Annotated in this window: 93 protein-coding genes, 1 pseudogene and 1 riboswitch (1 of these 95 only partly in view); of the genes and pseudogenes, 29 read left to right on the top strand and 65 right to left on the bottom strand. The window is 45.8% G+C overall.

Features of this window, described 5'->3' with window-relative positions:
* Positions 1-18 precede the first annotated feature (18 nt).
* The 4 genes from L5M51_RS07030 to L5M51_RS07015 all read right to left on the bottom strand — a co-directional run bounded on the left by L5M51_RS07030 (position 19) and on the right by L5M51_RS07015 (position 3,656).
* Positions 19-294, bottom strand: a complete 276-nt coding sequence (locus tag L5M51_RS07030) for a hypothetical protein (RefSeq protein ID WP_028759892.1) — start codon at positions 292-294, stop codon at positions 19-21.
* Complete coding sequence (locus L5M51_RS07025) at positions 287-2,275, bottom strand: ATP-dependent DNA helicase RecQ (protein WP_263172097.1); 1,989 nt, start codon at positions 2,273-2,275, stop codon at positions 287-289. Before L5M51_RS07025 ends, L5M51_RS07030 begins: the two co-directional genes overlap by 8 nt.
* Positions 2,276-2,622: 347 nt before the next feature.
* The gene (locus tag L5M51_RS07020) at positions 2,623-2,961 is read right to left on the bottom strand and encodes a hypothetical protein (RefSeq protein WP_105252539.1); all 339 of its coding nucleotides are present in this window, start codon (positions 2,959-2,961) and stop codon (positions 2,623-2,625) included.
* 167 nt (positions 2,962-3,128) lie between these two features.
* Positions 3,129-3,656: a hypothetical protein gene (locus tag L5M51_RS07015; protein ID WP_263172096.1), complete on the bottom strand. Its 528-nt coding sequence runs from the start codon at positions 3,654-3,656 to the stop codon at positions 3,129-3,131.
* Between the two features lie 590 nt (positions 3,657-4,246).
* Between L5M51_RS07015 and L5M51_RS07010 the strand changes: the two genes are divergently transcribed.
* Positions 4,247-5,362 carry a tyrosine-type recombinase/integrase gene (locus tag L5M51_RS07010; RefSeq protein WP_263172094.1) on the top strand — a complete coding sequence of 372 codons (1,116 nt, stop codon included), beginning with the start codon at positions 4,247-4,249 and terminating at the stop codon, positions 5,360-5,362.
* Positions 5,363-5,781: 419 nt separating this feature from the next.
* On the top strand, positions 5,782-7,839 hold the full coding sequence (locus L5M51_RS07005) for a PhoX family protein (protein ID WP_263172093.1): 2,058 nt from the start codon (positions 5,782-5,784) through the stop codon (positions 7,837-7,839).
* Positions 7,840-7,985: 146 nt separating this feature from the next.
* Here the strand turns inward: L5M51_RS07005 and L5M51_RS07000 are convergent, their stop codons facing one another.
* Positions 7,986-8,750: a tRNA-uridine aminocarboxypropyltransferase gene (locus L5M51_RS07000; RefSeq protein ID WP_263172091.1), complete on the bottom strand. Its 765-nt coding sequence runs from the start codon at positions 8,748-8,750 to the stop codon at positions 7,986-7,988.
* Positions 8,751-9,147: 397 nt separating this feature from the next.
* Between L5M51_RS07000 and ampC the strand changes: the two genes are divergently transcribed.
* Positions 9,148-10,332: a class C beta-lactamase gene (gene ampC / locus L5M51_RS06995; protein WP_263172090.1), complete on the top strand. Its 1,185-nt coding sequence runs from the start codon at positions 9,148-9,150 to the stop codon at positions 10,330-10,332.
* A 377-nt stretch (positions 10,333-10,709) separates the two neighbouring features.
* Positions 10,710-11,942: a multidrug efflux MFS transporter EmrD gene (gene emrD, locus L5M51_RS06990; RefSeq protein ID WP_263172089.1), complete on the top strand. Its 1,233-nt coding sequence runs from the start codon at positions 10,710-10,712 to the stop codon at positions 11,940-11,942.
* A 153-nt stretch (positions 11,943-12,095) separates the two neighbouring features.
* Here the strand turns inward: emrD and pssA are convergent, their stop codons facing one another.
* Both pssA and L5M51_RS06980 read right to left on the bottom strand, forming a co-directional pair.
* Entirely contained in the window at positions 12,096-13,409 is a 1,314-nt protein-coding gene (pssA, locus tag L5M51_RS06985; protein WP_263172088.1) for a CDP-diacylglycerol--serine O-phosphatidyltransferase, read from the bottom strand.
* 11 nt (positions 13,410-13,420) lie between these two features.
* Positions 13,421-13,753 carry a DUF1904 domain-containing protein gene (locus tag L5M51_RS06980; protein WP_028759882.1) on the bottom strand — a complete coding sequence of 111 codons (333 nt, stop codon included), beginning with the start codon at positions 13,751-13,753 and terminating at the stop codon, positions 13,421-13,423.
* A 428-nt stretch (positions 13,754-14,181) separates the two neighbouring features.
* Here L5M51_RS06980 and L5M51_RS06975 point away from each other — a divergent pair, with 428 nt between their 5' ends.
* Together L5M51_RS06975 and dacB are read left to right on the top strand one after the other, a co-directional pair.
* Positions 14,182-14,358: a hypothetical protein gene (locus tag L5M51_RS06975; protein WP_006081710.1), complete on the top strand. Its 177-nt coding sequence runs from the start codon at positions 14,182-14,184 to the stop codon at positions 14,356-14,358.
* A gap of 59 nt (positions 14,359-14,417) precedes the next feature.
* Complete coding sequence (gene dacB / locus L5M51_RS06970) at positions 14,418-15,914, top strand: D-alanyl-D-alanine carboxypeptidase/D-alanyl-D-alanine-endopeptidase (protein WP_263172086.1); 1,497 nt, start codon at positions 14,418-14,420, stop codon at positions 15,912-15,914.
* 101 nt (positions 15,915-16,015) lie between these two features.
* On the opposite strand, the gene L5M51_RS06965 is transcribed toward dacB, so the two are convergent.
* The 10 genes and pseudogenes from L5M51_RS06965 to aroA all read right to left on the bottom strand — a co-directional run bounded on the left by L5M51_RS06965 (position 16,016) and on the right by aroA (position 26,207).
* Positions 16,016-17,773: an acyl-CoA dehydrogenase family protein gene (locus tag L5M51_RS06965; protein WP_263172084.1), complete on the bottom strand. Its 1,758-nt coding sequence runs from the start codon at positions 17,771-17,773 to the stop codon at positions 16,016-16,018.
* A gap of 221 nt (positions 17,774-17,994) precedes the next feature.
* Entirely contained in the window at positions 17,995-18,537 is a 543-nt protein-coding gene (locus L5M51_RS06960; protein WP_028759879.1) for a DUF2058 domain-containing protein, read from the bottom strand.
* A gap of 70 nt (positions 18,538-18,607) precedes the next feature.
* Positions 18,608-19,429, bottom strand: coding sequence for an SDR family oxidoreductase (locus L5M51_RS06955; protein ID WP_263172083.1), 822 nt, complete (start codon positions 19,427-19,429; stop codon positions 18,608-18,610).
* 186 nt (positions 19,430-19,615) lie between these two features.
* Complete coding sequence (gene pyrF / locus L5M51_RS06950) at positions 19,616-20,311, bottom strand: orotidine-5'-phosphate decarboxylase (RefSeq protein WP_263172143.1); 696 nt, start codon at positions 20,309-20,311, stop codon at positions 19,616-19,618.
* A gap of 45 nt (positions 20,312-20,356) precedes the next feature.
* Positions 20,357-21,517 (bottom strand): lipopolysaccharide assembly protein LapB, encoded by a 1,161-nt coding sequence (gene lapB, locus L5M51_RS06945; protein WP_263172082.1) that lies wholly within the window; start codon positions 21,515-21,517, stop codon positions 20,357-20,359.
* Position 21,518: 1 nt separating this feature from the next.
* Positions 21,519-21,794, bottom strand: coding sequence for a LapA family protein (locus L5M51_RS06940; RefSeq protein ID WP_263172080.1), 276 nt, complete (start codon positions 21,792-21,794; stop codon positions 21,519-21,521).
* Between the two features lie 122 nt (positions 21,795-21,916).
* Positions 21,917-22,204: an integration host factor subunit beta gene (ihfB, locus tag L5M51_RS06935; protein ID WP_006081718.1), complete on the bottom strand. Its 288-nt coding sequence runs from the start codon at positions 22,202-22,204 to the stop codon at positions 21,917-21,919.
* A gap of 73 nt (positions 22,205-22,277) precedes the next feature.
* Positions 22,278-23,948 (bottom strand): annotated as a pseudogene (rpsA, locus tag L5M51_RS06930) (30S ribosomal protein S1); the annotation flags it as partial.
* Between the two features lie 99 nt (positions 23,949-24,047).
* Entirely contained in the window at positions 24,048-24,740 is a 693-nt protein-coding gene (gene cmk, locus L5M51_RS06925; protein ID WP_028759874.1) for a (d)CMP kinase, read from the bottom strand.
* 186 nt (positions 24,741-24,926) lie between these two features.
* Positions 24,927-26,207: a 3-phosphoshikimate 1-carboxyvinyltransferase gene (gene aroA, locus L5M51_RS06920; protein ID WP_263148166.1), complete on the bottom strand. Its 1,281-nt coding sequence runs from the start codon at positions 26,205-26,207 to the stop codon at positions 24,927-24,929.
* A gap of 435 nt (positions 26,208-26,642) precedes the next feature.
* Between aroA and L5M51_RS06915 the strand changes: the two genes are divergently transcribed.
* The 3 genes from L5M51_RS06915 to L5M51_RS06905 all read left to right on the top strand — a co-directional run bounded on the left by L5M51_RS06915 (position 26,643) and on the right by L5M51_RS06905 (position 30,637).
* The gene (locus L5M51_RS06915) at positions 26,643-27,833 is read left to right on the top strand and encodes an amino acid aminotransferase (protein WP_263172078.1); all 1,191 of its coding nucleotides are present in this window, start codon (positions 26,643-26,645) and stop codon (positions 27,831-27,833) included.
* Positions 27,834-28,209: 376 nt separating this feature from the next.
* Positions 28,210-29,772 (top strand): YjjI family glycine radical enzyme, encoded by a 1,563-nt coding sequence (locus L5M51_RS06910; RefSeq protein ID WP_263172077.1) that lies wholly within the window; start codon positions 28,210-28,212, stop codon positions 29,770-29,772.
* Positions 29,744-30,637: a YjjW family glycine radical enzyme activase gene (locus L5M51_RS06905; protein WP_263172076.1), complete on the top strand. Its 894-nt coding sequence runs from the start codon at positions 29,744-29,746 to the stop codon at positions 30,635-30,637. The genes L5M51_RS06910 and L5M51_RS06905 overlap by 29 nt, the downstream gene beginning before the upstream one ends.
* Here the strand turns inward: L5M51_RS06905 and L5M51_RS06900 are convergent.
* The 3 genes from L5M51_RS06900 to gyrA form a co-directional block, all read right to left on the bottom strand.
* On the bottom strand, positions 30,634-31,554 hold the full coding sequence (locus L5M51_RS06900) for a LysR family transcriptional regulator (RefSeq protein ID WP_263172075.1): 921 nt from the start codon (positions 31,552-31,554) through the stop codon (positions 30,634-30,636). The genes L5M51_RS06905 and L5M51_RS06900 overlap by 4 nt on opposite strands.
* A gap of 357 nt (positions 31,555-31,911) precedes the next feature.
* Entirely contained in the window at positions 31,912-33,003 is a 1,092-nt protein-coding gene (gene serC, locus L5M51_RS06895) for a 3-phosphoserine/phosphohydroxythreonine transaminase (protein WP_263172073.1), read from the bottom strand.
* A gap of 135 nt (positions 33,004-33,138) precedes the next feature.
* Positions 33,139-35,889 carry a DNA gyrase subunit A gene (gyrA, locus tag L5M51_RS06890; RefSeq protein ID WP_028759867.1) on the bottom strand — a complete coding sequence of 917 codons (2,751 nt, stop codon included), beginning with the start codon at positions 35,887-35,889 and terminating at the stop codon, positions 33,139-33,141.
* A gap of 385 nt (positions 35,890-36,274) precedes the next feature.
* Between gyrA and ubiG the strand changes: the two genes are divergently transcribed.
* The 5 genes from ubiG to yfaE all read left to right on the top strand — a co-directional run bounded on the left by ubiG (position 36,275) and on the right by yfaE (position 42,119).
* Positions 36,275-36,985: a bifunctional 2-polyprenyl-6-hydroxyphenol methylase/3-demethylubiquinol 3-O-methyltransferase UbiG gene (ubiG, locus tag L5M51_RS06885; protein ID WP_028759866.1), complete on the top strand. Its 711-nt coding sequence runs from the start codon at positions 36,275-36,277 to the stop codon at positions 36,983-36,985.
* Position 36,986: 1 nt separating this feature from the next.
* On the top strand, positions 36,987-37,658 hold the full coding sequence (locus L5M51_RS06880) for an HAD family hydrolase (RefSeq protein ID WP_263138850.1): 672 nt from the start codon (positions 36,987-36,989) through the stop codon (positions 37,656-37,658).
* Between the two features lie 503 nt (positions 37,659-38,161).
* A complete protein-coding gene (gene nrdA, locus L5M51_RS06875; RefSeq protein WP_263172071.1) occupies positions 38,162-40,450 on the top strand; it encodes a class 1a ribonucleoside-diphosphate reductase subunit alpha in 2,289 nt (762 codons plus the stop codon).
* 74 nt (positions 40,451-40,524) lie between these two features.
* Positions 40,525-41,655 (top strand): class Ia ribonucleoside-diphosphate reductase subunit beta, encoded by a 1,131-nt coding sequence (gene nrdB / locus L5M51_RS06870; protein WP_263172069.1) that lies wholly within the window; start codon positions 40,525-40,527, stop codon positions 41,653-41,655.
* A 38-nt stretch (positions 41,656-41,693) separates the two neighbouring features.
* The gene (gene yfaE / locus L5M51_RS06865) at positions 41,694-42,119 is read left to right on the top strand and encodes a class I ribonucleotide reductase maintenance protein YfaE (RefSeq protein ID WP_263172067.1); all 426 of its coding nucleotides are present in this window, start codon (positions 41,694-41,696) and stop codon (positions 42,117-42,119) included.
* Between the two features lie 316 nt (positions 42,120-42,435).
* Here the strand turns inward: yfaE and L5M51_RS06860 are convergent, their stop codons facing one another.
* A complete protein-coding gene (locus L5M51_RS06860) occupies positions 42,436-44,454 on the bottom strand; it encodes an NADPH-dependent 2,4-dienoyl-CoA reductase (protein WP_263172066.1) in 2,019 nt (672 codons plus the stop codon).
* A gap of 165 nt (positions 44,455-44,619) precedes the next feature.
* Between L5M51_RS06860 and sppA the strand changes: the two genes are divergently transcribed.
* Complete coding sequence (gene sppA / locus L5M51_RS06855; protein ID WP_263172064.1) at positions 44,620-46,467, top strand: signal peptide peptidase SppA; 1,848 nt, start codon at positions 44,620-44,622, stop codon at positions 46,465-46,467.
* 137 nt (positions 46,468-46,604) lie between these two features.
* Complete coding sequence (ansA, locus tag L5M51_RS06850) at positions 46,605-47,618, top strand: asparaginase (protein WP_173496876.1); 1,014 nt, start codon at positions 46,605-46,607, stop codon at positions 47,616-47,618.
* A gap of 304 nt (positions 47,619-47,922) precedes the next feature.
* Here the strand turns inward: ansA and L5M51_RS06845 are convergent, their stop codons facing one another.
* The 11 genes from L5M51_RS06845 to L5M51_RS06795 form a co-directional block, all read right to left on the bottom strand.
* Positions 47,923-48,204: a YeaC family protein gene (locus L5M51_RS06845; protein WP_028759859.1), complete on the bottom strand. Its 282-nt coding sequence runs from the start codon at positions 48,202-48,204 to the stop codon at positions 47,923-47,925.
* Positions 48,201-48,518 carry a zinc ribbon domain-containing protein gene (locus L5M51_RS06840; protein ID WP_105252563.1) on the bottom strand — a complete coding sequence of 106 codons (318 nt, stop codon included), beginning with the start codon at positions 48,516-48,518 and terminating at the stop codon, positions 48,201-48,203. The genes L5M51_RS06845 and L5M51_RS06840 overlap by 4 nt, the downstream gene beginning before the upstream one ends.
* 12 nt (positions 48,519-48,530) lie before the next feature.
* The gene (locus L5M51_RS06835) at positions 48,531-49,658 is read right to left on the bottom strand and encodes a M14-type cytosolic carboxypeptidase (protein ID WP_105252564.1); all 1,128 of its coding nucleotides are present in this window, start codon (positions 49,656-49,658) and stop codon (positions 48,531-48,533) included.
* A 225-nt stretch (positions 49,659-49,883) separates the two neighbouring features.
* Entirely contained in the window at positions 49,884-50,564 is a 681-nt protein-coding gene (locus L5M51_RS06830) for a response regulator transcription factor (protein ID WP_105252565.1), read from the bottom strand.
* Positions 50,565-50,787: 223 nt separating this feature from the next.
* On the bottom strand, positions 50,788-53,325 hold the full coding sequence (locus L5M51_RS06825; RefSeq protein WP_028759855.1) for a TonB-dependent receptor plug domain-containing protein: 2,538 nt from the start codon (positions 53,323-53,325) through the stop codon (positions 50,788-50,790).
* A 745-nt stretch (positions 53,326-54,070) separates the two neighbouring features.
* Positions 54,071-55,075, bottom strand: coding sequence for a Holliday junction branch migration DNA helicase RuvB (ruvB, locus tag L5M51_RS06820; protein ID WP_028759854.1), 1,005 nt, complete (start codon positions 55,073-55,075; stop codon positions 54,071-54,073).
* 47 nt (positions 55,076-55,122) lie between these two features.
* A complete protein-coding gene (ruvA, locus tag L5M51_RS06815; RefSeq protein WP_263148144.1) occupies positions 55,123-55,740 on the bottom strand; it encodes a Holliday junction branch migration protein RuvA in 618 nt (205 codons plus the stop codon).
* Positions 55,737-56,258 carry a crossover junction endodeoxyribonuclease RuvC gene (ruvC, locus tag L5M51_RS06810; RefSeq protein WP_006081743.1) on the bottom strand — a complete coding sequence of 174 codons (522 nt, stop codon included), beginning with the start codon at positions 56,256-56,258 and terminating at the stop codon, positions 55,737-55,739. The genes ruvA and ruvC overlap by 4 nt, the downstream gene beginning before the upstream one ends.
* Positions 56,259-56,361: 103 nt before the next feature.
* Positions 56,362-57,105 carry a YebC/PmpR family DNA-binding transcriptional regulator gene (locus L5M51_RS06805; protein WP_263148142.1) on the bottom strand — a complete coding sequence of 248 codons (744 nt, stop codon included), beginning with the start codon at positions 57,103-57,105 and terminating at the stop codon, positions 56,362-56,364.
* A gap of 313 nt (positions 57,106-57,418) precedes the next feature.
* On the bottom strand, positions 57,419-59,197 hold the full coding sequence (gene aspS, locus L5M51_RS06800) for an aspartate--tRNA ligase (RefSeq protein WP_212600979.1): 1,779 nt from the start codon (positions 59,195-59,197) through the stop codon (positions 57,419-57,421).
* A gap of 184 nt (positions 59,198-59,381) precedes the next feature.
* Complete coding sequence (locus L5M51_RS06795; protein ID WP_263172062.1) at positions 59,382-62,192, bottom strand: transporter substrate-binding domain-containing protein; 2,811 nt, start codon at positions 62,190-62,192, stop codon at positions 59,382-59,384.
* Between the two features lie 150 nt (positions 62,193-62,342).
* Here L5M51_RS06795 and cmoA point away from each other — a divergent pair, with 150 nt between their 5' ends.
* The 4 genes from cmoA to L5M51_RS06775 all read left to right on the top strand — a co-directional run bounded on the left by cmoA (position 62,343) and on the right by L5M51_RS06775 (position 67,330).
* Positions 62,343-63,074, top strand: a complete 732-nt coding sequence (cmoA, locus tag L5M51_RS06790) for a carboxy-S-adenosyl-L-methionine synthase CmoA (RefSeq protein WP_263161336.1) — start codon at positions 62,343-62,345, stop codon at positions 63,072-63,074.
* A complete protein-coding gene (cmoB, locus tag L5M51_RS06785) occupies positions 63,071-64,063 on the top strand; it encodes a tRNA 5-methoxyuridine(34)/uridine 5-oxyacetic acid(34) synthase CmoB (protein WP_263172060.1) in 993 nt (330 codons plus the stop codon). Before cmoA ends, cmoB begins: the two co-directional genes overlap by 4 nt.
* Positions 64,064-64,358: 295 nt before the next feature.
* The gene (locus L5M51_RS06780; RefSeq protein WP_263172058.1) at positions 64,359-66,218 is read left to right on the top strand and encodes a M3 family metallopeptidase; all 1,860 of its coding nucleotides are present in this window, start codon (positions 64,359-64,361) and stop codon (positions 66,216-66,218) included.
* A 203-nt stretch (positions 66,219-66,421) separates the two neighbouring features.
* Positions 66,422-67,330, top strand: a complete 909-nt coding sequence (locus tag L5M51_RS06775) for a LysR family transcriptional regulator (protein ID WP_263172056.1) — start codon at positions 66,422-66,424, stop codon at positions 67,328-67,330.
* A gap of 147 nt (positions 67,331-67,477) precedes the next feature.
* On the opposite strand, the gene L5M51_RS06770 is transcribed toward L5M51_RS06775, so the two are convergent.
* The 9 genes from L5M51_RS06770 to L5M51_RS06730 form a co-directional block, all read right to left on the bottom strand.
* The gene (locus L5M51_RS06770) at positions 67,478-69,706 is read right to left on the bottom strand and encodes a putative metalloprotease CJM1_0395 family protein (protein WP_263172054.1); all 2,229 of its coding nucleotides are present in this window, start codon (positions 69,704-69,706) and stop codon (positions 67,478-67,480) included.
* Between the two features lie 5 nt (positions 69,707-69,711).
* The gene (locus tag L5M51_RS06765) at positions 69,712-69,975 is read right to left on the bottom strand and encodes a chemotaxis protein (protein WP_173244710.1); all 264 of its coding nucleotides are present in this window, start codon (positions 69,973-69,975) and stop codon (positions 69,712-69,714) included.
* A 102-nt stretch (positions 69,976-70,077) separates the two neighbouring features.
* On the bottom strand, positions 70,078-71,193 hold the full coding sequence (thiH, locus tag L5M51_RS06760; protein WP_173244707.1) for a 2-iminoacetate synthase ThiH: 1,116 nt from the start codon (positions 71,191-71,193) through the stop codon (positions 70,078-70,080).
* The gene (locus L5M51_RS06755) at positions 71,190-71,954 is read right to left on the bottom strand and encodes a thiazole synthase (RefSeq protein ID WP_263172052.1); all 765 of its coding nucleotides are present in this window, start codon (positions 71,952-71,954) and stop codon (positions 71,190-71,192) included. The genes thiH and L5M51_RS06755 overlap by 4 nt, the downstream gene beginning before the upstream one ends.
* A gap of 1 nt (position 71,955) precedes the next feature.
* The gene (gene thiS / locus L5M51_RS06750; RefSeq protein WP_131524081.1) at positions 71,956-72,159 is read right to left on the bottom strand and encodes a sulfur carrier protein ThiS; all 204 of its coding nucleotides are present in this window, start codon (positions 72,157-72,159) and stop codon (positions 71,956-71,958) included.
* Positions 72,160-72,175: 16 nt separating this feature from the next.
* A complete protein-coding gene (locus L5M51_RS06745) occupies positions 72,176-73,075 on the bottom strand; it encodes a HesA/MoeB/ThiF family protein (protein ID WP_263172050.1) in 900 nt (299 codons plus the stop codon).
* Positions 73,068-74,990: a thiamine phosphate synthase gene (thiE, locus tag L5M51_RS06740; RefSeq protein ID WP_131524083.1), complete on the bottom strand. Its 1,923-nt coding sequence runs from the start codon at positions 74,988-74,990 to the stop codon at positions 73,068-73,070. The genes L5M51_RS06745 and thiE overlap by 8 nt, the downstream gene beginning before the upstream one ends.
* 2 nt (positions 74,991-74,992) lie before the next feature.
* Entirely contained in the window at positions 74,993-77,113 is a 2,121-nt protein-coding gene (gene thiC / locus L5M51_RS06735; protein WP_263172047.1) for a phosphomethylpyrimidine synthase ThiC, read from the bottom strand.
* 201 nt (positions 77,114-77,314) lie between these two features.
* A riboswitch (TPP riboswitch) is annotated at positions 77,315-77,413 on the bottom strand.
* 167 nt (positions 77,414-77,580) lie between these two features.
* Positions 77,581-78,957, bottom strand: coding sequence for a hypothetical protein (locus L5M51_RS06730; protein ID WP_263172046.1), 1,377 nt, complete (start codon positions 78,955-78,957; stop codon positions 77,581-77,583).
* A 494-nt stretch (positions 78,958-79,451) separates the two neighbouring features.
* On the opposite strand from L5M51_RS06730, the gene trhA reads away from it, so the two are divergent.
* Positions 79,452-80,135: a PAQR family membrane homeostasis protein TrhA gene (trhA, locus tag L5M51_RS06725; RefSeq protein ID WP_131524085.1), complete on the top strand. Its 684-nt coding sequence runs from the start codon at positions 79,452-79,454 to the stop codon at positions 80,133-80,135.
* A gap of 132 nt (positions 80,136-80,267) precedes the next feature.
* On the opposite strand, the gene L5M51_RS06720 is transcribed toward trhA, so the two are convergent.
* The 3 genes from L5M51_RS06720 to L5M51_RS06710 form a co-directional block, all read right to left on the bottom strand.
* Entirely contained in the window at positions 80,268-80,873 is a 606-nt protein-coding gene (locus L5M51_RS06720; RefSeq protein WP_263172044.1) for a tRNA-uridine aminocarboxypropyltransferase, read from the bottom strand.
* 148 nt (positions 80,874-81,021) lie between these two features.
* Complete coding sequence (locus tag L5M51_RS06715; protein WP_131524087.1) at positions 81,022-81,552, bottom strand: NUDIX hydrolase; 531 nt, start codon at positions 81,550-81,552, stop codon at positions 81,022-81,024.
* A 279-nt stretch (positions 81,553-81,831) separates the two neighbouring features.
* Positions 81,832-82,623, bottom strand: a complete 792-nt coding sequence (locus L5M51_RS06710; RefSeq protein WP_263172041.1) for a tRNA (adenine(22)-N(1))-methyltransferase — start codon at positions 82,621-82,623, stop codon at positions 81,832-81,834.
* Between the two features lie 267 nt (positions 82,624-82,890).
* On the opposite strand from L5M51_RS06710, the gene L5M51_RS06705 reads away from it, so the two are divergent.
* Positions 82,891-85,038, top strand: a complete 2,148-nt coding sequence (locus L5M51_RS06705) for a glycoside hydrolase family 97 protein (protein ID WP_263172040.1) — start codon at positions 82,891-82,893, stop codon at positions 85,036-85,038.
* Between the two features lie 89 nt (positions 85,039-85,127).
* Here the strand turns inward: L5M51_RS06705 and L5M51_RS06700 are convergent, their stop codons facing one another.
* Both L5M51_RS06700 and L5M51_RS06695 read right to left on the bottom strand, forming a co-directional pair.
* The gene (locus tag L5M51_RS06700) at positions 85,128-86,135 is read right to left on the bottom strand and encodes a class I SAM-dependent rRNA methyltransferase (protein WP_263172039.1); all 1,008 of its coding nucleotides are present in this window, start codon (positions 86,133-86,135) and stop codon (positions 85,128-85,130) included.
* Between the two features lie 210 nt (positions 86,136-86,345).
* Entirely contained in the window at positions 86,346-86,639 is a 294-nt protein-coding gene (locus tag L5M51_RS06695) for a YciI family protein (protein ID WP_212601800.1), read from the bottom strand.
* 892 nt (positions 86,640-87,531) lie between these two features.
* On the opposite strand from L5M51_RS06695, the gene L5M51_RS06690 reads away from it, so the two are divergent.
* Both L5M51_RS06690 and L5M51_RS06685 read left to right on the top strand, forming a co-directional pair.
* Entirely contained in the window at positions 87,532-89,193 is a 1,662-nt protein-coding gene (locus L5M51_RS06690; RefSeq protein ID WP_263172037.1) for an MFS transporter, read from the top strand.
* A gap of 148 nt (positions 89,194-89,341) precedes the next feature.
* The gene (locus L5M51_RS06685) at positions 89,342-91,879 is read left to right on the top strand and encodes a glycoside hydrolase family 15 protein (protein ID WP_263172036.1); all 2,538 of its coding nucleotides are present in this window, start codon (positions 89,342-89,344) and stop codon (positions 91,877-91,879) included.
* Between the two features lie 121 nt (positions 91,880-92,000).
* Here the strand turns inward: L5M51_RS06685 and L5M51_RS06680 are convergent, their stop codons facing one another.
* On the bottom strand, positions 92,001-92,819 hold the full coding sequence (locus L5M51_RS06680; RefSeq protein ID WP_263172034.1) for an AraC family transcriptional regulator: 819 nt from the start codon (positions 92,817-92,819) through the stop codon (positions 92,001-92,003).
* Between the two features lie 80 nt (positions 92,820-92,899).
* Between L5M51_RS06680 and L5M51_RS06675 the strand changes: the two genes are divergently transcribed.
* Positions 92,900-94,291 carry an SLC13 family permease gene (locus tag L5M51_RS06675; RefSeq protein WP_263172033.1) on the top strand — a complete coding sequence of 464 codons (1,392 nt, stop codon included), beginning with the start codon at positions 92,900-92,902 and terminating at the stop codon, positions 94,289-94,291.
* A gap of 115 nt (positions 94,292-94,406) precedes the next feature.
* On the opposite strand, the gene L5M51_RS06670 is transcribed toward L5M51_RS06675, so the two are convergent.
* Positions 94,407-96,281: a choice-of-anchor I family protein gene (locus tag L5M51_RS06670; protein WP_263172031.1), complete on the bottom strand. Its 1,875-nt coding sequence runs from the start codon at positions 96,279-96,281 to the stop codon at positions 94,407-94,409.
* A gap of 452 nt (positions 96,282-96,733) precedes the next feature.
* On the opposite strand from L5M51_RS06670, the gene L5M51_RS06665 reads away from it, so the two are divergent.
* The 3 genes from L5M51_RS06665 to ilvN all read left to right on the top strand — a co-directional run bounded on the left by L5M51_RS06665 (position 96,734) and on the right by ilvN (position 100,688).
* The gene (locus L5M51_RS06665) at positions 96,734-97,957 is read left to right on the top strand and encodes a multidrug effflux MFS transporter (RefSeq protein ID WP_173244660.1); all 1,224 of its coding nucleotides are present in this window, start codon (positions 96,734-96,736) and stop codon (positions 97,955-97,957) included.
* Positions 97,958-98,475: 518 nt separating this feature from the next.
* Positions 98,476-100,194, top strand: a complete 1,719-nt coding sequence (locus tag L5M51_RS06660; protein WP_105252618.1) for an acetolactate synthase 3 large subunit — start codon at positions 98,476-98,478, stop codon at positions 100,192-100,194.
* Entirely contained in the window at positions 100,194-100,688 is a 495-nt protein-coding gene (gene ilvN / locus L5M51_RS06655) for an acetolactate synthase small subunit (protein ID WP_028759823.1), read from the top strand. The genes L5M51_RS06660 and ilvN overlap by 1 nt, the downstream gene beginning before the upstream one ends.
* 100 nt (positions 100,689-100,788) lie before the next feature.
* Here the strand turns inward: ilvN and L5M51_RS06650 are convergent, their stop codons facing one another.
* From L5M51_RS06650 to trmJ, 14 genes are all read right to left on the bottom strand, one after another.
* Entirely contained in the window at positions 100,789-101,232 is a 444-nt protein-coding gene (locus tag L5M51_RS06650) for an Hsp20 family protein (RefSeq protein ID WP_263172030.1), read from the bottom strand.
* A gap of 362 nt (positions 101,233-101,594) precedes the next feature.
* Positions 101,595-102,026: a nucleoside-diphosphate kinase gene (gene ndk / locus L5M51_RS06645; RefSeq protein WP_011789197.1), complete on the bottom strand. Its 432-nt coding sequence runs from the start codon at positions 102,024-102,026 to the stop codon at positions 101,595-101,597.
* Positions 102,027-102,223: 197 nt separating this feature from the next.
* Complete coding sequence (locus tag L5M51_RS06640; RefSeq protein ID WP_081729028.1) at positions 102,224-102,391, bottom strand: hypothetical protein; 168 nt, start codon at positions 102,389-102,391, stop codon at positions 102,224-102,226.
* A 217-nt stretch (positions 102,392-102,608) separates the two neighbouring features.
* The gene (gene iscX, locus L5M51_RS06635; protein ID WP_028759821.1) at positions 102,609-102,806 is read right to left on the bottom strand and encodes a Fe-S cluster assembly protein IscX; all 198 of its coding nucleotides are present in this window, start codon (positions 102,804-102,806) and stop codon (positions 102,609-102,611) included.
* A 112-nt stretch (positions 102,807-102,918) separates the two neighbouring features.
* Positions 102,919-103,824 (bottom strand): 30S ribosomal protein S6--L-glutamate ligase, encoded by a 906-nt coding sequence (gene rimK / locus L5M51_RS06630; RefSeq protein WP_006081851.1) that lies wholly within the window; start codon positions 103,822-103,824, stop codon positions 102,919-102,921.
* A 157-nt stretch (positions 103,825-103,981) separates the two neighbouring features.
* Positions 103,982-104,320 (bottom strand): ISC system 2Fe-2S type ferredoxin, encoded by a 339-nt coding sequence (gene fdx / locus L5M51_RS06625; RefSeq protein WP_006081852.1) that lies wholly within the window; start codon positions 104,318-104,320, stop codon positions 103,982-103,984.
* Positions 104,321-104,328: 8 nt separating this feature from the next.
* Positions 104,329-106,191: a Fe-S protein assembly chaperone HscA gene (gene hscA, locus L5M51_RS06620; protein ID WP_263172029.1), complete on the bottom strand. Its 1,863-nt coding sequence runs from the start codon at positions 106,189-106,191 to the stop codon at positions 104,329-104,331.
* Between the two features lie 67 nt (positions 106,192-106,258).
* Positions 106,259-106,783 (bottom strand): co-chaperone HscB, encoded by a 525-nt coding sequence (gene hscB, locus L5M51_RS06615; protein WP_071939411.1) that lies wholly within the window; start codon positions 106,781-106,783, stop codon positions 106,259-106,261.
* A 16-nt stretch (positions 106,784-106,799) separates the two neighbouring features.
* The gene (gene iscA / locus L5M51_RS06610) at positions 106,800-107,123 is read right to left on the bottom strand and encodes an iron-sulfur cluster assembly protein IscA (RefSeq protein ID WP_006081855.1); all 324 of its coding nucleotides are present in this window, start codon (positions 107,121-107,123) and stop codon (positions 106,800-106,802) included.
* A gap of 14 nt (positions 107,124-107,137) precedes the next feature.
* On the bottom strand, positions 107,138-107,521 hold the full coding sequence (gene iscU / locus L5M51_RS06605; protein WP_006081856.1) for a Fe-S cluster assembly scaffold IscU: 384 nt from the start codon (positions 107,519-107,521) through the stop codon (positions 107,138-107,140).
* A gap of 37 nt (positions 107,522-107,558) precedes the next feature.
* Positions 107,559-108,773, bottom strand: a complete 1,215-nt coding sequence (locus tag L5M51_RS06600) for an IscS subfamily cysteine desulfurase (RefSeq protein ID WP_263172027.1) — start codon at positions 108,771-108,773, stop codon at positions 107,559-107,561.
* An 80-nt stretch (positions 108,774-108,853) separates the two neighbouring features.
* Positions 108,854-109,315 carry a Fe-S cluster assembly transcriptional regulator IscR gene (iscR, locus tag L5M51_RS06595; protein WP_006081858.1) on the bottom strand — a complete coding sequence of 154 codons (462 nt, stop codon included), beginning with the start codon at positions 109,313-109,315 and terminating at the stop codon, positions 108,854-108,856.
* 365 nt (positions 109,316-109,680) lie between these two features.
* The gene (cysE, locus tag L5M51_RS06590) at positions 109,681-110,502 is read right to left on the bottom strand and encodes a serine O-acetyltransferase (RefSeq protein WP_028759817.1); all 822 of its coding nucleotides are present in this window, start codon (positions 110,500-110,502) and stop codon (positions 109,681-109,683) included.
* Positions 110,503-110,542: 40 nt separating this feature from the next.
* Positions 110,543-111,271 carry a tRNA (cytosine(32)/uridine(32)-2'-O)-methyltransferase TrmJ gene (gene trmJ / locus L5M51_RS06585; RefSeq protein ID WP_263172026.1) on the bottom strand — a complete coding sequence of 243 codons (729 nt, stop codon included), beginning with the start codon at positions 111,269-111,271 and terminating at the stop codon, positions 110,543-110,545.
* A gap of 153 nt (positions 111,272-111,424) precedes the next feature.
* Here trmJ and suhB point away from each other — a divergent pair, with 153 nt between their 5' ends.
* Positions 111,425-112,228, top strand: coding sequence for an inositol-1-monophosphatase (suhB, locus tag L5M51_RS06580; RefSeq protein ID WP_263172023.1), 804 nt, complete (start codon positions 111,425-111,427; stop codon positions 112,226-112,228).
* Between the two features lie 276 nt (positions 112,229-112,504).
* Here the strand turns inward: suhB and lolE are convergent, their stop codons facing one another.
* The 3 genes from lolE to L5M51_RS06565 all read right to left on the bottom strand — a co-directional run.
* On the bottom strand, positions 112,505-113,755 hold the full coding sequence (gene lolE, locus L5M51_RS06575; RefSeq protein ID WP_105252620.1) for a lipoprotein-releasing ABC transporter permease subunit LolE: 1,251 nt from the start codon (positions 113,753-113,755) through the stop codon (positions 112,505-112,507).
* Positions 113,752-114,447, bottom strand: coding sequence for a lipoprotein-releasing ABC transporter ATP-binding protein LolD (gene lolD, locus L5M51_RS06570; RefSeq protein WP_028759813.1), 696 nt, complete (start codon positions 114,445-114,447; stop codon positions 113,752-113,754). The genes lolE and lolD overlap by 4 nt, the downstream gene beginning before the upstream one ends.
* 135 nt (positions 114,448-114,582) lie before the next feature.
* On the bottom strand, positions 114,583-115,343 hold the 3' portion of the coding sequence (locus L5M51_RS06565; protein WP_219234114.1) for a lipoprotein-releasing ABC transporter permease subunit. 472 nt of this gene lie beyond the right edge of the window; only the last 761 of its 1,233 coding nucleotides appear in the window; its start codon lies beyond the right edge, outside the window — the gene reads right to left on this strand; its stop codon occupies positions 114,583-114,585.

Raw genomic sequence — 115,343 nt, 5'->3', positions numbered from 1 at the left:
AGACTCGAAGCGCATTAACTAGAATCGTTTAATTCTAACGACTTGCATAATTTCTATTTCAAAACCTGCCACAGTTTCTGTCTCTGGGTAATAGATGACATTGATCTTTTGCCCTTGCAGATTACGATACTTTTTGACCCGTCTAAATTTAAACGGCACGTCACAATCTTCAATCATAACAGTATGTTGTATCCACTCCGCCTTTTCCCTTTGCATATGCGAAACCACAGTCACACCTTCAGAGTGAACCAAATGTTCATGGGTGGCTAACATCTTTTTTACGGCCTTATTCATGTTCAACTCTTTTATCATCTAGTTGCGACAACAGTGACTCAACTTTCTGTTTAATTTCAGCATATCTCAATTTTTCACAGCGGCCGAAACCACTCAACTTACGCACTTGAAAACGACTCACCAAAGGAACTGACATACCAGCAAGGCAACGACAATAGGTATCAAGTGATAAAGCATCTATGCCTTTGGCCGTTAAATGATGCTTCAACTCATGCAAATCAGCCAATATCTGCTGATCTGTCGGCCAAGTCGGTTCCGTCGAATAACTCAACTTAGCGAAATGACCACGGCAGACACTGCAATGACCGCAGACAGCCGGCGTCTCATTATCATCAAAATAACGGGATAAATTGTGGCTTAAGCACGTCTCAAGTTCAAAAAAGCGGACTAACTGCGCTATTCGCGCAATTTCTTTCTGCTCTTTATCAATAAAATAATGGTACAGCTCATCGATGAGTTCCGGACGCGCTAATGCGGCAACATCCACCCGATACACATCGGTAATTCGTTTGGTTTCTAATTCAATCAACTGATGTTCAGCTAAATATTCCAGCGCGGCCAACACGCGACTGCGTTCATGGCCCGTCGCACTGTACAAGGCATCAAAATCTAACGCGCCCCATATTTTCTTCATCTGCGTATGATTAAAAATTTGCGTCAAAAAGGCCTGCCGCTCTGGATTAAAGCGGCTCAGAATGACATGTTTGTCCACTAAAAATTTGTAATTAACATCGGCGTAATAAGCAAATAACGGCTTAACCACACCTAGAATCTCTAGCTGTACAAGTAACGTTTTTAACGGCAACTGGCGAATATTACTCGCCGTCGACACGCCATTAAGCTGACATTCCCACTGACCAGAATCTTGTTCAAGTCGAATAGCTTCAATGACTTGCGCTATACCTTCTCGCTCAGGCGTATCGCCATACACAAAATTTTCAACGGTATTGAGTCCGTCAAGATTGGCTAAAGTCACACAATGGGATAAGGCACCATCACGCCCTGCTCTGCCGATTTCTTGACTGTAGTTTTCAATGGATTTAGGCAAATCATAGTGGATCACAAAACGGATATTGCTCTTATCTATTCCCATACCAAAGGCGATGGTAGCAACAACCACTTGCAGCTTATCCTGCATAAAATCATTTTGAATTTGTTGACGTTTTTCATCTTCAAATCCAGCATGATAGGCACTGGCGACTATGCCTTGTTGGCTCAAGAGTCGTGCGACTATTTCGGCGGTTTGCTGTAACGTCACATACACAATACCAGCACCTGAGAATGATGTTATCTGGTTAACCAGTAAGGCATTTTTCTCTTGAGTCGATACGGACAGAACAGTCAAATCTAAATTGGGTCGATAAAATCCTGTTTGTACTATGTGTTCGGGCGCGATATCGAAGCGCTTGGCCATATCCAGTTTCACTTTACGTGTCGCAGTGGCCGTTAGTAACAATACCAGCGGGATCTCAAGCTCGCGCCGATAATCGGGTAATTTAAGATAATCGGGCCGAAAATTGTGACCCCATTCTGAAATACAATGCGCCTCATCGACGACCAACATAGACAGCGGAACCGATTGAATAAACTGCCTAAAGCGTTCATTTTTGAAACGCTCCACCGACACCATTAAAACTTTCAGTTTGCCAGAGCGTGCATCTGTCATCACTTGCTGACTCTGCTCAGCGCTTAAGGTTGAATCTATGCTGGCCGCATGAATTCCCTTAGATTGTAAAAATTCCAGCTGATCTTTCATCAAGGCGAGTAAAGGCGAAATCACTAAACTCAAATAGGGTAACTGCAATGCTGTAAATTGATAACAAAGGGATTTACCAGAACCTGTCGGGAAAATCGCTAAACTCGACTTCCCTACTAAAAGTTGTGTTATCGTTTGCGCTTGACCAGGGCGAAATTCAGAAAACTCGAAATCCTGCTGCAATAAACTAACGTATGGATTGGTTTCCGGAATGGGATTGAACATCAACCGTCCTTTACACTTATCCTTACCACCCACAAAATTCGGGCATACCGCAAGAAAAAGATTCAGCATTAAGTGAGTCGACTAGTCTAGCAAATTTTGACGTACTTTACGGAGTTAATTAGCAACAACTGAGTTTTCAAGCCAACTTAACTGCTCATCAGGAGCGTAATTATAGGTGAAGATTTCATTGCAACACGATGATTAATATATAATTAATTTACTTTTTTAGTCAGCAATTAAATATGAAAATAAAACCGATTTGTAAAAATTCGATCCGATATCTCCTATGAAAAAACAAGACGTCAGATGAATTTCAGCAAAAAATACATCTCCGATAAATTGAGCATTTAAGGTTTTCTAGCAAGATATAGATTGATCAGCGACGTCAGTTTGTCCTGAAATCTTTCTTCAAAACCATCAATGTCACGCCCTATAGAGACTAAATATTTAGTTGCCTGCTCACGCGAAAGCAGCTTATTTGCAAGACTATATTGCATCTCTTCTAAGGTTTTATCATATCTTGGGATCAACACCCAAGTGCCGACATCGACGTCAAAATGTTGCATCGCTTTCTGGGCTAAAGCACAAAAAGCCTCAATATGATCTACGCCATCAGGTCCGAGACAGCCAGGTTCAATTCGGCATAAAACCGCAATTTTCCTATCGTTTGCAATACTTAAACTCATCTCTAATGCCCCGCGTTATCTAGTCGTAAACATAAGATCTTAACAGTAATTTTACGTGTCTGCACAGATAAGTCACAGCTAACTTACCTTTATTAGATAATCCATTTTAGGCAATAGAACAACTTTAAAATCATATTCTTCAAAATATAGATCCGCGTTTTTTTGTTCTATTCATCAACAATGTCGTCTACAACATCCTCATCAGTATGTTGTAAAACATTAAGCGAAATATTTTCATTATGCTCTGACAATAGGGTATCAATGGCTTGGTCAAAACTGTCTAACTTTTGAGTTTCCATATAACGTTTTAACCTCAAAATAATATCCCTGCTCAGCTCAATATGAGACTTTTTTTGCCGTTTTTTTATTTGAGATAATTCTTTGCGAACCATACGCCAGCCAAAATCCGTAAAATACTGATTGAGCATTTTGTTTACATTAGTAAGCTCGTTGTCGATCCGCTGTGCCTTTTTGCGTAATCGGACTAATTCATTTAGTTGTGTTACCAACTTAGTATAGGAAACCGTTTGTAACTCAGCGTCACAAAACCAATCTGGTTTAGATACCACAGCTTCAGGATTGATAAGGCGATAAATTAAGGGTAAGGCAAAAATTAATTCTGCTTCCTCAAGCAATAATAATTTTCTTCCTGCTGTCGGTTTGTCTTGTTGATATATCCAAGCTTGCGGTTCCATAAATACGTTTCTTTAGTTAAGCATGCGTCTAATGCAGATGAAATAAATCGGTCCTTATGCTAGTACAAATCGATAAGTATTAATATATGGTTCAACCATTTTTTGTGTGTGATATCGATTCCTTGTGCTTCCCTTTTACTTTAGGAAGAATAACTCAACTCGTATCAGGTCAAATACCTAATAAGCTGTTGTACTTATTAGCTTAAATTTCAGCCAATAGATAAGCCTAGTTTAGCGGCATTCCATTCAACAAAGTCAATAAAATGGTTAAACCATTCTTTAAAGTTGTGATTCTTTGGCTAACCAAGTTCGAAACTATCGCATATAGAAAGTACGAATTTCAGACTATTTTTGCTTTTAATTCTATATCCGCATAATTAATCGCCATTGTCCAAATGGCTTTATCTTGGCTATATTTTAAACTAAAAAAACCAACTAAATGCTATTTAATGCGCCCTATTCCGATAACAGAAGTTTATTTGAACAAATAAGCACTCTACCAGTGATAATGACGATTATCACTGGTAGATGTAGGCATGATTTGCGTATAATTACGCCTTCTTAATTCGATATCAGGTCACTTCAACGGCATGTCTAAAATGATCCGGACACATAGTAATGCTCAAAATAACACCAATGTATCGAATGAAAGAGCGACTGGATCAGATCATCGCAATAATAACCGTGCTGAACAGCCACGTTTTTTTGAAGAGACTTTCATACCACAATCTGTTCGAAGTGATTATTTAAGCGCCGCCGAAGAAACTGAATACGAAATTTCAGTCAACACTCGCCGTGTTTATAATACGAGCTTTAGTCTATTTAGCCGTTATTGTGCGGAGCACCAACTGCAGGCCCTTCCCGCAGATCCCCGTAGCGTGATTTCATTTATTGGTTATCAGAAAGAATTGATCCAAGAGAGTACTGGAGTACAACTTTCTAAACAGACATTAACGACTCGACTCGCGGCGATTCGCTACCACCATATTCAAGCGGGATTCCACTCACCTACCGAGCACCCTCTGGTGATAAGAGTGATGCGCGGTTTAAGTAGAAATCAATCTCGCCATGTGAGTGATTATGATCAACAACCGATTATGTATGATGAAGTGGAAATGCTCATTCAAGCTATCGATGAACAAGTGCAGCCATTAACCCGAGCAAGAGACAAAGCCATTATTCAGTTAGGATTACAAGGTGGGTTTCGCCGTTCTGAACTTGCAGATATAAAAGTTCAATATGTCAGTTTTTTACGTAATAAGCTAAAAGTGCGCCTACCTTATTCGAAGAGTAATCAGCAAGGTCAACGGGAATGGAAAGACCTGCCGGATCATGAACCTTTTGCAGCACTCAACGCGGTAAAAAATTGGTTATCACTAGCCAATATAGAGGATGGACATTTATTTAGATCGCTTTCCCGTGATGGGAAATATTTACGCCCTTATCAAATAGTAGAACATCACTCTGAAGCTAATTCAAGTTTACATAAAAATAGTGGTTTTCTCACGGGAGATGATATTTATCGCATCATTAAAAAATATTGCACAAAAGCGGGCCTACCTGCAAAGTTTTATGGTGCCCACAGTTTGCGTAGTGGTTGTGTCACTCAACTCCATGAAAATGATAAAGATCATTTATACATTATGGCCAGAACTGGCCATACCGATCCGCGCTCACTTCGCCATTATTTAAAACCAAGAGACTAAAACACAAAAGACTAAACTAGATCATGACTCGATAAGAATCAGTTAGTCTTTTGCCTAAAATAAAATAGCAATTTTAACGTTAAATATAAATCTATCATGTTTATGAAAAAAATGATACTCAGTAATTATATTAAAATTATTTCCAATTTTTAATTTGAAAAATAATTAAAGCAATAACTTCACATTATATATTTTTATCTTTGACACAACATTTTACATCATAGAAGAATAAAAATCCTAATTGAGGTACTTTGACCTCTGCAGCTTAGACCATAGCAAACTGCTGGTTAACATTTTTATAGCATATCGGGTTTATTGCTCACTGCAGTATTATTGTAATATAAAATCATCTTTATTGTCATATTGATACTTTAGCCTTAGTCACGAAATTTAATCCATCGTACTAGCCGGAGTAATATATGAGTAAGGCCACCTTTGATCCTACACTTTATAATAAAAGTAATAACGAGCCATTTAACCAAGTGTTGGATAAACATTTATCTCGCCGTAACTTCGTAAAAAGTGGTTTAGGCCTCAGTGCTATGACAGCTTTTGCCAGTGTAGGCTTAACTGCTTGCGGATCAGATGACGCCCCTGTTACAAAACCTGTTGATCCAGTGACACCTTTGCCACCGACAAAAAGTACCGCCAAGCTAAACTTTACGTCAGTTGCGGGTTCTCGTTTAGATGCCGTCGTTGTGCCAGAAGGCTATACAGCGCAGGTACTTGCACCATGGGGCACGCCATTAAATGCAAAAGCAGCACCATGGAAAAGCGATGGTAGTAACACTGCCGATGACCAAGCAAACTCAGTCGGTATGCACCATGATGGCATGCATTTCTTTCCATTAAATGATTCGGGTAATGACGGTTTACTTTGCATTAACCATGAATACATTGATGAAGTTGCATTACATCCTGCAGGACAAACTTTTGATCCTACTTCAGGTTTGCGCACGATTATCGATGAGGTACGTAAAGAAATCAACGCCCATGGCGTATCGGTTGTACGTATAAAACTGGTTAATAATCAATGGGAAGTAGTTAGCAATGATAACCATAACCGCCGATTCACCGGTGCGACTGTAATGGATATTAGCGGTCCTCTCGCCTACTCTTCTTTACTCGAAACCCGCTACTCTCCCGACGGTAGTCAGGCTCGCGGTACATTAAATAACTGCGGCAATGGTTACACGCCTTGGGGCACTTATTTAACCTGTGAAGAAAACTGGCCAGGCTACTTCGCTAACCGTGGTACGTTAACTGCCGAGCAAAATCGCATTGGGATCAGCAAAACCAGCACACGTTATGGCTGGGATGATCTTGCAGGTCATGATGAAGAACGTCTCGATGAATTCGCGCGTTTTGATGTCACGCCAAAAGGTGCAAGTGCTCAAGATGACTATCGTAATGAAGCGAATGGTCACGGTTATATTGTTGAAATTGACCCTTTCAATCCAACATCGCGCGCAGTAAAACGTACCGCGCTTGGTCGTTTCCGCCATGAGGGATGTACCTTTGGCAAGCTAACCGAAGGTAAGCCAGTAGTATTCTATTCTGGTCACGATTCACAATTCGAATACTTATATAAATTTGTCTCGGCCGCGGCGTGGGATGCAAAAGATGCTGACAGCAGCAATCGCATACAAACTGGCGATAAGTATATGAATGAAGGTACTTTATATGCAGCTAAGTTTAATGCAAATGGTGGTGGTGTTTGGTTGCCTTTAACCTTAGATAGCCAGACTACGGACGGAAAAACCCTAGGCAATACTTTCGCTAGCTTAGCCGAGATTATTTTGAACACAGCAGGCGCAGCGGATCTTGTTGGTGCAACACCTATGGATCGCCCTGAATGGTGTGCTGTCGATCCTTTCACAGGTTCAATTTATTTGACCCTGACCAACAACTCAAAACGAACTGAAACCAATCCAGCGAACCCAAGATTGAAAAACCACTTTGGCCATATTATTCGTTGGGATGAAAGTGACAAAGATACTGAATTTACATGGGATATCTTCGTATTCGGATCACCAAGTGATGGTAACGCAGAGACAAACTTATCAGGCTTAACCGATCTTAACCAATTTGCCAGCCCAGACGGTTTGGCCTTCGATCAACGCGGTATTTTGTGGGTTCAAACCGACAATGGAGCCAAGGAGGTCGCAGAAGAAACCAACGATCAGATGCTAGCGATAGTGCCTTCAACGCTTGTTGATGGCCAAGAGAAACAGCTCGGCGTATCGGCTAATAACCAAATGGAATTAAAGCGTTTCTTCGTTGGACCAAACGACTGTGAGGTTACGGGTTTTGCTATTAGCCCTGATTACACTTCTGTTTTTGCTAACATTCAGCATCCCGGTAATTGGCCTTATTCGTCCAATGCCGCTGAAAAAACGCCTGCGGGCACGACATTACGCCCTCGCGCCGCTACAGTCGTTATCCGTAAGTTAGATGGTAAAGAAGTCGCGGTATAAACAATTATGCTTGTGCGAGGTATCTTCTTAATATGAAGTTCCTATAAGTTAATTGCTACACATAAAAATCCCCTCACTGTAGGGGATTTATTATTTAAGAAGATAGTTAACTAGCCTTTTTCAAAATAGATTAAATCCAAGATCGATTAACTCTTACTACGACTTGCTTGTTCAAAGGCCAGTTCAAAAGCATCGGTAAAATCTGTAATTGGCAGAAGGTCCTCACGGCAACGGCGATTGCGGCCAAGTAAGGAAGATTCAACAAACAAATCAAACCAAGTACTTAAGGCTTTGCCATTAGCCGCTTCGCCAATCGCTCCTAAAGCCAATGATGCCACCTCGGCGGTGCCAAGTTGAAAATCATGACTACCTTTACGCAATGCATAGGTCGCGAGCGTGTCGGGATCGAAGGAAAGCAACGGCAGCGAGTGCAAGTAAGGACTCTTACGGAACATTTTAATCGCTTCACGCCAACTGCCATCAAGCAGAACAAGTAGCGGCCGTTTGCCTTCGGCCAATGTCGACATCGGCACTTGGTTCAGTACGGTTTGCCCTTGCTCTGCATACTGGGCAGGAAACACTAAATAGGGTTGATATTGCGGCGAACTCAGCAAAGCAAGCAACTCAGCTTCAGGTTCTGTACGTGACCAAATGTAGGCGTGGGTATCAGGAATAAGATCCGCTATGAGTCGTCCGCTATTAGTCGGCTTTAACACCTCATCGTTATACATAATCAGCAGGAAACTGGCGTGAGTATCTAACTGACGGCGTAGCGCACAGGTACAGAACTGCTCACCTAAGAGGCATAATGGACAGCGGATCAGTTTTTTACCGCGGGCACCAAAGGGTTTAGTCGAAATAGACTTACGGTACTGATATAAATGGTGCACTGCATGGGGGGCTAAAGCCATAAAAACCAATTCTCTATCAAACTTATTAAGGATCGCGACCACATCATTTAGCACTTTTTTATCGCGGTGGCGCAGTTTATCCCTTGGCCATCAATGGTGCAATCGCGTAATACATTATCATGATAAAAGGCCGGTGTCAGTGGTTGTGGTTTCATCTGCAGCCTAACGTCAGCGAGATAATTTAAGAGCACAGAGCAACCATCTCTTAAAACATCTGTAATGTATTAATCTGTGTTGCCACTTAGTATGCAACACTAAACCGACCAAATTAACGTTTAACTTACTTATTGGGAGAGTATTGAAACTAAATATCAGTAATGACTTAACTTAGTGTGGAATTGCCCTAATATCATGCGAAAATCTACTCTACAAATACAATCTCAATGAAAGGTCAATTATGCACCCAAAAGCCCCGATCGCTTCTATACCGTTATTAAGCGGTGTACTGCTCACTGCTACGCTATTTTCTACTGTCACTACGGCCCAAACGCTTAATACCAAAGACATCCAGTCAATTGTAGATTCCGCAGTTAAACCACTGATGGCCGAGTATGCTATTCCCGGTGCAGTAATTGGCATCACCATAGAAGGTAAACAGTATTTTTACCAATATGGCGTCAGTTCTAAAACCTCTGGGCAAAGTGTGACTGAAGATACCCTGTTCGAGATTGGCTCTATCAGTAAAACCTTTACCGCAACACTGGCTAACTATGCACAGGGCGAAGGTAAATTAACACTCACGGACATGGCCAGTGATTATGTTCCAGCATTAAAAGGCAGCCATTTTGATAAGATTAGTCTCATCAATTTAGCCACCCACACAGCGGGGGATTTGCCGATGCAAGTTCCTGATAAGGTCACTAATAACGCAGAGTTAATGGATTACCTTAAGCATTGGCAACCATCATTTGCCGCGGGGACCCACAGAAATTACGCCAATCCGAGTATTGGGCTGCTTGGCATGATTGCCGCGCAGAGTTTAGGGCAAACGTTTCCACAAATACTTGAGCAAACACTATTTCCACAATTGGGTATGACAAACAGCTATCTCAAGGTGCCGAGCAGCAAAATGGCCGATTATGCCCAAGGCTACGATAAGCAAGACATGCCAGTGCGGGTCAATCCAGGGGTATTAGCCGATGAAGCCTATGGCGTTAAAACCTCAGCAAAGGATTTACTGCAATTTGTTGAGGCCAATATGCAAATGCACCCGCTTACCAAACCACTGCAAACGGCACTCGATGAGACCCACACGGGATACTTTGATGTGGGCATGATGACCCAAGATATGATTTGGGAGCATTACTCATATCCTATTGATCTTGATAAAATACTTATGGGCCATACTCAGGAAGTCGTGTTTGGCAGTACACCCGTTAAACCCATAGTGCCGCCCCTCGCGCCGCAGCAAAATGTGTGGATTAATAAAACAGGCTCAACTGGCGGTTTTGCCGCTTATGCAGCCTTTATTCCTGCAAAAAAACTCGGCATTGTACTGCTGAGTAATAAAAACACCCCCGTTCCGCCACGGGTCACTGTGGGCTACCAGATTTTAACTGGGATCGAAAAGTTGCAAAAATAACCATGCACTAGGATAGAGGAGATAAGTATATTGGTGCTATCTCCTTTTTCTTAACAATATTCTTGTCGTTACTGATTTATGGCTGACACCTTGCTGCTAACTCACAGTTTCCTTGCAATCTCTCTTTTCTCATGGCGGCTTGTAAGAAAAGATGCACCGCAGGGTTAATCCTTGCGTTAATTCATTTGCAACTCATCGACCTAGTTAACAGACAAATAACCTATCGTAAGTTTAGCTTTACAGCTTAAAATCAGGATAAAAACTTATGCATCGCATTAAAAATTATTTCGTTAAATCAATATGATTGACACTTGAAGTTACGCTTTTAGGGAGTAAGATGCGCGCAAATACCTTAAGTGACCTTTTTCGGAAATATCATGTCAGGCACGCCACATTCTCCTATTCATCACGATGTCGCTCCAGCGGCGAGTCAGTCTAGCCTACTGTTAATGATTGTCTTTATGGTCGCCTGTGGCCAAATGGCGCAGACGATTTTTGTACCTGCCCTTCCACAAATCGCACTCGGGCTCCATGTGGACGCCAGCCAACTACAAGCCGTGATGGCCTGTTACTTACTCTCCTACGGGATGTTTCAATTTGTGTATGGCCCAGTGTCAGATCGCGTTGGCCGCAAAATGCCACTCGTCGTGGGTATCGCAATTTTCGTTCTAGGCGCTGTATTTGCGGCTCAGGCCATAAGCTTTAACCAACTAATTATGGCAAGCCTTATCCAAGGATTAGGCACAGCCAGCGCAGGCGCATTATGCCGTAGCATTCCCCGCGATCACTACTTTGGTGACCGACTGGTAAAATTTAATAGCTATGTCTCTATGGCTGTAGTGTTTTTACCTTTGCTTGCACCATTTATCGGCAGCGCCACTGCGGCCTATTTTGGCTGGCAAGCCGTATACTGGGTATTAGCGGGATTCGGTGTCGCGGTCTGGCTGTTGTTAATATTCCTCTTTAAAGAGTCTTTACCCAAGACGCAACGGGAACATCAAGCCGTTTTCAAATCCTATAAGCATGTCCTACGCCATAGAGCGTTTCGCGCTTATTTATTTTCATTGATCGCCACCTTTGCCGGTATTGCGGCGTTTGAAGCCATTGCTGGTGTACTCTATGGCCAATATCTCGGACTGACACCTTTTATGGTCAGTTGCTATTTTGTTGCGCCAATTCCTGGCTACTTACTGGGGGCACTCATCGCGGGCCGACAGAATAAGCCACAAAGAGTTGTTTACCAAGGTGTTGCGTTACTCGGTGCTGGCGCATTATTTATGTTGATCCCAGGTCTTTTTAATTTAGTGGTTGGCTGGAGTTTACTTATTGGATCGATTTTATTCTTCAGTGGCGCAGGCATGCTGTTCCCTACCCTAACATCTGCTGCGTTAGAGCCATTTCCACGTCAGGCGGGGATTGCGGGCGCATTACTGGGGGGATTACAAAATTTTGGCGCCGGACTTGCCGCATTAACTATGTCTTTAGTGCCTATGGGCGGCCAGTTGAGCATAGGTTTATTAAGTGCTGTGATGGTGGTTTTAGTGATCCTGTCTCTGTATTACGCCAAAGATCAAAATGATACTCACCAGAATTTAATGCCACAGATTTAATGGATATGATTTGAAACTACAATTCTTGGTTTAAGCTAAATCTATTACCATCAGTCAATAAAAAGCCCACATTGTTGTGGGCTTTTTAAATCGATAAGACACTGTAATAAATCAAAAATATCGATTAATTTATTGCTTCTATAGCTTTAATCGTTACAGAATGCGACGCAGTAAAAAATCAGCTTTAAGGCGACGAATTCTAGTCATGATCTTCTTCACTGGCGCAGGATAGCTCTGTAAGGTGTCCACTTGGCTGTAGTGATATAACCGCTGTGTGTGTTCCAGAATATGTGCCTGCTCGGCTTCAAACTGGGCTTTCCAGCAGCCAATTTCATCTTGGATCAACAAACCATTCTCAAGATCCAGCGCCCAAGCTCTTGGATTCAGGTTAGAGCCGGTGATCAAATGCTTATTACCGTCGGCACTGATGCCCTTGAGGTGATAACTGTTGATACCGTGTTTCCACAGATGGATATTCAGCTGGCCATTATCAATCGCCCACTGTTGGCGTTTAGCGAACTTACGCAATGATTGCTCATACATATAGGGCAAGGCACCTATGGTTGAGAAATCCTGCTCTGGCGGAATAAAAAAATCGTTAGCCGTCTTGTCGCCCACAACGATATCAATACGTTTGCCATTGCGTAAATGCTTAGCTAAAGCGCGCACTAAAATGTACGGCGGATTGAAATAAGGTGTGCAAATAAACAGCGAGTCTTTTGACTCTTCCACCAAGGCGACAACCACTTTATTGAGCAAGTTTTTCTTACGTCCTAGCCCAAGTAACGGCGTGATACGATTGCCATCACGGGTCTCCTTAAACTGATACTCAGCGTCAGACAGTCTCAGCTTAAAGCTACGCATGTCCGTCTTTGGTGGTAGCACTTCTTGCTCAGCATCTTGCGTTAATGAACACACAGCTGGATCAGAAATGATATTTTTCTGGATCATCGCGCGCATACTGCGCGCTAATTCGGCTGACTCAATCAAGTGATAACGATCGAAACGGTACTTATCGTGTTGTTGCAAATAGATATTATTGAGACTGGCACCGCTATAAATCACGGCATCATCGATAATAAATCCCTTAAGATGCAACACACCCATAAATTCACGGGATTTGACGGGTACACCTAAGATATCGATGGGATGTTCGGCTTCAGCCATAACTCTACGGTACATCAAATAGTTGCCGCTATCACCTTTATGGCCAATCAAGCCACGTCTCGCACGGTGAAAATCGACTAACACTTTGATATCAAGCGTTGGATTTGCCGCTTTGGCATCCATGAGGGCTTGTAATATCTCACGACCCGCTTCGTCATCTTCTAAATACAGCGCCGCAATATAAATACTGTGCTTGGCGCTCGCAATACGAGCGAGTAATTCTGCCTTGAAACGGCATGGCGTGAGCAACCACGTTAAAGCCTCGGGTTGAACGGCTATTCCACCAAGCTTATCTAGCAAGGCATCCTCCTTTAAACATGCTGACCACCCCGATAGGAAGCACTGGGGTTCAGTGATAAAAACATCACAGCAATATGTGTTAACTCTGGATAGGCCTCTGTCACTGCCAACCTGATCGTTTGTTCTACTTTAAGATGTATATCAGGGTCCTTAGGGAACCAGAGTAACTCAACTTGGACAAAGCGTTGATCAATTTTTCCATTTCGAAAACTGATGCTTGGGATCCAATCTAATGTGAAACTCTCTGCATTACCTTTACATATATCCGCCAATGACTGCAGTAATGTTTGGCTGAACGCTGCAACGACCGCTTGTGGTAAGCCGCGCATACTAATATGTGGCATGGTTTAGTTGTTACCTAAGAACCTAAAATCGTAAGGGGTAGAAATTACCGACTTCACCTCGTCTCGGCAAGACTTTTCTCCCAAAAGTCTTGTTAAACCTAACGGTTTTGCTGGTAATTTGACCTCACGCGATTTTATTCCACTTTAGTGCACCGATTTACCTAAAAATCTTCTTCATTTATCCTTGCTTGAAATCGCATTTTACAGTGAGTATTCTCGGCATTATTTGCCCGTCCACACAATATTTCTCCCTAAATAGGGTGATTCTTAACGCTACAAATCAGTCCAAATTTCACTGAACTGCGCCCAAAATGTCAGCCAAATCACAAAATAATCTTCAAACCCATTTCATTCACCCCGAATCTACTGATTTAGCGTAAACTAAACCGCCTATTTGCGATTAGACCATACGATACAAGATTAAGACTATGAACAAAAAAATTCTGCTGACGTTAGCACTGACATTGCTGTTTGCTTGGGGTATTTTCCATTTTAAAACCCAGTTAGGGTTACTCATCCTGCCGCTGTTTATTGGGCTGGTATTGTTTGTTACCCTACGTTTATATCGCTTGATGGAAAAGGATGACGGCAGCAGTGAGGATTAACCGCACACAATACCAACCTAATCTTAATGATGTTTTGATAAAAATGGCCAATAGCTAACATGGAAACGTTACTGAAAACCACTCTATATGCCGGCCTGCTCTTAGCCGCAAGTCATAATATGGTCTATGCAGAGCAACATGATTCTAGGCCGATAAGTGCTCAAACCACTTCGCTTAGTCAAGCGATCAGCAAGATCAGCCCTCGACATTCACAAATCGCCTTACTGGCAATGGATATGTCGAACAATCAAGTGATCTATAGCCAACAAGCTGAGACCTTGTTTATTCCAGCCAGTACCCAAAAGCTGCTCACAGCAGTCAGTGCTATGGCTCAGCTTGGGCCTGATTTTCGTTATGTCACACAATTATGGACAGATGCACCGATACGCAAAGGCCATATCGCAGGCAGTGCTTATCTGCGCTTTAGTGGCGATCCCACGCTGACTCAAGCCGATCTCAAGGCCATTTTTGCCAATCTCGTAAAACAAGGCATTAATCGTATTGACGGACATCTGTATTTGCTCGGCGATAAACAGGAACAATTGCAAGCTCCTGGTTGGGTATGGGATGACTTAGGTATTTGTTTTGCCGCGCCTGTATCTAGCTATATTATCAATCAAAACTGTGTCTATGGTCAGTTTAGCCCCAGCACTACCAGCAAACCTTCACAGGTAAGTCTGCGTGCAGGAAGTTATGGGGTCAAAATCAGCAGCGATGCGGTGTTTGATCAAAAGGCGAGCCGCGAATTTTGCCAACTTGATATGGTCAGATTAGGTCAAAATAACTACCATTTACGCGGCTGTTACCCTGGCGGTGAGGCGATACCACTGGCGATTGCGGTCAGCGATCCGTTCAAATTTGCCCAAGATAACCTCACCTCTCTACTTAAAGGCGAGATGTCTCTTGCGGGTAAAGTACAACTCGGCATTACCTTACCCCAAAAGGCAAAACTAATTGCCAGCCATAGCTCGGCGCCCTTACCTGAGCTGCTCGAGACTATGCTGCTCAAGTCAGATAATTTGATTGCTGATAGCCTTTTTAAGCAACTTGGTAAAAGTTATTTTAAGACCCAAGGCAGCTTTACCAATGGTGCCGCTGCTATGCAGCGAATTTTAACGAATTTAGGCATAGATTTGAGTAACGCCAATATTGTGGATGGTTCAGGATTGTCACGCTATAACTTACTCAATGCCAAGCAGTTAGCCGCAGTGTTGGCGCTAATCCACCAAGATAGCCGCTTTAGTCCGTTAATCACGAGTCTGCCACAGGCGGGGATCAGCGGCACCTTAAGATATCGCATGGGCTACAACAAGCCGCCGCTTAAACAGCAAATTTTCGCTAAAACAGGCTCGATGCAAGGCGTGTCTAACTTAGCGGGCTTTATCCGTTTGCCCCAGCATAGCGATACCCTGTTTGTTGTCCTTGAGAATGGCATGAGTCCTGAATTGAAAAATCAGCATAGCCCCTCATTTAATGCCGAGTTTCTTAAACAATTGATTTCAGTGCTGCAACCGTCATCATCAACCACTGTGACTGTGAATACTGCGGCTCACTAGAGTCATTAATTAACTGCTACAGAGTAAAAAACTTGCATAAAAAAGCACTGAGTCATCAGTGCTTTTTCAGTTTTTATCTTAACGAATATACCGAAGCCTTGTTAAAACAACTCCGCAGGCATCGCCATAGTCGTCGCATCACCAGCTCTGACTTGGGCGATATGGTAGTCCGCTTTTGGCAATAACTTATCAAAATAGAACTTAGCTAAATAGACTTTCTGCTCGGCGAAAGCTTTATCTTCATGATCCGCAACCTTATCAACCATAGCCAACCAGTAGAAACCATACAGGGTGTAACCAAAGGCATCTAAAAAGTCGACCGCACACGCATTAATAAGTGCAGGCTGAGCCACTTTGCGATCATTAACTGACTCGGCAACGATGACCAAGGCATCTAAACGTGCACACACGGCAGCCACTTTCACCGCATCAACATGGGTGAATGCCCGCATTTGTGCCTTCAAGTCTGCCACAAATTCGTTTAATGCGGCTAAGTTATCGCCAGTGACTTTACGACCGAGGAAATCGATGGCTTGAATGCCATTGGTGCCTTCATAAATCTGAGCGATACGAGTATCACGAACTAATTGCTCAATACCTGTTTCACGAATATAACCATGTCCACCAAAGACTTGTTGCGCCATGATAGTCGCATCTAGACCCCGATCGGTTAAAAATGCTTTCGCAACTGGCGTTAATAAACCCACATAACGCGCCGCTTTGGCCTTAACCTCATCTTGGGCATATTTTGCTAAATCCAGCTGTTGTCCTGTAAATACAGACAAAGCACGGCCCGCTTCTGTCATCGCACGAATGGTCAACAGCATACGGCGCACATCACCGTGGACAATTATGGGATCAGAATCACTGCCCGTCGGTGAGCCGCCAGCGGCGATGCCTTGATTACGCTCTTTAGCGTAATCGGCCGCCATCTGGTACGCCGCCTGCGCACTGCCAAGTCCTTGAATACCAATCGCTAAACGCTCATAGTTCATCATAGTGAACATGCACACTAGGCCGCGATTAGGCTCGCCAATCAAGAAGCCTTGAGCATTATCAAAATTCATCACACAAGTTGCAGAACCTTTAAGGCCCATCTTATGCTCGATAGATCCCACTGATACACCATTGGCATTGGCTAAGCTGCCATCTGCATTCACCGATATCTTAGGTACCAGGAAGAGTGAAATCCCTTTACTATCCGGTAGTTTAGCGAGCACTAAGTGGATGACGTTTTCAGTTAAATCGTGATCGCCACCTGTAATAAAAATCTTGCTGCCCGTGATGGCATAACTGCCATCATCCTGCGGCAAAGCACGGGTACGGATATTACGTAGATCAGAACCCGCTTGCGGCTCCGTCATATCCATAGCACCCGCCCATTCGCCGGAATATAACTTAGGCAAATAAGCTTGTTTCAATTTTTCGCTGCCGTGGGCATTGATACATAAAGCAGCCCCCGCAGTTAACGAGCCATAAAGCGTAAACGCATTACAAGCACTGTAAGCCATTTCGTCGACTAAGATCCCCAGCATCTTCGGCATCCCCATGCCACCAAATTCAGGATCGCCACACAAACCAATCCAACCGCCCTGGGAATACTGCTCATAAACGGCTTTGTAGCCATCAGGGGTAATCACTTGATTGTCTTGATGTAACACGCCCTGCTCATCGCCCGTCCGGTTCAGTGGATGGATCAACTCACTGCTGATCTTGGCTGCTTCTTCCAAAATGGCATTAGCTGTGTCGATATCGACCATTTCTGCAATCTCAGGCAATTGTGCCCAAGTGTTTGGAGCATCAAATACCTGTTCCAGTAGGAAACGCATATCCGTCAACGGGGCTTGGTAAGGATTCATTGGTAGACTCTTAAACGTAGGATTAAAACAGTTGTTTTAATTTATACCAGTTCACTGTAGAAAACAATCTCATTACAAATACAGCCGCGAATAATATAAAAGTATGCGAGCTAAGTATAAATTCAACCCATAAAAAAACCCTTAAGCTTGAACTTAAGGGTCTCTATTTTATAAGCTTTAACACAGGGTTGTCGCAGCGTTAGCTCACAGGCTTGTGGCAATTACCACATTAAATCATCAGGAATTGCGTAATCTGCATAGGGATCATCTTCAACGACCACAGCTTTAGATTCATCCTGTTGCCACAAATAACCACACCACTGCGGCACCAGCAGTTTCACTCGCTCGGCTAACTTATGTGGTACTAAGTAACTCTTATCTTCGTAACGCACTATGCCTAACTGCCCTTTAAGCAATTCTGCCTGCAGTTTTTCATCTATGTATAAAGAATAGATTTTATTATCAAGAGTATAGTTAAATTTCACTTCAGCATAAGCTGGGATCTTAATCGCAGACTTAGTGAACTCAGTGATTAAACCGCGCACCTGTCCACGCTCTGATGCCTCGGCAAAACGTTGCTCATTTAGCGCTTTATCTTTTTGCGCCTGCAACCGTTTTTGCTCGGCCACTTCTTGCTTAAAAGCACTTGAGCCATCATCAACTCGTGATTTTTTGTCACGGCGTTTTTGAGTCTTAACGTCGCGAACCTTTTGTTTACTGGCAAGCCCTGCTTTGAGTAGCTGCTCTTGTAATGCATTAGCCATGGATCATTACCTACTTAATTTCTATAAAATCAAAGTTCTCGATTTTGAATATCAATAATCTAAAACCAAACTACATTTTTGCGGCCAGTTCGCCAAGCTCTGTCATCGCTATACTGGCGCCGCCAAGTGACCAACCGCCATCAACCGGCAGCACAACTCCCGTAATATAGGAAGCTAATTCAGAGCCTAAGAATAGCGCGGCATTGGCGATATCCTGACCTGCGCCGTTGCGTTTTAGCGGAACGGATTGGGCAACCTTTTGCTGTAATGCGGCGCTGGGTGCAAGGCGATTAAAACCTTCAGTATTGGCGATGGGGCCAGGCATAATCGAATTAATTCTCAGCCCTTCACAGCCCCACTCTAACGCTAAAGTTCGTGTTAGCATATCCACACCCGCTTTAGCCGCACACACATGTACTTGCATTGGCATAGCGATCGAAGCCTGCGGCGCCGAAATCTGGATAATATTGCCATTGGGGCGACGCAGCAAAGGATAAGCCTGCTTTAGCACTTGAAAACTGCCGAGCAAATCAATGTCCATCACCGACTTAAAACCATTGACCGAAAGCTTTGCGGCGCTGGCGGGGAAATTCCCCGCCGCGCCGCTTACCAGCACATCGATAAAACCAAACTCAGAAGCGATTTTATCAAAACCGACTTCAAGGGCGCTAAGATCGCGCACATCAAAACTCACACCCAAATGAATACCGTCAGGATTGGCCTGTTGCAACTGCAATACCGCGGCATCGATTTTATCTTGACTGCGGCTCGCAACGGCCACATTTGCGCCAGCCTGTGCGAACGCAATGGCAATCGCGAGATTTATCCCACTGGTACCACCAACAACGACAACATTCTTACCTTGATAGTTAAACATCGTAGCATTAAACATGGGCGTTCTCCGTGAACAGTGAGATAAGCACTCAGGATGTGATTCATTATTCTATGCTGTCATTCAAGATACTATTTCAACTTTTATCAATCATATCAAGGATACCAAAAAGCGATTCCAAGCCTTTTTTATTTAAACGACGATCAAACGACTTTCAAACCGCGCTTTAGACGGCTAGTGTGGCGTCTATACCAATGATTGGTGAATCGCTTGCAATGCTGCTAACGGGTCGGCAGCTTTGGTGATCGGGCGGCCAATCACTAAGTAATCAGAACCCGCTGCTATCGCTTGAGGTGGCGTCATCACGCGGTGTTGATCGCCAGCATCACTGCCAACTGGGCGGATCCCCGGCGTCACGAGTTTGAAATCCTGACCTAACAGCGATTTCAAGGCTGTCGCTTCTTGGGCGGAACACACCACGCCATCGAGTCCCGCTTGCTGCGTGAGCTTCGCCAAACGTTGCACATGCTCAAACGCAGGAACATTGATGCCGAGTAATTTAAGATCGTCATCACTCATCGAGGTTAATACCGTGACCGCGATCAGCATAGGCGCTTTATCGCCGTATGGCAGTAAGGCTTTTTTAGCCGCTTCCATCATGGCTAAGCCACCGCTGGCATGTACGTTCGTCATCCATACGCCCAGCTCTGCAGCAGCGGCCACGGCTTTGGCGACAGTATTGGGAATATCGTGAAATTTCAAATCAAGGAATAAATCAAAACCACGATCATGGATATCTTTCACCAGTTGCGGGCCAAACAAGGTAAACATTTCTTTGCCGACTTTAAGGCGGCACATGTTGGGATCGAGTTTTTCTATCAGTTGTAAAGCATGGTTTTTATTATCGTAATCAAGCGCTACGAGGATAGGTTTAGTCGTCATCATCTCTCCAACGGGGTTACACAAACTGTGTATTCTTCTAATAGATTATTCGCCGTCTAGGCCTCGGATCCGTTTAATGCTGCCCCAGTTTTTACAGGAAGGACAATGCCAGTAAAGCGCATGGGAAGGAAAACCACACTCCTTACAACGGTAACTCGGACGGAATTTAATTTGTTGTTCAACGAGCTGCTCTAGCATAGTTAAACTTTGCTTAGCTTGCCCTTCTTCGGCTTGGCGCAAATGCATCTGCATCAAGTGCTGAAAACCTTTCATGGTCGGATGGCGATATAACGCATCGAGCACCATGGTCTCTGCCGCTTTAATCTCATCAAGACTTATCATGTGCTGCGCTAAGGCGACCACCACAGAAGCTCCAGCGCCATCGGCCATGGCGCCCGCGAGTAATTCTTGAAAACCTTCTTTATCTTGCGTGTCACGATAAACTTGTTTGGCCGTTGGAATTGCATCGGCAAAAAGCTCGATATCGGCTTTTTTCAGTTGCAGCAGCATTTGCTTACACTGGACATAATCTTGAATATCGAGGAATTTTTTCGCTAGGGTCAATAATGCACGACCGCATTGGGGATCTTGCTTCAGCGCCTGTTGCAGCAGTTTAATTTTCTGCGCATCATCACTGGCTTCATCGGCTAACTGGCAATAGAAATGCGCCGTTAACGGCTTTAAAACTTGCTGACGTTTACGACTCAAACGCTTAGTGATATCAATGGCTTTTTGCCACTCTTTAATCACTTGATAGATAGCAATCAGCTGTGTTTCAGATTCTTCACTGTGATCGTCTTGGCTGACCAAGTTGATAAAGATTTCTTCAGCTCTGTCGTAAAAACCTGCTGCTAGATAATCTTTACCCAGCTCCATCATAGCGATGTCACGCTGCTCATTGGTCAATGTTGGCCGCGCAATTAAATTTTGATGAATACGAATAGAGCGGTCGACCTCGCCCCGCTTACGGAACAGCGAACCGAGTGACAGATGGGTATCTATGGTTTCATCGTCAACATCTAACATACTGATAAACAAATCGACGGCTTTATCCGATTCGTTCGACAGTAAGAAATTGAGGCCAGTAAAATAATCCCGGCTCAATTGTTTACGTTGATTACTTTGATTCTGCCTTATGCTCCGTCGCCCCATATACCAGCCATAGGCGGCAGCAATGGGAAGCAACAGAAAGAGGATCTCAAGCATATTAGGCGTCTACATCCTGAGGGATTTTAGCGATCACTTGATTTAGTTTCTTTTTAGTTGCCGCTAAACTTAATTTCAAGCGAACAATATAGTAGCTAGCAAATAACCAACTCAAAATAAAACCAGCAAAAAAGACAACCGCTAACACAACAGGTAAACGATATTCACCCTGTGCGACAAAATAGCTGATAGTCACCACTTGTTCGTTGCGCGCGCCAAAAATCAACGCCAAAATAAATAACAGTGCCACAAGCACAGTTGCTACAAATGATTTCACGCTGCACTCCCTAAACGCGTTTCAATTTAATGATTATCCAAGAAATTTACTAAGCTGACCAGCATTGCCTTGCAATCGATACAAAAAAGCCTCCTAACGGAGGCTTTTTACTATGCGGTCAATCACACATTAACGGCGTCAACACGCTCGCGCAGTTCTTTGCCTGGCTTAAAGTGCGGGACGTATTTACCTTCCAAATCGACTGATGAACCAGTCTTTGGATTACGGCCAGTCCGCGGTGCACGATAGTGAAGCGAGAAACTACCAAAGCCACGGATCTCAATACGATCACCGCTTTCTAATGTTGTTGCCATTTGCTCCAACATTTCTTTGATTGCGCCTTCAACCTCTTTCGCCGACAGCTGCGACTGCCTGGTGGCGAGTTTTTCGATAAGTTCAGATTTCGTCATCCTAGCTATCCCCTATTATCAAGCCAAACACAGTCGCCTAATGGGGAGAGATGTCTCCCCAAACAACAGGCGATTATTTACGAGCTGCTTTAAACGCTTCAGCCATTGCATTGCTAATAACAGCGTCATCTTGTTTGTTCAGAGTCGCCATTACTTCTTTCTCTTCAGCTTCGTCTTTCGCTTTGATTGACAGGCTGATAGAGCGGTTCTTACGGTCAACACCCATGAACTTAGCTTCGATTGCATCACCTACATTATAGACAGTAGATGCATCTTCGATACGCTCACGTGAAATGTCAGCTACACGGATGTAACCTTCAACAGTGTCAGCCAGTTCAACAGTCACACCTTTAGCATCAACAGCAGAAACAGTACCGTTTACGATAGTACCTTTCTTCTTGTCAGCCAAGTATGCGTTGAATGGATCATCTTCAGTTTGCTTAACACCTAAGCTGATGCGCTCACGCTCTGGATCTACAGACAGAACCACTGCATGGATTTCATCGCCTTTCTTGTATTCAGAAACTGCGTCTTCGCCAGTACCGTTCCAAGAAATGTCAGACAGGTGAACTAGACCATCGATACCGCCGTCAAGACCGATAAAGATACCGAAGTCAGTGATTGACTTGATCTTACCAGAAACCTTGTCGCCTTTGTTGTAACGAGTTGCGAAGTCATCCCATGGATTGGTCTTACATTGTTTCAGACCTAGAGAAATACGACGACGCTCTTCATCGATGTCCAGAACCAGAACTTCAACTTCATCACCTAAGTTAACTACTTTAGATGGGTGAATGTTCTTGTTAGTCCAATCCATTTCAGAAACGTGAACCAGACCTTCAACGCCTTCTTCGATTTCTACGAAGCAACCGTAGTCAGTTAGGTTAGTAACGCGACCAGTTAAACGTGTGTTTTCTGGGTAGCGTTTGCTGATTTCTAACCATGGATCTTCGCCAAGTTGTTTCAGACCTAAAGACACACGAGTGCGCTCACGATCGTACTTCAGTACTTTAACGTTGATTTCATCGCCAACATTGACGATTTCTGATGGATGTTTAACACGTTTCCACGCCATATCTGTGATATGTAGCAGACCGTCAACACCACCTAAATCTACGAATGCACCGTAGTCAGTCAGGTTCTTAACGATACCCTTAACTGCTTGACCTTCTTGCAGGTTTTCTAACAGTGCATCACGCTCAGCGCTGCTTTCTGATTCGATAACTGCACGACGAGAAACAACAACGTTGTTACGCTTCTGGTCTAGCTTGATAACTTTGAATTCTAATTCTTTGTACTCTAAGTGAGCGGTGTCGCGAACTGGGCGCACGTCAACTAGAGAACCTGGTAAGAAGGCACGGATACCGTTTAATTCAACAGTGAAACCGCCTTTAACTTTACCATTGATGATACCGATTACAGTTTCAGCATCTTCATAAGCTTTTTCCAGAACGATCCAAGCTTCATGACGTTTCGCTTTTTCGCGAGACAGTTGAGTCTCACCGAAGCCGTCTTCAACAGAGTCAAGAGCTACGTCAACTTCATCGCCAACTTGAATTTCTAAAACGCCTTGAGCGTTTTTGAATTGTTCAGCTGGGATTGGGCTTTCAGACTTCAGACCCGCGTCAACCAGTACCATACCGTTTTTGATTGATACAACAGTACCACGAACGATAGAGCCTGGACGGAATTCCAGAGTTTGAAGGGATTGTTCAAATAGATCAGCAAAAGATTCAGTCATGTTTAGGTTACTTTCTTTATTAAACCACTGTCCGTCCTAGACGTGGAGTCAGTCAAATTATCCGTATCATCCTTAATACGAATACCTATCCGGTGGACTAACTTAGTTAGTGCCGGATAATTTTTGGTTGATAAAGTTAAGCGCAAGCGCTAGCACTTCATCAATACCCTTACCGCTAGTATCGATAATGAGCGCGTCATCGGCGGGGACTAAAGGAGCCACCGGACGATTCATATCGCGGTCATCACGTTCGATAATTTCACTTAAAAGGCGCTCGATATTAACATCGAAGCCCTTGTCCTGCAACTGATTATAGCGTCTTTGGGCACGCTCTTCAGCTGAGGCGGTTAAATATAATTTTGCCGGCGCACTTGGGAAAACGACTGTTCCCATGTCACGACCATCGGCAATTAATCCTGGCGCCGTTTTAAAGGCCCGTTGGCGACGTAATAAGGCTTCTCTCACCCGTGGAAAGGCAGCGACTTTTGAAGCGGCATTCGAGCACTCTTGGGTGCGAATGTCGTTGGTGACGTCTTCACCTTCCAATATCACTTGAACCGGATCTTTATCATTGCCTGTTAGAAACTTCACATCCAGATGTGCCGCTAACAACGTGATAGACTCTTCATTTTCCAGTTCAACGTTATGATGAATTGCTGCAAGCGCAAGAACTCGGTAAATGGCACCACTATCAAGTAGTTGCCAACCTAGATGCTGAGCCAATAATTGACTAATTGTACCTTTGCCAGCACCACTTGGGCCGTCGATTGTGACTACAGGAGCCCGTTCAGACATACATTCCTCCGCAAAAAATAACCATCATCCGTGAGTTCATCAAGTGAGCCCCCGAAAATGAGCGCGCCGCATTGTACAACAAAAGACAAACAAAATCCGTGGATTTTTTATGAAGATTAGAAGCCGCACAAATACGGCTTGCTATTCTTGACATTGATGGTTGTAACAATGACGAAACAAACAGACTTAGCCTTGCAGGCTCGCAAACTGCTTAAAGTAGTCAGGGAATGTTTTAGAAGTACAGTCAGGATCATTGATGGTGATACCGCAATCGGCAAATGCCAGCATAGAAAAGCACATGGCCATGCGGTGATCGTTGTAGGTATCAATTTCAGCGGTGTTAATAACGGCTGGCGGGGTGATTTTAATGTAGTCATTCCCCTCTTCAACCTCGGCGCCCACTTTTCGCAGCTCAGTAGCCATTGCTGCTAAGCGGTCGGTTTCCTTGATGCGCCAGTTGTAAATATTGCGAATAACCGTCGTGCCTTTCGCAAATAGCGCGGCCGTAGCTATGGTCATAGCCGCATCGGGAATATGGTTCATATCTAAGTCGACGGCGGTTAATTGTGAGCCGCGGGCAATAATATAGTCATCGCCCCACTCGATATCTGCGCCCATTTTTTCGAGCACATCGGCAAATTTTACATCACCTTGAATACTCAAGCGGCCCACACCCGTGACTTTGACTTCGCCGCCTTTAATCGCCCCAGCGGCAAGGAAATACGATGCCGATGACGCATCGCCTTCTACCAGTACTTTGCCTGGTGATATATAACGCTGGCCTGCAACAATCTCAAAACGGGCATAGTCATGGTTAATGACTTTAACGCCGAACTGCGCCATCAAGGCGATAGTGATATCGATATAAGGCTTAGATACTAACTCGCCTTTGACATGGATATTGACGCTGCCCTTAGCAAGCGGCGCAACCATCAACAAAGCCGTTAAAAACTGGCTCGATAAATCGCCTGCAATTTCAACATCACCGCCATTAAGGCCAGTGGCATTAATCGTCAGTGGCGGGAAACCGTCATTTTTAAGATAAACAATATTGGCACCGAGTTGCCTTAAGGCATCGACTAAATCGCCAATCGGACGCTCTTCCATACGTGGTTCGCCCGTGAGGGTAAATTCACCTTGGCCTAAGGTTAAGGCGGCGCATAAGGGGCGCATTGCGGTACCCGCATTGCCTAAAAACAATTCCTGCGCGGATGCTGAGGAAATCACACCACCTAAACCATCGAGTTCACACACAGTATTGTTTTGCGATAAACGGTAGTTCACCCCTAACTGCTTGAGGGAGGCCAGCATGTGGCGGATATCATCTGAATCGAGCAGATTGGTGAGCGTGGTAGTACCTTGGGCTAAGGTGGCCAATAATAAGGCTCGATTTGAAATACTTTTTGAGCCCGGAATATTGATTTCACCGTGGACTTGCACAACAGGTTCAAGACGTAATTGCTTCATGAATAAATCTTCTTTCTCTATAGGGCGTCATCATCACGATCACGCGGACTGAATACGCAAAATGGCAACTTCACGCTACAGCGCGTCAAGTTAAGATTACAAATAAAAGGAGATTGGGGCCTTGTTGGTGCTTCGTCGTTATAAAATTACCGATTGTCGCTAAGGATTCAACCGTTTTTTCGAGAAAAATGGCATTTTGGTCAGATTATTTGCTGAGATCAGTGTAAAAATAACAAAAACGCAAAATTTAAGCGGTTAATTTATGATTTAACCGTATTTTTGGCAGGCTTTTTTGCCAAGATAACTGGCGTGTAATCACAGTTTTCACTTTAATTACTTTACCTTTCCGCGCTATTCTAGCCTCCAAACGATAAATAACGCATATCTGATACGAACAATCACGTTTGCACTATAACCAGAAAGGTAGATGGAGCTATGTTTAACTCACTCATCGCAATGCCAGCGGACCCCATCCTTGGCTTGTTAACTCAGTACCGCGAAGACTCTCACCCACAAAAAGTGGATTTAGGTGTGGGCGTTTATAAAGATCCTACCGGCGTTACCCCTATTCTAAGCTGCGTGAAAAAAGCGGAAAAATTCCGTCTCGATACCGAAACCACCAAAGTGTATATCGGCCCAACAGGCTCACCACAATTCAACACCTTGATGACGGAATTAGCCTTTGGTGCTGGCCACAGTGCCATTATCGCTAACCGTATCCGCACCGTTTCAACACCCGGTGGTACAGGCGCGCTGCGCGTGGCGGGTGACTTTATCAAACGCTGCAACCCGAATGCCGTGTTATGGGTAAGCGATCCAACTTGGGCAAACCATATCGGTTTATTCGAAGCAGCTGGTATTACTGTTAAAACCTATCCTTACTATGACTACGATAGCAAATCATTGAAATTTGATGAGATGCTTGCTGCATTATCGCAAGTAAGTCCTGATGATGTGGTGTTATTCCACGCCTGTTGCCATAACCCAAGCGGAATGGATTTAACCACAGAGCAATGGGATAAAGTGGTTGCCCTTACAAAAGAGCAAGGCTTTACGCCACTGATTGACATGGCCTACCAAGGCTTTGGTGATGGCGTTGATATTGATGCCTACGGCGTGCGTCATATGGCGGCAGCGGTCGATAATATGATCCTGTGCAGCTCATGCTCGAAAAACTTCGGTTTGTACCGTGAGCGTATTGGTTCCTGCTCTGTGATTGCCAAAGATGCCAATACCGCCAATATCGCGCAATCGGTACTGCTTTATGTGGTTCGCTGCCTTTACTCTATGCCACCTGCCCATGGTGCGGCGATTGTTGAGACGATTTTAGGATCAAAAGAATTAACCCAAGAATGGCTTGATGAGCTGAAAGTGATGCGCGATCGCATCAACGGCAACCGCGCCATTTTAGTGGATAAACTTAAAGCCAACGGCGTAAACCGTGACTTTAGCTTTATCGCCCGCCAAAAAGGTATGTTCTCTTTCCTTGGGGTGGCTCCAGAGCAAGTGGCGCGCCTACAAAAAGAATTCAGCATCTATATGGTAGGTTCAAGTCGCATCAGTATTGCTGGGATCAGTGAAGATAACGTCGATTACTTAGCCCAATCAATTGCTAAAGTGCTCTAAGCGCCGCTGAGTTTATCTGCACCGCTCACTCTGCTGTATTCCCGCAATAAAGAGATACAGCAGAGTTCATTTACCGCCTAATGTATTCAATTTTTCAATCATCCCACCCGATAAGTTTTGACAGTTTATTATCCTCTGTTGCATATCCCCCAATATGACAAACACCACCACGTCTCACTGTTCAAGCATTTATTTTCAATCGTAAAACCACATTCTAGCGATTTTGGCATCGCGGCGTTATCGCAATAAGCCACAAATTGTGACCTCGGTCGGCGGATTTCCATTTCATTAATCAGGACTACAGCTATTTTCACTTTTTAAAGCCAACGCCACTGAGTAAATTAGTGGTTATCATAGAACTTGTGGATATTCCGCCATGTTATTACCAGATAGATTAGTGCAAATCGTTACTAGCCCTCAGCTTTCACCCAAGCAAAAATCCAACTATTTAGCATTAGAAGCGGAAGCCAGTTTGCCCTATATGTCGATATCGCCCGAGGTAAAAGCGGCGATGAATGACGGTATTATTTGCGACATGTTTGAAGGCCATGCGCCTTTTAAACCACGCTATGTGTTGCCAGATTATGCCCGCTATCTAAAGCAAGGTTCAGAATATTTAGAGCTTTCACCTGCGCAGGATTTAGATGAAGCCCTCAATGCTTTAACCATCCTTTATCACCACGTGCCATCGGTGACTAACATTCCAGTGTATCTAGGTCAGCTGGATGAAATATTAATGCCTTTCACCGAAGGAATGGATGTAGAGGTACTTTATCGTAAACTTAAACTGTTCTGGATCATGCTCGACAGAACGCTGCCAGACGCCTTTATGCACGTGAATATTGGTCCGACCGATAACATCGTTTGCCGCACCCTACTGCGCATTGATGCCGAATTACAACAAGTTGCCCCCAATTTGACCTTTATGTACGACCCAGCCATCACGCCAGATGAACTGTTGTTACTCGCCACCACCAATATTTGTCAGTGCAGTAAGCCGCATATCGCAAATTATCCACTGCATGCCAGTGCGTTTGATGCACGTGGGTTTGGTATTGTCAGTTGCTACAATGCCTTGCCGTTAGCAGGCGGCGCCAATACCTTGGTTCGACTCAATCTTAAAGAGGTCGCGTTAAAGGTCACTTCAATCAGTGATTTTTTTGATGCTGTCTTGCCAAATTACTGCTCACTCACCTTTGAACTTATCGAGGCGCGCTCGGTATTTTTGCATCAAGAGTCACACTTCTTTGACAGCTTCTTAGTTAAAGAACAATTGATTGATGAGTCGCGTTTTGCGCCTATGTTTGGCATTTACGGCATGGCGGAAGCGGTGAATATTCTGCAATCATTAACAGCCAGTGGAGAAGTTAAGCCAGCTAAACACGCTAGCTATGGCCATGAATATGGTCATGAAACGGATGCAAATCAGCTGGGCTATCGTATTTCTGCCACGCTCGATGCCATAGTGAAATCCACACCCGTCGCGCATGGTTACCATGGGCGAGCACTGCTGCATTCACAGGGCGGCATCAGTATCGACAAAGACGTGACCCCAGGCGTTCGCATTCCCTATGGCACTGAGCCCAATCCCATCGCTCACATTCAAGCCTTAGCGCAACATCATCAGTATTATACGGCGGGGATTAGCGATATTTTGACTATCGATGAAACCGTAAAATCCAATCCTCAAGCCATGTTCCAACTGTGTAAAGCCGCGCTTGAGTTAGGTTTTAGGGAATTTACCGCCAATGTTACCTCTAATGATTTAATGCGCGTGACCGGCTATATGGTAAAACGCTCGGATATTGAAGCGTTTAAGCAGTGCGGCTCACGCCTCAATACCACAGGCTTAGCCGCAGAAGCGGCAGTTAATACGGGGATATTGCAACGCCAAGCAAGAGTCATAGCCCATGAGCACTCCCCTTGTGTCTTTGAATAGGCATGTAATGGTCAGTCAGCTATTGCCCTTTTCCTGCGTTGACGGGCCTGGCAGCAGGCTCGTGTTATTCCTGCAGGGCTGCAACTATCAATGCAAAAACTGCCATAACCCACATACCATAGGATTGTGCGATGCCTGTGGCAATTGTGTCGCCACCTGCCCTGACAATGCGCTGACATTGATAAACCTCAATAATAAGCCTCGTATTCGCTGGGATAGTGAGCGTTGTAGCCAATGCGATACCTGTTTTGCCGTATGCCCGAAACAAGCGAGCCCTAAGGTCACGCATTACACTGTTGAAGAGATACTAGGGATTCTGCACAGTCAGCGTCACTTTATTAATGGTATTACCGTGAGCGGCGGCGAAGCGAGCCTGCAATTGCCGTTCATTATTGCGTTGTTTAAAGGGATTAAGGCGACAGAGTCGTTATCACACTTAACGTGCATGCTCGACACCAATGGCAGTTTGAGTCTAACCGGTTGGCATAAACTGCTGCCCTTTTTGGATGGCGCCATGGTGGATCTCAAAGCGTGGCAGCAAGATACCCATAGATACATTACTGGTCGCAACAACCATGCCGTGTTCAAATCCATTCAGCTATTGGCGCAGCAGCAAAAACTGTATGAAGTAAGATTGCTGCACATTCCGAGCATCACGGATTATGAACAGGAGATAGAAGCGCTGGCGACCTATTTGCTTCAGCTAGGTGCGGATACACGGGTCAAGTTAAATGCCTTTCACCACCATGGCGTTGTCGACGCGTTAACGTGGCCAAGCTGCACACAAGCCGATATTGAACGCTTAGCCGCAAAGCTTGCAAAGCGAGGCGTCACCAATCTTATCTTACCCTCTTGCTATATTTAGCGACTGCAAAGCAAAATTTGCTCGTACAGCCAGCGCAACGCGGGATCCTTCATACTTTGTCTATGCCAAACGAGACTGTAAGCCACTTTGCCATATTCTATCGGTAAGGACTTGACGGTTAAGCCTTTAGCTTGGCTGGCAATAGATGCCCAGCGGCGCGAGCAGGTAAAAAGCAGCTCACTGTGGTGACACATTAACGCTGCGCTGCCAAAATCAGGGACCGAAATGGGTACGGCACGTTTTTTTGATTGCTGGGCGAGCAAAATATCAAAAAATGGCGTACTGAGATCCGTATCGGTAATGCCAATATGGCGGTAACTTAGGTAATCATCGAAGCTGATCTGCGGCTGTTTAGCCAAGGGGTGAGACGAGTTCATCAGACAGACCATTTCATCGCTGAACAAGGTTTCCCACACCAGATCGTCTTGAAGAAGATTCGGTTGGCTCAGATCGTGGGGTAACAGCACAAAATCTAACGAGCCTTTGATGAGTCCATCAAAACCAATATTGTCTTTGCTATAAATATCGAGATGGATATGGGGGGCCAAACTGAGAATATGGGCACTTAATTTGGCGGCCAGCAGTTCAAAGGTACTTTCGCGCATCGCAAGCGAAAAACGCCCCTCAAAATGTGCAGGGTTAAACGCATCCTGACTCATGATCTGATTCATATCATTGATCATTTGCTGCACGCTAGGCCCTAATCGTCTTGCCAATGGGGTTGCTACCAGTGAGTTGCCGTTACGATAGAACAGTTCATCGTTCAAGCTGTCCCTGAGCTGGCTTAAGGTTTTACTGACGGATGAGGGGCTTAAACATAAACGTTCGGCGCTGGCGGTTACACTCAGGGTATCGAGCATCACATGCAAAGTGATCAAATGCTTCATACTAATCCGCGAAAGCTTGGCCAAATCCATCGGTGACATCCTATTGATTTATCGTGTACACGCATTTAAAGATACGTTCTTTTAATCATGATAAACAATAACATATAACTAACCCAGCATCTTACTCAGTAATGCGCGTCAGCTCACAGGCTTTCTCAAAACGAGTGTTCTTGAAGGCATCTGGTCTCAACGTCATCTTGCTTAACGCCATTGTCGATAAATTAAAGTTAACAAAAAAGCGAATGCATTTGAGCATTCGCTTTTGGGATGTCTCACTTGAGATGGCTAACTGATGATCAACATTCAATAAGCATAACGTTGATATTCAAGCAGCAAACTCTAGACGCTAAGCGTCGCAAGCTAATGAGTAACTCAATACAGCTAAGCCTAGCTATGTTTGTTTGCAAACTCATTCATAAACTTGACCAAGGCAACTACGCCATCGAGTGGCATTGCATTATAGAGGCTAGCACGCATACCACCTACGATACGATGGCCCTTTAAGGCAACGAGTCCAGCTATTTGGGCTTGCTTTAGGAACTCACTATCGAGCGCTTCGTTGACTAATTGGAAAGTCACGTTCATTTGTGAGCGGTTCGCTGCAACAACCCCATTACGGTAGAAAGCATTACCATCAATGCATTGATATAACATCTGCGCTTTTTGTTGATTAATTTTTGCAATACTCGCAATGCCGCCAATGGACTTAAGCCAAGCAAAGACTTCAGCGGCGAGATACCAAGCAAAGGTTGGCGGTGTGTTGAACATAGAGTCATGCTCAACGGCTAAACGATAGTCCATGATGGACGGCTGCGGTAAACTCGGCAGTTTTAACATGTCATCGCGCACTATCACTATCGACAGACCCGATGGACCTATGTTCTTTTGTGCGCCAGCGTAAATCAAACCGTAGCGGCTGACGTCGATTTCACGTGACATAATGGTTGACGATAAATCGGCAACAATTGGCCAAGGTGAGTCTAATTCATCAAAAATTTCGATACCATCTACTGTCTCATTAGGGCAATAGTGAACATAGCGATAATCGGCATCGATTTTATGTAAATCAGGTAAGACAACCGCATTGAGTCCATTGTGTTTTTCAACAATATTCAAGCTATCAATCTGCGCTTCACCCACGAGCTTTTGTGCTTCGGCTAACGCGGCAGATGACCATTGACCACTGACTAAATACAGGGCTCTGCCATGATTACCTAAAAAATTATTCACAACAGCGGAGAACTGTCCACGACCACCGCCGTGCATAAATAGCACATGGTAATTTGTGGGGATCTGCATCAATTCACGTAAATCGGACTCGGCTTGTTGTGTAAGCGCGATGAACTCTTTACTTCGGTGGCTGATTTCCATCACGGAAACGCCTTGGCCATTCCAATCAAGTAATTCCTGTTGTGCTTTTTTCATTACCGCTGCGGGTAACATTGCAGGTCCAGCACAGAAATTATAAATCGCGCTCACTGACACTCTCCTTAATCCCAACCATGATGTAGGTATTGATAAATACGAAACCATTCTAAAACGAACAATGCTATCAACATCAATGCCATTAAAAAAACGAGCGTCCAATTGGACGCTCGTTAATATGACACTTAATTACTCTTCGTCTTGCTCATCATCAGCAAGCTCGTCTTCATCTTCGTCCAACTCTTCTTCGTCATCCAGCGCTTCTTCAAGCGCCTCGTCGGCTAATTCACCTTCGATAATGACAGGAACAATCGGTAAACCGTTTTCATCCAGCTCGACTTCATCTTCTTCAGTTTGGATTTCGTCGATACGTTGTAGGCCGACCACTTTCTCGTCGCCCGCAGTACGGATAATCGTTACACCTTGAGTGTTACGGCCAATGATAGACACGCCACTCGCAGGCGTACGCACTAGAGTACCTTTATCACTGATGAGCATCAGTTCGTCGTTAAGACCGACTTGAACAGCCCCAACAACAGCGCCGTTACGTTCGCTCACCTTGATTGAAACTACACCTTTAGTCGCACGGCTCTTCGCAGGATATTCAGACAGTTGCGTCCGTTTACCGTAACCGTTTTCAGTCACAGTCAGAATCGCGCCATCGCCTTTGGGTACGATAAGCGACACGACTTTCTGACCTTCTTCTAAACGAATACCACGAACGCCTGTTGCAGTACGGCCCATAGGACGTAAGGACAAGACTTCTTCGCCGGTTTCAGGATCGGTTTTCACTTCGCCTGTTTCAGAATCACGTACTTTCTCACCAAAGCGAACCACTTTACCTTCGTTCGAGAACAACATGATTTCGTCATCACCGTTCGTGATATCGACACCGATCAGTTGGTCACCGTCTTTGAGGTTAACGGCGATAATGCCGTTTGCACGTGGGTTGCTATAAGCAGTTAGTGCGGTTTTCTTCACAGTACCGTGAGAGGTCGCCATGATGATGTACTTGTCCGCAGCGTATTCACGTACTGGCAGAATCGCAGTAATGCGCTCGCCATCGGATAACGGCAGCAAGTTAACAATTGGACGACCACGGGCCGTACGGCTCGCTAATGGCAGTTGATACACTTTGAGCCAGTACATCTTACCAAAATCAGAGAAGCACAAAATGGTGTCATGGGTATTGGCAACTAACAGCTTCTCAACGAAATCTTCGTCTTTCACTTTCGTTGCCGCTTTACCTTTACCACCACGGCGCTGAGCTTGGTAATCGGTCAACGGTTGATACTTGGCATAACCTAAGTGCGACAGTGTTACTACAACGTCTTCTTCGTTGATCAAGTCTTCAAGACTCATATCGACTTCGTTAGCATTGATCACTGTACGGCGAGCATCGCCGTATTCTTCAAGGATTTGAACTAATTCTTCCTTGATCACTTCCATCAAACGCTCAGGACTGCGCAGAATAAACAGCAGACCCGCGATAAATTCGAGTAATTCTTCGTATTCGGCGATGATCTTATCGTGCTCAAGACCGGTTAAACGGTGTAAACGCAGTTCCAGAATGGCCTGAGCTTGTTGCTCAGTCAGGAAGTATTGACCGTCACGAATACCGTATTGTGGCTCTAACCACTCTGGACGCGCGGCGTCATCGCCCGCTTTTTCCAGCATGCCTTGAACGTGGCCTAATTCCCAACCTTGCTCAACCAATTTCACTTTGGCATCCGCAGGCGTTGGTGAGGCTTTGATCAGTGCAATAATCGGGTCAATGTTAGCCAGTGCAACCGCCAGCGCTTCCAAAATATGGGCACGCTCACGGGCTTTACGCAGTTCAAATACGGTACGACGCGTCACCACTTCACGGCGATGCAGAATAAAGCATTCGAGCATTTCTTTAAGGTTAAACAGTTTAGGCTGACCATTGGTCAGGGCCACCATGTTAATCCCGAAAGAACACTGCATTTGCGTTTGAGCATAAAGGTTATTTAGTACAACCTCGCCCACTTCACCGCGCTTAATTTCAATAACGATACGCATACCGTCTTTATCAGACTCGTCGCGTAGACCGCTGATCCCTTCAAGCTTTTTATCTTTAACCAGCTCGGCAATCTTCTCGATTAAACGGGCTTTGTTCACTTGATACGGGATTTCAGTGACGATAATGCGCTCACGGCCATTATCTTCGGTTTCCACATCTGCCAGAGCACGCATGATCGCGCGGCCACGGCCAGTTTTATAAGCATCAATAATGCCTTTACGGCCATTGATAATCGCTGCAGTGGGGAAATCCGGACCTGGAATGTATTCCATCAACTGTTCAATCGACAGTGAGGGTTCTTCAATCAATGCCAAACAGCCCTTCACTACTTCCGTTAGGTTGTGTGGTGGGATGTTGGTTGCCATACCCACGGCAATACCCGATGAACCGTTAATTAACAGGTTAGGTACGCGTGTAGGTAGTACAGCTGGGATCTGTTCTGTGCCGTCGTAGTTAGGGACGAAATCCACTGTCTCTTTTTCAAGATCGGCCAGTAATTGGTGCGCCAACTTATCCATACGGATTTCGGTATAACGCATTGCCGCCGCTGAGTCACCGTCGACCGAACCGAAGTTACCTTGGCCGTCTACTAAGGTGTAACGCAGTGAAAATGGCTGGGCCATACGGACGATAGTGTCATAAACAGCAGAATCACCATGGGGGTGATATTTACCGATGACGTCACCAACCACACGGGCAGATTTTTTGTAAGGCTTGTTCCAATCGTTCTTCAATTCACTCATGGCAAACAGAACGCGGCGATGAACCGGCTTTAAGCCGTCGCGCACGTCTGGTAATGCACGTCCCACGATAACGCTCATGGCGTAATCAAGGTACGAATTCTTTAGTTCGTCTTCGATATTAATTGGCGAAATAGATGATGCCAGATCAGTCATAAACTGCTCGTTCCCCTGAAAAATAGCCGACAACGTATAATCCGTATCATTGCCTAGCCCAAAAACGTGATTTGGCATTCTAACACAGTTATTTAATGTCGCCAGACCTATCATTATCGAATTGAGAGTCTGGTGGCTTAATAGATGAAAACACTGTCAATTTGGTCGTTTGTGCGATAAACAAGCGTTGAAATTCACGGCTTACGATGAGGAAAAATCGCCAAAGGGATAAAGTAAAAGGTCGATACGGAGCACAACAATTAACATAAAAGCAGATAACTGCTGAAAATTCACTCAACCACAAGGGCTTAGCTCAGTCGAGCACTTTGTTTATCAAACATAGTCGTTATAATAGCCGCACAATACAGCTTCTTCAGGTAATAGCATGCATCAGAATACCAATGTAGACCCACAGGAAATCGCAAAGTTTGAACGTATGGCCGAAACTTGGTGGGATCTCAACGGCGAATTTAAGCCGCTGCATCTATTAAACCCGCTGCGCTTAAACTATATCGATCAAACCGCAGGCGGTATTTTCGGCAAGAAAGTGCTCGATGTCGGCTGTGGTGGCGGCATATTGTCTGAAAGCATGGCCCGCATCGGCGCCGAGGTTGATGGCTTAGATATGGGTGATGAGCCCTTAGAAGTCGCCCGCCTACATGCTCTCGAAACGGGCGTGAGCATTAATTATGTAAAAAATACCGCCGAGGCCCACAGCCAAGATCATCAAGCCTATTACGATGTGGTGACCTGCATGGAAATGCTCGAACATGTACCCGATCCACAATCTGTGATCAAGGCTTGCTGTGACATGGTTAAACCCGGTGGTCATGTGTTTTTCTCCACCATCAACCGCAACATTAAATCCTACGTGCACACCATTTTAGGCGCGGAATATTTGCTAAAAATGCTGCCGGTTGGCACCCACGAGCATAAAAAATTCATTAAGCCTTCAGAGCTGATTGAACTAGTAGATAATACCGATCTTATCTGTACCGATGCCTTAGGGGTAAGCTACAACCCATTGACGGGCATTTTTAAGTACACGCCTAAGGTTGATGTGAATTACATGATTGCGACGCGTAAGGTTGATTAATATGAGTCTGGCACAGATCAAAGGCGTACTGTTCGATCTCGACGGCACCTTAGCCGATACCGCGCCGGATCTGGTGCAGGCCCTCAATTTAAGTCTTCAAGACGTCGGCATCGCCGCGCAGCCGTTAGCGGCCATGCGCTACGCCGCATCCCACGGCAGTTTTGCCTTAGTCGATGCCGCGATCCCTGATGCGGCAGAAGATCTTCGATCTCAAGTACAGCAAGGACTGCTCGCCCACTATCAGCGCATTAATGGCGATCACTGTGCGCTATTTACAGGCATAGCGGCATTACTCGACTGGCTCGAGTTAACTCAGCTGCCGTTTGGGGTGATCACCAACAAGCCAGCCCGGTTTACCCGTCCCTTATTGCGAAAACTGAATTTACACTTGCGTATGCCCGTTATCATCAGTGGCGATTCTACAAAACACCCAAAACCCCACACTGCACCTATGCTGTTAGGCGCACAACAACTGAACTGTGCTCCAGAGCAGATTTTGTATCTTGGAGATGCCGAGCGAGATTTGCTCGCGGCCAAGGCTGCTGGCATGTTAGGCGGCGTGGCCCTATGGGGTTATCTGGGCGTGAACGACAAGCCGTTGCAATGGCCAGCGCACGCGCATTTTGCGAACCCAACTGAGCTACATCAAGCACTAATCGAAGCATTGGCTTAACAATATCAACCAAAAACAGCGCCTACAATGCTCACGAATAAGGCATCCAATACGTAACTTCACTGACGGACATCAGTGTGTCAGCATACTATTTATGACCCACGGAAAAAGTCAGGCGCATAAAAGATCGGCACTCGTGAGCGATCGCGATCTAAAGAAAAAGATCGCCTAAAAATTCCCCATGAGTCTGACACGCTAACCTGAAATTGAGCTTCAAGGTTAGTCGTTACTAACGCAAAAGTTTATCCTCACGTTATCCACAAGATGTCCCCTGAATTCAGACTTGCAAATAGGGGCAAACCTCACTATCTTGTATCCCATATAATTTAAAACACCATATCTTGTGTATAGGTAACAATCAGACACACTAGAAGCTCGCCGCTTAATTGACTCGTTTTTAACCAGTCAGCTGTATTTAAGGGACGATTATTGATTGTTTTACAAGGATACGTACGGTGATTTTGCTCACCTAAATACATATAAGAACCAAGGCCTATCTCCAAATGAATAGCACTATGACAGTCACAAAACGCTGTGGCGATCGTGAGAATATCGATCTCGAAAAAATACACCGCGTAATTACTTGGGCAGCCAAGGGATTAAAAAACGTTTCTGTTTCGGAAGTTGAACTTCGCTCACACCTACAGTTTTTTGATGGCATCCCAACCGAAGCTATCCATGAAACCATTATCAAGGCTGCGGCGGATTTAATTTCTCCAGAATCACCGGACTATCAGTTCCTTGCTGCCCGTTTAGCGGTGTTTCATTTACGTAAGAAGGCCTTCGGTCAGTTTGAGCCGCCCGCATTGTATGCTCACGTGACTAAATTGGTTGAGCTGGGTAAATACGACCAACACATTTTAAGAGATTACACCCGCGAAGAGCTGGATGTGATGGATACCTATATCGACCATTGGCGCGATATGGATTTTTCCTACGCTGCGGTAAAACAGCTTGAAGGCAAGTATTTAGTTCAAAACCGTGTGAGCCACGAAATCTACGAGAGCGCGCAGTTCCTTTACATTTTGGTTGCGGCTTGCTTGTTTGCCCGTTATCCAAAAGAGACGCGCCTGAAATACGTTAAAGATTTCTATGACGCGGTATCAACTTTTAAACTGTCGCTGCCAACGCCAATTATGGCCGGGGTGCGCACCCCAACGCGTCAATTTAGCTCTTGCGTACTGATCGAATGTGGTGACAGCTTAGATTCTATCAACGCGACCGCTTCGTCTATCGTGAAATACGTCAGCCAACGTGCGGGTATCGGGATTAACGCCGGTCGTATTCGCGCCTTAGGTAGCCCAATCCGTGGTGGTGAAGCCTTCCACACAGGTTGTTTACCTTTCTATAAGTATTTCCAAACCGCAGTGAAGTCGTGTTCTCAAGGCGGCGTGCGTGGCGGTGCTGCGACCCTGTTCTACCCTATTTGGCACTTAGAAGTCGAATCTCTGCTGGTATTGAAAAATAACCGCGGCGTCGAAGACAACCGTATCCGTCATTTAGACTACGGTGTGCAGTTGAACAAAGTCATGTATCAACGTCTGATCAAAGGCGAAAACATCAGTTTATTTAGCCCATCTGACGTACCTGGCTTGTACGATGCTTTCTTTGAAGATCAAAACGAATTCGAACGTTTATATCTGCAATATGAGCAAGACAGCAGCATTCGTAAGAAAACGATAAAAGCCGTTGAACTGTTTTCACTGATGATGCAAGAGCGTGCCTCAACGGGCCGTATCTACATTCAGAACGTGGATCACTGCAACACTCACAGCCCGTTCGATTCAAAAGTCGCGCCGATCAGACAGTCTAACCTGTGTCTTGAAATCGCCCTGCCGACTAAACCATTGAACAACATCGATGATCCAGAAGGTGAAATCGCGCTTTGTACGCTGTCAGCACTTAACTTAGGTTCTATCAAAGAGTTATCTGATATTGAGCCATTAGCCGACCTCGCCGTACGCGCACTGGATAATCTATTGGACTATCAAGATTACCCTATCAAAGCCGCGCAAATCGCCTCGATGAATCGCCGTACCTTAGGCATAGGCGTGATCAACTTCGCTAACTATTTAGCGAAAAATGGCATGAAGTATTCCGATGGTAGTGCGAACGCTTTAACCCACAGAACCTTCGAAGCGATTCAGTACTATTTACTGAAAGCCTCAATGAACTTAGCCAAAGAGCAAGGTGCGTGTCCGTTATTCCACGAGACCACTTACTCTCAAGGTATTTTGCCAATCGATACCTACAAACGTGACCTAGATAAAATTTGTACCGAACCATTGCACTTAGACTGGGAATCACTGCGTAGCGATATCAAGCAATATGGCCTGCGTAACTCGACGCTATCGGCATTAATGCCTTCAGAAACCTCGTCGCAAATCTCCAATGCGACCAATGGTATTGAGCCACCACGTGGCCTTATCAGCGTGAAATCGAGCAAAGACGGTCAGCTAAAACAAGTGGTACCAGATTTCGATACACTGAAAGATAGCTATGAATTGCTGTGGAAAATGCCAAGCAACGACGGTTACTTACAGCTAGTGGGTATTATGCAGAAATTCGTTGACCAAGCGATTTCGGCTAACACTAACTACGATCCTTCACGTTTTGAAGGCCGTAAAGTACCCATGCAAACCCTGCTGAAAGATTTGCTCAATGCTTACAAGTTAGGTGTTAAAACGCTTTACTACCATAACACTCGCGATGGTGCGTCGGATTCACACGATGACATCACCAATTTAGAGAAAGAAGATGACGGTTGCGCCGGCGGCGCATGTAAAATCTAGTCTTTAACTTTAACGTTAACGGTTTTATAGGGATCCCTATTTAGTGGATCCCTATCCATTGGAAAAATAGCACCATGGCCTACTCTACCTTCTGTCAAACACCCAACGATGCCACCCGTGAACCTATGTTTTTTGGTCAATCGGTCAACGTGGCGCGCTACGATCAACAAAAATATGAAGTGTTCGAAAAACTGATAGAAAAGCAGTTATCTTTCTTTTGGCGCCCAGAAGAAGTAGACGTCAGTCGCGATAAGATTGACTACGGTGCATTGCCTGATCATGAAAAACACATCTTTATTTCGAACCTGAAATACCAAACCCTACTCGACTCGATTCAAGGCCGCTCGCCCAATGTGGCCTTTTTGCCGCTGGTGTCACTGCCTGAATTAGAAACCTGGATTGAGACTTGGTCTTTCTCTGAGACGATTCACTCGCGCTCATACACCCACATCATTCGTAATATCGTTAACGATCCTTCAGTGATCTTCGACGATATCGTCGTGAACAAAGAAATCTTAAGCCGTGCGACCGATATCGCCGCTTATTACGATCACTTGATCCAACTGACTCAGATATTCCATTTACTCGGTGCAGGAACCCATGTTATCGATGGCAAAGAAGTCATAGTCAATACCCGCACCCTGAAAAAAGCCTTGTACCTATGCATGATGTCAGTCAACGCCCTAGAAGCTATTCGTTTCTATGTTAGCTTTGCCTGCTCATTTGCCTTTGCTGAACGTAAGCTCATGGAAGGTAACGCGAAAATTATTCGCTTAATCGCCCGTGATGAAGCCTTACACTTAAATAGCACTCAGCATATTTTAAGCATCATGCAAGGCGGTAAAGACGATCCAGAAATGGGTGAAATTGCTGCAGAATGCCAACAGGAAGCTTTCGATTTATTCTTCAAAGCCGCAGAGCAAGAAAAAGAATGGGCAAAATACCTATTCAAAGACGGCTCTATGATAGGTTTGAATGAACAGATCCTGTGCCAATACGTTGAGTTTATTACTAATCAACGCATGAAGTCGGTGAATCTACCGCAACCATACCCAGAAATAACCAATCCATTACCTTGGATGAAAAACTGGTTAGAAAGCGATGCAGTGCAAGTTGCACCACAGGAAGTTGAAGTCTCTTCATACCTTGTCGGCCAAATCGACTCCGCGGTTGATGGTGATGAGTTCCTCGACTTCGATCTATAAGACACTTAAAAGTGACGTTACAAAATGGCATTAAAACAGTGACATCAAAAAAACGGCCACAAAACCTGTTTGCGAAGGCGCCGATCGTGCGCCTTCAAGGTCAACCTGTGTTGCTCTTTACCGAGCAACAAGGCACCTTGCTGCAAGCGCTCGAAGCTAAAAAAGTTAAAATCTTCTCAGAATGTCGCAACGGTTTCTGCGGCGCCTGCAAAACACGCGTCATCAGCGGAAAAGTCAGCTACTTAAACGAACCCTTAGCCGAACTCAAACATGATGAATGTTTGCCCTGCTGCTGTGTTCCAACCGAAGATTTAGAGCTGGATCTATCACCTGAAGGTGCAGCTGTGGTCACCTATGCGTGTCAATCGAATCAGAATAAAACCAGTTTGGCTAAGCCAAAGCAAACACAAAATGTAGCAAGTGACACACGCACGCAGAAACAGGCAGTGTTTGAAGACTCATAACGGCAAGACTCGATTGTTCAATAAGCTGCTTTAAACAAGATGTGGCGTTAAAACCCAAAATCGCTTTAAAACAAAAATGAGCTCTTAAACAAAGAGTAGCTTTAAGACAAACAGCCCCTTTCAATACAGCCTTATTCAATCCGCGCCATTAGATACCAAACGTTTTAAAACTCACTATTCTCCCTTCCCTCTATTTTCAATGCATTCACACAAAAAAACTAAAACAAACTAAAACAAAAAAGCCTGAACACAGGTTCAGGCTTTCAGGATCTAAAATTGAATACTTAACGCTTAAAACGTATGGCTTATCGACTTTCTATAAACGCATTGCCAGTTCAGCGCCTTGGCGGATTGCACGCTTAGCATCAAGCTCTGCCGCGACATCTACGCCACCAATCAGATGCACAGGCAGGCCCGTCGCTTTCATCTCATCCACTAACGTGCGATTCGATTCTTGACCAGCACACAAAACGACGTTATCGACGGCCAGCACTTCAGCGGTTTCACCCACGCGAATATGCAGTCCTGCCTCATCAAACTTATCGTAACTCACGCCCGTTTTCATCTTCACATCATGTTGCTTAAGCACAAGACGGTGGATCCAGCCGGTAGTTTTACCTAAGCCTTTGCCCATCTTCGACGTTTTACGTTGCAGTAAAAACACCTTACGATGATCAGTATTGTCGGAATGGGGTTCAGTTAGGCCGCCCGCATGCTGGTAAGTTTTATCTATGCCCCACTGTTGTAGCCATTTATCGGGGTTCAAGGTGCTCGACTGGCGCTCACACAAAAAGTGCGCCATATCGAACCCTATACCGCCAGCGCCAATCAAGGCCACAGTGTTACCGACAGTCACTTCACCCGAGAGCACTTTTTGATAATCGACCACCCGTGGGTCGTCAAAACCGGGTAAGACTAAATCACGCGGCACAACGCCTGAGGCGATTACCACTTCATCAAACTTTTCCGTCGCCAGCACACTGGCATCGAGGCGAGTGTTTAATCTCAGCTCCACCTTATGCAGCTTAATTTGGTTAATGAAATAACGAATAGTCTCGTTAAACTCTTCTTTCCCAGGGATTTTACGGGCGAGATTAAACTGACCACCCACCTCAGATTTCGCTTCAAACAAGACAACGTGATGGCCTCGCATAGCGGCATAAACAGAAAACGCCATGCCCGCAGGGCCTGCCCCCATCACCGCAATACGCTTTTTATTGGCTGTGGGTAAGAAGTTGATTTCAGTCTCATAACAGGCGCGAGGATTCACTAAGCAAGTTGCGCGCTTGAGGGAAAAAGTATGATCAAGACAAGCTTGGTTACAGCCAATGCAGGTGTTGATAAGCTCCGGCGTGTTCGCCGCAGCCTTATTCACAAACTCAGGATCAGCAAGGAAAGGCCGCGCCATCGACACCATGTCAGCTTGACCAGAGGCGATAATCTGCTCACCAATCTCAGGGGTGTTAATGCGGTTAGTCGCAATTAAGGGAACGGCAACAGATTGTTTGAGCTTTTCTGTCACCCACGCAAAGGCGCCACGGGGCACGCTTGTCGCAATGGTCGGTACTCGCGCTTCATGCCAGCCAATGCCCGTATTTAGAATGGACACACCAGCTTGCTCTAACCACTGGGCCAGTTGCACTACTTCATCCCAAGTCGAACCGTTATCCACCAGATCGAGCATGGATAAACGGAAGATAATGATGAAATCTTTACCAACTTTTGCCCGTATCGCGTTAACAATCTCAATTGGGAATTGCGCCCGCTTTTCAAACACACCGCCCCATTCATCGGTGCGGGTGTTGGTGCGCGCACTGACAAACTGATTGATCAAATAGCCTTCAGATCCCATCACCTCAACACCATCGTAACCCGCTTTCTTGGCAAGGACGGCTGAACTGGCGTAATCCTTAATGGTCGAGCGCACTTGGCGACTAGACATAGCAGACGGCGTAAAAGGTGTAATGGGTGACTTAATCTTACTTGGTGCTTGGGAAAAAGGATGATAGCCATAACGTCCCGCATGCAAAATTTGCATACAGATCTTACCGCCAGCCTCATGCACCGCCTGCGTTACCACGCGATGCTTACCCACTTGCCAAGGAAAACTCAGCTGACAGGCATGGGGCGTAAGGCGACCACGAAGATTGGGGGAAATACCGCCCGTCACAATCAAACCTACACCGCCCAAAGCGCGTTCTTTATAAAACGCTGCCAGTTTCTCAAATCCGCCCTTTTCTTCTTCCAAACCTGTATGCATTGAGCCCATAAGCACACGGTTTTTGAGCTGGGTAAATCCCAGATCTAAGGGTTCTAATAAATGGGGAAACGACATTCAAACATCCTTTTAAAACAAGTGATTTAAATCAGCATACCTTGTGTCAAATCTAAGCTCAACCGTTGGATCGAGGCCATCAGTCAAAATCCTTTACAATTGTGTTTAGCCTGTAGCGCCATTTTCAGTTAGCATTGGCAGATTGGACTTATAAAGGAGTGGCAGATGTCCGCTAACCAATCGTTTTTCAAGAGAATATGTTTGTTTATTTGGCACACCCTGAACGGGACACGTAAACTCATCCTCAATCTAATCTTTTTTGGACTCTTAGCCGCGATCATTATCTCCATTGGCAGTAGCGAAGATATCCAAGTTGAAGATAATTCGGCACTGGTGCTTAATTTAGCAGGCTCTATTGTCGATCAGAAACAACAAGTCGATCCCTTAGAAGCCGCATTCAAACAAGGCCAAAATGCCAACGCCGATGGTGAAATCCTACTCGCTGATGTGCTTTATGTCATTGACAATGCAGCGCAAGATCAACGTATTAGCGTACTAGTGCTCGACCTGGTCGATCTTAAACGTGCTGGGATCAGCAAACTACAATCTATCGGCAATGCACTCAATCGCTTTAAAGAGAGCGGTAAAAAAGTCATCGCCATCGGCAACTACTACGAGCAAAATCAATATTTCCTCGCCAGTTTTGCCGACACCATTTACCTCAATCCCCAAGGCGGTGTCTCACTTGATGGCCTGAGTATGTACAACCAATATTTCAAATCGGCCTTAGAAAAACTCAAAGTCAAAGCGCATATTTTCCGCGTGGGGACTTTTAAATCTGCGGTTGAACCCTACATACGTGACGATATGTCAGATGCTGCGCGGGAAGCCAGTAGTGCACTGTTAGCCGATGTATGGCAAAGCTACACACAAACGGTTGCAGGCAATCGTAATATCGAACCGAATTCTCTGGTGCCCGACGCAACCACTTATTTGGCAGAACTCGATAAAGCCAATGGCGATTCAGCCACAATGGCAATCAACATGAAATGGGTTGATAACCTAGCGACCACAGAAGATTTTCGTAAAACCATGCTAGAAACCGTAGGAAAAGCCAGCAGTGGTGACAGTTTCAAGCAAGTCAGTTTTTATAATTACTTGACCTTAGTGACACCATTACCCAACTTTGTAGAGCAAGACAGTGTTGGTATTATTGTGGCAAGTGGCACAATTTTGAACGGCACTCAACCTGCGGGCCAAATTGGCGGAGAAAGCACCGCCGAACTGCTACGTAAGGCACGTTTTGATAAGCACATTAAAGCCTTAGTATTACGTGTTGATAGCCCTGGCGGTAGCGCCTTTGCCTCTGAGCAAATTCGTCAAGAATTACTGGCACTTAAAGCAGCTGGTAAACCCGTGGTTGTGAGCATGGGCAGTTTAGCCGCATCCGGTGGTTACTGGATTTCAGCCAGTGCCGACTATATCTTCGCAACACCAACAACACTCACGGGTTCGATTGGGATCTTTGGTATGATCACTACCTTTGAAGATTCATTGGCCAGTATAGGCGTGCATACCGATGGCGTATCGACCTCAGAATGGGCAGGATTATCTGTTACCCGCACACTTTCCCCCCAGATTGAAGCAATTATCCAACGTCATATTGAACGCGGCTATTCGGACTTTATCTCCCTGGTCGCTAAAGAACGTAAGATGACCATAGAACAAGTCGATAAGATTGCTCAGGGCCGTGTGTGGAGCGGTAAAAAGGCTCTTGAGCTTGGCTTAGTCGATGAACTGGGTGATTTAGATGAGGCGATTGCTAAAGCCGCTAAACTCGCGGATATGACGCTATTTGACACCCGCGTCATCGAACAAGAGCTGACACCCGAACAAAAATTCATGCAGCAGATGTTTGCCTCAGTATCGAGCTACCTGCCCGCCTCACTAAGTCAGTCATCGATGTTAGAGCAAATGCTACAACAGTGGACTAGCAGTTTGAAAACGTTAACCTCTTTTGATGATCCAAATAACGTCTACATCTACTGTGATACTTGCAATATGATGAACTAAATCTGCCAGCGTCTAGGTTGCAGCTCGCAACTTCAAGATGATGACAAAGACAAAGCCCGGATCTCCGGGCTTTTTTATTGGGTTTATGTCAGTAAAATCGTATAATTCGGCCACTTGAAGCTAAGAAAACGACAAGAATGACTAAACGCTCCATTTATGTTGCCTATACTGGCGGCACCATCGGTATGCAAAAGACCGATAACGGCTTTGTCCCCGTCGCGGGATTCCTAACTCAGTGCGTACAATCTATGCCTGAGTTTTACCATGAAGAAATGCCGGCATTCGTCATCCACGAATACTGCCCGCTTATCGACTCTTCCAATATGGCACCAACCGATTGGCAGATGATCGCCGACGATATACAAGCCAATTACGATAAGTACGATGGCTTTGTGATCCTTCACGGCACAGATACCATGGCGTACACGGCTTCGGCACTGTCATTTATGCTGCAAGGCTTGTCAAAACCTGTGATAGTGACGGGCTCGCAAATTCCCCTCGCCCAGCTACGCTCAGACGGCCAAACCAATTTATTGAACTCACTCTATATAGCGGCGAATTATCCAGTCGCTGAAGTGTGTTTATTCTTCAATAACAAACTCTTTAGGGGCAATCGCTCGACTAAGGCCCATGCCGACGGTTTCGATGCTTTCGCCTCACCCAACTTCCCACTACTGCTTGAGGCGGGGATCAAAATCAATCTACGCGCAGGCAAAATCACGGTAGCCAACGATACCCCATTAGAAGTCGCTCATATCAGCCCACAACCTGTCGGTGTGGTGACCTTGTATCCTGGGATATCGACACAGATTTTTGAGAACATTCTGCAACAGCCAGTTAAAGCCCTCATACTGCTGACATTTGGTGTGGGTAACGCACCGCAGGATGCCGCCTTACTCAAAACCTTAAGGCAAGCAGATGAACGTGGCATAGTGCTGGTGAATCTAACCCAATGTTTCCAAGGTAAGGTGAATATGGGCGGCTACGCCACAGGCAATGCATTAGCCAAAGCAGGCGTGATCAGTGGCGCCGATATGACCATAGAAGCGGCCTTAGCAAAACTGCATTATTTGCTATCTAAAAATTTGCAACCAGCTGAGATAAAAGCGGCCATGTTGCAAAATCTAGTCGGTGAACTGAGCATAGATTAAAGATAGTGTCTTCTAATCTGTTTGTTGCCCTCAAACGCTAGCAACAAAAAAGCCCATATTTGATGGGCTTTTTTGATTTAAACTCAGACTAGATTTTAGCTCAGACTTAAAAACACTAAATGAGTGTTTATTTTAAGACTTTTGCAGATCAAGATTTGCATTGAAGTTATTTGATATCAAATCAATATTAGCATTGATATCACTAACAAAAGATAAAATGCTAATTCCCCTTGCCAACCTCAGACTTACGCCGAATTCCTAATAAAGCACACCTTACAAGCCGATCTGCGTGGACAGTCAGAAATTATAAATCCTGTGCTTTAAACCCAGCAATTGGCTCACCACGGAATTGCTTTTTCAGCTCGGCCTTAGACAGCTCATTTATTTTACCGTCAGATGCAATAGTGAAATGCTCTGTTTGCTCAAGCTTACGCGCTTGATACAACATCACCACCTGCAGAGTCGATTCACGCTGAGTCTCACTCAACACAGTGCCATCCTCCCACTTACCCAACTCAGCAGCACTGCGAAGCCTTTCATAGACTTCAATAGGCATTTGATCGATCACTTGATTGATATCCGTCATACACTTTTCCGCTTATGTAACACGATTCTGACTCGTGTAATGAGATAACCTACAAAACCAAACACAAAGCATATTCCGGCGATATTCGCACGCATACCTTCGGCGGGTTCCCCACCCCAAAACCAAATCACCACACCAGCAATGAACAAGGTCATAGCAACGAAACTCTGATTCATTAAGCTGCTGGACTTTTGAATATGACTAATGCGCGATAAGGACTCATTGTCGCCATCGGTTTTTGCTTGGCAATGGGGGCATGAAGACGCTTTGCTCGACATACGTTTACGACACACCGGACATTCAATTAATGCCATATCAGCCTCGCCCTAACGTAACTTATCAACAACGGCGAGCATGGCAATTAGCGATGCTTCACCTAAATAAATACTGCGTTCTGGTGACCAACCCACAAAAGGATCGGCCAGATTGTTATTGTCTTTAAACGGCATCTCAAGGGTATTTGATAAACACTTGAAGGTCTGGGCAACCCAATTAGACGCTACGGTCAGATTCGCTTGACCGGGCTCATCTTTATCATACCCATACTGAGTTTGAAAATCGGCACTGGCTAAGGTCAATGCTTGACTAAAGTCCGCTTGCAGCTGCGCCAGTTTATCATTGTAAGCGGGGACGCCTTCACAACCCGCTAGAAACACATAAGGTAAGCCTTCATCACCATGCACATCATAAAACAGGTCAACACCCGTTTGCTGCATCTTGTTGACGACGTGATATACCTCAGGGCTTTTTTCTAAACTCGGTGTTTGCCACTCGCGGTTAAGATTAATCCCAATCGCGTTGGTGCGCAGATGGCCTCTGACACTGCCATCGGGATTCATGTTGGGCACTATATAAAAATTGGCCTTATCAAGCAGTGCCTTTGCCGTGGGACAGTCATTATCGAGTAAACGATTCACTAGGCCTTCAACTAACCATTCAGCCATCGTTTCACCCGGATGTTGTCTGGCGGTGATCCAAATATTGCGTTTAGAAGGATCGCCATTCCCTACTTTCATCAGAGTAATATCGCGGCCATCTAAGGTCAGGCCTAAATGCTCTAAATTGACATCTGGGTGTAACTGGGCGCCGCTGAGTAAATCTAAATGACGCTCATAGCTGTAGGGTGCAAAGTAAGCGATTTGAATGGCATCGCAATCTAACTCTATGCTAATGCTCAGTTTACCGTCTTGATATTGAGTCGGAATACGGAACCAATGCTGGCGATCATAACTGGCCACCGCCTGATAATCTTCCCATCCCTTGGTATAAGAAGCGGTTCCCGCATTGATAATATTCAAGGTGTAATGGTTACCCACTTCACCTTCAAATCGAAAATTGAACCATTGATAAAACTCACCACCCGCATCAGGGCGGATAGCAAGTTGAATATCGTCTTTATTATCAAGATTGACGACTTGGATATTTCCGCCATCAAAGTTGGCACTGATCCGCATAATGATTCCTAATAGGTTGTTAAAACTAAGGGCAATTTAATGGCGTGCGACAGATAGCACACGGCACATTTTATTATATGGCCGATAGAATAAACCAAAACATCCCAAGGGGAAAACGAAAGCCATTAAATTCAGTCAAGACACTTGCAATCGGCCTTTAATTAACCAGTTAACACGCCTAAAATCCACAAAAAATAAGCCTTTCACTATAAGTTAATGAAGATATTAGACCATAAAACTATAACCTTGGCCTCGTACTGTATTAATCAAGTTACGCGGCAAACTGATGTTAGCTAACTTTCGGCGAGTGTTACTAATGTGCATGTCCAGATTACGGTCAAATCGGCCCAAATCTTTCTGTAGCACTGAGCGCTGCAACTCTTGCTTAGTGATGACTTGGCCTTTTCTTTCAAAAAGATATTTAAATAATTTAAACTCGGTTTGGGTCAAATCGACATAGCGGGTGCCAATAGTGATCCTATAACTCATTTCATCGAAGTTAATCACTTTAGCCGCCACAGTCGCCATTTGCGGCGAGTGAGAGTGACCGGCACAGAGACGCCGCTCTAAGGCTCGTAAGCGGACAAAAATCTCTTTTATGCTAAACGGCTTACTCAGAAAATCATCTGCCCCCAATTCATAACCAGTGATGCGATCATCTTCATTATCACGTGCTGAGATCATCAGTACCGGCGTTGAACATTCACGCGCTTTTAGCAACTCAAATCCATTCATCTGTGGCATCACTAAATCAAGCACTATGATGTCTGGAGCAAAACTGTCAATGCATGCCAGACCCTCAATGCCATTAACCGCACACTTAACCTCATGCCCTTGTGTACATAAGGCATCAGCTAACCACACGCTAAACAATGGATCATCATCGACCAAGAGTATTTTACTCATCCTTAAAGCCCAAACGAGAATCTATATCATTTATATTACCATGCGAATCGGGACGACTCTAGCGCTATTACATTAGTTAAGAAGTGTGATGTTGAAAACTGTGAACAAAATACGATATTAACAACCAATCAACGGATGATTAGCGACTCTAAAATCATCTCGTAAGCTCCCAATAAAAAAGCGCCCTAAGGCGCTTTTTAGAAACTAAGAGTCTGAACTTAGCTTAGAATTTAACAGTTACACCACCGTAAATAACGCGGCCGACTGTGTCATATACTTGTGGAACTGTACCACCATCGCTACCGTTAGAAACAGTAACTGGTTTTTCATCAGTGAAATTCTTAACGCCTAAACTGACAGTCGTCATATCATTAATATGATAAGTACCAGAAATGTTATGGTACAAAATTGAGTCTACATCAGTACCTTGAGCTAGATCTGTCATTCCGCCGATATAACGATTGAAGTACATAACACTCCAATCATCTTGACCTGCTGACAAGCTAAAGTTGTTACGAACTCGAGCATAAGCACCAAAGTTACCATCAATAGTACCAGTATAGCTTTCACCATCCTGCTCGAAGTTAACTAAGTAAGTTGTGTCATTGTTTAGTTTCCAATCTAAACCAATAAGCTCAAAGCTGTAGGCTAAGTTGAAATCTACACCACTCGTGTCTTGTGTACCCACGTTAGTTAAAGCATTCGTTAAATTATCTAAATCGCCATTAGCGCCGATATTGAAAATTTCACAAGATGCTGCACCTGTTGCATCGCCATCTACTTGGAATCTATGACATGCATCTAGACCTGCTTGAGTGTCCATACGCGCAATCGCGTTATCAACTTTGAAACTCCAGTAATCCAAAGTCACAGACATACCATCAAGATAGCTTGGCGAATACACTAAACCAGCCGTATAAGACTCTGATTCTTCAGGTTTTAAATCTGGATCTGATGTACGATTTACTAAAATTTGTGGATCTTGAGCATTGCCCCATGGATCATCTAAATAATCAAACGAACCTGAGTTACCACCATACAATTCAGCAACACTTGGAGCACGGAAACCAGTAGCCGCTACACCACGAACCATTAACTCATCCGTTGCTGCATAAGTTAAGCCAATCTTCCACGTCGTTGCTTTACCGAAAGTAGAGTAATCGTCTAAACGTAGCGCAAATTCACCCGTTAATTTCTCAGTGAAAGGCACACTTACTTCTTGGAAAATAGAAATAACGTTATAGTTACCATCAGTCGGGTCTTGTTGAGCAGCAGTACTTTCACCAGCAACAACTACAGGATCAGGATTATAAAAACCACTTTCACGACGATATTCTGCACCAATCGCAAAGCCAACGGCACCTGCTTTTAAATCAAACAATTCGCCATTTAAACCAGCAGAAAGTGTTTGTTGCTCATTACCACCATTTGCTTGCTCTGAATAACCGATTTCGTTAATCATTTGCTGTGTTAATGGGGTGCCACTAAACCATGCATTAGGATTTGCATAGATCGAATCAAGCATATCTGATGCATTGATAGAATTATCTACTGCAGTTTTAGCTTGGTTTTTACCATAGGTGTAGGTTACATCCCAGTTCATACCAGTATGAACATCTAAGGTGCCCGCTAAGCCACCTGATAAACGCCAAGTATCAGTATCCTGAGTATAAATACGAGGACCTACATCGTTAGTCCGGCGACGATAGTTAACTAAACCCTTATCATCGGCTTTAATACCTGCTGCGATCATGCCGCTATCAAGCGTTACACATGGAGCTCCGGCTGGAACGCCCGCCGCGCCACAAACATTTAGCATAAGATCAGCGGGTTGAGCAGCCATTTGCTGGTTAGAACGACGGTTGGTATAAATAGCATCTGCAGTTAACACAACATCATTACCTAACTCTTGAGTCATGTTAGCAAATAAACTACGACGTTCACTTGGTGTTTGATAGTAACTATCTTGGGTAAAATCATAACCGTATGAACGGTCTACCCAGTTGCCATTGGCATCTTTAATCTTGCCGCCTAAAGTACCTTCAGGGATAAATGAACTTGCACCAGGTTCAGTCCAATCACGGTCACCTTGGATCACGCCACGACGGTCAGAAAAAGCAGCACCAAAGGTGTAATTACCACCATCGGTATTGAAACCGTATAGTGCACTTACGTCGCCATTTTTACCGTCACCCTTGTCAGTGCCACTACCGTTAAAATCGAGCTGGAAACCTTCAAAGTCTTTCTTAGTGATAATATTCACTACACCAGCAATCGCATCAGAACCGTAAACAGCTGAAGCGCCGTCTTTCAGAATTTCAACACGTGCAATCATAGCGACTGGAATAGAGTTCAAATCCACAGAGCTGTTAGCACCGGAACCAGAGTTCACCATGCGGCGACCGTTTAATAACACAAGCGTACGTTGTGAACCCATGCCACGTAAATCAACTTGTGCAACACCGTCTGCACCGTTGTTTGTTGTTGAACCAATTGCCGCACCCGCCATCGAAGTCTGTACTTGCAGCATTTGGTCAACAGAAGTAAAACCTTCCGCTTTAATCGCAGCAGCATCAATAACGGTCACAGGAGATGCTGTTTCCATATCTTGGCGTTGAATGCGTGAACCTGTCACTTCAATACGTTCAACTTTTGCTTTTTCTTCAGCAGCAAATGCGCTTGACGTAACAAATGCACCAGTAGTGATAGATGCAACGATAGCTAAGTTAATAGCTGACGCTACTTTAGTTCTTTTGATCATGTATGAATGCTCCCTAGATCTTACTATTATTTTTATGCTTACAGCTTGTACAGCTATTGCTGTACTAGTGTTGCACCTGATACTGAGGATTCACTTTAACTCCGTCAATGCTCAAAATTTTAACCAACAAAAACAAATTGTTAATTATTGTGATTTATTTGGTTAATTAATTTGAATGCTATTTTTTAATACCCTTATTTACCACACTTACACAGAGTTAATCACCAAGATGTGGATATTAAGCAGATTTTAAGACTGTTAATAAGAAACATGAATGCAACATTTTGCACATTAAAAAATGTGATGCGGATCACACTTTTTAATCCTTATTAAAGTTATCTAGAAGAACAGTGTATTGATTAACTATTGTTAAATCTGCATATCTAGCAATATCCACCGATAGCCAAAGCGCTAAAATACCGATAAACATAGATAAATTGCATTAAAACAGAGATACACTATGTATCAATTGTGCTAATTATGCATTTTAACAACGTCTAAAATTATGGTTTAACAATTAAGGTACAAATAATTCTACACGTCTTTGAAATGACTATTTGTTACTGATCTTGCATATTAATTTTAAATATAAGTATTAGCTTCCAATCCCTCTAAACACTCCCTATTTCTTATTCTTAAATAAATGACTTACATCTCATACGGACCACATTCAAGGACAAATTTTCTTTATAAAAAAAGCGACCACTTAGGTCGCCTCTTAGAGTCTGTATCATCAAAATGATGATTACTCGGGTTTGATCAATTCGAAATGTTGATATGCCCGTGCGGTTGCAATACGGCCGCGGGGCGTGCGTTGGATAAAACCTTGCTGGATCAAAAAGGGCTCTAGCACATCTTCAATGGTTTCGCGTTCTTCGCCTATGGCTGCTGCTAAGTTATCGAGTCCAACTGGGCCACCCATAAACTTATCGATAATGGCGAGTAGTAACTTGCGATCCATGTAATCAAAACCTTCATTATCGACATCCAGCAAGTCTAGTGCATGGTCAGCAACAAACTTAGTGACAGCGCCATCATGCTTCACCTGCGCGTAATCCCGCACGCGGCGAAGCAGTCGGTTAGCTATCCGTGGTGTACCACGTGAACGGCGTGCGATTTCAAATGCACCTTCAGCATCAATATCCAGTTCCATCACCTGCGCCGAACGCGTGACTATGGTGCTTAAATCTTTGATGTTATAGAATTCAAGCCGTAGCGGGATCCCAAAACGCGCCCGAAGTGGTGAAGTCAAAGCCCCTGCCCGTGTTGTCGCGCCCACTAGAGTAAACGGCGGTAAATCAAGCTTGATAGAACGTGCCGCTGGCCCTTCACCTATCATGATATCCAGCTGGTAATCTTCCATCGCTGGATACAAAATCTCTTCTACCACTGGGCTTAATCGGTGGATTTCATCGATGAATAACACATCACCGGATTCGAGATTGGTCAAAAGTGCGGCGAGATCGCCCGCTTTTTCCAGCACAGGCCCCGAGGTGGATTTAATGTTCACCCCCATCTCGTTCGCAACAATCATGGCTAAGGTGGTTTTACCCAATCCCGGCGGACCGTAAATCAACATATGATCTAAGGCTTCATTACGATTCTTTGCCGCTTGAATAAACACCTTAAGCTGTGCCCGAGTGTCATCTTGACCCGTGTATTCATCGAGCATTTTAGGGCGCATTGCCCTGTCGATGGATTCATCTTGAGCTTGGATCTGCGGCTGGATGAGTCTGTCTGCCTCAATCATTGTTATTCCTTATCGCAGCTTTCATCTTAATTATCATCATTGTTCAATTAAAGCATCGATTTAAGGGCGGCTTTGATCAGGGTTTCTGAATCCATGCCCTCTTTGTAGGCTGCAGAAACCGATTTGCTCGCCTGCGGTGGTTTATAACCCAGCGAAATTAAAGCTGAAATAGCATCTTCTTCGGCGCTATTGACTGTCGGTGTGGGTGAGTAATTGGATTGCAGCACGAACTCACGCTCTGAGCCTGCGGAGGCTTCCATCAAGCTCTTGAGCTTATCGCGCATTTCTACCAGTAACCGCTCGGCGGTCTTCTTGCCAACACCGGGTAATTTCACTAAGGTCACTATATCATCGCGCTCAACGCAACCCACAAATTCTGCGGCTGTCATGCCTGATAAAATGGTCAAAGCAAGCTTGGGACCGACACCATTGGTCTTGATCAGTAAGCGAAATAACGCCCTTTCCTGCTTAGTGATAAAACCATAGAGAAGCTGTGCATCTTCACGCACCACAAAGTGGGTGTAGACCATAGTTTCATGATTAACTTCAGGCAGCTCATAAAAGCTAGTAAGCGGCATCTGCAACTCGTAACCAACACCGTTAACATCGATCAAAATTTCTGGTGCTTGTTTCTCAACGAGCACGCCCCGTAAACGACCTATCATCTGTACCGTCCGTATGTTCTTGCCGTTGCCCGGCCACTCAATGCAATTAAACTCTGGCTGGTGTGATAATGACACACAGCAACTCCGAGTGCATCTGCGGCGTCAGCTTGTGGGGCTGCGGGTAATTTAAGTAGTTGTTGGATCATGTGTTGTACTTGGGCTTTCTGTGCTCGCCCCGTACCCACGACTGCGCTCTTAATTTGAGTCGCACTGTATTCGGCCACAGGTAAATTGGCGACTGTGGCAGCAACAATGGCCGCGCCGCGTGCTTGGCCTAACTTGAGCGCAGAATCGGCATTTTTTGCCATAAATACGCGCTCAATCGCAAATTCGTCCGGTTGATACTGACGAATAATCTCAGTGATCCCATCAAAAATTTGCTTTAGCCTACCAGGAAGCTCTTCAGACGAAGTGCGAATACAGCCACTGCCGAGGTAAATCTGATGCCGTCCCTGACATTGGATCACGCCGTAGCCTGTGATCCGTGAACCTGGGTCAACACCTAAAATAATTGCCATTCAATACCTTATTTGGGATCTACATTTGCGTCCCTGTTCCTACGTTAGCGTTTGCGAGCTGAAATGGGCATCAATTGACGCCCCAATTCAGCTCACAGTCAATCTAGCCTAGGCTTGCCATCACATCATCGGAGATTTCCGCATTATGATACACCTCTTGCACATCATCGTGATCTTCAAGGGTGTCGATAAGGCGCATAAATTTTTCGGCGGTTTCTAGATCAAGCTCAGCTTTCGTCGAGGCTATCATCGCGATTTCGGCATTATCCGCCACAAAATGGGCGTTATCGAGCGCCTCTTTCACCGTATAGAAATCAACGGGATCAGTAAACACATCCACAGCACCATCATAGCTGACAATATCTTCCGCGCCCGCTTCAAGCGCCGCTTCCATCAATGCATCTTCATCGGTTCCCGGCGCATAGGATAACACCCCACGCTTAGTGAACAGATAAGAAACCGACCCATCCGTGCCTAAGTTACCGCCCGATTTACTAAACGCATTACGTACACCACTCACAGTACGATTACGATTGTCCGTCATGGTTTCAACCATCACAGCGGTGCCGCCTGGGCCATAACCTTCATAGAGAATGGTTTCGAGTTGCTGGCCTTCTAATTCACCGGCGCCGCGTTTAATCGCACGCTCAACCGTGTCTCGGGTCATATTACCACCGAGGGCTTTATCGATGGCGACACGTAATCGTGGATTGGAGTCGGGATCTGAGCCACCTTCACGGGCTGCAACGGTTAACTCGCGAATGAATTTAGTAAAGAGTTTACCGCGTTTAGCATCTTGAGCCGCTTTACGGTGCTTAATGTTGGCCCATTTACTGTGACCTGCCATGGGAAGTCTCCTCTACTTAGGTATCATCTAGGTGCCATCACAAAGCTTATCAAGAGCCGAAGGTGGAATGAGACTAAATAACGGCTATTTACTTAAAGGATTGAACTAACAGATATTGATAAGCAGTGGAATGACGGTTCACTAAAACAAACCGAGGCTCATGCCTCGGTTTTCGGTACGACTTAAAATAACTGACAAGGGTTAACCCAAATCGACTTACACAAAAACGAGTTACACTAAAACGATTTACATAATGTCGATTTGAATAAGGTCGATTTACAAAAGTCGCCTTACAAAGCCCTCTTACAAAAGATCAGTCTTCAGCTTTAACAGCTTTCTCAACCACGGCAATACCCAGTTCAGCTAATTGCTGCGGATTGGCAAAACCAGGCGCGTTAGTCAGCGGACAAGCGGCAGTGGTGGTTTTAGGGAACGCCATCACATCACGGATTGAGCTTGCGCCCGTCATCAGCATGATGATGCGGTCTAAACCAAACGCTAAACCTGCATGTGGTGGTGTGCCGTAACGCAGCGCTTCTAACAGGAAGCCGAATTTCTCTTTAGCTTCATCGTCAGTAATACCCAGAATACGGAATACCGCAGACTGCATTTCTTGGTTGTGGATACGCACTGAACCACCGCCTAATTCGCAGCCGTTTAATACCATATCGTAAGCATCAGAAACGCGATTTGCTGGGTTAGCTTCAAGTTCAGCTGCCGTGACGCCACGCGGTGCGGTGAACGGATGGTGAACCGCGTGGAAGTTGCCGTTGATTTTCTCAAACATTGGGAAGTCAACTACCCACAGTGGACGCCATTCACCTTGCAATAAGCTGAAATCTTCGCCCGCTTTAAGACGCAGTGCGCCCATAGATTCGGCAACCACAGTCGCCTGATCTGCACCAAACAGGATTATGTCACCAGTTTGCGCGCCAGTGCGGCTCACGATTTCATTGACTATGCTTTCGTTTAAGAATTTTAGCACAGGTGATTGAATGCCTTCTAAGCCAAGGCTTAGGTCATTAATCTTCATCCACGCTAAGCCTTTAGCACCATAGATGCCAACAAATTTAGTGTAATCATCGATTTGCTTACGAGACAGCGCAGCACCGCCCGGAATACGCAGTGCAGCAACACGGCCTTCTTCATCGTTCGCAGGACCAGAGAATACCGCAAATTCGACTTCTTTGAGTAAATCGGCAATGTCCACCAGCTCTAATGGGTTACGTAAATCTGGCTTATCTGAACCAAAACGACGCATCGCTTCGTTGTAAGTCATGCGCGGGAACTCGCCGAGATCGACGTTCAGCATTTCAAGGAACAGACCACGCATCATCTCTTCGGTCTTCGCCATCACTTGCTCGGACGTCATAAATGAGGTTTCGATATCGATTTGGGTGAATTCTGGCTGACGGTCGGCACGTAAGTCTTCATCACGGAAGCATTTTACAATTTGATAGTAACGATCAAAGCCTGACATCATCAGCAGCTGTTTAAACAGCTGTGGTGATTGTGGCAAGGCAAAGAACTGACCTTTATAAGTACGGCTTGGTACTAAATAATCGCGGGCACCTTCTGGGGTAGCCTTGGTCAGGATCGGGGTTTCTATGTCTAAGAAACCGTTTGAATCGAGGAAACGACGCACAGAACTGGTCACTTTAGCGCGGAACATTAAACGCTGCGCCATCTCTGGGCGACGTAAATCTAAGTAACGATACTTAAGACGTTGCTCTTCGCTGTTGTTCTGGTAGTTATCCATGCTCAATGGCAGTGGATCGGCAGCGTTGATAATCGTCAAGGCTTGACCTAAGACTTCAATCTCACCCGTCTTCATTTGACCATTGACTTGGCTATCAGGACGGGCACGAACTAAGCCTTTGACCTGAACGCAAAATTCGGCGCGCAGCGTGCTGGCGACATTGAACACCTCAGGTAAGTCTGGATCATAGACCACTTGGATGAGACCTTCTCTGTCTCTTAAATCTAAAAAGACAACGCCACCCAAATCACGGCTACGATTAACCCAACCTACCAAGGTAACTTCTTGTCCAACGTGAGACTTATTGACGTCTCCACAATAATGACTGCGCATCTAACTCTATCCTTTATCCGGAAACCGGTGCTTTGGAAATAATCAAAACGAGATAAAAGCGGCATTATAGTCAAATAATACCGATTACCAAAGTACTTCACTCTTAGGCGGTGAAGTATCAAACAGTTTTACGCCCTTGACTAGAGGCGAACGCACTATCTGAGCATGAGCGTTCAAAAAAACATCAAGCTGAGCGATAACAACGCCCACCGCTACTTTTTGCTTGGTACATAAGCTGATCGGCTTTTTTCAACAAACCTATCGCTGTGTCACCATCGCGGGGGTAAATCACCACGCCAATACTGACGGCTATGCTGACACTGACGCCTTGAATAAGCAAAGGGCTCGACAGTGCCTGTAGAATATTATCAGCAACTTGGGTTGCAGCATCGAGATCTTGCACACGATTTAGCAGGATAACAAACTCATCGCCGCCAAATCGCGCAACGGTATCTGATCCACGGATAACCTTGGTTAACTTTTGGGCGACCAGTACCAGTAATTCATCGCCAATAGGATGACCGTGTTGGTCATTGATTTGTTTAAAACCATCGAGATCGATGAATAACAAAGCGAAATGTGCCTGTTCTCTGCGATGAGATAGCAAAGCTTGGGTTAGTCTGTCATCAAGTAAGGCACGATTGGGCAACTGAGTTAAAGCATCATGATTAGCCACATGCAACAAACGTTTTTCTGCCACCAATCGCTGGGTGATCTCACGATTTAAGCGGCGATTCACTAATAACACCGCCACCATCACTAAGCACAAGATTATCACGCCAAACACGATATAACGCAGCCATTGCAGATATTTAGCACTCTCTGTCGCCACAGAAAATGACACCCAGCGCGTATATATTTTTTGCTGATGTTGAGCATCAACCAAAGCCAAAGCTTTATTAATCAGCGGCACCAGCGGCGCAAATTGAGGATAAACACCAATATGACTGTGTTGATCAGCGAGATCACTGAGCAGCGACATTTTCAGTGTCGGATAGTGGCTGGTTTTAAGCTCAGAAGCTAAAGTCACCACTTTATCGATAAACACATCCGCATTGCCATTCGTCACCGCCGCTAATCCGGCCTGCGTATTTGGCACTATGACTAACTTGAGTGAAGGCTCCAGACTCATCAATTGCGCCACTAAATGATATCCCTCAACCACGGCCACCCTTTGACCTGCGAGCTGAGCAATATTAAAAACCGAGACTTGTTCCAGTTGCGACACTAAGGCCCACGGCGATGGCCAATAGGCTTCACTAAACGCTAAACGCTGCTGGCGCTCCGCCGTTTGCGCGACACTGCCGGCTAAACTCACCTCGCCCTTTTGCAACGCCTCGATTAACGAATGCCAATCATCAAAGGCAACGGGCGTGAGCTTAAGTTTGAGTTGTTCCTTGAGCAATTTGACGATATCGCTATTGATCCCCGCAAACTCACCCTGTTCATCCATAAACTCCATCGGTGGCCATTGTTTTAGATAACCGACTTTGAGCTCGCCTACGCTTTCCACATAGGCCTGCTCAGCGGGGCTTAAGCTGACATGACGCTCAGCTTGGGTAAAAACATGATCTTTAGGATTGAGCATCCATTTATGTTCAATCTCGGCAAATTCTTGATTGCTAATACTGTTAAACCCATTGGCTATCCTCTGTGTAAGGCCAGCATCATCGCTACGGGTCAGCACATAAATGTTGGTGCTAAATTCGAGATCAGGATACTGGCTAAAGTCAGACCAGCCTTTATTGAGCAATAAATAATGGGATGTCCATGCACCCGCGGCGATAAAACCGACAACTTCTCCAGACCTCGCCCCCGCCACCATGGCATCCATACTGTCGTAATAACGCAGTGACACTTGGGGTAATGCTTTACGCAAATCCACCAAATAAGGCGCTGTCGGCACCACACCAATACGCTTACCTTTTAAGCAGTCTAAATCGGTTAACTGTTGCTGATAGAGAAAGAGTCGACTCTTCACTGTATATAAATGCCAAGCCTGAGTAAGGCCCGTTTTAACATCATCACTTTCAGGATAACCTATATGGGCATCGGCGAGACCACGACGAACATCGTCCACGCTGGAGTTCATATCACCAGAAATAAAATCAACGGCAATACCCGTTTTCTCAGACCACAGTTGCCACATGTCCACATACAAACCATGGGGTAAACCATCGACCCCTAAGTCCACAAAAGGCTCGGCGCCCAGTTGCATCGAAATAACAATCCCAGCTTGTTGACGTTGATAGCCAAGCCAACGTCGCTCCGTTTGCTGAATAAAGTGCACATCGAGCGCAGTGAAACCTTTATTGATCTTATCGACTAATGCAAGATTGCCCTTTTGAACTGCGGGTACAAACTGCATCGCCTTAATTTGAAGGCGGGCAGTATTGGGAAAGTTTGCGGCAATCTCTTGGGATGAGTCGGGATCTTTCAAATAGCCTTCTAACCCCGCAAAGACTACGATCTCGCCCGCGGCGACCCCTGCCAATAATTTCTCACGACTTTCGTAGCGTTTAAACACAAGCTGCGGTTCGATACGGTGTAATTCCGCTTCATGGGATGAAGCCGCTACCACACCAATTTGAAAGGGGATCAGTTCTTTGATGGATTTTTTGCCCTGCAGGGATTTATGCAAATACAAAAAAGTGCCCACATCCGCAATGGGCACTGCAAAATCAAATTCTTGCTCTCGCTCTGGGGTTTTCCCCATGCCGATATGCACTTGCGCCTTACCTTGCCGCAGTTGATCAAGGGACTCGTGCCAGTGACGCGCCACAAAAACCACTTGGGTATGGCTGTGTTTAGCCCACTCTTTCCATAAATCAACCAGTAATCCAGTCGGCTCGCCATCGTTGTCGACATATTGATAGGGAAAGCTATCCTCACCCATAACGATGATTAATGGCTCAGAGGACAACGGACTTGCCTGCCCCGTTATACTCAAAAAACAGCTGCACAAGATCACAATTAAGTGGATCACAAACTTCAAGTTGAGCCCTTAGTACTTGATGTACATGTAACGATTTTGTTATCTATTAAGTATTAGACAAAAATTTATCGCAAATTACTAGCATGAGACTTGCTGCTAATCGCTCTGATTCGTTAAAATGCACAGTTGAATTCCCATGAAAAATCTCAGATGAACGTTTCTCAAGACACTATCTACGCTCAAGCGAGCGAGCATATTAGCGATTTCCAGTTTGATAACCGTGTAGCAGGCGTATTCAGTGACATGATCCGCCGCTCAGTGCCTGGATATGCGCAAATTATCAATACCATAGGCGATTTTGCAGATCGTTTCGTCATGCCAAATACTCAAATTTACGATTTGGGTTGCTCACTCGGTGCCGCGACCTTAAGTATTCGTCGCCAAATCCAAGGCCGCCAATGTCGCATTATTGCTGTAGATAACAGTGAATCTATGGTCGCACGCTGCCAAGAGAACCTGAATGCCTATGTCAGCGATACGGATGTCGATCTGGTTTGCGGTGATATTCGCGATATCGATATTCAAAATGCGTCATTGGTGGTACTCAACTTTACCTTGCAATTTTTACCGCCAGAAGACAGAGAAACCCTGATAGCGAAGATTTATCAAGGTCTGAATCCCGGCGGGATGTTAGTACTATCAGAAAAAATTCGCTTCGAAGATGCCCCGATCCAAACCCTATTGGAAGAGCAACATTTAGACTTTAAACGCGCTAATGGTTACAGTGAACTTGAGATCAGCCAAAAACGCAGTGCGCTGGAAAATGTCATGAAGCCCGACACCTTAACCACGCATCAACAACGACTCACCAGCCAAGGCTTTAGTCACTTTAGTCTCTGGTTCCAATGCTTTAACTTTGCTTCTATGGTGGCCATCAAGTGATCAGCTTTAGCTCGTTTTACCAACAAATCGCCGATTCGAATCTACAGCACTGGCTCGAAACCCTGCCGAGCATTTTAGGCAAGTGGCAACGAGATCATAAACACGGCAACCTGCCAAAGTGGGAAAAAGTGCTCAACAAGCTGCACTATCCAGCACCCGACCAAGTGGATTTTGTTGATAGCGTGACCGTCGGTAGCGGCGAGCAACTTAGCCCAGGCGAAAAAGAGAAGCTTGAAAACCTGCTGCGTTTGTTTATGCCATGGCGTAAAGGCCCCTTCCACATTCATGGCATCCACATCGATACCGAATGGCGCAGTGACTGGAAATGGGACCGCGTTAAGCAACATATTTCGCCGCTGAAAAACCGCACTGTGCTCGATGTCGGTTGCGGCAGTGGTTATCACATGTGGCGCATGTTGGGCTCAGGTGCCAAACGTGTCGTCGGTATCGACCCTTCACCGTTGTTTTTATGTCAGTTTGAAGCCGTCAAATGTTTAGCGGGCACACATCACCCTGTACACCTGTTACCATTGGGTATTGAAGAGCTGCCACCGCTCGATGCATTTGACACGGTTTTCTCCATGGGTGTTTTGTATCACAGACGTTCGCCTATCGATCACTTGTTACAGCTGCGTGATCAATTGCGCACCGGTGGTGAGCTCGTGCTAGAAACCTTGGTGATAGATGGCGACGAAAATGCCGTACTCGTGCCTCAAGATAGATATGGCAAAATGAATAATGTATGGTTCATTCCGTCCGTTGCCGCGCTCATGCTATGGTTAAAAAAGTGTGATTTCACTGATATCCGTTGTGTCGATACCGATGTCACAGCCCTTGCCGAGCAACGCCGTACCGACTGGATGCCCAACGAATCACTGGTTGAATACCTAGATCCTAACGACATCACCAAAACGGTTGAAGGTTATCCTGCGCCCAAACGCGCCACGATTATCGCGGTGAAAAATCAGCCTAATCAGGATTTAAACTAACCTTTTCAGTCTGAAGTAAGCGAATATCAGTCATTGCGTCCTCAAGGTTTGAGTTGGTAATGGCTGATATCAAAAGCCGAAAGATCACCATTCATCTAGTTAATCTGGAATATGTAAGTGTTCAGCAGCTTAGTGTAACTCCTTCCTTGAATAGCAATACATTTGCGACTCCCCCCCTTATCGTTGACATCCAGAACAGAACAGGGTTTCATGCATAACAATGACTTGAAGCTAACTCAATTGGATACTAAGTCAAAGTTAACTCATTCCATCACAGATGCAGAACACATAACCCATGTTAAAACCCACTTTACTGGTTAGCCTGTTTGGCTTGAGCCTTTATGTTACGAATGCCGCCTATGCGGCGCCAAGCCCTGTTCCCCTTTTAGTTGAACAATGCCTGCGTTTGCCAAGTATTGATCTTGCGACTGTGTTCGCCAATGCGCGTTTAACTGCGTCTGAATTAGCCTTGGCCCAGCGCGCGCTTATTTTTGAGCAACAGATGTTAGGGCTTAATAATATCAACGACAGACTCAACTATTACCGTGGGTTTAACTTACCAAGTGAGGAACGCGAGGGTCTACTGCAATGCCAGCTACACCTCGCCGACACCCTGTCGCAACTTCTCAGCCAAACTGAATTGAGCCAACTAGCCTACGCCTTAGCCCAAGGCAATGCAGAACAAATACTACTGAGCCAACAGCTTAAACAATTGCTACAACAACATTGGAGCGCCGAGGAGAAAGCGAAATTACATACTGCACAAGCCAGCATAGGCCAAGGGTTAGGCAGTCAACAATTTAGTCTTGCCTTCAATGGCAGCCAATGCCAACCTGAAGTGACTCAGCAGCAACATCTGCATAAAAAAGAGGATAAAAGTGACGAGCCGAAGCCCGACAGTTCAAAGCAGAGCGACTTTTCTGGCACTATCGCCAGTTACTTACTGACGCAGGAAAACGCCGTATGTCGCCAAAATGTATGGCAGGCCTACCAAGCCAGAGCCAGTGAAACCAATCAAACGGCGTTAGAGCGAATTGCTGAGCAGCGCCAACAAGCCGCCACTGCTGCAGGCTTTACCGATTACAGCGCATTAGTGCTTAGTTCGCAGCAGTTATCGTCCCCTGAATTAGTCAAAGCTTTTCTTGATAGCCAAACCCAAGATCTGCAAGTGGCTCCCTGGGATATTGGGCGAACCCTGTCACAACAAGCATCAGCCAAGGTGCCGACATGGCAAACCTCTGACGTCTTGAGTCGCAGCTTTACTTATCTGCAAGTGTTTGGTTTGCAGTTTGAGACCATAGAAACCGCTAAGGTCGATAAAATACCTGCCGATCCCAATCGGCCACATATCGTCAGGGTCTACCACCAGCAAAGATTGTTAGGTGAAATCTATGTGGCGTATAACCCAAATCCACAGCAAGGTAGTCAACAGCAGACATTGCGTCAAAGTGTACTCGGCCAGCAATTTGGACAACAGGCGTTAGATCTCAAGCCACAGCTGAGTAACTACAAAGACATTGAGCAATTAACCGAGTCTATCGCAGAGGCTGTCACTTCCCTTGCTAAAGCGAGCCATTTCTACCTCAACAATGCCATGGGACAGAGTCAAGATAGCTATTTTGTGGCGAGTCTCTGGTTAGCTGAAGTGCTGCGCCATCAACTCTTTCCGCAGTTTGAGCACACCTATTTACAGGAGCGTGAAACACTGGCTAAAGCTTATTCGAAGCAGCTTAAAGTCTTTCGCGCTAAGGTTGCAGTCAACTTTTACCAAAACTCAAGTGCACAAGTCTATCCGGATCTCGGTGCAGAGTTTAATGCCAGCTTTGGCCAAGACTGGCCACAAACACAGGATTATCCTTATAGCTTCAATGCTATCGCCAACGAAGGACCGCTCTACTACCAATCACTCTGGCAAGCATCGCTAGCCCAGCTGATAGCTCAATCCACATTCAACTGCCAAGACAAACTCAAATTATTCAATGAATTAGTTATCAATGAAGACGCTTTAAGCTTCAGTGACCAATTAAAAGTGGTCATTGGCGCCCCCGTTCATAGTGCTGCGCTGATCCAAAGAATTTCAAATAGCACCGCTTCAGAACATGCTGACAACTCCAACAATCAAGCTTTCGACGCAACAGGTTCTTGTGCGTTTTAAGTGTTAATGCTTAGGATGTGTTTGTGACTCGCTCGGGCGCAAACACATCTAATCGTCATGATTCGCCTCTCTATCACCTTAATAACTTAGCGCGACATAGTTAGCTGTATGTCGTGAGAATGACTGACTCTATGATATTTAATTGAAAAAGTCGTAAGAAGTGGCCACTATAAGCCCCAATCTATCGTTTTTTTGAGATTATAATGACTCGAGCTAAATCTACCTTAGAACAATGGCGTATTTTGCAAGCGGTGGTCGATTTTGGCGGCTATGCCCAAGCGGCCGAAAAACTCAACAAGAGTCAATCGTCACTTAACCATGCCGTTGCCAAATTACAGCATCAGTTGGGTATCGAGCTACTCGAAGTCAAAGGCCGTAAAGCCTATCTCACCCCGCAGGGCGAAGTGCTGCTGCGCCGCTCACGGCATGTCACCCAAGCCGTCAACGAGTTAGAACAACTTGCGAGTAATCTCGAGCAAGGGTGGGAGCCGACACTCACGATTGCCCGTGAAATTATCTATCCGATGGAAAGCTTAGTGTGTGCCCTCAATGCGTTTCTACCCCACAGTCGTGGCACTCGAATCATCATGCTGGACTCAGTGATCACCGGCACTCAAGAGCTCATTCTGCAGAGTAAAGTCGATATTGCTATCTGTGCAGGGGTGCCGCCTAAAGGGTATTTATCCGAACCCTTATGTGAACAAGAACTCTACCTCGTCTGTCATCCAAATCACCCACTCGCTGACTTAGGCACAATTGAAGACGATAAACTACTGGCACAATATTTACAGTTAGTGATTAAAGATACCGGCGTGCAATCCAATATCGACATAGGCTGGCTCAAAGCTGAGCAGCGCTGGACAGTTTCTAACTTCCATGAAGCTAAAGTCATTTTAAATCAAGGTATTGGTTTCTGTTGGATCCCCTCTTTCTTAATCCAAGAAGAATTGGCTTCGGGTAATCTAGTACGTTTACATCTTGAGGGTAGCCAAAAACGTCGCATCATGTTGAGCTTAGTTATCCCTAATAGGGATCAACAAGGGCCTGCATCAAAACTGCTTGCTTCCTTGATTTTAAAACAGCACGGAATTGAAACGACGAATAGTCATTAACAGCAAGATACCAAACGAGTTATCAATTCGAGTGAGCAAAACGATAAATGCTAACTGCTGATTAAATGCTTAGTTCTTAGTGGTACTGAGAGGTTGTTTCGAAAAAGATGATGAACAGCGAATGATGGGAATAGTTAAAGCCTAATCTTACACACTAAAGTCGACATAGCGCGCTTGTTGATAACCCAAATATTGCGGCTGAATAAATCCCGTCTCCTGCAAGAGGTCATCCTCCACATATAACTCGCTCTGCAAAGACACATTCGTATTCGCGCTAGCACTGATATTTGAAGACTGCTCATTTACATTGTTTGCGGACAAAACATCCGTAGATTGCAAATTGCTAGGGAGCTCATTTGGAGATGCCAGATAAGAAGGCAGAATATTGGCTTGCGACGTCATATCGACACGAGCTGAAGGCCCAGCACTGGCTTGTGCAACCGCGACATAATAACGGCTTGCAGCACTATCGGATCTTGAGATAAAACCCGTCGCTAAATCCGTTGAAGTTGAAGCATCTCCAAATGCTAAAGTTGCGGTCGGTGGCTCAATCGTTTCCACTGTGGTCGATGTAGTGACTGAGTCACTGATATCAGAAGAGGTTTTCGAACCCGTATCAATGACTCTCGTATTGGCCGTTTGCGCCTCGATCGCTTGTTTTAGCTTATCAAGCGCAGTAGAGGCGGGGGTGAATACAGCCTCTTGGGGCTGAGCAATATTACCTGACTCATCAACGTCTCCCGTCACTACAGGTGTATGTTTTTCTAACGGTGGCAACCCTTTTATTTGTGCATCTGCGTCTATTAATGTTTGAGCCGTTTGCAAGTCAACAATTTGTTTTTGTCGCTCCTCTGCCAGCATCACTTTAGCTTCATTCATTTTTTGCAAGGCTTCCGCGGCAACACGGATATCCGCTGATGACGGGTCAACAGGAGCCATTGCTGCGGCATAAACTTGCTTCATTTTGTTTATCGTTGCAAGCGGGTCGCCTCCCACTGGAGAGACATCAATCTGCACTTCGCCATCGGTGGCGTAACGTTGGCCATCAGCACCCTTTTCATACTTAAAACTCGGGCTCTGAGCGTATTGTCCTCCGACGGTTGCGTGGGCATGCTCATGGGCTTTAACCTCTGAATCTCGAGTTTTAAGTTCATCGACTTGCTGTTGCTGTTGAGCCTGCGCTTTTTCTTGGGCTTGTATCTCTTGTTCCTGAGCCTGCTGAACCAGTGATTGCTGCTTTGCCTCTTCCGCTGCTGCTATTTGCTGTTTCCGCGATTCTTCTTCCTGTACTTGCTTTTCAAGCTGATTATCATTTGGGGCAAAGACAGCAGCTAAGACTTGTTGACTATCATCTGGGTTAGACGCTGTCGCAGGAGCATCTACAGGACCAGCTTGAGCCTGAGCTTCACCGAAAACTTGAGTAAATTGCTCTAACACAGTCGGTTGAGCAACATCACTGCTAGCGGATTGATCTACGGCTTGCGCAGAGTTTGACTGGCCAACAGGCCCTGCACTCGTTGCTACACTCTTATTTACAGCACTCTTATTTACAGAACTGTTAATTGCAGAATCGGACGTAGTGGGATCAACTAACGCAGCTCCAGTAAAGACAGTTTGTGGCCCAAACACTGCCGCTAAATCAGGCATTATTGGAGAAACATCACCCGTGCTAGATGGATTGAAAGCAGGAATATCAGTACCCCTAGTGCCAATTGATGGACTCAGAGGCGTAAAAATATCAACGGGAATATTGCTCGTTACACTGAGATTTGGACTTATTGTAGCCAAGGAATTTACCCCAAGTCCGCTATTACTCGTACCCGCGACGGGCGAAAATACCTGAGTAGAAATAGGTGTCGCAATCTGTCCCCCGCGTACACCAGAAATGGATCTTGGTCCTGTTAACAAACTAAAACTCGCATCGGCATGTAAGCTAGCTCGATCATTTAACGTATTTACCTGAGGATTGCTCCTTGGCGTTGGTACGGAAAAAGGAGCGACCTCGAGTGCTTGGCTTGCACCATTCAGTACAGGAAGTACAGGTGCTGCAGTTGATGAAACAGCACTAGAAGCAGCAAAAGACACATTCGGTGATGAGTGGAGAGATTGGGAAACGTTAGCAGCTAATGAAGTAATAGGCGTGGCTTGAACTGGAGCAAATGAAGTTCCAGTAACCTGTAGTTCATGGACACCACTCGCTTCAATTTTTGCGGAGCCTGCAGTGTGAGCGCTGGCTCCTTGATAAGTGCTATTAGCGTGACTCTGGTTTAGGCTCTGGCTTTGAGTCTGGCTTAGATTCGAGCTGAGCATCTTATCATGTGCCGAAAATGAAGAGGATGGCGCTCCAACCTTAAGTGATAGCGCCACAACCGACATGATATTTACACCTTAATATTAATGATCGAACCTATCGTTTCAGAATCAGTTTCAATCACTTCTGTTGACGCTTCCCCTTGTCTTAATGACTCATTAGCGGTAAGTAATGCCGAGGTTTTATCAGGCTGCGCAACATCTCTTGTAGATTCAGCCGGAGTCGCACTTTGAGTCGGTGTAGGTTTAGCCACATCTATTGTTGCTTGAGTGAGCCCAGATTGAGCACTTTGCAAGCCTTGCAGACCGGATGAATAAGCAGATTGGATTTGCATAACGGTATTCCTGCACGCTGTGATTAATGGGTCAATTATTGACCAATCACCTGCAAAAGTACAGGTTTTATCCGCATTCTCACCATTTATTTATGGTCTTATTTATCCTGTGATCCAATTGGCTTCCCAATCCTTAAATACGGGATTAAAACCCTGCAGTTGCATCTGTTCGATGACTTGCTCGACGCTGCGATCATCGCTTATCTCAAATTGATCGAGTTGACTGTCGGGTGCTTGATAGCCGCCCGGTTGTGTCGAACTACCCGCACTGATTTGAGTAATTCCAAGTGGCAAAAGATTATCCCTCAGCTCAGGGCTTTCCCTTGTCGACATACTGATATCAAGCTGATGATTAAAAAGTCTAAATGCACAAATCATTTGCACTAAACCTAAATCCGATAGCATAACTTTTGGGGTGATCCCGCCAGTACAAGGCCTTAACCTTGGCAGCGAAATACTAAAGCGAGTGCGCCAATAGCGACGCTCTAAATAGTCAAGATGATATCCCATCATTAACGCATCTAAACGCCAATCATCCAGCCCCAGTAATACCCCAAGACCAATTTTATCCCCCCCCGCCGCCGCAACTCTATCCGGTGTTGCTAAGCGATAGGCAAAATCCATTTTTTTACCTCGGGAATGGTGACGAGCATAAGTCTCGGGCTGATAGGTCTCCTGATAAATCATCACAGCATCTAAACCTAGCGCGACTAACTGGCGATAATGGTCCTCACTCATGGGTTGGACCTCCATCGCCACATGGCTAAATTGCTGCTTTACCAACGGCAACATTTGCTTAAAATAATCGATGCCGACCTTAGTTTCATGCTCACCCGACACCAGTAAAATAGAATCAAAACCTCTGCCTTTGATAATAGCTATTTCAGCCATCAACTCCTGTTCATTCAAGGTCTTGCGTTTGAGTTTGTTACTCATGCTAAAACCACAGTAATCACATTCATTAGCGCACAGATTCGAGACATATAACGGTAAATACATGCCAAGATTCGCGCCAAATCGCTGCCGCGTAAGCGCCGCAGATTGCTGCGCCATGGTTTCGATATAAGGCTCTGCCGCAGGTGATAACAAGGCCAGTAAGCTGCGTAAATCCCCTGCTGGACTCACTAACGCCCGCTCGACATCTTGGGCTGTGCAAGAATACAAATCGAGTAACAGTTTATCCCGTGGGATTTTGGCAAATTCCGCTACAAAACTCATTGGTTTAAAAATCCTGTCAGAGGACTGGTCTGTACCGCGCCCGTTTGTACTCGGCCAAGCCCAGCTTCAAACGCCCGTCTACCGCATTGCACCGCATCCTTAAAGCACTCGGCCATCACTATCGGCGACGCGCTGCTGGCGATGGCGGTGTTGACGAGCACCGCATCGGCGCCCAGCTCCATTGCCCGCACAGCCTGTGAAGGCGCGCCAATGCCGGCATCGATCACCACTGGCACCCGCGACTGCTCTATGATGATTTTTAAAAAGCTTTCAGTGACTAAACCCTGATTACTGCCAATCGGACTCGCCAATGGCATAACCGCAGCGCAGCCCACCTCTTCCAAGCGACAGCACAGCACAGGATCGGCATGCACATAGGGCATCACGATAAAACCTTTATCACAGAGAATCTTGGCCGCTGCTAAGGTTTCAATTGCATCGGGCATCAGGTACTTAGGATCGGGATGGATTTCGAGCTTAATCCAATGAGTTCCCAGCATTTCACGGGCAAGCTCAGCCGCAAACACCGCTTCCTTGGCGTTTCTCGCCCCAGAAGTATTAGGCAATAGCTGTACACCCGCTTGACGTAACGGCGTGAGCAAATCATCTAGTCCCATTTTGAAATCAATTCGTTTCATCGCAACTGTGACTAACTGCGATTTTGAAGCCATTATCGCCTCGGTCATCACTTGGCTATTACTGAACTTTCCCGTTCCTGTAAATAACCGCGACTCAAACTCCACATCAGCAATCTTTAACATATTAGCCTCCCGCCACTGCTGAAAAAAGTTCTAATTTATCTTCATGTTGGCAGAGAATAGATTGCCAGCGGTTGCGCGGAACCACCTCAGCATTCAACACGATAGCAACCGAATCGAGGGCTATATCTTGCGCGAGGATCACAGCCGCGAGTGACGTCGGTTCAGATAACGACTGCGGGATATTGTTTATGTGAATTAAAATCATATCAAACCTCCATACTTTATAGTTTGCTGGGCTTATAGGATGATGAACGAACCTCTTTTGGACCACATACGTCACAGTGGGGATCCCGCGTTAATGCCGCCGCTGTCCATGAAAGTGACTTAGCGTCGAAACGCCAAAAACGCCCCAATAAGGCATTTTTCGGTTCATCACAACCGCTGTCCACACTCAGCAAGAGTTGCATGGCCACCAAAGATTGCATTGACGCCATCACGCCCACGCTGGGACCGAGTACGCCTTGGGTACTGCAGCTCTGCGACACTCTCGTCTGCGCGGGGAAAATACAGTGATAACAACCACAAGAGGGGAACTGCATTTGGTCGACCGCGAACAATTGGCCGCTAAATGCCGCGATTGACGCGCTGACTAAAGGTAAAGCCGCTTCGATACAGCTGCGATTAATGGATTGGCGAGTCGCAAAGTTATCTGTGCAGTCAAGCACAAGCACTCTTTTACCCTGTTGTTTTTCCTGTAAAATATCAGCCAAATGATGAACTGCAGTTTCTGCATTAAATTCCGTATAATGGGCAGTAACAGTGCAATGTGGCGCTAAGCCTTTGAGCTTTTGCTTGGCAACTCTGGCCTTATTAAGTCCAATATCAGCATCGTTGAATAACAATTGTCTTGGCAGATTTGATACTTCAACCTTATCCATGTCGATTAAGGTCAAGCTGCCAATGCCAGCACAAGCCAGATACTGCGCCGCCAATTGCCCTAAGCCGCCAAGCCCTACAATAACAACGCTGGCGTCGACCAATTGCAATTGCCCTGCCTCACCGACCTCTGGCAATAAGACTTGCCGAGAATAACGCATGAAATCTGAATCACTGAGTGTATGAGCGCTTTGTGTACCGTCGCAAAGAACCTCTGCGTGAGCAAGCGGTTGGTTTTTACTCATGCTTAGCAACCAACTCATGCTTTACAGCCAGTTCTTCAGACAAGCTACATTGCTCCCAAGCTTGGCTCAACTCTGCAAACGCTGCGACTGGATCCTGAGCCTCGGTTATGGCGCGCACCACAGCAATATTGCCCACCCCAGTGGCTTTCACCTTTGCCAGATTAGCTAAGTCGATGCCGCCAATGGCGACCAAGGGATAGTGGTCTTGGAGTAACGCCACATAATGTTTAAGTTTTGCGAGCCCTTGGGGCGCCGAAGGCATTTGCTTCGTCGTGGTTGGGAATATATGCCCAAGCGCTATGTAGGATGGCGAGTATTGATGCGCCAGTAGCAACTCAAAATAACTGTGGCTGGATATACCTAATGCGAGCCCAGCCGACTGAATGGCCGCTAAGTCGGTAACGGCGAGATCTTCTTGGCCTAAATGTACCCCAAAGGCATGATGCTTTATAGCTAACTGCCAGTGATCATTAATAAAAAGCTGAGCATTAAAATGCTTACCTAAGGCAATGGCCGTTTGAATTTGTGCTTCTAATTCAGAGCCAACCAACTCAGACTTACCTGACTCACATTTGCCTAAATCAGATTCGGCTAGCACTGCACTAGATAACTCGCTGATGTCGGTTTTTATCCGTAACTGCACGGTTTTAACGCCCGCAACTAACAAACTTTTCAGCATGGTTAAATCACTCACCACGGGATAAACACCAAGATCGGCATCGAGCACTTTAAAACCGTGGGCTGAAATGTATTGCGGCAGCGTCGAGGCTATTCTTACCTGAGCGGTTGCCTGATCTGTTGCAGATAAAACTGTTGCAACTAAATCACTTCTGACATCAAGATGTTGATTGAGGTGATGACTTATAAAATTGCCATCACACAGATTTATCTTGGCATAGCGGGACAAGTCATTGGGCCACCCCGTACGGGCCAACGGTCCTGGACCTTGCCCTAAACCAATCGCCGAGCTTAAGCCTTGACTCACATAGGCTTTTGCAACAACCACCGCATCTTGCAATACAAAACCCTGCGCTAACACGGCGGCAATGGCCGATGACAAAGTACAGCCGCTACCATGGTTATGACGGGTATTAACACGCTGACTTGCCAACCAGAAACGCCCATTTTGATGCAGCTCAGAGCTAGCGCGTACTTGATGGCAAACCAGATAATCCTCGGCAAGCTCAAAATCCCAGCCGTTGCTATCGAGAGTGCTAACATGAACGTTAGCCTGAGTTTGAGCATGAGTGTTATCGTGAGTTTTAGTATGAGTATCATCAAGAATATCAGTGCTGCCAAAGCTCACATCGCCCCCTTTAGCGAGCACACTGCAATCTAAACTTTGGGATAAAGCCTGTGCTGCAGCAACGAACTGCGATTTGGTCGAAACATCACTGTGAGTTAACCGCCCAAGTTCGAGCACGTTGGGCGTGATAAGTTCGATTAAGCCTCTGAAAGGCTTGAAATCTAAAGCTGATTTGGCCGTACTTTTTATATCCTGACTGTTATCTACTGCTAATGCATCACCACAACTGGCGACCATCACAGGATCGACAATCACAGGCACTGATGGATAGTGGATTTTAAAACTCGCGATCCAATCTGCCAGCAATGCGACTTGAGATTGATCTGCCAGTAAGCCGATTTTGATCGCTTTGGGTGGCAAGTCTGAAAGTAAAGTGGTCAACTGAGCCATTAACATCGCCGCAGATACGGGCTCGACTAAAGTGACCGCCACTGAGCTTTGCGCCGTCACTGTGGTGATCACGCTGCAACTGTGACAGCCCAAATCTTGAATCGTGGCCAAGTCCGCCTGAATACCGGCACCGCCGCCGCTGTCTGAACCGGCTATAGTCCAGACAAACGCGGGGCGCTCGGTATTCATGGGCAATTTCCCCCCATGAATACCCAGCATAATTAGGCTTCCTCAGCTTCGGCGACAAGCTTATCTTTTACCTGCTTGTCTATCACCTGATAGATCTCGGCGCCCGAGGCAGCAAATTGTGCCGATTTTAGCGCCATTGCCGCCTCCAACTCCTGCGGCGTCTTGATTGTGACTTGCATAGCTTGGGCAGCCGCTTCAACTTGCTCCGCCTTCGCTTGTGCCGCCTCTAAGCCAGCGGCATAGGCGCGAACATCTTGGGTGATTTTCATCGAACAAAATTTAGGGCCACACATAGAGCAAAAATGCGCGACTTTAGCGGATTCCTGCGGTAAAGATTCATCGTGATAAGCACGCGCGGTTTCAGGATCGAGTCCTAAATTATATTGATCTTCCCAGCGGAATTCGAAACGCGCCTTTGCCAGCGCATTATCACGAATTTGCGCACTCGGATGACCTTTCGCCACATCGGCGGCGTGGGCAGCAATCTTATAAGCAATCAAACCTTGCTTAACATCTTGTTTATTCGGTAATCCTAAATGTTCTTTTGGCGTGACATAACACAACATAGCGCAGCCGTACCAAGCGATCATGGCCGCACCTATGCCGGAGGTAAAATGATCATACCCAGGTGCGATATCGGTGATTTGTGGGCCAAGCGTGTAAAAAGGCGCTTCATCGCAGTGAGCTAACTGCTTGTCCATGTTCTCTTTAATGAGCTGCATCGGGATATGTCCCGGTCCTTCGATAATGGTTTGTACGTCGTATTCCCACGCGATTTTGACTAGCTCACCTAAGGTTTCAAGCTCTGCAAACTGGGCGGCATCATTAGCGTCGGCAATCGAGCCTGGACGCATACCATCACCTAAGGACAGGGATACATCGTAGGCGACGCAAAGCTCACAGATCTCACGAAAATGGCTGTAGAGGAAGTTTTCCTTGTGATGACTCAGGCACCATTTGGCCATGATTGAACCGCCGCGGGAAACGATCCCAGTAACGCGTTTAGCCGTCATCGGCACATAACGTAGCAGTACACCAGCATGAATCGTAAAGTAATCAACACCTTGCTCAGCTTGTTCAATCAAGGTATCGCGAAACACTTCCCAGGTTAAATCCTCTGCCACGCCGTTCACTTTCTCCAGCGCTTGATAAATCGGCACTGTGCCGATGGGCACTGGTGAGTTGCGGATGATCCACTCGCGGGTTTCGTGAATATAACGACCCGTGGATAAATCCATGACAGTATCTGCACCCCAACGGGTTGACCAGACAAGCTTTTCCACTTCTTCCTCGATGGAAGACGTCACCGCCGAGTTACCGATATTGGCGTTCACTTTCACCAGAAAATTACGCCCGATAATCATAGGTTCGGCTTCGGGATGGTTAATATTCAGCGGAATAATCGCGCGGCCACGGGCAACTTCGGCGCGGACAAATTCGGCGGTAATCGGTTCGCCGACTAAGGCACCAAAGGCTTCGCCCTTGGCTTTACGATTGAGGATTTCATCCTGTACTTGCGCAAGTGCCATGTTCTCGCGGATCGCCACATATTCCATTTCTGGCGTGATAATCCCTTGACGGGCATAGTGTAATTGACTGACTCGTTTGCCCTGCAGCGCTCTGCGTGGGCGGACAATGGCACTCGAGCCAGCCTCAAAACGCAGATGATCTAAACCGTCGTCGGCAAGTCTTTGTTGGGTAAAGTCTGAGGTCGCGCAGGATAATTGCTCTGTGTTGTTGCGGGCTAGAATCCAGTTTTGTCTTAATTTACCAAGGCCTAGACGCACATTGATGTCGGCCTCAGGATCGGAATAAGGTCCGGCGCAATCGTACACGCGGATTGGCGGATTTTTTTCCATGATGGGCGCATCATCTGTGCCGCCGACCAAGGTGTCAGTCTGCAGAATTTGCCGCATGCCAACGCGAATATCGGCACTGGAACCCTCGAGATAAATCTTTTGTGAATTAGGATGTTGCAGTGGCGCTAGCGTATCGATAAAGGCTTGGGCCTGCGCACGGGTTTCGCGGCGACTCGGCGCCTGAGGCACGATTGATTGACTAGACTCAGTCGATTTATTAGGGATTGTCGATTCTGGCGCTGTGATTTCTATCGCACTGGCAGCTACAGCTGGGTTTGGGTTTGAACTGGACATAAGCAATCTCACGTTAAAAAATGGAGTTGCTTGTCTGGAGAATTGAGTTGTTGATAGCTGGGCATGGCAATCAATTTTTGTGGCCAACACTGGCTTCAAAAATTGAGTTACCCTGCTCAATAACAATTAAATCTAAACATTAAGGCTTAAAACACTGCTGAGTTAGCAGGTGTTCAAGCCGTCTATTTTGGCGATTTAATATGTGTTATTACGCTTGTTTCCTTCGCAGGTTTTAACCTGATCAGGTTCAACGGATCCCGAATAAACGGTCTCAGCCAAGAGGCACTCCGACAAGATGAGTGCGCAGTATAGACAGAAGCGGCAGCAACAAACAAGGAAAAAAGCAATTAAAAACCTTAACAACCAATCCAAAATAAAGATTCATAATTAATTGTTTTTAATTGATTAAATAAAATAAAACTAAAAAAGATATAATTAGCATGAAAATAAATCACAAAAGAAAGTCACTATTTATGGGGTTTGAGCATCATTTTGTTTAATCGAGATTGAATGGCATCATCAATAGCTTGATTGATTTTTTTGCCACTGCAGTTAATGGGAAAACCTAAATTTTCGGCGTTAGGATTAACTTGAGTGCCGACTTGTACCACGCGATAACAAGTATCCCCTTTACGCACAATACGATTTGGGTCCAAGGGTAAATCTAGACTCGTTGTGTCACCGAAATCATCGGCATTAGGGACAAATAGCACCTCCATCTCTGGGCTCATTTCACTCATATTCGATTTCCGGGTGAACTTATCGGCCTGTTCAATGACGAGATCATCGAGCGCTTGCTCGCGCTGACGTTCAAAATATTGCTGCGTGAATAAACTCATGCTTGAGCTTGTCGCTATTGTGATCTCACCTTCTGCTGCAGGCGAGCTCTTAGCGCCAAGCTGCGGCTTTAATTCTGAGGTATCCAACGTATTCGTTGGTTTTATTGCCATCGTTTCAGTGGGTTGTTCATCACTTGGGGCAATTGATTGAGTTTTCTTTGATTGAGATTGGCTCGATTGAGTGATGTTCGGTTTAACCGTATCTGGGTTCACTTTTTCTGATTCTACTTTTTCAGAGACGGCCTTTTCGGGTGCTATTGTTTCAGGCATGACCTTTTCAAGTATTGGCAGAGGCTTCACTTGAGTTTGAGGTGTGGGAACAATTGTAGGCGTAACAGAACTTGTCGCTTCAGTCTTATCCTCGGCCTTTATCTCAGTTTCGGACTCTGAGGTTTCGGCTTTCTCTACCGCGGGAGCATAAATAAAGTAAGCCTTGATCGCTGCCACTTTAGGGCCACGACTTTCTATTTCCTTCAATCCGAAGGGATTTAACTGCGGGCGCCACAAAATACAGATAAGTAAAAATAAACACGCATGCACTAAGACCACAAAAAATAACAGACTTAATTCTTTGAAATATGGCTGACGAGCACGTAAAACGGATCCCGTCCCCAATCCCTGAGCACTAGTTTGTATCGTCCCAGACAGTTCAGGTTTGGATTCAGACTCAGGAACCAATTTATGTTGATGTTGATCTTGATGTTCAGCATGGATTTCTTGCAGTACCAAATCTTGGGTTTTATCTTGAGCTATGCCTTTGATGTCATGCTTAGAGGCTGAATGACCTGCATCGCTATTGAACACTAATGGCTCCGTATCAGTGGTAAAAACAGGCGTTTGAGCAGCATCCAGTTCACCGAGCTGATGATCAAAGGCGATAAAAGTCTCACCTTCTGGCGATGTGACCGAAATCAGCAAAGCACTATCGACATCATCTCCAATCGCTATCGCTGTAGGAGATGCTGTCAATAAAGGCGCGGCCTTGGGTTGATGTTGAAAAGGCAAAATCCATCCTTAGGTTTTGTATAGTATCCATTGATTTCAATGATGCTTAACGTGGAACGATTACACTCTAATTCAATATCAATCCAATATCGGGTTGGTGAATATTGAAAGCGAATTATCTATTGATTGCATTTACTTACGAGTGCTCAACGCAGATTAGAGGAGGCAAACAGAGCAAAGTTCAATGCGAATGCAACCTGCTACAAGCACAGTACTTTACGCCAGTGCTTGATAAGCCACTTGCCAGTTAAGACAAATAAGGCTGGGAATTGGGATCATAATCGCGCTAAATTGAATGTTAAATCTCACGTCTTGAAGCGAGTAGCATCATCAATGCGATGCACTGATGGGAGTGCAAGACGGCGTTAAAAATCTAAAAGATGAAAAATAGAAGCCAACCATAAATTTAAGCTTACAAGTGTACGCTAAAATATGGTGATTTATTTTTCTAACTGATAGACTCAGTCATTATCGTTTACGAGTGTGTATCTACCATGTCGAGTCAAAGTGTTACCGAACAGCCAAACACAGTTAAAAACCTGGTAAAATCTGGACCATATAGTATCAAAGAAGAGATCGCTAACAGTGTATCCCATGGCCTAGGTGTCATTGCGGGGATTGTGGCATTGGTCCTCATGCTGCTTAAAGGTCAAGATCACCTAACGCCAATTCAACTTACGGGCGTAACCATTTATGGTGCGAGCATCATAGTGCTTTTCCTATGCTCGACGTTATATCACAGCGTTAGCCATTCAGGCTGGAAACATAAACTGAAGATCGCCGATCACTGCGCTATTTACTGTTTAATTGCAGGAACTTACACACCTTTGATGCTGATAAGCTTACAAGGCACGCAGTCGATAGTGATTTTAACGGCCATTTGGTCGCTTGCAATTGGTGGGATCCTATTTAAGACACTGTTTATTCACAAATTCAAAAAGTTAAGCTTAGTCTTGTATCTCGCTATGGGTTGGCTATGTGTCACTGTGATGGGCGATTTAACGGCGGCGATGTCAGAGGTAGGCTTTAATCTATTGATCTTAGGCGGGTTATTTTACACATTAGGGGTTGTATTCTACGTCGGTAAACGCATTCCATTCAACCATGCCATTTGGCATTTGTTTGTGCTCGGCGGTGCCATGAGTCACTTTCTGTGTATTTATCTGACTGTTATTTAACTGACATTGATTTAACTGGCTCTAATTTAAATGACTATGATTTAACTGACGGTGATTTATCTGTGGGTCAAAGCTAAAAGTCGTTAATTATCTATTTAAGCACTTCCTCGAACGCTCTCTCGAACATCGCAATCAAGTACGGCTATTCAATTCAGTAAACAGCGATGCTAATAGCGTCGCTTGTTCTGCTCTACCACACTGGCGCCAAAGCGCAATAATACATTCTGCAGTGCACAAGCCCCCTTCTTGCTGATTACGCCGCAATATAAAGGCGGATTCAGGCATAAGTGGCGGCAAACTGACTCGTGCAGCCGTTTTCAGATAGGGGCTCTGGCGCAGCATCTTACGTGCCTCCTGCCAGGTCGCATCTAAAATCACCACTTGGCTCGGCATTAGTTCTGCTATCACTGTAGATTGCGCTGGTGCTAAAAAGGCTTGTGCGTTCGAGAGCGCTGGCTCAGCTAAAACCGTATCTAAGGCATTATGATCAATGGGTCCAGTGTGCTCAGTATCACTTGCAGGAAACAACAGCTTGGCTTGCTGCGATGCCAACATAGCCACTAAATCGTTATCAGGTGCCGTTCTCGACCAGACGATGCTTTTCACCTCTTCAGGGAATGCGGCTAACGCGAGTTGGCCAGTATTCGTTTTGCGGGTTAACTCGCGCTCGTGGGTCAATAAAATAATCTGCATTGCCTTCCTTGCTGCGGCAAAAGAATGAGAAATAACATTAAACATCTAGCGATTTTAGGAACAGGCTCGAAGCAGTATCAGCTTAAAAGATCAGGTTAAAATAACGACGTTTAATCGCCAACCAAACCCTGCTCACTCAGTTATGTGTGAAATAAAATCATATATTAAACACATGATTTAAAAATGATAAAACTTACAAACATTCCAACACTATCTGTTTTAGCAGAAAAGTTTCACGTTCTATTGATTGGCCTTTATGGGGATGATTACGCTGAATATCTTCATTATGGGCGATAGCTTGATGAATATTGAGCCATTGAGGTCGCATGCCATTTTTAATCTCATGGGCTTCTAATCGAGTCTCACCTAAACCACGCTCGCCCAAGGTGATGTCAATACGGCACACATAACAGAATGACTCCATGTGCACTACATTCGCTCCTTCACGGTACCAAGGTCGAAACTCTTCATAGCGACCAAAAGGGGCTAACACTTGAATGTCTAAGGCACCGGTTTCTTCCTGTAGCTCGCGGATCAGTCCATCTTCGAGACTCTCGCCATCATCAATTCCGCCTCCGGGTAAGCTGTAGTCGCGGTATTTTTGGGTATAAAGTAGCAAAATGTCTTCACCCGATAACACTATCGCGCGGGCAGCTCTGCGATAAAAAACGCGTGCCGTCTGTAGGTTAACCGCTGGATCTTGGGTGGTTCTCAATAAACGCATAGTCGTAGCCATTTGCCGAAAAGGAGTCGCAGCATAAACGAAAATGTGCCAAATGCAGATCAAAAACTGTAGCAGAGGCAATAATCACACTCAGTCCAGTCCGAGTGATTGATAGGTTTTAGCGATTAGACTCTTGATTATTAAAGGCTTAAGCTAAAATCGTTTTGCCCATGATGTTAAGATCGCGATGCATCAGCTCTTTCGCCTGATCCTCATCGTAACTGCTCATCTTTGGTTCTCATCTTAGTTCTCAGCGTAATCCCCAAGCGGCAAAAATGCTCAAGCGCATTCAAACTCACTATGCTCACTTAAGAGCTGGGCCAATTGCTGCTGATAGGCGTGAATAATTTCAGGAGTTTGCTTGTGCGCAGGCATGCGTTGGTAATGACCAATCACCTGCGACAAATAACGCTGCGCTCGCGGCAAACTTGCTTCATCTAGCATCTGCCACATTAACGAACCCGTAGCACTGATAGGCAGAGCATTTGGAGCCGCGATTGTACTGACATGGAGGATTTCGTAGAAACGTTGATTCTCTTCCAATAAGAGTTCCGACTTGAGCCCTAGCCCTAAGGCCGAAAGTGATTGCCTGACATAATAATTATGATGCACGGGACACAAAATAAATTCGAGGTACCGCTGTGGGTGCAGGGCTAGAATTGCCCGCACTAATTCCACCAGCAGTTCACCACCCACACCAGCGATGATGATCAACTGTTTATCCTTGTCACTGGTTTGCACGAGCGGTAAAGCCGCAACATCAAGGCAATGCACTTGCCATTGAGTATCACGACTTAAATTTGGGTCTATGTCCGGGTTTAAGTGTGGATCTAAGTTTGGATCTAAGTGTGAATTTAGGCCTGATATGTCAGCGGGGAAGAAACGCTGCAAACGCACTTCAAGCGCCTGCATCAGCGAAGGGACACAATCGACAAAGTGTACATGGCGGGCAGCGCTCCTTTCTAGCAACAGCATACCGAGCAAACCATGATCGCAGCAGCAATCCCAAATATGGTCGTAATGACCACTGATCATGCTGTTTATCTGTTGTAAACGTTGGCTAATTTTCACGGTTTGACCTTACTACTGCGGCTCCAAATACTGTAAATCCCACTGTAAATCCCACGCTAAATTGCATTTTTAAGCAAAAAGAAAGCGCGCAGTTTACCCGAGTCAAAAGCAAACCACATCTTTTGTTCGTGCTCTCGCAGTGCTTCACGTCACGTCTGTTACGCCACGCCTTAATATGGTGAATACGTATGCAGGCCGTTGCGGTTAAAAAGCCATCGCCACTAGTATGCTGTGAGTCACATTCGTTATAAAAACAAGGATCAAGGAATGTTCATCAAGACCAACCCTATTCAGTTCACTCGCAGCGACTTAACTGCCTGTCACTTAACAAACAGCCACTCTCGCCAGAGCTCATCGTGCCAAAAGCTATCGCAAGTGCTATTAGGCCCTACAGCCATCGCCCTTGCGGTCACGAGTCTTTTTAGTGCCAACGTATTTGCTAAAACCGTTACCGTCAGCTCACCCAACCAACAAATTCAAATCAGCTTGAGTGACGATACTGGCCGCCCCGAATATAAAATCAATTTTCACGGCAAGACAGTCATAGAACCGAGCCGCTTAGGCTTAGTTTTTCAATCCCTTGGTGAACTCGGTCAAGGATTGCAGATTAACAGCAGCGAGAAAAAAAGTGCCGATGACAAGTGGCAACAACCTTGGGGCGAGCAGGAATGGATCCGCGATCAGCACAATCAACTGACCGCAGTATTAAGCAACGGCAAGGTGCAACTCGAAGTCGAGTTTAAAGCCTTTGACGATGGTATTGGCTTTCGCTATCACTTAGCCCAACAAGCCGCCCTTCCCGCGAATTCGCCGCTCTCAATCACAGACGAGTTAACCGAGTTCAATGTCGGCCAAGCCGATAAAGCCACCGCTTGGTGGATCCCTGCCCGCGGTTGGAATCGCTACGAATATTTGTATCGCACCACAGCGCTGAAAGAAGTCGATAGAGTCCACACGCCTTTCACCTTTAAACTCGCAGATGGAACGCACTTAAGTATCCACGAAGCTGCCTTGGTGGACTTTGCCGCCATGACCTTAGATCAACAGCGCGATGGCAAACTTAAGGCGGATCTCACGCCTTGGTCAGACGGTATTCGCGTCAAAACCCAAATGGGTTTTTATACGCCGTGGCGCACCATTCAAATTGCCGACAAAGCAACTGGGCTGCTCAATTCGCACCTCATCCTAAACCTCAATGAACCCAATAAACTCGGCGATGTTACTTGGGTAAAACCAGGGAAATACATCGGTATTTGGTGGGGAATGCACTTAAACGAAAATACCTGGGGCTCGGGCCCAACCCATGGCGCAACCACCAGTGAAACAAAGCGTTATATGGATTTCGCCGCTAAATATCAGTTTGATGGTGTACTGGTAGAAGGTTGGAATGAAGGTTGGGACGGCGACTGGTTCCACAATGGCGATCAATTTAGCTTTACCAAGGCCTATGCTGATTTCGATCTGCCCGCCATCACAGCCTACGGAGCAAAACAAAATGTACGTTTAATCGGCCACCATGAAACCGCAGGTTCAGTCACGCATTATCGCGATCAAATGGCTGATGCCTTCGCCCTGTATGAGCAGCATGGTGTTACTCAAGTCAAGACGGGCTATGTCGCCGATGGTGGCCAAATCAAGCGCATAGATGACAAAGGCATTACCCGTCACGAGTGGCACGACGGCCAGTTTATGGTCGGTGAGTATTTGCACAATGTCACTGAAGCAGCGAAACACCACATCAGCATCAATACCCACGAGCCGATCAAAGACACAGGCCTGCGCCGAACCTATCCGAACTGGATCTCCCGCGAAGGTGCCCGCGGCCAAGAGTATAATGCTTGGGGTAGCCCACCAAACAGCCCTGAACATACGGCCATATTACCCTTTACCCGCATGCTTGCGGGTCCAATGGACTTTACCCCGGGAATTTTTGACTTAGCGCCCAAGGGGTTGGATGCTGAAAATCGTGTGCAAACCACATTGACCAAACAGCTCGCCTTGTACGTTGTGCTCTATAGCCCAATCCAAATGGCAGCAGACTTACCGCGCAATTATGAAAAGCACTTAGATGCCTTCCAATTTATCCGCGATGTGCCCACAGATTGGTATCAAAGTGTCGCGCTGGCCGGTGAAGTCGGTGACTATGTGGTCTTTGCCCGCCAAGCGAAGGATCAAGGTGATTGGTACTTAGGCGCACTCACGGATGAAACCGCACGCAAGGTCACGGTCAAACTGGATTTCCTCTCCCCGAATAAACGTTATCAAGCACAAATTTACCGCGATGGATCAAAGGCCGATTGGAAAACCAACCCCTATGATTATGTGATAGAAACAAAAGAGGTGAGTGCTAAAGATAGCCTAAACCTCTCACTCGCCAGCAGTGGCGGCACGGCAATAAGGTTCAAAGTGCTTTAATAAAGTGCTTTAACGACTTTGTTGCGAGCAACAAAGTCGCTATAAACAAAGGGAGCTAAAAAGCGCCCTTTGTGTTTACTGTGACCCAATTAGTTTAATGTCAGTGCCACTATTTTAAGTGGATGATTGTCATCGAACGAAGGGAAATCCTCATGGGGATCGAGCCAAGTGTACGTAGTGACTGTACGGCCTTGTTTTTCAACGCAGCGCACTAAACTGTCAAACCATGCTTGGCGCTCGACTTTCGCCACATTGTTACAGCAAACGATAGTGCCACCGACTTTGGTCGCCATTAATGCGGGCTTGAACAAACCTTGATAATCATTAACCAAATCGACAATACCAAAAGCACTCTTGGCATAACGCGGCGGATCGAGAAACACCAGATCAAACTGGGTTTGCGCCAATTTGGGATAACTCGGTAATTTTTGATTACGGCGCCCTCCCACACTCAAGCCTGCCAATTGGCGCAATGCCGGAAACGCATCACTCTGCACAAACTCACATACATTCGACACCTGATTTAATGCCGCATTCGCTTTGCCCGTCGCTAAAGCAAAGGAAGAAAAATCAACATTCATCACCTGAGTCGCGCCGCCGATGGCTGCCGCAGTACCAATGCCGCAGGTGTAGGAAAACAAATTAAGCACAGTTTTATCTTGGCTGTGTGCCCGCACATATTCGCGGCCAATGCGCATATCGAGGAATAACAGCGGATCTTGTCCTTCGTGGCGCAGTTTAGTGCTGAACTTGATGCCATTTTCCTGCATTACTCGCTCAGAACTCGCGATCTCTGTCAGTGCGGGTGATAAGGCATTCAATACACGGGAATGGCCTAATGAACGATCGTTATACACTATCGGTAAATCGGCCTGTTGCAGCAAAACAGCGCTCACATCGGCTAACTCTTCGTCGGTTAAGGTCTGATGAAAACTCTGCACTAGCCAAGTATCGCCGTAACGGTCGACATTCAAGCCACTCACGCCTTCAACTGTGCCATGGAACACCCGAAAACAATCGGTTTGATCCTGTTCAGCTTGTTGTAAAAAATCATGGCGTTTCGCCAGAGCCGTCGATAACAGCGTTTGAATAGACATAAAAAGCGGGACTCGCGCAGCGGAAACCTGCGTAAGGTTTCAAGAGGGAAAACGGCATAATACCAAACTAGGTCGCAGAATATCGGAAAAGTTCGCCCCGAAAACAGCATAAACACCGACTAACACCCAAATGGGGGAACTCTATATCCCCCAACCCGCCAAGCCTGTTATAACCAAGTGCACGGAATAATTTTCAAACAAAGATGTAGGTTAAATCACTTCAAGCAACTGTTCTAACCCTAGCGCCGTTTTAGTCGGCACAAACTCTATCACCTCAAACTCAGCGACATCGGCAATGCAGAAAGGATCTTGCTGCAAAATAACCTCTAGCGCCGCGCGACTTTCAGCCTTGGCGAGGATGACGCCACCGGTACGTGGCACCTTACGACCCGAGGCGACAAAAGTCCCTGCGGCATAATACTCATCAAGATAAGCAATATGGGCGGCTAAATGTAACTCCACTTCTGCAATTGGCTTTTTATAGGTAAGCGAGACAACAAACATAGGGATCCTTTAATCAACTGAAAAAATTTAAAATAATCGAACGAAAAACGCTTAATCTGGCGATCATCATAAGCTAAGTACCTATCTGATCCCACCATATCTAGGCTGGCTATTATCATAGTGCAGAGTGCGCGACTTTCGAGTCAAGCTATCGGCATCCGTACTGGATATTGATTGCATGCTGACTCTTATTAAGTGCATTGAACTCGCCGTCAGTTATGCTGCGGTTGATTTTATCACTCAGTTAACATCCGCAATAACAATACCCTTTTTTCTAAAAAATAATGCAATGACTGATCATCAAGTATTCTAACAAGATTAGAGAGTTATTTGAGCATTCCAGCAAGCCTATGACTATTGATAAACCGTCTAAATGCGTTACACCTATGTTTCCATCCAGTTACTAAGCCATGATGAATACGTATGTAAGCAGTTGTGCAAAAATCTACGCCGAGGCTACTATAAATCCGCTCGTTTCACCCTCTGCTTGTGGGGTTTGAAATCTGTGAGGTCGTTTCTGATAGGGTTATATACAAGGATTGCTATCAGGCTTAAGTTCTTTCTGCTGACTGGCTTTAGGCCACTCACTTGGGCTACCCCCCCTTTGAATTAAGGTGTTAGGTCCCAATTGAAATGAATTTATCGGCGAATATGCTTCTGAGGGAGGAGTATATTCGCCATTTTTTCACAGAGTACACTCATTCATGGCATGCGCGAAACTACCATGAATAAGCCATGAATCTGACTCTTAGCTTTTATTGTATGCTCTTGGCTGTGATGAAATAGCTCACCACATAAAAGCAAAGTACAGTGCCAATCCATTGCTAGGCAAAACAATTAAAACAATAAGCACTCAAGGCAGAACGACTGCCAGCAACAGAAAGGAAGTTCAATGTCTTCGAATTACCAGCAAGATCCCCATCAAGCCGCTGCGCCTCAGTTGCCGCATTCATTCAAGCAACAACCTGAGTTGAATTTCTGGCAAATTTTTAATATGTGCTTCGGCTTTTTAGGCATTCAATTTGGGTTTGCCCTGCAAAATGCCAACGTCAGCCGCATTTTTCAAACCTTAGGGGCCTCTATCGATGAAATTCCCATACTGTGGATTGCCGCGCCGCTAACGGGTTTATTGGTTCAACCTATTATTGGTTATTTGAGTGATAACACCTGGGGACGCCTTGGCCGTCGCCGCCCCTATTTTTTGATTGGCGCGATTTTTACTACCCTTGCCATTTTTATCATGCCGCACTCGCCTACCCTGTGGATTGCCGCAGGCATGTTATGGATCATGGATGCCTCGATCAACATCGCCATGGAGCCGTTTCGCGCCTTCGTCGGTGACAATTTACCGAAAAGCCAACGTACTCAAGGCTATGCCATGCAAAGCTTTTTCATCGGTATTGGCGCTGTGGTGGCTTCGGCCTTACCCTATATTTTGACTCACTTTTTTGATGTTGCGAATACTGCACCAGCAGGTGAAATTGCCGATTCAGTACGTTATGCCTTCTATTTTGGCGGCACAGTATTATTGCTCGCCGTCAGTTGGACTGTCGTATCGTCAAGAGAATATTCCCCTGAAGAATTAGCCGCCTTTAACGCAAAACAAGCCGATGCTGAAGATCAAACCTTAGCCCGCACTCGTACCCGTAAGGACTATCAATTTGCCTCCATCGTGTGGATGGGTCTCGGCGCCCTGCTCACCTTCGCTATTTGGGCTCAGGATTTAGATAAGCAGTTGTATATCTTGAGCTTAGGAATTTTCGCCTTTGGCCCATTGCAATTGTATTGCGCGCTGCGTTTGGGCAATTCACAACCCGCTGAACGCAATAAGCTCGGCATGGTATTTAGCGTGGTCGATGACTTGTTCCATATGCCCAAAGCCATGCATCAACTGGCGATCGTGCAGTTTTTCTCTTGGTTCGCACTGTTTGCCATGTGGATTTACACCACTGCCGCCGTGACGTCTTACCATTTTGGCAGCAGCGATGTGTTGTCCCAAGCTTATAACGACGGCGCAGATTGGGTCGGCGTACTGTTCGCCTCTTACAATGGTTTTGCCGCCATTGCCGCGATTTTTATTCCTATGCTGGCTAAGCGTATTGGCATCAAGCTGACCCACACAGTCAATATGTTCTGTGGTGGTATAGGTTTGATTAGTTTCTTTTTTATTAAAGACCCAAGCCTGTTATGGCTGCCTATGATAGGTGTCGGTATCGCGTGGGCGTCAATTTTATCTGTGCCCTACGCCATGTTGTCGGGCATGTTACCCCCGCAAAAAATGGGCGTTTACATGGGGATTTTTAACTTCTTCATCGTCATCCCGCAGCTTCTTGCCGCCAGTGTGCTGGGTTTAGTGCTCAATGGTCTGTTCGATGGTCAACCTATTTATGCACTGATCACAGGTGGCGTCTTGATGATGTGTGCAGGCATTGCCGTATTATTTGTCGACCAAGACGTTGTAGAACAAAATAACTCAAATAATCAAAGTGCAGCGATGAACCGCAAGACCTACTCAATCACGAAAGCCACAAGCAAATTAACGAATAAAAGTTAGCTCTTTATAACAGCGATACACATTAGGCGACATGCAGCAATGCATGTTAAGCGCGGTGAATTCGGTCATTTGGCTAATCACAGCAGCATAAAATATCTTTATCAATTCAATCACTATAAAAATAAAACCATTATTTGGGGAGAACGAGATGGAATCGAGTCCTACGCCGCAGCAGGATCTGCATACCAGCCAAAACCGTCACACACAAGCGTTAACAAGACGCAGCCGCCTAGCGCTTGCCGTCGCCGCAAGCCTCTTAGGGATAATAGGGTTAGCGGCCTGTTCACCAACATCGAATTCAGCAACAACTGCCACAAGTGTGAATGCCGCGCCAAATGTGCAGCGGGTTGCGCCCGGCGCACCAGGTAAAGCGCCGACTTGGGCATTTTCGGGTAAAACTGGTATTGGGACGTCTTACGAGCCTTATACCCAAGGTCAATATCAAGATGCCAAGCAAAATCCCATTAGCCGCGTTTGGTTCTCCCTCGCCCAAGGTATTTTAACCGAAACCATGTATGGTCTTATCCATAATGCGCAGCTCAAAGAACTGCAATTTGTGGTCACAGGTAATGGCTTTGTCGATACCGAAAAAGAGAACACTATCAGCAGCATAGAATATTTAGATACAGATGCTAATGGTCGCCCACAATCCCTTGCCTATAAAATTATCAATAAAGATGTTGAAGGTAAGTATCAGATTGAAAAGCATATCTTTACCGATCCCGACCGCGACACTTTGATGATGCGTGTCACCTTTACCGCCTTTGAAGATGGCATTACACCGCATTTGTATGTCAATCCGCATATCGACAATGCGGGCGCCAATGATATCGGCCGCATCGACACTCATACAAAGAATCAGGCGCTGGTGGCCTATACCGCCGCCAAAGACAGTAGCGTAATGACGGTAAAATCCGATCTGAATTTTGTGCAGGCAACCACTGGCTTTGTCGGTGTTTCCGATGGCCTAGCCGATTTGGCCGATAACGGCAAACTCGATACGCCCTATCAAACAACCAGTGCGCAAGATAAATCGACCGTCGGCAATATCGCCTTTACCGCAAGCTACCCAACGCTCATCAAAGCCAAACCCGTCACCTTTAATCTCGCCATCGGTTTTGGTAAAGATGAACCCCAGAGTTTAGCCAATGCCGATGCCACCTTGGCCGCAGGTTATGATGCTGTGCTCAGCAATTACAACACGGGCTGGCACGATTACTTAAGCTCACTGCCCGCCATCGCTAACATGGCCAACAACACGACCGATAACGGTAAGCTGCTGTATACCAGTGCTATGGTCTTGAAAGCGCAGGAAGATAAAACCTATGCGGGCGCACTTATCGCCTCGTTATCTAATCCTTGGGGCGATACGGTTTCGGCAGCCGTGCCGAGCACTGGCTATAAAGCAGTATGGCCGCGCGACTTTTACCAATGCGCCATGGCATTCCTCGCCATGGGTGACACGCAAACGCCCAAAGTGGCCTTCGAATACCTGAAAAAAGTGCAAGTGACCGAAAAGACGCCCGGCTTTTCGGGTACGCCCGGTTGGTTCCTGCAAAAGACCCATGTGGATGGCCAAATTGAATGGGTCGGCGTGCAGCTCGATCAAACCGCCATGCCTATCATGCTCGGCTGGAAACTCTGGCAAGCGGGCGTACTCACCCCTGATGAGATCAGTCACTGGTATCAAGAGATGCTCAAAGGTGCAGCGGACTTTTTGATCAGCGGCGGTGACGTCAATCTGGATTGGAATCACACTCAAATCACCCCACCTAAAACTCAGCAAGAACGTTGGGAAGAACAAGCGGGTTACTCCCCCTCAACAACGGCTGCCGTGATCGCCGGTCTTGTTGCCGCGAGTGAAATTGCCAAAGAAGCTAAAGATATTACTTCAAGCGCCCGTTATCTTACCGCCGCCAAAGACTTAAGTAATAGTTTAGAAAAACACTTAGTCACCACCCAAGGGCTATTGAAAAACAGCGCAGATGTCAGCGCGCCTTACTATTTACGTTTAAGCCCGAATGGCAAGCCAAACACCAGCGATAAACTGGCGGCAAATAACGGTAAGCAAGGTTTAGATCAGCGTCAGATCCTCGATGGCGGATTTTTAGAACTAGTACGTTATGGCGTGCGCGGTGCAACCGATAAGCTCATCAATCAAAGCCTTCAATTGATTGATAACACTGAACTTGAACCAAACCTACGCCTTAAATATGAGTTTAGCGCCAAAGATGGCAGCACTATCCCAGGCTTTAGACGTTATGGCAACGACGGCTACGGTGAGGATACGGTTTCTGGCAATAACTACGCAGAATCCGGCAGCAACAGCGCCGATCAACGCGGTCGAATCTGGCCCTTCTTCACCGGCGAGCGCGGTCATTTTGAGCTATCACTCGCCCAAGCAAAAGGTGAGCTCGCAGGCAATAACGCGCAGCAAACCAAGCAGCAGTTGATCAACACCTATGTGCAAGGCATGGAAACCTTTGCGAATGCTGGCATGATGTTACCCGAGCAAGCGTGGGACGGTGTCGGCGACGCCACCCGTTATCATTACCAACTCGGACAAGGCACCAACTCTGCCACACCGCTTGCCTGGACCCATGCCGAATACATCAAACTGGTGCGCTCAATGACCGATGGCCAAGTCTGGGATTATTACCCTATCGTCCCAGCGGCATTAAAATGACAAGTTGAAATAATCAATTAAAATAGCGCATTAGCTTAACGATACTTTGATAAATTGCAGGCTAGAACAGCATCCTAGATATTGTTCTAGCTTTTTTATAGACGGTTTTATGATGCCTGATTTAGCGCCCGCTTTTCATCGGCTTATGCTGCGGGTAATCTTGCGGCGTGCAACCAAATTGCATTTTAAAGGCGGCACTGAAGCTGCTGACACTCAAATAACCTAAACTATGGGCCACCATAGTTGTGCTCTCCCCTTGGCTTAAGCTCTCAAGCGAATTTAACAAACGAAATCTTTGTCGCCATTGTCGATAAGTAAGCCCAGTTTCAGCTTTGAATAGTCGCTCAATCGTTCTCACACTCGCGCCGCCCATTTCGGCTAACTCAGTCAGTGAGTAACTCACTTTTGGACGTCGGATCAGCGTTTGGATCAAGCGGCTGAGTCTTGGATCTGAGCCTGCGGGTAAATGGGCATCCAGACTGTCCAGAGTTTGGAGCTCATCGATGGCAACCAAACCCAGCCGATGCAGTTGTCCACTGTCCATAAGATGTGAACTTTCACAAAGTTTAAGCACTAATTCGCGCATCAGCGCTGTCATAGTCACCATCACCACTTGCGTATCCTGTGGCCTAACGCCATAGCTAGGGTCAATATAAATATTGCGAGTATGGGCGTGGGTTTCACTGTTCACTTGATGGGGCAGATTGCAAGGGATCCAAACGGCATGGGTTGAGGGTACCACCCAGACGGCATTTTCACTGCGAACACGTAACAAACCTTTGGCGGCCCAAAGTAGCTGACCCCGCGGGTGCGAGTGAGGTTCGATACCCGCTTCCGCCGCCATATTGCGAGTATGGGTCAGCACGGGCCGATTGGCATCCATGATAAACGCCGCATCACTGGGTGTTAACAATGTCGCTTTAGGAACATACTTTGACATATTACCTTCTTAAAACGCCAAACCAAGTCAGTTATCTTAGTAGGCATCTTTTACGTATTCAACCCAATAGGTCGGTAAACATGAAACGTTTTATTGGCGTTAAACAGCTAGTGTTTTTCAGTGCACTGTTGATCGCTACTTTACTTGCGCTTTTTCCGCTAAGTCAGCATCCCGCGGTGTTTTCCTACAGCGCAGGCGTAGTGTTAGTGACCTTGATGTTTTGGAGCACAGGTTTCTTCCCGCCCTTTATGGCGGGGTTAATCTTTTTTGCCCTTGCCACCATTTTTAAACTCATTGAGCCGAGTATACTTTTCTCCGGATTCGGCTCAACTGCGGTGTGGTTAATCATTTCGGGGTTTGTGATCGGCAGTGCCATCACTCAGTCTGGTTTAAGTCGCAGAATGGCCAGTTTGATTGCCCCCATACTGACCTCAAGTTATCCACGCTTAATTGCGGGTTTGGTCTTTAGTGCCGTGCTGCTTGGCTTTGTGATGCCCTCATCCGTTGGCCGTGCTGTGGTCATGGTGCCAATTGGTATGGCGTTAGCTGAGCAAGTCGGTTTTGCTCGTGGTAGCCATGGACGGATAGGCATTGCGACCGCCTTGGCACTGGCGTGCAACATGCCCAGTTTTGCCGTGTTGCCCGCGAATATTCCCAACATGATATTGGCAGGTTCCAGTGAGAATCTATTCAATATCCATTTTGGTTATACCGAGTATCTCTTATTGCATTTTCCAATCCTTGGCTTACTCAAATCAATATTGATTGTGGCGCTAGTCGTTTTCCTATTTCCTGCAAAAATTGATAACAACCAGCCTGAACGCGTTATTGAAAAAGAAGCTTATAACCTTGGTATGCAAAAGAAAGTTGCACTGTTACTGGCTATTACTTTGCTCTTTTGGGTGACTGACTCGCTGCACGGCATTAATCCCGCTTGGGTAGGATTAACAACGGCTATCTTGTTATTGCTCCCCAAATGGGGAGTGCTTGAGCCTAAGAGTTTTAATAGTTCGGTGGATTTGTCGACCGTCATTTTTGTCGCGGCAGCCTTAGGTCTGGGAGCATTGGTCAATCATTCCGGGCTCGGCACTGCGCTAGGTCAACTGTTCAGTGAATGGTTACCCTTGCAGCAAGGGGCATCGTTCCTGAATTTTATGTCGTTATCGTTAATCGCGACGCTAACAGGATTAGTGGCAACGGTTCCAGGCGTACCGACTGTGTTATCCCCCATGGCAGCAGACTTTGCCAATGCAACTGGCTTCTCCACTCCAGCGATATTAATGACGCAGGTGATCGGTTTCTCAACCGTGATTTTTCCTTATCAAGTGGCTCCTTTGATTTTGGCGATGCAATTATCCCAAGAGCCATTAACTAAACTACTTCGCATCACCTTACCTCTAGCGGCAATAACTCTAGTTGCACTTATTCCACTGGATTATCTGTGGTGGCTATGGCTCGGTTGGATAGCCTAAACCCTCACCATTGGCGGTATTCATGCCGCCAATGGTGGATTTTAGAGCGGTTATATCAAGAACCCACAAGGCCCACGTCCAAAGCGCGATGCTCAGGTGACTGAATAAAACTCAATTACTTGATCTTGAGTTGGTAAACACTCGTTGTGCCACTGACTTCATTGCCTATGATTAACAAAGGATTACCGTTAGGGCTTTTATCGGCACTGACAAATTTCATCCCTTCTGGCCCTAAATCACCCGCCAATGTTGCATCACCTTTGACTGCACCTGTAGCGGTATCGACAACGAAGTCAGCTTCAAAATCACGGTTCACAACATAGTCGACAAAATGCACATCAAAAGGATTAGTCACGTCATAGATCATAAAGCCAGAGGTACGTTCTAAACCAACAAAGGCATATAGTCGTTGACCAATTTGGCCTAGGGCTAAAGCTTCTGGCTCTGGCCCCTTGTCATCGCTGCGACTATCACCTTTATTTTCTTCGTTGTTATTGTTGAACTTATCCCCCAGTAGTGCGGCGGTAATACGTTCAAAATCACTGCCACTGTCAAACACTTGCTGACCATCAGCATTCCAAATCGAGAAGGAACGAGCACCAAAGCTCATGACTTTGTCGTAGTCGCCATCCTTATCATCGTCCCCCATGCTCTTCGTTACCTTAAGACGCGCTAATTGGGTTTTATCTTTTGCGGCGGCAAATTGTGGGTGATTCGGGTCGAGCACTAAATCCCCTGCGCGGGCTTCTTCCGAAAAAGCCGCATAGTCACGGGAGTCACCTTCATTCGCAGTCACAATAAAGTCAGTGTTATTCCAACGGTAGCTAGCAAGGGTATCGGGTTGATACATGCCGTACACCCCTGTGTAGCTTTGCAAGTTAACAAGATTATCTTTGTCACTCGCATCAATTTTATTCACATCAAGCCCGTAATCTTTGAGGCCTAGCGGTAAAATCTTCGAGACTTTCGCATTGGCGATATCAATCACGGCAATAGCATTGTTCTCTTGTAAACTGACAAATGCACGGCGGTTATCTTGGCTAATGGCGATATATTCAGGTTCTAAATCCTGCGCCACACTCGCCATTAGGCCATTAATTTTAATGTCAACGGTGATTTCAGTTGCACGCGCACCGCCCTGATTAAACGCACTAAAATTTATGATGGTCGCAGTAGCTGCGGGCTTACCGTCAGTAATAGCAATCAACGCAACACTGCCTTCAGGATCTAAGGTATAAGCAGGATTAGGTTCGCCTTCATTGGCCACGAGTAAGGTTTTACCATCGTGGGTGAACACTACATTATCGGGTAAAGCACCGACTTCGACGGCGCTGATAAACTGCGGAGCATCTGTGCCATTAAGCTGATAAAAAGCCACAAAACCATTGGCTTGGGTTTCATTGCCTGCAGCGTCACCACGCTCAATGGCAGCCGCTAACAAGTTGCCTGAAATACCCACGCTGTTCACGCTACCCATAAAGGTTTGACCCACATCCTTAGCAACATCGAGTTCTGCTAATTTTTCGAGATTATTCAATGCTAAAGGATCTGTGGCGTTTGATGCAGTCGCTAATAAGCTGCCATCGATAATATCGACTTTGCCGCTAATCGCATTGACCACAAAAATACGGTTTGAAGCACTATGATATTCAACGATTTCGGCGGCACTTAAGCCATAAACGCCAGTCTGATGACGACCAATTAACTCAGCTTTTAAGCTTGCAGTTTGTGGCTGGCAAACATATTGGGTTTGCGCGACTGCAATTTCACTGTTATCCAATTGTCCATTATGATTGGCATCTAATCCGGTATCGATACGCTGACCACCAGCGGGACAATTTGCATCACCGATAGTTAATGCGGTCACTTTAACCAGTGAATTTAAGCCGTTGTCGCCTTTATCACCTGCTGCGCCATCATCACCGCTGCAAGCACCGAGTAATAAGCTCGCCATAATGGCGGCTGCAAGCGGGAGTCGTTGTGTTTTCATCGTGTCATTCCTGAATATTTTATTTTTAGTAGGGTGAAGCTAAAGCCCACTAAATTAGTCAGCATAAAAGACACCTAGATGACAAAGCAGTGACACTCAGATGACAACTAACACTTTTGAATGAAGCATATTGGAGGATAACGGCTCGAGCCGCCAAGGCTATACCTCGATTATCGAGACTTACTACTTAGTTACAATTTAATCGGTAAAATACGGTAAAGAAATCATCGCAAAGATTGGTTTATTTGTCCTAGCGCTTTACTATGCTATTGCTTAATGCCTTACCGTGAAAATTGATCGAAGCACAATTCACTTTTCCCCAAACACTGCCAATTAGCGCAAGATGCTGGCTAAAAATGGACGGATTAGAGTGAATTGTCCTAGTACAATTTAAACCACGCCGCATAACCCTGAGAAATACGCTTTCAATTCTTTCGCCACCCGAGGTAACAGTGGACCCACAATCACAACCTTCTGCCCATAACGGTAGACGTATACCGAATTTAGCACTGCTTATTCCCATGCTAGCGGCGATTGTCGCGATCACACCATTGGCCATCGACATGTACTTACCTGCGATGTCGACATTGGCCCTTAGTTTTCATACCGATATCACAACAGTGCAACAATCCCTGAGTATCTACTTAGCAGGTTATGCACTGGGCATGTTGTGTTTCGGTCCCTTAGCTGACCGCATTGGCCGTCGCCCTATGGTGATAATGGGGCTGAGTGGCTTTATGCTAACCAGTTTACTGATTGGTTTTGCTGGTCAAGTCGAAGTCTTTCTTGGGCTACGCTTTTTGCAGGCCTTTATCGGCGCAGCAGCGACTGTGGTGGTACCGGGATACATCAAAGAAGTCTATGGCGATAATACCGCCAAAGGTATGTCTTACGTGAGTTTAATCATGATGTTAGCGCCATTATTGGCCCCTAGTATTGGCAGCGTGATCTTAGAACTCGGTGATTGGCATTTAATCTTCTTCATTCAATCTGCCTATGCCGCGACCCTGTTATTACTCGTGCTGTTTGCGCTAAAAATGCCCAGCGATAAAGATATGGATACCCGCAGCCAAAAATCGTTTCTTGGTGCCTATGCGACCGTATTTTCCCGACCTGGCGTTAAGTTGAACATTGCCAGCGGCGTGTTAACGTCTTTTGCGTTTTTCTGTTATCTCACCGCATCCCCCTTCGTTTATATGGAAGTCTTTGCCTTAGATAAATCCTATTTTGCCATCTTGTTTAGCACCAACGTTGGTGCCTTGATGTTGGCCAATATCATTAATACTCGCATTGTCGGCCGCTATGGTTCGCTGCGTATGTTGCACGTATCGACCTTTTTTGGCGCTATTGCGGGAGCTGGTTTATTAACCGTCAACCTACTGGATATGAGCTATCATTTTACCGTGATCATGCTTATTCCTTTGATGGGCAGCCTAGGGGTGATGTCGGTCAACGCCGATGCGATAGTGCTGATGAAGTTCAAACAAGAAACCGGAACGGCAACGGCGGTTATTGGCACCTTAAGATTTGGCTGTGGCGCATTAGCGGGGCCGTTATTAGCGGTGTTCTATGATGGCACAGCAGTGCCCTTCTCTGCCCTCATGTTAGGCTCTATTGTGTTAGTCGGTATTTGCCAATTTAATCGTCCAAAACATCAAATACAGCCGACGGTTTAAGGATCTATTTTTAAGGACCCATGGATACCAATGCCACATCGGCAACACATGTTTGATCGCGTGAAAACAGCGCATTGGCTTTCACTAATGTAGCAAATAAGTAATATTTAATCGCAACTGTTAAGTATCTGCTTATCTAACGTCCCACACCAAAACGGCACTTTTAGTGCCGTTTTTGCTTTTTAAGTATCTAACAATCTGAAAAATATAAGATAAACTCATAAATCAGCCTAGATTACTTGGCGATTCCAGCAAGTTATCCAGCCATTCAAACGTGAAATTGTTTCAAGTTGGTTATTTTTTACATAAAAGGCTTGAAATGTTGTTTTTTTTGAATATGATGAAATTCTGTTCATTGCAACAGTTGCTGCATCCTAAGGATGAATCACTTGTCTTCTACGAAGTCAGTTCAGCATTTCGGAGTCTGAATTACCCTTCAGGCTTAATTTTTAGAGCGATTACCGTCGCTGTAACAAAATACTGTTTACCGTAACGGTACTATGCAATAGGAGTTCCACATGGAGATGTTATCCGGCGCCAGCATGATAGTGCGTTCTTTGATTGATGAAGGCGTAAAGCACATTTTTGGCTATCCTGGCGGTTCAGTTTTAGATATCTACGATGCCCTGCACGTTATCCCAGGTATTGAACACATACTCGTTCGCCACGAACAAGCTGCCGTGCATATGGCTGATGGTTATGCCCGTGCTACGGGTAAAGTGGGCGTGGTATTAGTCACTTCAGGACCAGGTGCCACCAACGCGATTACCGGTATTGCCACCGCCTACATGGACTCTATTCCCCTCGTCGTATTATCGGGTCAAGTACCGAGCAACCTTATCGGTAATGACGCCTTCCAAGAATGCGATATGATCGGCATCTCTCGCCCTGTGGTTAAACACAGCTTTTTAGTTAAAGATCCCACTCAAATCCCTGAAACGATAAAAAAAGCCTTTTATATTGCCTCTACCGGCCGTCCTGGGCCTGTGGTCGTCGACCTACCAAAAGATTGCTTAAACCCAGCGCTGCTGCACGAATATATTTATCCCGAAAGCGTGAAAATGCGCTCGTACAACCCGACAACCTCGGGGCATAAAGGACAGATCCGTCGTGGACTACAGGCACTATTAGCGGCTAAAAAGCCTGTGCTCTATGTCGGTGGCGGCGCCATTATCTCAGGTTGTGATAAGCAAATCCTGCAATTAGCTGAGAGACTGAATATTCCCGTGGTCAGCACACTCATGGGACTAGGGGCTTTTCCAAGTACCCACAAAAACAGCCTAGGCATGCTAGGGATGCACGGTCGCTACGAAGCCAACATGACTATGCATAACTGCGATTTGATCTTCGGTATTGGTGTGCGCTTCGACGATAGAACCACTAATAATGTGGAAAAATATTGCCCGAACGCGACCATTTTGCACATAGATATCGACCCCTCGTCTATTTCAAAAACTATCCACGTCGATATTCCCATCGTAGGGTCGGCCGACAGTATTTTAGACAGCATGTTGACACTGTTAGATGAATCGAACGAGCACAATGACAACGATGCCATCGCCACTTGGTGGAATGATATTGAGCAATGGCGCGGCCGCGATTGTCTGGCCTATGACAAAAACAGTGGTCGCATCAAACCACAGCAAGTGATTGAAACCTTGTATAAGCTGACCAATGGCGATGCCTATGTCGCCTCTGACGTTGGCCAGCACCAGATGTTTGCCGCCTTGTACTATCCGTTTGATAAGCCGCGCCGCTGGATCAACTCAGGGGGTCTAGGCACCATGGGGTTTGGTCTACCCGCCGCAATGGGGGTTAAAATGGCGATGCCTGATGCCACGGTTGTCTGTGTCACGGGTGATGGTTCAATCCAGATGAACATTCAAGAGCTTTCGACCGCGCTGCAATATGATACGCCGGTTAAAATTATCAACTTAAACAATCGTTTCCTTGGCATGGTTAAACAATGGCAGGACATGATTTACTCTGGCCGTCACTCACATTCCTATATGGATTCAGTACCCAATTTTGCCAAAATTGCCGAGGCCTATGGCCATGTAGGTATGACGATAAGCGATCCCGCCGAACTTGAGTCAAAAATGGCAGAAGCGCTGGCGATGAAAGACAGACTGGTCTTTATCGACATCATGGTGGATGAAACTGAGCACGTGTACCCCATGCTGATCCGCGGCGGTGCGATGAATGAAATGTGGCTAACCAAGACGGAGAAATGCTAATGCGTCGAATTATATCTGTATTATTAGAAAACCAATCCGGCGCCCTATCTCGTGTGGTCGGTTTGTTTTCGCAGCGCGGTTATAACATTGAAAGTTTAACAGTGGCGCCAACGGACGATATCACACTGTCGCGGCTTAACATCACGGTCGTTGCCGACGAAATGGTGTTAGAGCAGATAGAGAAGCAGTTACATAAACTCATCGATGTGTTAAAAGTTTCGAATATTACCGAGTCTGCTTATATTGAACGCGAATTAGCCCTTATCAAGGTCCGCGCCCAAGGCGAGTTTAGGGAAGAAGTTAAACGGATGGCGGACATTTTCCGCGGCCAAATTGTCGATGTCACCGCCAATTTATATACCATCCAAATGGTCGGCACATCAGAGAAACTCGATGCGTTTATCCATGCGCTAGGTGAAGTGACTAAATTGGTCGAAGTCTCTCGCTCCGGTGTGGTGGGTTTGGCTCGCGGCGAAAAGGCCATGAAAGCGTAACTTTCTCACGGAAATCTCGCGGACATTTTTTGCGTAAACACAAAAACATCAAGGGGAGCATTATGCTCCCCTTGTTTTTAGGTGGTTACCGCAGTGTCAATTATGACTGGCTGTCTAGCAAGCGCGATGAAGTGATCTCGATTTTGCGTGGTTTCAACGCTTCAGGGATTTCACGCACTAAATCAATATTGAGTAAGCCATTTTCTAAACTTGCGCCGAGCACAGTGACATAGTCTGCCAGTTGGAAAGTACGCTCAAAACCGCGTTCCGCTATGCCTTGGTACAAGTATTTACGCTCGCTTTGGCTTTCAGCTTTGTTGCCTTTCACCAGTAATTTCTCACCTTCACTGCTGATCTCAAGTTCATTCATTGAGAATCCGGCCACGGCCATAGTAATGCGATAGCGATTTTCGCCTAATAATTCAATGTTATATGGGGGATAGCCAGTATTACCATTATTAGCGGCGGCATGTTCTGCCAGCTGAGCTAAACGGTCAAAACCAATGGCACTACGGTACAGGGGAGCTAGATCATAATTACGCATATTCATATCCTTGTCTTAAGCAATATGGAGAATTGGCGGACGGTTTTCACGATGAAAACGCTTGTAGAGTCTGCCGAGTTAAATCTTCTGTCCTTACGGCACAGAATTCACACTAGGATCCTCATCGAGCGATCCTGAAATAGATATAAGGACGGGAGAGAAAATTTCAAGCAAGAAAATAAAAAAAATGTGCAAAATTTAAAAAGACTAATAAAAACAAACTCTAATTAATTTTTAACACTTTGAATTGACGTGTGATTTGTATAGAGGCATTAGCGTCATTGCAACACGGAAATCTATATTCGCTAAATTGCAGCCAATAAAAAAGGAGCCTAGGCTCCTTTTTCAGTCTTAGCATCGAATTAACGAGTGCGTGGACACAATTCTTCAGCGCTGAAGAAGTAAGCAATTTCACGAGCAGCAGATTCAACAGCATCTGAACCGTGAGCCGCGTTTTCGTCAATGCTTTCTGCGAAATCAGCACGGATAGTACCAGGAGCTGCTTGAGCTGGATTAGTTGCACCTAAAATTTCACGGTGAGCTAAAACAGCGTTTTCGCCTTCTAATACTTGGACCATGATTGGACCAGAAGTCATAAATGCAACCAGAGCACCGAAGAAACCGCGCTCGCTATGCTCAGCATAGAAACCTTCAGCTTGTTCTTTGGTCAGGTGTAACATTTTAGCTGCAACGATCTTAAGACCAGCAGTTTCAAAACGATTGTAGATAGCACCGATGTGGTTTTTTGCAACAGCATCTGGCTTGATAATAGAAAATGTGCGTTCGATCGCCATAACTAGCTTCCTTTGTCAGCAAGTTTAAAAAATTCGCGCGGATTATACGAAATTTAAAAGCTAAATCCTATCTTTATAGCAAATTAGTCTGAGATATTGCGCACATTCGCTTTATTCGTAATCAGCTTGATCACGCAAAATACCCCGCTAGGAGGATAAATCCTTAGCAGGGTTCATTAACTCATTAAAAAATGGGATTATTTTTTGTTTTTTGCCCAAATACCAGCCCATGCAATTAAAGCGACTAAAATGACTGCGGGAGCAAGATCTAACAAGTGGTGGAATAAACCAACACCGCCATGACCTGGATGAGCCCAAGCCATTGAAGGGACAAGCATACATAACAATACAAGCAAAAGTTTCATGTGAACATCCTTGCAGTTGCGATAATAAAGTTAAGCCATATAAATGCCTTAACCAATATACAACAAATTACGATATCCACTGAAAATGAACTTGACTGTGATCAAACTCTCGCCAAATATTCTCTGCGCCACTGCAAATACGTGAGATAAATCACCTTAGTTAATCTTCTGAAGGACAAGATGCCTCACATAAAAAGCCGTACCACAACTGTGCTCACTACTTTTCATCAATCCAACACTGCTGAATTGCTTCCAGTATTTTTTCATTGCAATGCTTAGGATCATCAGCAAAATCATTCAAAGCTAACACCCACTCATACAGTTGGGTGAAATGCAGTTGAGTAGGATTCACCTCTGGGTGTGCTTCGAGTAATTCCAACGCAATATCTAACGAATCTATCCAAGTTAATGTCATCGTTTTCCCCTATTCGGTTCGCTTGAATGGGTAAGCTAGTGCTTAACGCCGTTACCCATAAGGAGGTGAATCAAGTGTTGATATTCCGTAGTCAATACTCGACACCAAGGGGTTAACCCTGTGCTTGAGTCACCTTTTTCACTTTAATCGCATTTTTTTCAACAAAATCAATAATAGCACCCGCCACATCTTTCGTGGTGGCACCTTCAATCCCCTCAAGCCCTGGTGAAGAGTTCACTTCCATGATCACTGGACCATGGTTTGAGCGTAACAAATCAACCCCTGCCACATTCAATCCCATCGTCTTCGCCGCACGAATAGCTACAGAGCGCTCTTCAGGAGTCAGTTTGACTAAACTCGCCGTGCCACCACGGTGCAAATTAGAGCGGAACTCACCGGGCATAGCTTGACGTTTCATGGCGGCAATCACTTTATCACCGAGCACGAAACAGCGAATGTCTGCACCGTTGGCTTCTTTGATATATTCCTGCACCATGATGTTGGCTTTAAGGCCCATAAAGGCTTCAATCACGCTCTCAGCCGCTTTGCGGGTCTCGGCTAATACCACGCCAATGCCTTGGGTGCCTTCGAGTAATTTAATCACCAGAGGTGCGCCACCCACCATATCAATTAAGTCAGGAATATCACTCGGTTTATTGGCAAAACCGGTAATAGGCAAACCAATACCGCGGCGTGACATCAGCTGCATAGAACGCAATTTGTCCCGTGAGCGGGAAATTCCAACTGAATCATTTAATGCATAGACGCCCATCATCTCAAATTGGCGCAACACCGCCGAACCATAAAAGGTAATCGACGCCCCAATACGGGGGATCACGGCATCAAATGCAGGTAACTCTCGCCCGCCAATGTGGATACTCGATTGCCGCATGTTGATATTCATATAACATTCAAGGGGATTGATTACGTGTACTTCATGACCACGTAATTGAGCCGCTTCAACGAGTCGCTTCGTTGAATATAACTCTGGCCCTTGCGATAAAATCGCTATTCTCATTTGGTCTCCGGCAACCATTAATTTTGAGCGCATAATACGCCTGCGCAAGGATAAATCAAACAACTAGAGGCATAGACAAGATTAGTTGCACAAATGCTCAACGCCAAAAGCAAAAAACCAGTCACGTGGACTGGTTTTAATCATTATCGAAGCAATATTAATTGCCTTCGCTAACCATGTTAACCGTGTATTTAGGGATCTCAATCACCATGTCAGTGTCGACCACTTTAGCCTGACAAGATAGACGGCTTTCGGGCTCGAGTCCCCATGCTTTGTCTAACATGTCATCTTCTAGCTCATCACTTGGCTCAAGATCATTAAAGCCTTCACGCACAATACAGTGACACGTCGTGCAAGCACAGGACTTTTCACAGGCATGCTCGATATTGATGCCATTACGCAGCGCAACATCGAGAATGGTCTCACCAACATTCGCCTCAAGCACAGCGCCATCAGGGCACAACTCGGCATGGGGAAGAAAGACTAATTGGGGCATTACATCACCTATATGTTGTCGATCGACTGGCCTTTAAATGCCACTCGAATAGAATTGTCCATACGTCTGGCAGCAAAATCTTGGGTTTGCTCATCCAGTTTTTCAATCGCGAGTTTAATCGCATCGGCATCATCGCCCGCGGCAACTTGCGCCACATTGGCCATAGTAGCATCGATCTGAGCACGCTCATCGGCATTCAGCAAATCGCCATCCTTCGCTAACGCTGCATGTAAAGACTCGAGTACCCTCGCCGCCTCCACTTGCTGCTCGGCCAGCATACGACGACCTATATCGTCTTTGGCATACTTCATCGAATCTTTCAGCATAGTGGCAATTTCAGTATCCGATAAACCAAAAGACGGCTTAACTTGAATACTAGACTGCACGCCGGTGGATTTCTCCATCGCGGTCACGCTAAGTAAACCATCGGCATCCACTTGAAAGGTCACCCGAATATGCGCAGCACCAGCGGCTAACGGCGGAATACCCTTTAAGGTAAAACGCGCCAGTGAGCGGCAATCAGCGACGAGCTCACGCTCGCCCTGCACCACATGGAATGTCATGGCCGTTTGACCATCTTTAAAGGTGGTAAATTCCTGCGCCCGTGCAACCGGAATCGTGGTATTACGCGATACCACTTTTTCCACTAAGCCGCCCATGGTCTCTATGCCTAATGACAAAGGGATCACATCGAGCAATAACAAATCCGATTCGGGTTTGTTACCCACTAAAATGTCGGCTTGAATGGCCGCGCCAATGGCGACAACACGATCGGGATCGATAGACGTCAGGGGTGGTTTACCGAAGAAAGCTTCGACCTGTTCACGCACTAATGGCACGCGCGTTGAACCGCCAACCATCACAGTTTCAAGCACTTCATCCGTCGTCACGCCCGCATCACGCAGGGTACGGCGACAGCTGGCAATCGTCTTTTTCACCAATGCCGCAATCATGGCATCAAATTCAGCTTTAGTAACGATTTGCGTCAGTTCAGTACCATCGGCAAGGATCACTTTTGCTTCAGTTTCTGCTGCATCCGTTAAGGCTTCTTTGACTCGACGCGATTCAATCAACAACTGACGACTTAATTGTGAGTCGATGTCGCTAAGCTGCCACACTTGTTGCATATGTGCTTGCAGTAAATGATCGAAATCATCGCCGCCAAGCGCTGAATCACCACCAGTGGCTAACACTTCGAATACACCGCGATTCAAGCGCAAAATAGAAATATCGAAAGTACCGCCGCCTAAATCATAGATGGCAATCACGCCCTCTTGCTTAGAATCTAAACCATAGGCAATCGCAGCAGCAGTCGGTTCATTCAACAAACGTAGCACTTTAACACCCAGCAAAGCTGCGGCATCTTTTGTGCCTTGGCGCTGGGCATCATCGAAATACGCAGGCACAGTGATCACCACGCCTTGCAGTTCGCCGCCTAAGGTTTTTTCAGCGCGGGCGATCAGCGGACGTAAAATCTCCGCAGATACTTGCACGGGATTCACTTGGCCTTGGGGAGTCACAAATAAAGGTAAACCGTTTTCGCTTTCGGCAAACTCGTAGGGTAATGATTGCTCGCCAGCTTGAATATCCGCTAGGCTGCGGCCCATAAAACGCTTTACCGAAACGATCGTGTTTTGCGGATCCTGCGCCGAACTCAACGCCGCAAGTGCGCCGACTTCGACTGAATCTTGGGTATAACGCACGATAGAAGGTAATGAATGCTGTCCAAGTTCGTCCGGCAGGGTTGCCGTCTCTCCACTTCGAACGGCCGCCACCAAAGAATTGGTCGTACCTAAATCGATGCCAACGGCAAGTCTATGTTGGTGCGGCGCGGCACTTTGACCGGGCTCAGCTATCTGCAAAAGGGCCATATATATCCAACTTAGTAATGCCAACTCAAGCGTACTTGAGTCAGCAAAGTAACATAAACACGGAAAATCAATCTAACAGAGCGTCTTCGACTCTGGTCAACTCGTCGTGTAATTTTGCCATAAATTTGAGTTTGCGAACTTGATCCGCCGCTAACAATGCATCTTCAGCCTGCTCACTGGTTAATAGTTGAGTCAGTTGCTGAGTGAGTTGCGCGCGGTACTCTGCAAACGATTGATATAGCTCGTCAATACTTGCTTGAGGATCGGCACTATCGCGTATATCTTCTAACGCCTCGCGCCATTCCATTTGCTGCATCAAGAAGCCGGTATCTTTCACTGTCGTGGTTTCATGGCTTAATTCAATTCCACGCAGCGACAACATATGCTCAGCGCGGCGAATGGGATCTTTTAAGGTTTGAAAACCATCATTGACTTGCGCCGTGCGCTGCACCGACAGCAATTTTTGCTGTTCAGTATCATTGGCAAATTTATCGGGATGAACCGCCCGTTGCAGTTCGCGATAGCGTTCTGCAAGTAAGGCGGTATCAATATCGAAGGCAGGGGAAAATTTAAACAGCTCGAAATAATTCATGCGTCAACTTTAGCGGTTAAACAGTGAAACTCTCACCACAACCACACTCACCTTTTGCGTTAGGATTATTAAATTGGAAGCCTTCATTCAGCCCTTCTTTAACAAAATCCAGCTCGATCCCTTGAAGATAGATAAGGCTCTTGGCATCTATGATGATTTTCACATCTTCGATATCAAACACTTCATCGTCATCATTTAAAGAATCAACGAACTCAAGTACATAAGCCATACCAGAACAGCCTGATGTTCTTAAGCCGAGACGAAGGCCTACACCTTTGCCTCGGTTGACTAAGAAAGATCTGACACGATCGGCTGCCGCTGGGGTCATTGTAATCGCCATCTTAACTCCAGATGTTACTTAGCTTGTTTCGATTTGTACTCGTCGATAGCAGCTTTAATGGCATCTTCAGCCAAAATTGAACAGTGGATCTTCACTGGTGGCAATGCCAATTCTTCAGCGATATCCGTGTTTTTGATCGCCGCAGCTTGTTCGATAGTCTTGCCTTTAACCCACTCAGTTACCAGTGAGCTAGACGCAATCGCGCTACCACAACCGTAGGTTTTGAACTTAGCGTCTTGAATGATGCCATCAGCACCAATTTTCAACTGAAGTTTCATCACGTCACCGCAAGCAGGTGCGCCTACCATACCGGTCACGACCGAAGGATCGTTTTTATCGAAAGAACCAACGTTACGTGGATTCTCATAATGATCTATCACTTTTTCACTGTAAGCCATGGTACTGCTCCAAAATTATCTATTGTAAAGGTCAGAATTAATGATGTGCCCACTGAACTTGGTTCAGGTCGATCCCATCTTTAAACATTTCCCACAAAGGAGACATTTCTCTTAATTTATCAATAGATTGAGTAATTACTTCGATAGCGTGATCGATTTCTTCTTCGGTTGTGAAACGGCCTATAGAGAAACGAATCGAGCTATGTGCCATTTCATCATTTAAGCCAAGTGCACGTAATACGTAACTAGGCTCTAGGCTGGCTGAGGTACAAGCCGAACCCGATGAAACCGCTAAATCTTTCAGTGCCATCATTAACGACTCACCTTCAACATAGTTGAAGCTGACGTTGAGGCTACCGCTAACACGCTCAATCGCATCACCATTGATATAGGTTTCTTCAATGTGCTTGATGCCATTCCATAATTTGTCACGTAATGCACCGATACGAGCGTCATCAGAGGCCATTTCCACTTTTGCGATTGCAGCAGCTTCACCTAAACCTACGATTTGATGCGTTGGTAACGTACCGCTACGCATACCACGCTCATGACCACCACCGTGCATTTGCGCTTCTAAGCGAATGCGTGGCTTACGGCGAACATACAGGGCACCGATACCTTTAGGGCCATACATTTTGTGGCCAGAAATCGAGATCAAATCCACTTTAGTGGCTTGCACATCGATAGGCACTTTGCCTGCACTTTGCGCCGCGTCCATGTGGAAAATGATGCCTTTTGAACGGCATAGTTCACCGATGGCATCGATATCGTGGATAACACCGATTTCGTTGTTCACGTGCATAATGCTGACAAGGATAGTGTCGTCACGCATTGCCGCTTCTAAACGTTCCATCGGAATGATGCCGTTTGCAGCAGGCTCTAAATAAGTCACTTCGAAACCTTCACGCTCTAATTGGCGACAAGTATCGAGAACCGCTTTATGTTCAGTCTTACTGGTGATGATGTGCTTGCCTTTCTTGTGATAGAAATGAGCAACACCTTTTATCGCTAAGTTGTTCGATTCCGTCGCACCAGAGGTAAATACAATTTCGCGGTGATCGGCGTTAATTAACTCGGCAACTTGGTTGCGAGCAATATCCACCGCTTCTTCGGCTTGCCAGCCGTAGCGGTGTGAACGTGAGGCCGGATTACCAAAGATGCCGTCCATTGTCATGCATTGGAACATCTTTTCCGCGACTCTAGGATCAACAGGCGTGGTGGCGGCATAATCTAAATAGATAGGAAGCTTCATAACACACTCCGTACTGAGCAGTCTCTGGTAGAGGCTACATACAACGTACAAAAATTATTTTTATATATAACAAAGTGCCGCTATAAACTGACTCTTTGTTCCTTTTGCATAGTGTCTTGCTTAAGTGAGATAAATTGCACATCTCGCTTCTGCATCAAGCCGGCAAGACTGATACCATCTAAAAAATCGGAAATTTGTTTGCTTAAATCGCCCCAAAGTGAATGGGTTAAGCAGCGAGTTCCACTCTGACAGTTGCCAAGTCCTTGGCAACGAGTCGCATCGACAGACTCGTCTACAGCATGGACAACCATGCCGACTGAAATATCATTGGCTTCTAGGCCTAAGCGATAACCACCGCCCGGTCCACGTACACTGGCAACTAAACCGTGTTTTCTTAGCTTAGCGAAGAGTTGTTCCAGATAGGAAAGCGAAATCCCTTGTCTTTCAGAGATATCCGCTAAGGGAACTGGTCCCGATGCTGAGTGGATTGCCACATCTAGCATAGCGGTTACTGCATAACGACCTTTTGATGTAAGTTTCATAACTACCATAGCTCCCGAACAGGTATGCATTATTTCAACATACCCGAGTAATTCAGTCAAGTATTAAAACCTACTAAAACACTCAAGTATATGAGTGTGCACATAACCAATACCCTTTCATCTTGGTGGGGTATTTAACCTTTTTCTAGCCTAAGATTCAATGCTAAAGCGCCAATTAATCGACATCTAGCACGATATAAACGCAGGATAAAAGTGATCTCGGTTCTATGGCGCGATCAAACTCAGGTTTGATCGCAATATGCGCCTTTACAACAGGATAAGCTAAAGTAACACGCTAAACGAGACCCTTGTAAGGGTCAGCCCTTAAGCAAGTTAGACCGCTAAGTTGAACCATTTCTTGAAACTTAGATACTCGGATCAAACTCATCTAATGCACTATGGCGTTTTTCCGCTGCCGCTTTTTCTGCATCATTGAACTCGCCCATATCAAGCTCTGGCAGTTTTTCAGTGCAGACATTGCCACCCAGCCCTTGAATGGCTTGACACAACTCTTGAACTTTCGAGTCCATCAAATGCATGTGATCGAGCATCTGCCCTATTGCATTGGCCACCGGATCGGGATTGTCCGGTGATACCGCGTACGCATCGAAGCCATATTTTTTTGCCATCGCGCTGCGGCGTTCAGTTTTCTCTTTCGATTGCGGTGACGGTGTAGCCACCACGCGCCCAGGAATCCCCACAACCGTGGTATCTTTAGGCACATCTTTCACCACAACAGAATTAGAGCCCACACGCGCACCATCGTGCATGGTAATAGGACCGAGGATTTTTGCCCCTGCGCCCACCACCACGTTATTGGCTAACGTCGGGTGACGTTTCCCCGCCTGCCAGGTGGTTCCACCAAGCGTGACACCGTGATAAAGGGTGCAGTCATCACCAATCTCAGCCGTTTCACCTATCACAACGCCCATACCGTGGTCGATAAAAAATCGATGACCTATGGTTGCACCAGGATGGATTTCAACCCCTGTCAACCAACGGGAAAACGTCGATAAACAACGTGCCGTTAAGCGCCAATCGCGCTTCCATAGCTTATGGCTTATCCGATGCAACCAAATGGCATGCATGCCTGGATAGTTAACCAAGATCTCAAACGCGCTACGCGCCGCAGGATCACGGTGATATATAGATTCAATATCTTCTTTTAGCCTAGCTATCACGCCCATTGTTTATCCTTCGCGATTAGTGTTAATTATTAAGGTTTGGCTATTTTTCTTTAGAACCCGCCACTTTCTCAATTGACGACAAAATACCCCTGAGGATATTCATTTCCTGACTCTCAATCCGTGCACGACTAAACAAGCGGCGAAGTTTCATCATCACTTGTCCAGGATGGTTCTTGATGATAAATCCAGTGGATAACAGTGTTGTTTCAAGGTGTGCGAAAAAACGTTCCTGATCGGCAGCCAAGGGATACTCAGTCAGCTCTTCTTCGGCAACGTCTTTTTGCGCGAGATGGGCAACGCGGGTTTCATAACAAATGATTTGTACGGCTTGCGCCAGATTAAGCGAGCTGTACTCTGGATTTGCAGGGATAGCCACATGATAAGTGCACTGTTGCAGCTCTTCATTGCTTAAACCATGGTTTTCACGGCCAAACACAATCGCAACAGGGCCTTTAAGTGCTTCGGTCGCTAATTTCACCCCAGCTTGTCTTGGCTCTAACATGGGCCAATCTAAAGTGCGACTGCGCGCGCTGGTTGCAATCACTAGACTGCAATCGGCAATCGCTTCAGCAAGTGAATCCACTTTCACAAGATGTTTCAGAATATCCGATGCACCCGCGGCTAATGCTATGGAATGACCATCGGGCTCAACCCGGGGTTCTGCAAGATACAGAGTAGACAGACCCATAGTCTTCATCGCTCTGGCAGTAGAACCAATATTGCCGGGGTGCGAAGTCCCCACTAAAACCACTCGAATATTACTTAGCATGAAACAACTTAATTTAATTCATAAAACGTTGGGGACGAATATTATCACAGCCATTGCCGAATGCTTATATGAAAATCGGTATTTGATATAACTATCAAATCGAGTATAATACCGCCCGCTATTTTAACGTTCTTTAACATCCAGGGGATTGCAATGCATCCGATGCTGACGATTGCTGTACGCGCTGCCCGCGCGGCCGGCCAAACTATTATGCGCGCCTATACTGAACTTGACCGTATCGAAGTCAGTTCAAAAGGTATCAACGATTTTGTTACCAGTGTAGACAAGGAAGCAGAAGCGACAATTACTTACCAAATTCGTAAATCTTACCCTGATCACACTATCGTGGGTGAAGAGAAAGGCGAAAACCGCGGTGAGAATAAAGACTATGTTTGGATAGTCGACCCTCTGGATGGCACTAACAACTTTGTTAGAGGCATTCCCCACTTCGCGGTTTCTATCGCTCTGCAATACAAAGGCAAGACTGAAGTTGCCGTTGTTTACGATCCTGTCCGTGAAGAACTCTTTACCGCCGTCCGTGGTAAAGGCGCCAAACTCAATGATTTCCGTCTGCGTGTTACCAACGTGAATGAATTAGCGCCTACTATGATTGGTACTGGCTTCCCATTCAAGGTGCGTCAACACACTGAAACTTACATGGCTATTTTCGGCGAAGTCTTCGGCCAATGTGCTGACTTACGTCGCGCAGGTTCTGCCGCATTAGATTTAGCCTATGTTGCCGCGGGTCGTTTGGACGGTTTCTTTGAAATCGGCTTAAAACCATGGGACATCGCTGCTGGCGATCTGATTTGCCGCGAAGCAGGCGGTACAGTGACTGATTTTACTGGCAACCATAACTATTTGGTTTCGGGCAACATCGTTGCTGGCTCACCTAAGGTGACCACAGAATTAGTGAAGATCATGCGTCCATTATTGAACGAAGGCTTAAAGCGTTAATCGAGATTAACGCTTAGCTTTAAAAAAACGCATAAAACAGATACAAAAAAGGCCAGTGGTAATCTCTTTAAGAGCGCCCACTGGCCTTTTTGTTTATGTGGTTTTCATTCTAAAGCCTTAAGTACTCGAGTCATCAAGTCCTCAGTCGCCACAATATCGTATTTAGAAATAGTATAGTAATTAAGCAATAGTCATTGGGAAGAAAGGAGTGTCCTGAAAACATCTGCACTGATTTCAGCCCAAATCGGCTAACAGGACGAACAACCACTTATCCAGTTATCTACCCGCTAACGCTTGTGCTGGTGCAATTTGGCTCGCCTTCCAAGCGGGATATAAAGTCGCGATTAAACTCATCACAAACGCCATCACAATCACCAGTACCGCATCCGAAACATGCAATTCAGACGGTAAAAAATCGACAAAGTAAACATCGGCCGAGAGCAGTTGAATACCGAGTAACTGCTCAACTGAGCTCGCAATCGCACTTAAATTCAGCGCCACACTAATGCCGATAATGCCGCCAAGGCCACAGCCAAGCAGACCATTTAACGCGCCCTGCACCATGAAAATCCCCATCACAGCCAAACGACTCAGGCCCATGGTCATCAAAATCGCAATTTCGGACGCTTTATCCCGCACCGCCATGACTAAGGTGGAGACAATGTTAAAGCAGGCCACACCAATCACGAGCACTAAAACTAAATACATCACAGTGCGAACTAACTGAATATCTTGATATAAATGCCCTTGAGTACGAGTCCAGTCACTGATATACACAGACTGCTTTTGCGCATAACCGAGTTCGCGCACTTTTACTGGTGCATCAAACACTTTATCGACGCTAATACGCACACCCGTTACACCGTTATTCATGTTCAAGATCTGCGCCGCGTATTGCAATGGAATATAAGCGGTTGTCAGTTCAAGCTCGCCGCCCAGATGATAGGTGCCTGACACCACAAAACGATGGCTCTTCGCAGCACGTAAACTGCCTGCCGCGTCTGGATCGATATCCTGCACATATAAGGCCAGCGTATCACCCACCTCAAGCCCCAACTTAGTCAATAAACTCTCGCCAAGGACGATATGATTCTCATCTTGGCTCAGACTCTGCCAGCTTGCATCACTCATAAACTGTGACAAAGTTGAAACCTTCGTTTCTTCTTTCGGATCAATACCCACCACGGCTAAGCCTTGAAAACCACCTGGCTTCTGCACTAAACCTTGCATGCGGATAAAGGGGGCTGCACCACGAATACCTTCAATTTGTAGCGCACCTTGCGCAACACTCTGCCAATTGACGATAGGTTCGTCCACCCCGACAATGTCCGCCTGTGGCACTACACCCAGTAATCTTTGCTCTAGCTCGCGCTCAAAACCATTCATTGCAGACAGAACTATGATCAATACCGCCACACCTAAAGCGATACCGGCAGTCGATGCAAAGGAAATAAAACTAATAAAACTGTTGGATTGGCGGGCGCGATAAAAACGCCAACCAATAGATAGGGCTAACGGTCCTTTCATACTTGGGTTTCCGCCGCTAATTGCAAGTAACCGTTTTTCATCATCAGTTGGCGGTCCATACGGGCAGCCAATTTATGATCATGGGTCACCACCACAAACGCCGTACCTAACTGATCGGCCAGCTCTCGGATCAACTCATAAACCGCATCGCCACTGTTAGCATCTAAATTACCCGTAGGTTCATCGGCCAGCACTAACTTAGGTTTATTAATCAACGCCCTTGCGATAGCGACACGCTGACGTTCGCCGCCCGATAGTTCGGCGGGAATGTGGGTCATGCGATGGCCTAGCCCTACCCGCTCCAATAAGACTTTGGCATCGGCGAGCGCTTGTTTACGGTCTTTACCTTGAATAAATGCCGGCATAGCGACGTTTTCTAGCGCAGTGAATTCAGGCAATAAATGATGGAATTGATAGATAAAGCCGAGATCTTGATTGCGGATCTGCGCTTGACGCGCACTAGACACTTGGTATAAATCTTCGCCTAGCAACAAGACTTTGCCCGCGGTTGGCTCATCCAAAGTCCCCATAATATGCAGCAGTGTGCTCTTACCTGAGCCTGAGCTGCCGACAATCGCCAACTGTTCGCCCTTAAACACCTGCAAATCGACATTAGACAACACTTGCGTGGTCACGGCGCCATCATGGTAACTCTTACTGACACTCTGCACTTGCAGTAACACGTCTTGCATTGAAGTTCTCTCTTAAACATGCTTTGGCATCAATTTATTTCATTAAATCAATGCATTAAATTATTTTCATCTTGGCAATCCATCACTCACGGATGAATACCCATGGGTGACGACTATTCATAAAAGCTCACGGGTTTACTCGTATCTCAGCGCAGTTGCGGGTTGCACTCTGGCCGCACGCAGCGCGGGATATAAGGTCGCCAACAAGGTGACCAATAGTGTGCCTATCACGATCACTGACAACTGCATCAACTCCAGTTTTACTGGCAAACTCTGTCCCGCACCTAAAATCGAAATGCCTAAGGTCGTCATAATGCCATTCAGATTCAAAGTGATAAGTATACCTACCGCGAGCCCAAGCACTAAACCAAGTACAGCATTGAGCGACCCCTGCACCACAAAAATGCCCATCACGGCGGGCGTGGTTACGCCTTGGGTTTTTAGCACTGCCACATCCGTGGTTTTATCGACCACCATCATCACTAGCGCCGAAACAATATTGAATGCGGCCACGGCCACAATCAGGCTCAGCATCAGCGACATCATGTTCTTTTCCATTTTTACCGCACCAAACAAGTGACCATAGGTATCGCGCCAATCGCTGGTTGTTACCTTAATATCTTGTTTAGCGAGAACATCCTGCACTTTAGACGCTAAAGCGGGCGCGCTAAAGGGATCAGTTAAATAGAGTCTAAGCTGATCAATAGCCTCACTCGGTTGACGCATTAGACGCTTTGCATCTTGATAATGGATATATGCAACGCCAGCATCAACCTGAGAGCCCATTTCAAAAATGCCAGATACCAAGAACTTACGTTGACTCGGAACTGGGCCTAATGGGGAGTACACAACACCATCACCACTCAATAATCGTACCGTATCACCGGGAGCGACTT

It is taken from the genome of Shewanella sp. SM73 (genome assembly GCF_025653795.1).
Taxonomy (GTDB): domain Bacteria; phylum Pseudomonadota; class Gammaproteobacteria; order Enterobacterales; family Shewanellaceae; genus Shewanella; species Shewanella oncorhynchi.
The sequence above is the reverse complement of the archived record's forward strand: the minus strand, read 5'-3'. Positions and strand labels throughout refer to the sequence as shown.

What these genes read in the sequence shown, in the direction of transcription:
- L5M51_RS07030 (WP_028759892.1), bottom strand. Translation starts at nt 294, where the DNA reads ATGAATAAGGCCGTAAAAAAGATGTTAGCCACCCATGAACATTTGGTT.
- L5M51_RS07025 (WP_263172097.1), bottom strand. Translation starts at nt 2,275, where the DNA reads ATGTTCAATCCCATTCCGGAAACCAATCCATACGTTAGTTTATTGCAG.
- L5M51_RS07020 (WP_105252539.1), bottom strand. Translation starts at nt 2,961, where the DNA reads ATGAGTTTAAGTATTGCAAACGATAGGAAAATTGCGGTTTTATGCCGA.
- L5M51_RS07015 (WP_263172096.1), bottom strand. Translation starts at nt 3,656, where the DNA reads ATGGAACCGCAAGCTTGGATATATCAACAAGACAAACCGACAGCAGGA.
- L5M51_RS07010 (WP_263172094.1), top strand. Translation starts at nt 4,247, where the DNA reads ATGTCTAAAATGATCCGGACACATAGTAATGCTCAAAATAACACCAAT.
- L5M51_RS07005 (WP_263172093.1), top strand. Translation starts at nt 5,782, where the DNA reads ATGAGTAAGGCCACCTTTGATCCTACACTTTATAATAAAAGTAATAAC.
- L5M51_RS07000 (WP_263172091.1), bottom strand. Translation starts at nt 8,750, where the DNA reads ATGGCTTTAGCCCCCCATGCAGTGCACCATTTATATCAGTACCGTAAG.
- ampC (WP_263172090.1), top strand. Translation starts at nt 9,148, where the DNA reads ATGCACCCAAAAGCCCCGATCGCTTCTATACCGTTATTAAGCGGTGTA.
- emrD (WP_263172089.1), top strand. Translation starts at nt 10,710, where the DNA reads ATGTCAGGCACGCCACATTCTCCTATTCATCACGATGTCGCTCCAGCG.
- L5M51_RS06980 (WP_028759882.1), bottom strand. Translation starts at nt 13,753, where the DNA reads ATGCCACATATTAGTATGCGCGGCTTACCACAAGCGGTCGTTGCAGCG.
- L5M51_RS06975 (WP_006081710.1), top strand. Translation starts at nt 14,182, where the DNA reads ATGAACAAAAAAATTCTGCTGACGTTAGCACTGACATTGCTGTTTGCT.
- dacB (WP_263172086.1), top strand. Translation starts at nt 14,418, where the DNA reads ATGGAAACGTTACTGAAAACCACTCTATATGCCGGCCTGCTCTTAGCC.
- L5M51_RS06965 (WP_263172084.1), bottom strand. Translation starts at nt 17,773, where the DNA reads ATGAATCCTTACCAAGCCCCGTTGACGGATATGCGTTTCCTACTGGAA.
- L5M51_RS06960 (WP_028759879.1), bottom strand. Translation starts at nt 18,537, where the DNA reads ATGGCTAATGCATTACAAGAGCAGCTACTCAAAGCAGGGCTTGCCAGT.
- L5M51_RS06955 (WP_263172083.1), bottom strand. Translation starts at nt 19,429, where the DNA reads ATGTTTAATGCTACGATGTTTAACTATCAAGGTAAGAATGTTGTCGTT.
- pyrF (WP_263172143.1), bottom strand. Translation starts at nt 20,311, where the DNA reads ATGACGACTAAACCTATCCTCGTAGCGCTTGATTACGATAATAAAAAC.
- lapB (WP_263172082.1), bottom strand. Translation starts at nt 21,517, where the DNA reads ATGCTTGAGATCCTCTTTCTGTTGCTTCCCATTGCTGCCGCCTATGGC.
- ihfB (WP_006081718.1), bottom strand. Translation starts at nt 22,204, where the DNA reads ATGACGAAATCTGAACTTATCGAAAAACTCGCCACCAGGCAGTCGCAG.
- cmk (WP_028759874.1), bottom strand. Translation starts at nt 24,740, where the DNA reads ATGTCTGAACGGGCTCCTGTAGTCACAATCGACGGCCCAAGTGGTGCT.
- aroA (WP_263148166.1), bottom strand. Translation starts at nt 26,207, where the DNA reads ATGAAGCAATTACGTCTTGAACCTGTTGTGCAAGTCCACGGTGAAATC.
- L5M51_RS06915 (WP_263172078.1), top strand. Translation starts at nt 26,643, where the DNA reads ATGTTTAACTCACTCATCGCAATGCCAGCGGACCCCATCCTTGGCTTG.
- L5M51_RS06910 (WP_263172077.1), top strand. Translation starts at nt 28,210, where the DNA reads ATGTTATTACCAGATAGATTAGTGCAAATCGTTACTAGCCCTCAGCTT.
- L5M51_RS06905 (WP_263172076.1), top strand. Translation starts at nt 29,744, where the DNA reads ATGAGCACTCCCCTTGTGTCTTTGAATAGGCATGTAATGGTCAGTCAG.
- L5M51_RS06900 (WP_263172075.1), bottom strand. Translation starts at nt 31,554, where the DNA reads ATGGATTTGGCCAAGCTTTCGCGGATTAGTATGAAGCATTTGATCACT.
- gyrA (WP_028759867.1), bottom strand. Translation starts at nt 35,889, where the DNA reads ATGACTGATCTGGCATCATCTATTTCGCCAATTAATATCGAAGACGAA.
- ubiG (WP_028759866.1), top strand. Translation starts at nt 36,275, where the DNA reads ATGCATCAGAATACCAATGTAGACCCACAGGAAATCGCAAAGTTTGAA.
- L5M51_RS06880 (WP_263138850.1), top strand. Translation starts at nt 36,987, where the DNA reads ATGAGTCTGGCACAGATCAAAGGCGTACTGTTCGATCTCGACGGCACC.
- nrdA (WP_263172071.1), top strand. Translation starts at nt 38,162, where the DNA reads ATGAATAGCACTATGACAGTCACAAAACGCTGTGGCGATCGTGAGAAT.
- nrdB (WP_263172069.1), top strand. Translation starts at nt 40,525, where the DNA reads ATGGCCTACTCTACCTTCTGTCAAACACCCAACGATGCCACCCGTGAA.
- L5M51_RS06860 (WP_263172066.1), bottom strand. Translation starts at nt 44,454, where the DNA reads ATGTCGTTTCCCCATTTATTAGAACCCTTAGATCTGGGATTTACCCAG.
- sppA (WP_263172064.1), top strand. Translation starts at nt 44,620, where the DNA reads ATGTCCGCTAACCAATCGTTTTTCAAGAGAATATGTTTGTTTATTTGG.
- ansA (WP_173496876.1), top strand. Translation starts at nt 46,605, where the DNA reads ATGACTAAACGCTCCATTTATGTTGCCTATACTGGCGGCACCATCGGT.
- L5M51_RS06845 (WP_028759859.1), bottom strand. Translation starts at nt 48,204, where the DNA reads ATGACGGATATCAATCAAGTGATCGATCAAATGCCTATTGAAGTCTAT.
- L5M51_RS06840 (WP_105252563.1), bottom strand. Translation starts at nt 48,518, where the DNA reads ATGGCATTAATTGAATGTCCGGTGTGTCGTAAACGTATGTCGAGCAAA.
- L5M51_RS06835 (WP_105252564.1), bottom strand. Translation starts at nt 49,658, where the DNA reads ATGCGGATCAGTGCCAACTTTGATGGCGGAAATATCCAAGTCGTCAAT.
- L5M51_RS06830 (WP_105252565.1), bottom strand. Translation starts at nt 50,564, where the DNA reads ATGAGTAAAATACTCTTGGTCGATGATGATCCATTGTTTAGCGTGTGG.
- L5M51_RS06825 (WP_028759855.1), bottom strand. Translation starts at nt 53,325, where the DNA reads ATGATCAAAAGAACTAAAGTAGCGTCAGCTATTAACTTAGCTATCGTT.
- ruvB (WP_028759854.1), bottom strand. Translation starts at nt 55,075, where the DNA reads ATGATTGAGGCAGACAGACTCATCCAGCCGCAGATCCAAGCTCAAGAT.
- ruvA (WP_263148144.1), bottom strand. Translation starts at nt 55,740, where the DNA reads ATGATAGGTCGTTTACGGGGCGTGCTCGTTGAGAAACAAGCACCAGAA.
- ruvC (WP_006081743.1), bottom strand. Translation starts at nt 56,258, where the DNA reads ATGGCAATTATTTTAGGTGTTGACCCAGGTTCACGGATCACAGGCTAC.
- L5M51_RS06805 (WP_263148142.1), bottom strand. Translation starts at nt 57,105, where the DNA reads ATGGCAGGTCACAGTAAATGGGCCAACATTAAGCACCGTAAAGCGGCT.
- aspS (WP_212600979.1), bottom strand. Translation starts at nt 59,197, where the DNA reads ATGCGCAGTCATTATTGTGGAGACGTCAATAAGTCTCACGTTGGACAA.
- cmoA (WP_263161336.1), top strand. Translation starts at nt 62,343, where the DNA reads ATGAACGTTTCTCAAGACACTATCTACGCTCAAGCGAGCGAGCATATT.
- L5M51_RS06780 (WP_263172058.1), top strand. Translation starts at nt 64,359, where the DNA reads ATGTTAAAACCCACTTTACTGGTTAGCCTGTTTGGCTTGAGCCTTTAT.
- L5M51_RS06775 (WP_263172056.1), top strand. Translation starts at nt 66,422, where the DNA reads ATGACTCGAGCTAAATCTACCTTAGAACAATGGCGTATTTTGCAAGCG.
- L5M51_RS06770 (WP_263172054.1), bottom strand. Translation starts at nt 69,706, where the DNA reads ATGTCGGTTGTGGCGCTATCACTTAAGGTTGGAGCGCCATCCTCTTCA.
- L5M51_RS06765 (WP_173244710.1), bottom strand. Translation starts at nt 69,975, where the DNA reads ATGCAAATCCAATCTGCTTATTCATCCGGTCTGCAAGGCTTGCAAAGT.
- thiH (WP_173244707.1), bottom strand. Translation starts at nt 71,193, where the DNA reads ATGAGTTTTGTAGCGGAATTTGCCAAAATCCCACGGGATAAACTGTTA.
- L5M51_RS06755 (WP_263172052.1), bottom strand. Translation starts at nt 71,954, where the DNA reads ATGTTAAAGATTGCTGATGTGGAGTTTGAGTCGCGGTTATTTACAGGA.
- thiS (WP_131524081.1), bottom strand. Translation starts at nt 72,159, where the DNA reads ATGATTTTAATTCACATAAACAATATCCCGCAGTCGTTATCTGAACCG.
- L5M51_RS06745 (WP_263172050.1), bottom strand. Translation starts at nt 73,075, where the DNA reads ATGAGTAAAAACCAACCGCTTGCTCACGCAGAGGTTCTTTGCGACGGT.
- thiE (WP_131524083.1), bottom strand. Translation starts at nt 74,990, where the DNA reads ATGCTGGGTATTCATGGGGGGAAATTGCCCATGAATACCGAGCGCCCC.
- thiC (WP_263172047.1), bottom strand. Translation starts at nt 77,113, where the DNA reads ATGTCCAGTTCAAACCCAAACCCAGCTGTAGCTGCCAGTGCGATAGAA.
- trhA (WP_131524085.1), top strand. Translation starts at nt 79,452, where the DNA reads ATGTCGAGTCAAAGTGTTACCGAACAGCCAAACACAGTTAAAAACCTG.
- L5M51_RS06720 (WP_263172044.1), bottom strand. Translation starts at nt 80,873, where the DNA reads ATGTTTAATGTTATTTCTCATTCTTTTGCCGCAGCAAGGAAGGCAATG.
- L5M51_RS06715 (WP_131524087.1), bottom strand. Translation starts at nt 81,552, where the DNA reads ATGCGTTTATTGAGAACCACCCAAGATCCAGCGGTTAACCTACAGACG.
- L5M51_RS06705 (WP_263172040.1), top strand. Translation starts at nt 82,891, where the DNA reads ATGTTCATCAAGACCAACCCTATTCAGTTCACTCGCAGCGACTTAACT.
- L5M51_RS06700 (WP_263172039.1), bottom strand. Translation starts at nt 86,135, where the DNA reads ATGTCTATTCAAACGCTGTTATCGACGGCTCTGGCGAAACGCCATGAT.
- L5M51_RS06695 (WP_212601800.1), bottom strand. Translation starts at nt 86,639, where the DNA reads ATGTTTGTTGTCTCGCTTACCTATAAAAAGCCAATTGCAGAAGTGGAG.
- L5M51_RS06690 (WP_263172037.1), top strand. Translation starts at nt 87,532, where the DNA reads ATGTCTTCGAATTACCAGCAAGATCCCCATCAAGCCGCTGCGCCTCAG.
- L5M51_RS06685 (WP_263172036.1), top strand. Translation starts at nt 89,342, where the DNA reads ATGGAATCGAGTCCTACGCCGCAGCAGGATCTGCATACCAGCCAAAAC.
- L5M51_RS06680 (WP_263172034.1), bottom strand. Translation starts at nt 92,819, where the DNA reads ATGTCAAAGTATGTTCCTAAAGCGACATTGTTAACACCCAGTGATGCG.
- L5M51_RS06675 (WP_263172033.1), top strand. Translation starts at nt 92,900, where the DNA reads ATGAAACGTTTTATTGGCGTTAAACAGCTAGTGTTTTTCAGTGCACTG.
- L5M51_RS06670 (WP_263172031.1), bottom strand. Translation starts at nt 96,281, where the DNA reads ATGAAAACACAACGACTCCCGCTTGCAGCCGCCATTATGGCGAGCTTA.
- L5M51_RS06660 (WP_105252618.1), top strand. Translation starts at nt 98,476, where the DNA reads ATGGAGATGTTATCCGGCGCCAGCATGATAGTGCGTTCTTTGATTGAT.
- ilvN (WP_028759823.1), top strand. Translation starts at nt 100,194, where the DNA reads ATGCGTCGAATTATATCTGTATTATTAGAAAACCAATCCGGCGCCCTA.
- L5M51_RS06650 (WP_263172030.1), bottom strand. Translation starts at nt 101,232, where the DNA reads ATGCGTAATTATGATCTAGCTCCCCTGTACCGTAGTGCCATTGGTTTT.
- ndk (WP_011789197.1), bottom strand. Translation starts at nt 102,026, where the DNA reads ATGGCGATCGAACGCACATTTTCTATTATCAAGCCAGATGCTGTTGCA.
- L5M51_RS06640 (WP_081729028.1), bottom strand. Translation starts at nt 102,391, where the DNA reads ATGAAACTTTTGCTTGTATTGTTATGTATGCTTGTCCCTTCAATGGCT.
- iscX (WP_028759821.1), bottom strand. Translation starts at nt 102,806, where the DNA reads ATGACATTAACTTGGATAGATTCGTTAGATATTGCGTTGGAATTACTC.
- rimK (WP_006081851.1), bottom strand. Translation starts at nt 103,824, where the DNA reads ATGAGAATAGCGATTTTATCGCAAGGGCCAGAGTTATATTCAACGAAG.
- fdx (WP_006081852.1), bottom strand. Translation starts at nt 104,320, where the DNA reads ATGCCCCAATTAGTCTTTCTTCCCCATGCCGAGTTGTGCCCTGATGGC.
- hscA (WP_263172029.1), bottom strand. Translation starts at nt 106,191, where the DNA reads ATGGCCCTTTTGCAGATAGCTGAGCCCGGTCAAAGTGCCGCGCCGCAC.
- hscB (WP_071939411.1), bottom strand. Translation starts at nt 106,783, where the DNA reads ATGAATTATTTCGAGCTGTTTAAATTTTCCCCTGCCTTCGATATTGAT.
- iscA (WP_006081855.1), bottom strand. Translation starts at nt 107,123, where the DNA reads ATGGCGATTACAATGACCCCAGCGGCAGCCGATCGTGTCAGATCTTTC.
- iscU (WP_006081856.1), bottom strand. Translation starts at nt 107,521, where the DNA reads ATGGCTTACAGTGAAAAAGTGATAGATCATTATGAGAATCCACGTAAC.
- L5M51_RS06600 (WP_263172027.1), bottom strand. Translation starts at nt 108,773, where the DNA reads ATGAAGCTTCCTATCTATTTAGATTATGCCGCCACCACGCCTGTTGAT.
- iscR (WP_006081858.1), bottom strand. Translation starts at nt 109,315, where the DNA reads ATGAAACTTACATCAAAAGGTCGTTATGCAGTAACCGCTATGCTAGAT.
- cysE (WP_028759817.1), bottom strand. Translation starts at nt 110,502, where the DNA reads ATGGGCGTGATAGCTAGGCTAAAAGAAGATATTGAATCTATATATCAC.
- trmJ (WP_263172026.1), bottom strand. Translation starts at nt 111,271, where the DNA reads ATGCTAAGTAATATTCGAGTGGTTTTAGTGGGGACTTCGCACCCCGGC.
- suhB (WP_263172023.1), top strand. Translation starts at nt 111,425, where the DNA reads ATGCATCCGATGCTGACGATTGCTGTACGCGCTGCCCGCGCGGCCGGC.
- lolE (WP_105252620.1), bottom strand. Translation starts at nt 113,755, where the DNA reads ATGAAAGGACCGTTAGCCCTATCTATTGGTTGGCGTTTTTATCGCGCC.
- lolD (WP_028759813.1), bottom strand. Translation starts at nt 114,447, where the DNA reads ATGCAAGACGTGTTACTGCAAGTGCAGAGTGTCAGTAAGAGTTACCAT.